This is a genomic window from Entomomonas asaccharolytica, from assembly GCF_016653615.1.
Lineage (GTDB): Bacteria > Pseudomonadota > Gammaproteobacteria > Pseudomonadales > Pseudomonadaceae > Entomomonas > Entomomonas asaccharolytica.
Genome location: NZ_CP067393.1, coordinates 1,613,443 through 1,728,785 on the forward strand (window position 1 = coordinate 1,613,443; position 115,343 = coordinate 1,728,785).

Consider the following 115,343-nt stretch of genomic DNA (forward strand, 5'->3'; position numbering starts at 1 on the left):
CTATTAGGTATGAGTTTTTTAAGACAATTAGAGTTTACCCAACGTAATAACCAATTGATATTGCGTCAGTATAAGAGTAATTAGCAATGAGTGAAATAATAGATATGAGTTTAGATGGTGTTGAACGTCAATCGTTAAAAACATTTACCGAGCAAGCTTATCTGAACTATTCCATGTACGTTATTATGGATAGGGCTTTACCGCATATTGGTGATGGCTTAAAACCTGTGCAACGTCGAATTGTTTATGCCATGAGTGAGCTAGGTTTATCGGCTGATTCAAAGCATAAAAAATCAGCACGTACAGTGGGTGACGTATTGGGTAAATACCATCCGCATGGTGATAGCGCTTGTTATGAAGCAATGGTTTTAATGGCGCAACCCTTTTCTTATCGCTATCCTTTAGTAGATGGTCAAGGTAACTGGGGTGCGCCAGATGATCCTAAGTCCTTTGCCGCCATGCGTTATACAGAAGCCAGATTATCACGCTATTCAGAAACATTATTAAGTGAACTAGGACAGGGTACAGTTGACTGGCAAGCAAACTTTGATGGCACAATGGAAGAGCCTATTACGTTACCTGCCAGACTACCAAATTTATTGTTAAATGGTACAACAGGTATTGCAGTAGGTATGGCTACTGATATTCCGCCCCATAATTTAAGGGAAGTTGCAGCTGCTTGTATTCATTTAATTGATAACCCAGAAGCTACAATAGCTGATTTATGCCAGTATATTAAAGGGCCTGATTTTCCTACAGAAGCAGAAATTATTACCCCACAAGCTGACTTGCAAACAATATATGAAGTAGGCCGTGGCTCAGTAAAAATGCGTGCTGTTTATAGTGTAGAAGAGGGCGATGTAGTAATAACGGCATTACCTCATCAAGTTTCTGGTGCTAAGGTGCTAGAGCAGATAGCTGGGCAAATGCAAGCCAAGAAATTACCTATGGTTGCCGATTTACGTGATGAATCTGATCATGAAAATCCGACCCGTATTGTGATTGTACCGCGCTCTAACCGAATCGATATTGAAGAATTGATGCAGCATTTATTTGCCACTACTGAGTTAGAGTCTAGCTATCGGGTCAATATGAATATAATTGGCCTTAATGGTAAGCCGCAAGTCAAAAGCTTGTTATTAATGCTAACGGAATGGTTACAATACCGTATTAATACAGTCCGTCGTCGTTTACAATTTCGTTTGGATAAAGTAGAACGTCGTTTACATCTATTAGAAGGTTTATTAATTGCTTTCTTAAATTTAGATAGGGTAATTGAGATTATTCGTACTGAAGATCAGCCCAAACCAGTATTAATGGAAGCCTTTAATTTAACAGAATTGCAAGCCGATTATATTCTGGATACTCGCTTACGCCAGTTAGCACGCCTTGAAGAAATGAAAATTCGTGGCGAACAAGACGAGTTACAAAAAGAACGTGAACAACTACTGAGTTTATTAAATAACGAAAACAAATTACGTTCACTGGTTCGTCAAGAAATTATACAAGATGCGGAAAGCTATGGTGATGAGCGTCGTTCTCCAATAGTCAAACGTGCTGAGGCAAAAGCTCTAGCCGAAAATGAATTATTACCTACCGAACCTGTTACAGTGGTGCTTTCTGATAAAGGTTGGGTACGTTGTGGTAAGGGACATGATTTAGAACCTGCCACTTTATCTTATAAAGCAGGTGATAGTTATTTATCGAGTGCTATGGGTCGTTCCAACCAAGCAGCTGTTTTTATTGATAGTACGGGGCGTAGTTATAGCATTGCTAGTCATACCTTACCTTCAGCGAGGGGACAAGGTGAACCACTAACGGGCCGTTTAAACCCACCCGCAGGGGCTAATTTTGAATGCGTATTATTACCTGAGGATAATGCCTTATATATTATGGCTTCTGATGCAGGTTACGGTTTTGTGGTTAAAGGTGAAGATTTACAGACTAAAAATAAAGCAGGTAAAGCCTTATTAACCTTACCACAAAACGCTAAAGTAATTACTCCACAGCTAATTAAAAATATAGAGCAAGATATGATTGCTGCGGTAACAAACGAAGGCCGTTTATTAATTTTCCCTCTAGCTGATTTACCGCAGTTAGCTAAAGGTAAAGGCAATAAGATTATTAATATTAGCAGTAGTCGTGCCGCTAATCGTGAAGAGTATATGGTTAGTATTGCTGTATTACCGCAACAAGCTAGCCTTATTTTACAATCAGGTAAACGTACCATTTCTTTAAAACCTGCAGACCTTGAGCATTATCGTGGTGAGCGTGGTAGACGAGGAAATAAACTACCTAGAGGCTTCCAACGAGTTGATGGAATGACTGTGGAAGAAGTAAAAGAAAGCAAAGAAACTGCTAAAGAAGCTGTAGATACAGAGTAATCTTAATAGACCCTAAACTATTAATTAATGGATAGTTTTAGGGTTTACTTTTTAGTAAATTTATAAAATAAATTAGGCTCACTAACTATATATAAATTATCCTGATCATCCATAGTAATACCTTCAGGTTGGCGGATATTACTTAATAAACCATGCTGGTTTCTGATTAATGGCATACAACCTACTAATTGATTATCAGCAGCTACTTCTAAAATAAGTTTTGATTCATCTGATAAAACAAGCAGGTGTTGATAGGGTTGGTAAAAGTGTAAACCTGAAATATCATCAATCAATAATGACCAGTTTTTATTAATCTCAGTGATTGTTATGTCTTGATTTTCAATAAAACCTGTTACTTTGTAGATGGTAATGGGATCAGATTCATTAGAGGCATAAATAGTTTGTGTTTCTCTATTATAGGCTAAGCCTTCAAGCCCTTTATTAAACTTTTGTACTTCACCCACTTTGATCTGTGGTAATGAGTGACCATCAATAAAGGTTGTCCTTTTATCAATGGTGGCTTTTAATAGTTTATGGTGCCGTTCATCAGCGATAATAAATTGATTATTACCAATATATTCAATCGCTTCAGGGTCTCGAATGCCTTTTGTTGATATAGTTCTTAGCAAATCACCTGTAGTGGATAATTCAACAATAGTGGGGGGCTTATTTAAAGTACCAAATAGCGTTTGAGTATCTTGATTCCACGTAAGGGCAGAGAGATTGTTAGCAATACCTTTAACTGATTTTTTATTAATAACCACATAATAGTCAGCTAATTGTAGTGTATTAGGTAAATTTGATGTTTGTTGTTGAATTTGTAGACAGGCTTGTTGTTGCTGAGTTTGGCAACCCACTATCAAAATACTCAGTGATAATAATGATAGTTGGATTGCCCTTAATAACATAGTTTTAGCTAGTTCTAGCTTCTTCAAAAGCATGGATGTAAGGCTTTGCTAAACGCTGATCGGCTACTAAATCTGCAAAATTTTTACCTTGCCCATCTTGGCAGTCTAAAGATAAGCCTTGTTGTTTAAAGAACTTTAAAAAACGCTCAAAGTCTTCTATACGTAAACTATGATAAGCACGCATTAGTTTATGCAAGGGAGCAGAGTCATTAGATGCTGGCTCTGCATTTAAAAATACTTTGATTTGCTCATCAGTCATAGGTTCGCCAATGATTTGTTTTTTATCTTTACGCATTGGATAGTGCCTTATAAAAATATATAAAATAGCTATGTTACTGGTTTTAAATAATTTTGACCTAATTGTTTAGTCATATCCTTATGACTTTAATTAATAAATAGCATATATTTATTCGTACCTTAACGCTTCAGCAGGTTGAGTTTTAGAAGCTCGATAAGCTGGGTATAAGGTAGCTAAGAAACTTAATACAAGGGCTGCTATACATACGGTAATAATATCACCTATTTGCATATCTACGGGTAAGAAGTTAATAGCAAAAACATCACTTGAAAACACTTCACTACCTGTTAATTTTTCATACCAACCAGCTACAGTATTAATATATTGAGTCAGTAGAATACCTAATACAGTACCTGAAATAATGCCGATTAAGCCAATAACTGTACCCTGTATCATAAAGATACTCATGATTTGTTTTGGTGTAGCGCCCAGAGTACGCAAAATAGCAATATCCAAACGTTTATCAGATACCACCATAATTAAAGTAGCAATAATATTAAAAGCAGCTACCGCAACAATTATCATTAATAATAGACCAATCATGGTTTTTTCCATTTTCATGGCACTAAATAGGCTACCTTGAGTCTTAGTCCAGTCTTCAGCTTGATAGTGGTCCCCTAACTCTTGGGCCAGATTTTTTACAACCGTAGGTGCTTTATAAAGGTCTTTTAGTTTTAAACGTATGCCTTCTACTTGATTAGGTTGCCATTGTTTGATTTTGGCAGCATCACTGTAATGGATAAATGCAAGGCTATTATCGATCTCAGCATTAACTCGGAAAGTGCCTACAACAACAGCTTTTTGCATACGCGGAGTAATACCACTGACGGTATTACTAGCGACAGGTACAATTAATAGCAGGGGAGTATCCACTCTTAAACCTAGTTTACCTGCTGTGGCTTCTCCAATAATAATCCCAAATTCATCTGGCTTAAGGTCTTGATAACTACCGAAAGTGACATGTTTACTTAGAATAGAAACCTTATCTTCCTGCTGAGGATCAATACCACTCACCATAACAGGACTCATTTTGCCACGATAAGAAAGCATACCTTGTAATTGGGTTATTGGTGCTACACCTTCTACATTTGGATTATTGCTAGCTTGTTCGGCAATGGTTTGCCAATTATCAATGGGATGTCCTTTATGGCTAATTATCCCATGTGACACCATACCCAGAATACGACCACTCATTTCTTTTTGAAAGCCATTCATTACAGAAAGCACCGTAATCATAGCAATCACGCCTAAGGCTAGGCCAATCATAGAGGTTAATGAAATAAAAGAGATAAACTGGTTACGACGTTTAGCTCTAATATAACGTAGGCCAACAAATAGTGTAAAAGGTCTAAACATAGCTTATCCTTTTAGTTCTTCTATTAGTTTTCCTTCTGTCAAACGCAATGTTCTATCCATTTGACTGGCTAACTCTAAGGAGTGGGTAACGACTAGGAATGTGGTATTCAATGATTTACTAAGCTCTAACATTAATGCTTGGATACTTTGTGCGGTGTGTTGATCCAAGTTACCCGTAGGCTCATCGAGTAATACCAGTTGTGGTTGATTAACTAACGCTCTTGCAATAGCAACACGTTGTCTTTCACCACCTGACAGTTCTGAAGGCTTATGTTTTAAGCGATGTTCTAATCCAACTCGTTTTAATAATTCTGTAGCTCTTTGCTCTGCTTCATTAATATCAGTTTTGCCAATTAATAAAGGCATAGCTACATTTTCTAACGCTGAGAATTCAGGTAGTAAGTGATGAAATTGATAAACAAAGCCTAATGCTTTATTACGCAATAAACCACGGGCTTTTTCATTTAACGCGGATAATTCTTGGCCTGCAAGCCATACACTACCTGAAGTGGGAGTATCTAAGCCACCTAATAGGTTAAGTAAAGTACTTTTACCTGCACCAGATTGGCCAATAATAGCGACTCTTTCACCTGCTTGTAGGTGTAGTTCTACAGCTGATAATACTTGTACAGCATTAGGGCCTTGTTTATAGACCATGCCTAAATTTTTACAACTTAATACTAAACCATCATTCATAGCGTAATGCCTCTGCAGGTTGAATACGTGCTGCTCGCCAAGCGGGGTATAGGGTAGCTAGGAAGCTTAAAATTAAAGCAGCACCGCAGATAATCACAACATCATTTAGCATGATTTGTGAGGGGATATAATCAATAAAATAAATTTCTGAGTTTAGGAATTGATGACCCGTTATAGTTTGAATCCAAGCTAATATATCACTGATTTTTAAAGCAGCTAAAATACCTAAGATGCCACCAATCAACGTACCAATAACACCAATAATAGTACCTTGTACCATAAAGATACTCATAATCTCTGCAGGTGTTGCGCCTAATGTTCTTAAAATAGCAATATCTGATTTTTTATCAGTCACTACCATTACTAGGGTGGAAATAATATTAAATGCAGCTACTGCAACAATTAATAATAACAACATACCGATCATATTTTTTTCTAAACGAATGGCTTGATATAGACCACCATAACTGCTTTTCCATGTGGTTCCATAAAAGTTACGAGCGTTAGGTAAGCTTTTTAATACATCCATCGTTACTTCGTTGGCTTGGAATAAGTCTTTTAATTGTAAACGTAAGGCAAGTGTTTGATTTACAGGCAAGCGAACTAAACGGTTAGCATCTTGTATATGAACCATAGCAAAATGGTTATCTAACTCACCTGTTCCTGCATGGAAAATACCTTTTACTGTAAAGCGTTTCATTCTTGGAAAGATACCAGCAGGAGTGACAGAGGCTTCTGGCATAATATAAGTAATTTTATCGCCAATTTGAGCATTTAGTTTTTTAGCAATACCTGAACCAATAATAATACCAAATTCACTAGGCACTAAATCATCTAATTTACCTTCGGTGAAATAGTGGCTAATAATGGATACAGTATCTTCAGCTTGTGGATCAACACCATTGGCGAGTATAGATTCAATCTGTCCATTAAAACTTAACATGCCTTGCATTTTTAAAAAAGGCGCTACAGCAACTACTTCTGGGTTTTGTTTAATGGTGTTGGCGAGTGTTTGCCAATCATCTATAGGTTGATAGGTTTCAATAGTAGCTTGAGGAATCATACCTAACACACGCTCACGCATTTCTCGATCAAAGCCGTTCATAACGGATAACACTAAGATCATTACCATAACGCCTAAAATAAGCCCAAGCATAGAGGTAAAAGAAATAAACGACACAAAATGGCTGCGGCGTTTTGCGCGTGTATAACGTAATCCAACAAAAATAGGAAAAGGTTTAAACATAATGGTTAGTTAATACCAGTTTTTAATATTTTGTAAAACCGTTAATACTACCTGTATTCAGATAAAAATCACACTATTATTTGTAAGTAGAATTATCTTTTTTAGTATAAATGATGAAAGACGGACGAACAGTGAAGGGCAGAGTAACTTATCAACTACTTTCCCTTAACAATGTTTGTTAAAGGAAAGTGGTAGTTAATGATAAATTAATGATTAACTTTTAATAAATGCTAATAAGTCTTCATTAATTTGATCTTTGTGGGTACTGCATAGACCATGAGAAGCGCCTTTGTAAACTTTTACAGTTGCATTGGGTAGAAGTTTTGCTGCTGCTTCACTAGAAGATTTTGGTGGTACGATTTGATCATCATCACCATAAATAACTAATGTTGGAATAGTCATTTTTTTCAAATCTTCGCGTTGGTCAGTTTCAGAGAAAGCCTTAACACAATCATACATACCATTAATTGAAGCCATCATACCTTGTAACCAAAAGCTTCTTTTTAAGCCTTCAGCAGATTTTGATGGATTATGATTAAAACCATAGAAAGTATCAGCTAATTCATAAAAGAAGGTTGAACGATCTTTTCTTACACCTTCACGGATATTGTCAAATACTTCTTTAGGTAAACCGTCAGGATTAAAGTCTGTTTTAATCATAATAGGAGGAACAGCACCAATTAATGATGCTTTAGCTACACGGCTTGTACCATGACGTGCTATATAACGTGCTACTTCACCACCACCTGTTGAGTGGCCTACATGGATAGCATCTTTTAAATCTAATGCTTCTGTTAGCTCTGCTAAATCGTCTGCATATTGATCCATATTGTGGCCTTCCCAAGGTTGAGAAGAGCGACCATGACCACGACGGTCATGAGCAATAACACGATAACCGTGTGAAGCTAAGAAAAACATTTGATCTTCAAAAGCATCACTTGATAAAGGCCAGCCATGACTGAACACAACAGGTTGTCCTGATCCCCAGTCTTTGTAATAGATAACTGTGCCATCTTTTACGGTAATAGTGCTACCACATAATTTGTTAGAACTCATGATTAACTCCAAGTTTTTTTTTGAATGTGGGATTAATTTATTTCATTGAGTTTAGTAACACTATTATGCTTTAGACTAGGATATTATGGTATTTGTAACAAAGTCTTTAACCTATAAAGATCATTTAATCGCAGGCTGGCATTCAACGTATTGTTTTTTATGGCATTGCTATTCTTTAAGACTACATTTATTGATACTAAGTGTGGTTCTTAATTTTTAAATGACTGTTGATCTCTATTTAAAGATATACTAAGAAAAATTGTTAAATGTAAAGAGTAAAACATCTTGAAAAATTCAAATGTCGATATAGCCACTATTATGCATAGAGGGGATGGTGAGTATGATTGGCTAATAAGGGAATTTGTTAACGAATTAACAACAGCAGGGTGGAATGTACAAGGACTTTTAACCAAGCGTAGTAGAAATCCAATGATTATCTATAATTTAAATGACAATCAAGAGTTTATTATTTCTCAACAATTAGGCAAGCAATCGTTGTCCTGCTCTTTAGATTTAGGTGAATTAGCTGCTGCAGCTTTTGTACTGCGCAAGGCATTAGCAGAGAAGGCTGATTTAGTGATCGTTAATCGATTCGGTACAGCAGAGGCAGAAGGTAAAGGTTTTATTGCAGAAATGCTTGCTTTAATGAATGAAGGTATACCCATACTAACATTAACCAATATAAAATATTTAACTCAATGGAATGAGTTTACAGGGGGGTTAGCAGTTGAGCTAAAACCCAATAAGCAAGCCCTTCATGATTGGTTTAAACGCATAAAAAATATCTTATAATTTTAATTTAATTATCAATACAGAAGAATTAACAAACAAAGATTTTTTACTAATAAAAACAATACAAAAGTATAAATTATCCAATACAAAATGTGTATTAAACTATTATTAATTATTAGCGGACAATGGTTTGAAAGTAGGCTAGTTTTAGTAACTATCTATTAATTATAGTCATTTAGTCAGTGCATTTTTTAATATTAGTCTAACTTCTAGGAAAAGAAGGAAAATAATATGCTTACTGTTTCTAAGTTATCGAAAAATATAGCTTACTTGTTATTTTTTCCTATTGCTTATAGTCTGCTTACCTCTCAAGCAAAAGCAACAACCTATGATGTAGGAATAGGTGAAACATATTCAACCCTTAAAGAACTATCAGATGCGGGTGTTTTAGCAAATGGAGATATTGTTGTGGTACATAACAATGATAGCTCATTTGCAGGGGAAACATTATCTGTTAGCTCATTGACTCTAGTGTCTAGTGATGGAACACGTATTATTCTTTCTGAAGCAGCTACATCAACTCCTCCTGCAAAAGGGGGGCTTATTTACTTTACTAATAACTCTGTTACGTTAAATATTGCAGATATTCAAGTGCAAAATAGTACTGCGCAAGGTGTAAACAATAATGTATCCAGTGGTCTAGGTGGCGCTATCTATGCAAATAATGATCTATCTATGGCGAATGCAGATGACATTATGTTGAACAATAATACTGCGCTAGGTGGTGATAATGGTGCGAACTCAGGTTTAGGTGGAGCTATTTATGCGTATTACACCTTAGATCTAAAAAATTCCAATAATATCTCTTTCGTTAATAATAAGGCTATTGCTGGTAATCCTACGTCGTCTACAACCACAGGCTCTGGGCATGGTGGTGCAATCTATGCTTCGCTTATCAATTTAACTGGCGCTAATGACATTACTTTTTCTGGTAATCAGGCTCAAGGTGGAGATGCAGGTACTTTAAATGCTCCCAATAGTGGTATTGGTGGAGCTATTTATGCTGGTTTTTTTGGTATAGATATGACAGGCGCCAGTAATGTTGTCTTTAGTAACAATATAGCAAAAGGTGGTTCTGCATCTACTGGCGGTAATGCTGATAAATCAGGTTTGGGAGGAGCTATTTCTACACTTGGCCCTTCTGTCATTTCTGGATCTAGCTTTATAAACAATCAAGCTACAACAAGCAATATAGGAGATATGAGTAGTGGGCTTGGAGGAGCGATTTACAATTCAGGACCTAGTTTAACCTTACAAGCTACTGCAGGTAATGATATTACATTCTCAGGTAATACTCATAATCAAGGAGGCATGGGTGTAACCGCTAATAGTATTTATTTTGGTAATGTCTCATCCAGTGCATTATCAACTACTTTTAATGTGGATGTTGCTGATGGTGCATTGGTCACAATGTATGATCCTTTGGCATCACAAGCTGATGATTTGATTACAAAGTCAGGATCTACCTTAAGTAATGTAAATTTAACTATTAATAAAACAGGAGCGGGTAAGTGGATACTGGGTGGCCATAATGATATGGCCAGTGCAACTACATGGAATATTAATCAAGGAACACTTTATTTAGAATTAGTTAATAATAAGCCTGTTCATATAGATTTAAGTAATAATAATACAGCTACTTTTAATGCAGCTGCTGGTTCTACTATTTTGTTTAGTCCTTCAGCACAAGCACATTTAATAAGTGGTCTTGATATAGCACTTAATGCAGGTTCCAATGTTGGCATGGGTCAAGGTGGTGCTTTTAGTTATTTTGAGTTACCAGCAGGAGCAGATGCTCCCTTGTTAAGTTTGCGTGCTGATAATAGTTTAACTAATGATAGTAATATTTTAAATCCTGATGGTACCTTTAGCTCTGGCGTATACGATTATACGTATGGCTTGTATTGGCGAGAGAATGATCCGCTTTCTCATGATTTAGTCGCTACAATAAAAAGTAAAACTTATAACTCAGAGTTAGGTGGCTCATCCTCTACTACAGGGCCTACAGGTATCGCCTCGCAGTCTTCATTAGGTAGTATGTTGACAACGCGGCTGCATTGGAACTTTGAGTGCCTTGATGATTGCCGTGACACTACTTACACCGACGGAAAAACAGCAAACTGTAATTCTGTTTGTAGTCAGCCATCAGAAAAATCAGCCAATGTGTGGTTTAGACCAACCTATAGTTATACAAATCAAACCAATGGTACAGGCTTTCATATCAATACACCTGGCTTTGCATTAGGTATTGATAATTGTTTTGATAGAAATTTTTTCCTTGGTTTTGGTTTATTTGGAACATTACCAGAATTCCGTTCTAAATATGCAGATATTGATGCTCAAACAATTAATGCTGCTGTTTATGGTGGTACTTTACTTCCTGGCAAAATTGAATTGGGTTTAATGGCTGGGCTTGGTCATACTTGGTACGATCAAAAACGTAAAGTACGTGGTTATCATTACAACAGTGATTATGAATCTAATAATTGGAATCTTGGCATTAATTTAGGTCGTCGCTTTAAATTAAATGAATCATGGACTTTAAGACCTTTCACTGCTTATGAGTATATGAGCTTAAATGTTCAAAGTTATAAAGAAAAGCAAGGGGTTTACTCTTTAAAGGTTAAATCTCACCGAGAAAATTTTCATTTTTTAAAAACAGGTGTTGATTTAACTTGGTCTAATAATCGTGATTTAGATATCACAGGTAAAGTTTATCATTCTGGTTTTTATGGAGATACCAAAGCCAATACTCATGTTACTTTTGTATCAGATCCTAATGCTACACGATATAACAGTTATGGTGATAAGCTAGACAATAATGCACTAGGTTTGGGCATTGGTAGTGCTTATAAGGTAAATAAAGATTTTACGATTGAGGCTAACTATAATTTTGAAAAAGGAAAACATAGTTATACACATTATGCAAATTTGAATTTTGTATATAAATTTTAAGAATAAAGGAATATTGAAGCAACCCTATTATAAAAACTAACAAATTCCTTTATTAGTTTTTATATATTTAGTCTTAAAAACCTAAAAAAATGGGTGATTATTGCAAGAAATACCAACTTTCAGCCATAAGTATAATTTTAAGCGGCTTTCGAACAAATCTACAATAATTTTAATAACTAGGAATAACAAAGGAAGAGTCTAATATTTTGTTAAAACTAGAATGGGGAGCATTTTATATACCCCTACTAAGCTAAGTGTAATTTAGGGTGAAGTTTCAACACTGGTTTAACTAGCATTAATGATAGTTTATTTAGCACTGTAGTAAATAGCAGGAATTTTTAAAGCTTATTCAGATAGTTATAAATTACTTATGGTTTCGTTAAGAAACAAAGTAGGGTATTTATAAATTATGGCAAAAAAAGATATCTGTACATCTTTTTAATTAATGCCATTTACGGAGTGTAAAAATGAACAGAATCTTTCACGTGGTTTGGAATCAAACCGATAACACCGATGTGGCTGAGTCTGAAACTAAAAAATGGCATATAAAAAGTTTAGGGCGTACAGCATCATTAGCCGTAGCTTCTACATTTATTATAACTAGTGCGTTTGCAGATGATGTTGAGTGGTCTACTGCTTATCCTTCTTATTTGTTTCCTGGCTCAATAAATTATGATCAAATTACTGAAACTGGTATTGCTTTTACCATAGATGGTGATACTAATACCCCAAATCATTATGCCGCTGGAACAACTTTAAATATTACAGGTTCTATTCCATTAATTACTCCCGGTTCCAATGGAACGGCAACATCCATATTAATCCGTGATGCATTATCCGATAGTACAGGTGCAAATGCTGATCCAGGAAGAATTACAATTATTCGAGCAACTGACTCAAATGGTAATTCTATCCCTATTACTTCTGACAACATTGATCAGTTTAGTTATTCTACTAATCCTTCTACACCACAGCAGAATCAAGAATTAAATGTGGTTGTACCTGGGCTTGAGGGTGGTTATTCAGTAGTAAGGGTTTATGATTCAACTACCTTTTCTTCACCTGATACTTCAATGGTTGGGGATTTATCATTAAAGGTTTATGACCCTAGTTCATTTCGTATTTATAACAATTTTGGTATTGTAAAAGTAACTTCTGTGGGAGGAACGGCAAATATTAATATTGGTAGTGATACCAATAGTTCAACCCCAATTGCTGCAGCGGCAAATACCATTGAGTTATTAGCAAAAAATTCTACCTTAGCAAGAGCAGAGGGTAATGGTTCTGCGCAAAGTAATATTAATTGGATTTCAGACAACTATATCCATTTTGCACCTGCAGCAGTATTACCAACAGAGATAAACTCTCAGCAGGCAGTAAGTTCTTATTACAACGATACAATTACTTTGCCAAACTATATTAAAGTAGGAAATACAGTAATACGTAACCCATTACAACCTACTATCACCTTTACAATTAATTCTGCACAGGACATTGCGAAAGTTAATGATTTTCTATTAGGGCAAGGCGAATATAGTGGCAGAACAGGGCAAGTTCAATTATGGCTAACGGGGCATGTTACTTTACCTGAATATAGTTCATCAATAATAAACTCAGCAGCACTCGCACAAAGTGTATATAACAGTATTATTCAAAGTCTATTAGCCACAGAAGAACAAAACCGCGTAAATTACAGCTATTACGTATGGGATGATAAAGGTATCCATGTTAATAATGCTACCTTAGCAACAGGTGATTTGAATGTTATCTATGCCACTGGAGCAAATGCTACAGGTACAGTAACCAGTCAAGGTAGTTTAGCGGTAGATGGTGCTTCAGCAGTGATGCGTGCTGATACAGGAGCAACACTAACCAATGATGGCAATATTAATATTTGGCGTTCAAGTAGTTCAAGTCCAATAGGAATTGGTATGCAGCTTGATAATGCTACAGCAACCAATAATGGCACCATTAATGCTGGTTTGTTCCTTGAAAAAGATGGAAGTAATCAAAACGTTAATAATCATGGCAGCATTGGTATTAAGGCAACAGGTTCGAGTGTTGTAAATAATAATGGCTATATAAATGTTGCTTTAACAAATAATAATTCAGCTAATGCCGTAGGTATTCAAGCAGAAGGCTCAACAGTTGCCAGCAATAGTGGCACAATCGCTGTAGTAGGTAATAAAAACAATACTAATGGTAGAGCAACAGGCTATGGTGTATCTGTTTTTAATGATGCTACTTTTACTAACCAAGCAAGTGGTCAAATTTATATAGGTACAACTCCTATTACTGATACTGCTGGGTACTCACCTACTGTTATGGTTGGTGGCACAAAACAATCAGCAGGTATTTTAGCAGCAGGAACAGGACAGGTAGTTAACGATGGCACTATCACCTTAGGTGAAAGTACTCGTCATGCTGTAGGTATATTGGTCGAAGGTGCTACTGGGCAGGTTATAAATAATGGCACGATAGATATTTTTGGTAAATTAGTTAATAGTGCTGCATCACCCAACTATGGATTATCTGTACATAACACAACCAATGTAACTAACAATGGTAATATAAATGTATACGGTGATAATAATATTGCCATTAATGTATTGGCGGAAACTGCAGATGCTACAGTAGTATCTACCAACACTGGTAAAATTTTGGTAGGTGAAGCAGGTGACATGGGGGGTAGTGATAGTAATCCCTACACTTATCGTAATCATGCCGTTTTTGCTGAAGGGATTTCTGGCAACTTAGCTACTGCTAATGTTAATTCAACTATCGAGCTTTTATCGGCAGGTGCTATTGGGGTACATGCACGGGGAAATGCTACAATTAATGTTGGGCCTGATGCTACGTTGACTTTCAATAATAAAAATCAAATAGGTTATTATGCTTATGGTCAGCAATCCAAAATTAATCTTTCTACTGCTGTATTAAATGATAATGCGCAAGATGGTTCAATCTTATTTCTTCTAGATCATGGTGCTACCTTTGACGGTGACTCAGGTACTTCAGCTGGAGCTTATGATCTGACGATAAATGGAGTAGGATCCATTGGGGTGTTTGCTCATGGTTATGAGGATGATACAGGTGTTCCTGGTAATGTTTTAACTACACTAAATACAGGTAACGCAACAATTACTGTAGCAGGAGACAAAGGCATTGGCGTAATGGTTGCGGGTGGTGCTCAAGGTACCATTAATGATGGTGGTATTATTCTTGCGCATGATAATACTACAGGTGTGGTTGTAGATGGACGTTCTTATAGTTTAGATGGGAAAGTTGGTTCTGCTAGTAATGCAGTGGAGACTAAGGTTGTTTCAAATGCAGAAACTACTACTACAGCGGCGCAGAGTGGTATTAAAGGCTATGATGTTTCTTATAAAGGTGAAATTACCCTTAATGGAAATGGCATTAACTTAAATGGTAATAATAATATTGGCTTATACCTGCATGATGATGGTGTAGGGATTAATAATGCGCCATTGAATGTATCAGGTACAGATAATATTGGTGTCTATATTAAAGATAAAGGTACTTTGACCAATAATGGTGATATTTCAGTAAGCGGCGCAGTAGGTAGTGGTAACGTAGGCGTTAAAGTGCAGGGAGCAGGTGCAGTAGTTACTCAATTAGGTAATGTAACCGCTAATGGTGGTTTAGCTGCCGTACAATTGATTGATAATGGTGCAAGTTTAACGATTGATGGTACAAATAATCATATTACAGCGTCTGGTGGTGCTGATGGTATTCGTATGGATGCTGGTGCTTCATCATTAAAAGCCAGTAATACAGTAATTAATATTACTGATTCAGGCGCAGGGATCAATAATAATGCAGATACCTCTAATATTGATCTTAATAATGTAATTATTAATGCAGATGATGGACCTGCTATTCGTACTGCAGTTACTTTTGCGGCAGAAGGTAGTGGCAATATTCTTAATGTTTCTGGTAGTGGCTCTGGTTTTGCTTTTATGAAAGCTGATGGTAGTGATACCACAGGTAATTTAACTATTGGTAGAGGATATACCATCAATGTGACAGGTGATGATGGTATAGGTATTTTAGCAAAAACTGATGGTAATGTAGTATCAGGTGCAGATATTACAATGAGCTCAGGTAGTGGTGCGGCAATTGTTGCACAAAATGCTAATACTGTAACGAATAGTGGAAATATTCAAACTAGCAGTGATGTGCATAGTACAATCTTAGCTGATAATGCTTCTAACTTTACCAATACTGGTATTATCAATTCAAGCAGTACACTGAATCCTGAAGCTTTAATTAAAATTAATGGCTCAGCGGCTAATCGAACCATTTTGAATACAGGAACTATTACGGCCAATAGCCAAAACTCAACTGTTATTGATGCAACAGGTAGTGCTAATAATACAGTGACTAACCAAGGTGTATTACAAGCTGCAACAGATACTGCATCCGCAATTCTTACAGGATCAGGTGATGATGTTATCACTTTAGCAGGTACGCTTACTCGCGGTGTAATTAATGCGGGTAGTGGTGCTGATACATTTATCTGGAATAGTGGTGTTTTTGAAGGTGAAGTAGATTTCACTGGAGCAGATGGTAATGATACTGCTCAGATAGGTGATGTTGATATGAGTAAAACCCGCCATATTCTTAGCGAAGGTGGGGTAAATAATATACTGACACTCACCAATACACATTTATGGAATGGTGCAACAGGTTCTGCATTGATTGGTTCCTTACCTTCTGATGATTTATCTGTGGCAACTAATATTGGCACAGGCTGGAGTCAGCTTAATGTAACGGGTAGTTCTGCGGATGTAAGGGTAGTAAATAACCTTGAGTTATCTGGTGTACAAAAAATCAGTGTGACTGATGGTGCAATATTACGTACAGGTGATAATACCGTTAATGCTGATGTAGCTACTATTAATGATTACGATATAGAAACCAGTGGTGCTGCCAGTAAAGTTATTTTTGATGGCACCTCAGCAGATCAAACATATTCTGGCGTTATCAGTGGTAGTGGTGGTGTAGAGCGTGCTACAGGTGGTACTACTACCTTACTAGCAGATAATACTTGGACTGGTGATACATTAATTGATGCAGGTGGCACATTACAATTAGGTAATGGCGGTAGTACAGGCGGACTTTCTGAATTTACCAATATTATCGATAATGGTCTTTTCATCGTTAATCGTAATAATACTGTACAGTTAAATGGTGCCATCACAGGATCAGGTGCTTTCCATCAAATTGGTACAGGTTTAACCCGTCTTTATGGTAACAATGCTTATAAAGGTGAAACATTAGTTAATCAAGGTACTTTAATAATTAATGGTGACCAATCAGCAGCAACTGGTTCTACTACAGTAGCTGATGGTGCTACTTTAGGTGGTAATGGAACCATTGGTGGTGATGTTACTTTTGGTCAGAATACTACATTAACACCTGGAGATAATGGTGCGGGTACTTTAACTATCAATGGTAATTTGACACTTTCTTCAACCACAAATAGCCAGTATCAACTAGGTCAAGTATTCACCCCAGGAGGTAGTTTAAATGACTTGGTAAATGTGGGTAAAGATTTGGTATTAGATGGTGAACTTAATGTTACTGTCTCAACAGGTGGTATATTCTTACCTGGAGTTTATCGTTTATTTAATTATGAAGGTGCATTGACTGATAATGGGTTAGATATTGGTACTTTACCCACTACCGATGCAAGTGTTTATTCTATTCAAACCATCTTAGATGGTCAGGTTAACTTAGTCATAGGATACCCACTTGGTGGACGTACATTACAATACTGGGATGGGCCTGAAGTTAACGGTAGCCATGGACGGACTGGTATTGAAGGTGATGGTATTATTGAAGGAGGTAGTGGTACTTGGGTCGCTGAGGATATGGTGAATGATACAAACGATTGGACCAGTGCAAATGGTATGGGAAATGCACCATGGACTCAAGGGGATTTTGCTGTATTTATGGGTGATCAGGGCGTTGTAACAATTAGTGATGCAAATGGAGCTGTACGTGCATCAGGTTTGCAATTCTTAACTGATGGTTATGTATTAGATGCAGAAAGTAGCTCTGCTTATCCTGATGGCACTGTACCATTGATAATAGAGAAAACTACTGATCAAGTTCCTACTACTAAATATCAAGCACAAGGTGAAACAGCAGCTGATGGATATTTTGCAGTCCGTGTAGGGGCTGGTTCTGCAGGTGCAGATATTACCGCAACTATTAATGCTGATTTGGTAGAAAATACTAGTCTAGGTGATACATTAAAACTATTGAAATATGATCCAGGTCGTTTAGTACTACGTGGTAATAATACCTACAGTGGTGGTACAGAAATTTATGATGGTATCTTAAACGTTGCTGAAGATAGTAATTTAGGTTTAGCTGGTACATCTATACTAATCACTAATAATGCAACATTACAAATAGGTGATGATTTTACTACAGACCGTGCTATTTTCCTTAGCGAAAATGGTGGTGGTCAATTTGACTTGTATGGCCATGATTTTACTCCTACAGGATTAATTGGTGGTGCTGGCCAATTAACGGTTAAGGACTCTTCAACAGATGGTGAAGACAGTAGTTTAGAGTTGAATAACCAAAATACCTATCAGGGAAGCACCACCGTTACAGGTAAAGATGGTGATGGTGCTGTAGTGGTAAACGCTAATACTACAGGTGCATTTGGTCTTGCTAGCAGTGATATAACCATTAATCATCAAGGTACTATTAATTTTAATAATGATGCCGAAGCTGAAACGCATAATTTCAGCCTTGATGATGGTATTTTGAATTTTAACGATACAGCCTCTGCTGCTGACAGTGTTACCAATGCAGAAAATGGTTCTATTATTACTTTCAGCGATACTGCAAATGGTGGCAATGGTATCTTTACCTTAGCTACTAACACTACCATGAATTTTAAAGATCAAACCAATGCTGGTAATGCTCAAATTGATAATACAGGTTTAGTAACTTTTGCTGGTGATGCTCAGGCTGAAAATGGCATTATTACTAATAATGCAGGTGGTATTGTTAATATAGCAGATGCTAATGGCACTACCTCAATCGGTTCATTATCAGGTGCCGGTAATGTTGAGCTAGGTGCGGCAACACTTAGAGAAGGATCGCTAAATCGTGATGATACTATTAGCGGTATTATCAGTGGTGATGGTGGTAGTTTAGAAAAAGTGGGTTCAGGTACGCTTACCTTAACAGGGGATAATACTTGGACAGGTACAACCTCTGTGGAAGAAGGTGTATTACTAGTTAATGGTAATCAACAAGCAGCTACAGGTGATATTACTGTAGCAGCCAATAGTACGCTAGGTGGTGAAGGTACAATGGGTGGTATAGTTACTGTAGCTGATGATGGCCATATATCTGCGGGTGCTGATCTAAATAGTGTTGGTGTATTTACCATAGGTGGTTTAGTACTGAGTCAAAATTCTCAAGTCGATTTCCAGTTTGGTCAACCCTATGCCGTAGGTGGTAGCCTTAATGACTTAATTAATATTAATGGTGACCTAGTACTTGATGGTAAATTAAATATTACTCAAACGCCAGGTGGTAGCTTTGATGTCGGTGTATACCGTGTCTTTAATTATACGGGTGTATTAACCAATAATGTGATGGAGTTTGGCGATGTTCCTGGTGCGGCAGATGACCTCTATATCCAAACCTCGATTGCTAACCAAGTTAACTTAGTAAATAGAGCAGGCCTTGAATTAAGATTCTGGGATGGTGCTGGTGGCACAGGTGGCACACTAAAAAATAATGATGTAATTAATGGTGGTGACGGAGTTTGGCAAAATAGTGCGGGTAATGATAACTGGACAACTGATAATCCAGAAGGTGCTATCAATGCTCCATTTAGTAATAATTCATTTGCTGTGTTTGGCGGTGAAAAAGGTAATGTAACTGTTGATAATAGCCTAGGTGAAGTTGGCATAAGTGGTATGCAATTTCTTGTTGATGGCTATGTAATAAATGACGGTGTCATTACTGCTAATGCGGCTGATACAATAATTCGGGTTGGTGATGGTACAGCGCAAGGTGCTGATTACACAACTACTATTAATTCAGTCATTGATGGTGCTGGTAGTATAGTAAAAAGTGATGCTGGTACATTAATTCTTAATGGTGATAACCTATATACTGGTGGTACTAAAATAGTAGGCGGTATATTACAGGTTTCACAAGATAATAATTTAGGACAGGCAGGTACAGGGATTACCCTAAATGGTGGTACATTACGCTATGGTGATGCTTTTGATACTAGCCGTACTGTAAGCGTTGTTGAAAATGGTGGCGCTATTGATACTAATGGTAATGATGTTTCCTTATTAAGTTCCGTAATTGGCGATGGTCAATTAATTAAAACAGGGGATGGTACATTAACATTAACTCAAAATAGCCAATACACTGGAGGTACTACTATCGCTGAGGGTAATTTACAGCTTGGTACTGGTGGTACAACAGGTGATGTTATTGGTGATGTGGCTAACTATGGTGTGTTACAAGTAAATCGCTCTAACACTTTACAGCTTAATGGTGATATTTCAGGTACAGGTCAATTATGGCAACAGGGTAGTGGTACTACTGTACTTAATGGTAGTAATAACTACTCTGGTATTACCTTAGTGGAAAATGGTACATTATTAGCAGGTGGTGCTAATAAATTTAGTGCTGCATCAGCTCATCTTGTTAGTCAAGGTGCAACATTAGATACAGGTGGTTATGACCAAGAAGTTGCAGGGTTATTGAACCAAGGTACTATTAATTTACGCGGTGGTGAAATTGGATCATCATTGATTGTTAAAGGTAACTATATTGGTGACAATGGTGTAATTAAACTTGCTGCACAACAATACGCTACTGGTATCGCTGATAAGTTAGTAATTGATGGTGGTACAGCGTCAGGTATTACTTTACTGCAAGTTGATGCAAGTCGACTAGGTGCATCAACTAAAGGTGATGGCATTGTAGTGGTAGAGGCAATAAATGGGGCTACAACTACTGCTCAGACTACTAAAGATGCCTTTACATTAGGTGCTGCTTATATTCAAGCAGGTGCTTATCAATACAGTTTACATGCGGCAGATGCCTATGGCTTAGGTGAGAATTGGTATCTACGCGCTTCTTTCCGTCCTGAAGTATCTATTTTTAACAGCATAGGTACTACTGTTCGTCAAGGAGACCTTGCTGTATTAGGAAACCTACATTTACGGGTTGGTGATGAACTAAACTCTCGTGATGACACTTATGTCACAAAAGATGAAGACAGTAATAGACGTTTTTGGATACGTTATATCCATCAATCAAACCGTCAACGTCTTGGTGATTCTTTCAGTACAGAAGCTAATTCTAATATGAATGGTATGCAAGTTGGTTTTGACCTTTATAGCAATCATAACTGGAATGCTGGTCTATACACTACCATCATGGATACTGATACAAGTATTAGCACTAGAAGCACAGGATCATTAGGTGATAACTCAACTTTATCAACCTATGTAGGTGGTTATGCAACATGGACCCATGATAATGGATTCTATGTAGATAATGTATTGCAATATGGACATCATCGTGTCGATCTAAAAACTAAGCAAGGTGGTGAAAAATATCATCCTAACGCCAATAGTTATGTTGCTTCTATAGAAATAGGAAAGCCATACTATTTTGGCGATACTAGCTGGGCAATTGAGCCACAAGCGCAATTAGTGTATCAGCATAGTGATTTTAAAGATGTTGATTTAAAAGGATATGCAACGACACGTGTAAAAACGGACACTGATGATGTTGTTATGGGACGCTTAGGTCTTCGCTTAACCAAAGATATGAATACAGATTATGGCAAGATAAAACCATATGCTCGTGTTAACGTTTGGCAGCAATTATCCAATGGTCAGGATACTGTATCGTTTGAAAACTTAGCTAGCACCGATGGTAAAACCATCATGAAAACCGATCAACGCTATAGCACTACTGAAGTAGCGTTAGGTACAACATGGGGTATTACCAACAATGTTCAAGTTTATACTGAAATGGGTAGAAGCTTCCAAAACAGTGGTCATAAAACAAAAATTCAAAACGATTTCAATGGTTCCGTTGGTCTTAAAATTCGTTTCTAATAGGACATATTGTTAATCTTTAAGGGCAGATCAAAATACGGTGATCTGCCCATAATTTTATAAATAGATTTAGAATTAGTGACTGTAATAACTAAAGCCTTATAAAATAATTAATAAGTAAGCTTAAACCTGATAGCAGAATCACAATATTGATTATTTTGATAAATTGTTCTCTTGATAATTTTAAAGTGATATGTCGGCCAATAAATACCCCTATTAACATGCTAGGTATAAGAATTAATAGTACTTTAATAAAATTGCCTTCTAAGTAAACACCTGCTATAAAAAAATAATAACTCGAGTAAATGTACTTAAACCAATTAACGTACTCTGTGTCACCCTTATTATATTTTTATCTTTGATTCTTCCTGATAAATAGATAGCGTAAATAAAACCCCCACTACCAAAGAGTGCACTAAAAATGCCACCAATAAATCCAAAAGGAAAGACAGCCTTAGCAGAGTAGGTGGACTGCGGTTTTATTCCAGTCAAATTATAGATAGCATAGCAAATAACAAAAAACCCAAGTATAGGTAATAAAATATCTGGTCTTGTATAAAAGAGAATTCCTGCTCCCACAAGGCTGCCAAGAACCATAAGCGGTATTATTCTTTTTAACTCTGAAGTATCTGCTTTTAAACGATCACGTGTTACATTAGTAATTGCAGCAAAACAATCAAGAAGGGCTAGTAGGGGAACAATTTTATTAACGGGTATAAAAAAAGCTAAAATAGGGCTAGCTATTAATGCTGTACCAAACCCCGTGATACCAAAAATAATATAAGCAATAACAATGGTTAACCATATTATTATGATAGGTAAGATACCAATTTGCTCAATCATTTTTTATTCCTTGCTATTATTTTTTTATTGATAAAGGTTAAATTTATAGTTTATTAAATTTTTCCTATATTAAAAAATTAGAAATTTAAGTCACGCTACTATAGCTATGGAGTTTTTGTTTTAAGCGTCGGGCAACAACCGAGTGCTACACACTGCCTATCGTCGGCAGCGTCAAATGGGTATAAGAGACAGGGGTCTTAATGTCAATAATTGGTGCCTCGAGCGAGACTCGAACTCGCACGTTATCGCTAACAACGGATTTTGAATCCGCCGCGTCTACCAATTCCGCCACCGAGGCAGGCGTTGCGTATTCTAAGTTCTGGATTAACACATGTCAAACCATTTCCGCATTATTTTCCGCAACGTTTATAACTATGGGGCAACGATTTTCAATTTGGGCATGATTTACTTATTTATATGTTCTAATAAGCTTGCTAACTTCAATTGGTATAATTTCTTATATTTATTTTGCTTAAACAAAAAGAACTAATATCTTATCTTCAATAAACTGTAATTTCCATTCAATAATATAGGAGATTAAAGTGGGAAGAGTACACATAAAAATTGATTTAGCATCTTATGTGAAAAGCAATGACCAATATACTGGGCTTGAAGCACTTAGATTATTAGAGCAATTAAAAGAAAAAGATGTTAGTATTGAACTAATTAATTATGAGTTATTTCATATACCATCAATGGGTTGGGTGACTTGTAATCAGATGGATATACTATATGCTCTTGGTGGTGAAATAAAAGCTGATATTCATATCAAATTAGATTTAGTCAAATTAGTACAAAATACTGGTTATAGTATTGAGCCTTTGATAGAAGAGCTTGCAAAAAGCAAATTAAATATTGAGTTAGTTAATACTGTATTAAGTCGAGATGATCCAGAAGGCATAGAGTCAACTAATTTTGTCAATTTATTTTTGCAATCGTTTATTAATCACGAGTAAACAGAAAATCCCCTTTCATAAATGAAAAGGGATTTTTTTATAGGCAATTAAATTAATAACAATAATTTTAAATAAAATACAAAAATATGCTACCACAGAAATTAAGCCGTTAAACAGCCATAAATTTTATTATTAAGCTATTTTTAATGTTCTGTAATAAAAATATCTTTATTATTAGAAATAAAATAGCAACAAGTATTGTCTATAGTTATAATTTATTGAAATCTATTTAACACAGGGCTGAATGACTATTATGTTTGGGTTTAAAAAGAAGAACACAACAGATGTGGCGGCACAACAAAGAGCTGCAACAGGACCTAAATCTAACACTAAACGCTGGATAATAAGAGTTGGTGCAGGTGTAGTAGGTATTTATTTACTGGTTTGTATAACAATAGGTATGTATTGGAGTAGTGAGCCAGAGTTGTTTTCTGTAAAGGATAATGCTCAGCAAGCCGCTATTGCTATGCAGTTAGATCCACAAAGTCTGCCAGTTGGTTTTACAACAGTAGAAACCTTAAAAAAAGTGGCTTCTACAGTTATTCATAAACCAGGTGGTTACTTAAATAATGATATGTTTCCTCCTGGAGTATGGCTTGATAATATTCCTAGCTGGGAAATAGGTGTTTTAAAACAAACACGTGATATGACATTAGCCATGCAAAGGGCTTTTTCTCGTTCTCAGTCACAATCTTCTGAAAATATTAATTTATCTAAAGCGTTTGAAAATTTTAGTACAGAACCTACACGTTGGCTATTTCCAGCGGCTGAAGAACGCTATCAAAATGGTATTAACTTTTTATCAGCTTATGAGAAACAACTGTTAAATCCTGATGATTCTAATGGTAAGTTTTATGCTAGGGCAGATAATCTTGCTGCTTGGTTAGGACTTGTGGAAACTCAATTAGGTTCAATTTCACAACGTTTATCTGCCAGTGTAGGGCAACAAAGTGTTGATTTAATGGCTAAAGATATTACTGATGATGCTTCCTCTAAGGAAAAGATTGATAAAACTCCTTGGTTACAGATTGATAATGTATTTTATGAAGCACGCGGACAAGCTTGGGCTTTGTCTCATTTATTACGTGCTGTAGAGATTGATTTCCAAGATATTCTAGTTAAAAAAGGGGCGTTGGTGAGTTTAAGACAAATTATTCGTGATTTAGAAGCAACTCAACAATCTATTTGGAGTCCTGTTATTCTGAATGGTAGTGGTTTTGGCTTTTGGGCAAATCACTCTTTGGTGATGGCAAGTTATATTTCTCGGGCAAATGCAGCAGTCATTGATTTGCGTCGTTTATTAGAACAGGGTTAAAAGCGTGGCTAAAAAATTAGCTTCTTTAGCAGATTTAGGTGGTTTAGTTTATTCAACAGATTCAGGGCGTCACTGCCCTGATTGTGGAAAACCTGTTAATCAGTGTGAATGTAAACAACAAACTGTGGTTGAAGGTGATGGTGTAGTTCGTATTCGTCGTGAGACAAAGGGCAGGGGTGGTAAAACTGTTACTACTATTACAGGTGTTCCTTTAGCAGAGGCGGAGTTAAAAGATTTAGTAACTGCCTTAAAACGTCGTTGTGGTACAGGTGGCACTTTAAAAGAAGGCATTATTGAGATTCAAGGTGAGCACGTTGAATTATTAATGCAGGAACTGATTAAACATGGTTTTAAAGTCAAAAAATCAGGGGGATAAAACCCTAAATTAATTAAGTAATAAGGGCAAGTGATGTCAACAGTTTTTAAACGTACCCGTAAAGATGATGGTAGTGAGTGGACAGTAGCTGATACTCGCAGTGTTTATGGTGTTAGGCATTGGGGTGCAGGATATTTTTCTATTGATGATCAGGGTGATTTGTTGGTTCATCCGCAAAGAAATAATATCAACCAAATTAATTTATATTCGCTGATTAATCAATTAAATGATTCTGGCTTACAGCTTCCTTTATTATTACGCTTTCCTGATATTTTACAAGATCGAGTACGTTGTCTTACAGGTGCATTTGATGAACAAATAGCTCGGTTAGACTATGCGGGAAAATATACAGCCGTTTATCCTATTAAAGTAAATCAACAAGAAGCTGTGGTAGCAAATATTATTGCTACAGAGCATGTATCTATTGGTCTTGAAGCAGGTTCCAAACCTGAGTTAATGGCTGTGTTAGCTTTAGCTCCGAAGGGCAGCACTATTGTTTGTAATGGTTATAAAGATCGTGAGTTTATACGATTGGCTCTGATGGGTAAAAAATTAGGCCACAATGTTTTTATTGTGATTGAGAAAGAATCAGAAGTACCTTTTGTTATTGAGGAATCTAAAGCCTTAGCAGTAGAACCACAGATTGGTTTACGTGTACGTTTATCTTCTTTAGCTTCAAGCAAATGGGCTGATACAGGGGGAGATAAGTCTAAATTTGGTTTATCTGCTGCGCAAATTTTAACCGTTGTTAAAAGATTTTCTGACGCAGGATTAGCACAAGGCATTCGCCTAATGCATTTTCATATGGGATCGCAAATTTCTAACCTTGCTGATTATCGACGTGGTTTTAGAGAGGCTATTCGTTATTATGGCGAATTACGTAATTTAGGATTACCTGTCGATTATATAGATATTGGCGGTGGTTTAGGCGTAGATTATGATGGTACACATTCTCGTAATGACAGTTCTATTAACTATGACATTGAGGACTATGCGGCAAGTGTAGTGGCAATGATTAAAGAGTTTTGTGATCTACAAAAGTTACCACATCCTAATATTATGTCTGAAAGTGGTCGAGCGATTACAGCCCACCATGCAGTATTAGTGGTTAATGTTACAGATGTAGAAAAACATAACGATCAACCACCCACCATTGATAATTTACATGAGCAACCTGAAATTATTCAACAGTTAATGGAGTTGTTGTTACCTACTGATTCTGAAATGGTAACAGAAACTTATTGGCGTGCAGTGCATTTAATTGAGGAAGCATCTGCCCAATATTCTGTGGGTAAATTAAATATGGCGCAAAAGGCCATTGCAGAACAATGTTATTATGCTATTTGTCGCCGCTTATCTGACCAATTAAAAGCACGCCAAAAATCTCATCGTCCTGTGATGGATGAATTAAATGATAAATTGGCGGATAAATATATCTGTAATTTTTCTGTTTTTCAAAGTCTACCTGATACATGGGCGATTGATCAGATATTGCCTACTGTTCCTCTACAACGTCTTACTGAAGAACCTTTACGACGTGCAGTGTTACAAGATTTAACCTGTGATTCTGATGGCAAATTACAGCGTTATATTGATGAGCAAAGCATTGAAAATACAATGCCAGTACATGAAATAACAGAAGGTGAAGAATATCTTATTGGCATTTTTTTAGTAGGTGCTTATCAAGAGATTTTGGGGGATATGCATAACTTGTTTGGTGATACTGACTCAGTAAATATCTATCAAAATGCTGATGGCAGTATTCAATATTCAGGTATTGAAACCCACGATACCATTGAGGATATGTTGCGTTATGTGCATATGTCACCTGAAAAGCTGATTAATCTCTATCGAGATAAGGTGGGAAATGCACATTTAACACCATCTGAGCGTAATCAATATTTGGATGCTTTTCGTTTAGGATTAACCCGCTCATCTTATTTAGCTGACTAAAGAGTAAACAATATAATAATATTGCTTGTAACTTGTAACATTATATTTTAATGTAAGCAACTGATTTTGCGTTAGGAAGTGGGAAACAGGTGATTTCATTATAATCCTGTGCTGCCCCCGCAACGGTAATTGATAGCTAAAAATTAGCACTGCCCTCTAGTATAACCACTGTAATTTTTATGGGAAGGTGGAGTAAGCAGATCATAAGCCCGGAGACCGCCCTAAATTACTTATTTCATAGGTATAACGCAATTTACTACTGGTGTAGCGGAGGGTTCCACCAGCAGCTAGGGTTTATGCTGCCTGTTTTACCCTCCTCAAAAGCCTAATTATACTTTTGAGGGTTATATGAAATTATCTTGTCTATCAGTATCCATTCTATTGATATCAACCAGCTCTGTATTTGCACAAGAAACCACTAATAAAGAGTCTTTCGCTGATGCTTTAAAATTAGATACCATTGTGGTGACAGCTAATAGGGATATTCAACCACGAGAACAAACCAATGCTGCAATAACCGTATTTACTAGAACGGATATTGATCGTTTACAGCCATCTTCGGTAGTAGATTTATTAAACAAAGTACCAGGTGTACAAATCACTCAATCAGGAGGCAAGGGGAGTACCACAGGGGTATTCTTACGTGGCACAAAAACAGCACAAACGCTAGTATTGATTGATGGGCAAAGAGTTAACACATTAACAAATGGCGGTGCTTCACTACAATACCTTGCTATCGATCAAATAGAGCGAGTGGAAGTGTTGCGTGGCTCTCGTTCTGCAATCTATGGTGCCGATGCTATTGGTGGTGTTATTCAAATTTTTACCCGTCGTGCAGATGGTGATGGATTAAATGCAAGATTACGTGTTGCAGCTGGTAACCGTAGCACATGGGAACGCAGTTTAGGTCTTTCAGGTGGTAATAAGCAAACAAAGTTTAGTTTAAATACCGCATTAAATGAGACACAAGGAATAGACAGAACAAGAAAATCATTTAGTTCAGATAAAGATCATGATGCTTACCGCAATAAATCATTGAGTTTTACCATAAGCCATCAATTAACGGATGATCTCGAATTAGGTTTTAATACTTTAAATCAACGAGGTAGAACTGAATATGATAATCCTTTTGGCTCTGGATGGCCTGCTACAGGAACAAAACCTTATTTTGATTTTGTAACCAATAGTTCTTCAGCCTATGTTAATTTTAATGTTAATGACTTTTGGACAACACGTTTAGAAGCAGGCCATGCTGAAGACAAAATAAAAGGTCGGGATAAGTTAGATAAAGGTATTTTTGCTAGTTATGACTATAATATCTATCGTGATTCTGCTACATGGTTAAATACGTTTAATTTAGATACTAAAAATTCTGTACTAATTGGCCTTGATTATTTAAATGATAAATTACATAGTGATCGTAATAACGCTTATGCAAGAACTAGTCGCTGGAATAGAGCAGGGTTTATTCAATACAATTATCAAGGTGATATTGTTTTTACTGAGATAGGTTTACGTTACGATAAAAGCCAACAATATGGCAGTAAAAACACATGGAATGCGAGTTTAGGTTTTCATATTAATCCTGATAATCAGTTAATTTTTTCTTATGCAGAAGGGTTTCGTGTACCAACATTCAATGATGCATATGCTCCATCAGGGTGGGGGGCAAATCCTAATTTAAAACCAGAACAATCTAAAAGCTATGAAGTTCAGTGGCGTAGTCAATTGGCTGAAAAAACTCGCTTAGAAGCCTCAATATATCGTACGACTATTCGCGATATGATCGTATATGTATCTGATCCTATTACCTATACAGGTATGAATTATAATGTTGAAAAAGCAAGAATTAATGGTTTTGAAGCCACTTTAAACCAAGAAATAGCAGGTTGGAATGGTGCGCTTGGAGTAAGTATTATAGATCCTAGAGATGCAAAGACAGGCAAGACATTACAAAATAGAGCAAGACGTACACTTAATTTAGATATAGATCGCCAATTTGGTGATTTTGCTATTGGCGCTAGCTGGTTAGCTGTTAGTTCGAGTTATGGTGATGCAGCCAATAATATAAATATACCAGGTTATGGTTTATTGGGTATAAGAGGCAGTTGGCAAGCAACGCCTGAAATTAAATTTGATGCAAAAATAGATAATCTTTTAGATAAATCTTATTATCGTAATATATACACTTATAACTCACAAAATTATGGTTATAGGGAAGAGGGTATTACAGCAATGCTCGGTGTAACTTGGACACCTAAATTATTTTAATCAATAAAAAAGCGACCTATTGAGGTCGCTTTTTTTAGCTAATATTTACTATTTTTTCTGCCATTTACCACCAACATTAATATATTGTCCTGCTGGTGTTTTCTCTTGCGCTTTTTGGCCTGCCATAACCTCAACATCATTTAATGTAATACCATTTTTCTTGGCTAAATTTTGGTATTCTTTTTTACGTGCATCATTAATCAATTGAGTAATGACAGCTGCGTTACCTTCATTTTTTACAATACCAAGATAGCCATTGGCCATTTCACCTACTTGTCCACTGGCTTTAGCTTGCCCTAAAGCGCTCATGGCTTCATTTAAGTTCATTGCAGCAACAGGTAGTGATAAAGTGGCTGCTAATAGTGACATGGTGATTGCTTTACGTAAATTCATGTAAGTCTCCTTAGAATAGACCACTTGAGCTGTTAAGAATATTATCAAGTTCTTTATCTACTTTAATATAAATTTCATGTTGAATTTTAACATTCAAATTAATATTAATAGGCTCACTAGGCGCTTCCACTTTAACGGTAGGTGTACAAGCTGCTAAAAAACCAGTTAACAGAATAGAAATGCTGAGTAGTCCTATTCGCATGATATCCCCTTTAATTTTTAAAATATAATTTTGCCATCATAACGACCTTTCTTAGTTTTTACTAGATCGTTGTTGTAAACGTTTTTGTACACGATCTCGAATGGTTTCACTGACTCGATCACTTAATTGCAAGGTTGTCATTAATGCAGGAATATCTTCTTCTAAGGTAATATTCAAATTAATAAGTTGTCCATTTTTTACATTAGGGTTTCTACCACTGATCTGTAATCCAAGAGTAGCTGTACCTTGGTCATAAGAAACTTGGCTATTTAATATTGTGTATTGAAAGTTTTCTAATGCTTCTGTGACTAACTGCATACTAGGGTTATTTTGTCCCATTGCTTTAATAGAGGGGGAGTCAAATTTGATAAAGCCAGCTTTGCGAGCCTCTAATTTACCTTCTTTTACCTCTATGCCATTTTTACTGATAATAATGGGTAATTTGCCATCTAATATTCCTTCTCCATCAAGTCCTTCGGTAGGATAAGCTTTTAATATATCAGTGAGTTGTAAGTCTTTTATTTGCAAGTTTAGTTGTTGTGGTAGTTTAGCTAAGTTTAACTGGCCTGGCTTTAACCATACTTCTCCCGTAAACATACCTAACTCCATTTTTGTCCAATTTACGGTACCTTGAAGCAAGTTATTAAGCGTGGCTGTATAATCACCTTTAAACTGGGCAGGTCCCATAATAATACCAGGATTAGCTTCAGTTAATGTGAGGTCTGTAGAGCTTATTTTTAGTCGATTATTTTGTAAATCAATGGTTGCTGATCCTGATAGGTCTGTAAATTCACTACGATCAAAAATACCCGAAAGACCACTAAACTTAGCAGTAGCATTGGTTTTTAATAAGCCGTTAGCAAGGGGTATAGTAACCGAACCATTAAGATTTATTTTACCTGTAGCTATTTCTAATAGTTCAGGCCAATCTTTAAATGTTTTTGCAAACATATTAGAGGTTCTAAAAAAAAGATCTGGCGTTTTTGCAGTAATAGCTAATTGTTTAGTGTAATCAGTTTTTACAGTTATATCAGCTGATAGATCAGCACCATTATTAATTTTTCCTGTGAAGCTCATTTGTGTTAAATCAGCCACTAGCTGACCTGTTAATCGCCAACTAATAGATTTTAACATTGCATGAATTAATGAAGAGGCAGATATTATAATAGGGCTGCTAGCTGTTACTTTGATATTGTCTTTATCTTCATAATTAATAGTTGTTATTAAATTGCTAGCAACTATCTGCAAGTTTTTAGCACCAATTTCTTTACTCGTTACTTGTGCTAGTGTAATTACTGACGTTTTATCAAAAGCGATGGTTGTTTGTTTAGTATTTACTGTAGCTTTAAAAGGTAATGATAGGCGTCCATTTTCTATGTTATAACCTAACACTGTAAGCTTCTTGCTATTAGCTTGTAATAATGCCTCTTCCAATTGTATTTCGGATTGTTTAGTGTTAATAAATATATTGGATGTAAATAAGGTGTTTGTTACACCTTCAATATTTAAATGAATAGTTAACGCTCTATCTGCTGCAGGATGTGAGTCATTAATAGCTAAAGGTTGTAGTGTTAAACTCACGCTGTTGGGTTGTAAGTCTTTAGGTAATTGTTCGAGTAAGGTTTGATCCAGATTGGTTAATTTAACATCAGTATCTAATTTTTCTATTCGAGGGCGATAATTATTAAGGGTAACTTTTGTTTTTATTACTCCTTGTAAATAACCTAGTTTAATAATAGGCCAAGGGTTGGGTAATGAAGCATCTAAATTAAAGTAGCCTTGATTAGGTTTGAAGTTAGTTATGCCATTAGGAAAGTGTAATTGCCAATCGGCATTGATCTCCATTGCTTGTGGTATTTCAGTAATCGCTTGTTGGGCAGGTAGCCATTCATGCAACCAAGTGAATAAAGCTTGTGTATCCTCTATTTTAAATAGCTTAAGTTGCCCTTGCCAATCTTTAAGCTGTTGGTTATCTATTTGTGTGGTTAAAGCTAATAGTGGTTGTTTATTAAAGTTGGTGGTTAGTTTTAAATCATATTGTTGATCTTTTTTATAAAGATTAGCATTAATTAATAACTCATCTTTATTATTATGTAATTGTGCTTGTAAAGAGAAGGGTAGATTTGTTTGTTGATTTTGTAAAAGAGTGACAGCACCGCTAGTTTTACATTGTCCAGTGGCACAGGGTAAAGTAATGATTAAATCATCAATTTTAATAGTATTAGGAGCCCAACTTAAGTTATTTAACAAAGAGGGAATATCTAGTGGTTGCTGTTCTTGCTGCTTTTTAGTGTTGGCAATAAGATCTCCTTGTTGCCATTGTACAGACAGATGTTTTATGGTTAGTGTTGACCACGAGAGTACAATATTTTGACTGTTAATCGTTGTTAAACTGCCATCTGTAGCTTGTTGACTCGCTGTTAGTTGTTTAATTGTTAAGCCGTTAAAACCAATACCTAAGCCTTGCCAGTTGACCTCTAAACCATGATCATATTTAAAGATTTGCCATCTGCTCCATCCATATACTATAAGCAGCGCAAATAGTAAAAAGACTATAAGCAATACTCTGAGTATTTTGGTTAAGCGAGTCATAATAATCTAAGCCTGTTTTTATGCTATTAGCTTATTTTAACAGATTAAAAGAAACACAATTTTTAAAAAGTAACATATTGTTAATATTACTAAATGATTAACGCTAGTAAATTTTATTAATGATTTATAAAATAATAATCACTAGCAAATATAAGTGTTTAGAATATGAACGAATGTACTATTTTCAATAAAAAGCTAGCAATCTACAATAAAGTGCGTAAAAATAGACGGATACACCTTCTTCAAAGCAATAGAAAGAGATTTTTAAACGATAATAATGAAGTTGTATTTATTTAATTAATGAGGAAAATTTAAAACACATGGCCAATTGGCGTGATCTTGATCCTGAGGCAAAAAGAGAAGCCTCAAAATATGAAAATCCTATTCCTAGTCGTGAATTAATTCTTAAACATTTAGAGGAGCGTGGTGCTCCAGCGACCAGAGATCAATTAATAACAGAATTTGCATTAACTAACGAAGATGATATAGAAGCATTAAGACGTCGTTTACGTGCGATGGAGCGTGATGGGCAAGTTATTTATACCCGTCGTGGTGCTTATGCACCTGTTGATAAGTTAGATTTAATACGTGGCCGTGTAATTGGTCATAGAGATGGTTTTGGTTTTTTAGTACCAGATGATGGTAGCGATGATTTATTTTTAGGCCCTGCTCAAATGCGTTTAGTATTTGATGGTGACAGGGCGTTAGCTCGTGTTAGTGGTTATGACCGTAAAGGTCGGCGTGAAGGAGCTATTGTTGAAGTGGCAGAACGTGCCCATGAAACATTGGTGGGACGTTATTATAATGAAAGTGGTTTAGGGCATGTGGTGGCAGATAACCCCAAAATGCCACAAGAAATTCTTATTCCGCCTTCTAAACAAGGAGCCGCTAAACACGGTCAATTTGTTGAAGTCACCATTGAACAATGGCCTACGGTATTTCGTCAAGCGCAAGGACAAATAACTAATGTGCTTGGTGATTATATGGCTCCTGGTATGGAGATTGAAGTTGCATTGCGTAGCTATGATCTTCCCCATGAATGGCCAAAAGCCTTGCTAAAAGAAGCGGCTAAAATCAAAGAAGAAGTAGCAGAAAAGGATAAAAAGAAACGGGTTGATTTAAGAAAATTACCTTTTGTCACAATTGATGGTGAAGATGCCAGAGATTTTGATGATGCAGTTTATGCAGAAACCACTAAGCAAGGTTGGACACTCTATGTAGCCATTGCTGATGTTTCTCATTACGTGAAAATTGGTTCTGCTTTAGATGAAGAAGCGGAAAAGAGGGGTACTTCTGTTTATTTCCCTGAACAAGTTATTCCTATGTTACCTGAGGTATTATCGAATGGCCTTTGCTCACTAAATCCATTAGTGGATAGGTTGGCAATGGTTTGTGAGATGAATATTAATAAAAAAGGGGAAATGACTGATTATTTCTTCTATGAAAGTGTGATTCATTCTCATGCACGTTTAACTTACAATAAAGTAAGCCAATTATTAGAGAAACCTAATAGTACAGAGGCTAAATTTATCCGTAAGGAAATGCCACATTTAATGCAGCCCTTAAAGGAGCTTTACGCTTTATATAAAGTGTTGCTAATGGCGCGTCATAAACGTCATGCTATTGAGTTTGAAACCCAAGAAACACGTATTGTGTTTGGTGCTGATCGTAAAATTAAAGAGATTGTCCCCACTGTACGTAATGAAGCACATCGTTTAATTGAAGAATGTATGCTTTGTGCCAATGTGGCATCAGCCTTATTTTTGATGAGTCATGATATTGCTGGTCTATACCGTGTGCATGACGGCCCTACTGAAGAGAAGCAGCAAAAATTACAAGCGTTTTTAAATGGTTTAGGATTATCACTCTATACAGGATCAGGGGAGCCAACACCTGAAGACTATGCTAATTTATTAGAGAAAATCAAAGATCGACAAGATTTTAGTTTAATCCAAACGGTTATGTTGCGCTCAATGGGGCAAGCGCATTATACGCCAGAAAATCATGGCCATTTTGGTTTGAACTATGAAGCCTATACCCACTTTACATCGCCTATTCGCCGTTATCCTGATTTATTAGTACATCGTGCTATTCGCAGTATTATTCGCTCTAAAAAGCAATCAGCACATGTACGAAGAGTAGGAGCTACTAGTTTAGTTAAACAGACTATTTATCCTTATGAAGATGCACAATTAGAAAAGCTAGGTGAACACTGTTCACTATGTGAGCGCCGTGCTGATGAAGCTACCAGAGATGTAGTAAATTGGCTTAAATGCGAATATATGCAAGAGCGTGTAGGAGAAACTTTTGCAGGTATTATCACTGGCGTAACCAGTTTTGGCTTATTTGTTGAGTTATCTGATATTTTTGTAGAGGGTATGGTACACGTTACAGCGTTACCAGGTGATTATTATCATTTTGATGCTATTCATCACCATTTAAAAGGTGAACGAAGTGGTCGTACTTTTAGATTGGGTGACTCTATAGAGGTTATTGTTACTCGTGTTGATATGGATGATCGAAAAATAGATTTTGATCTAGCTGAAAATGCTTTAAATTTAACAACCTCTAAACATAAAAAACAAGTATCTACTGCAAAAACAAAAGTTAATACAGCTAATAAACGTTCTAAAGCTAAATTAAAAGTGACTAAAACGGACAATGAAAGTAAAACAGTAGATACCAAATTATTAGAAAAAGCAGATAAATTTTTAACAAAATCAGAACTAAAAACAAAGCGCAAAAAACGTGCTGTAAAAGCTAAAAAAGTTCAAAAAAATCAAGCTACTGACGCTGTTATTCAACAAAAACCTAAAACATCTATTAAAAGATCATCCGCAAAAAGAAAAGCCAGGGTGAAAAAGCTATGACCCAGTGGGAAAAAATTTATGGTATTCATGCTGTAGAAGCACTGCTTAACCATCATCCTAAACGTGTTAAGCAACTTTTTATATTGGAGGGTCGGCAAGATCCAAAAATACAGCATATTATTGAATTAGCTAAAAGAAATCACACTAAAATACAAATCTCTAGCCGAGATGAGTTAAATGAATTAACTACTGAAGATGCAGTACATCAAGGCGTAGTAGCTGAGGTTTCACCTAGTCAGGTGTGGAGTGAGGCTATGCTCGAAGAGCTTTTAGAAAAGCTAGCAGAACCACCTTTATTATTAGTATTAGATAATATAACTGATCCCCATAATCTAGGTGCTTGTTTACGAACAGCTGATGCAGCAGGGGTTCAAGCTGTTATTATACCAAAAGATAAATCAGCTACATTAAACGCAACTGTGCGAAAAGTAGCATGTGGTGCTGCTGAGGTTATTCCTTTAGTTACAGTAACTAATCTAGCACGTACCTTAGAAAAGTTACAACAACGTGGTTTATGGATCGTTGGTACAGCAGGTGAAGCTGAACAAGAAATTTATCAGCAAGATTTAACCATTCCCACCGTGTTAGTCATGGGTGCAGAAGGAAAGGGGATGCGGCGATTAACTCGAGATCACTGTGATTATCTTGTAAAACTTCCTATGTTAGGCAGTGTAAGTAGTTTAAATGTTTCTGTGGCCACAGGTATTTGTTTATTTGAGGCTGTTCGTCAAAGAAAAGTTATTTAATTCTATAAGTACAATTACTTAGAATATTTATTAACACTTATAGCTATTTTATAAATTACTATAAGTGATAAACTATTATTAATCCTTTGAATTATTATGGATTAACGATATGACCAAGAAAAAAAACTTTCCTATCCATCCTAAACACCCAGAAAGAATATGTTGGGGTTGTGATAAGTATTGTTCTGTTAAAGAATTAGGCTGTGGTAATGGTGCAGATCGTACTCAACACCCAGTAGAGTTATTTGGAGAAGATTGGCTTGAGTGGGAGTTACAACCAGAACGCTTAATTAATCAGAAGGATGAAGGATAATTGATTTGGGGAGAAATGTTTTTAAATTAAAGAAAAACAAATCCTTTTGTTAAAGTAAAGTGTTTCTTTATAAAAATTATAAACTAAAGATCAACTATAAACTCTTTAAATAAATCTACAGGATCAATAATTTGGTCTGGATCATTACTGCATGTATATGTTTTGCCAGCTTTGGTGTGCATTGAAACTTCACCAATATCTGGATTATAGTTAATACTTTCTACTTCAGCTAAATTAATAAATGTAGTTCGTTGTTTACCTTCAGGTGTTTGATATCGATATTTTATAAACTGCATAAATTCTCCAATAAATTTTTAATATAAAATGTCTTTATTTAAATCTTTTAAGGTACTTGTTACAACAAGAAGAATTTTACTTAATATGTCCCCATAATGAAACCTACAAACAACAAGAACCAAAAAATAAATTTATCATGTGGTTATCAATTATTATTGTTGTATGAGAAGCTCAAAAAAAATGTATGAATTATTTACACTGATATATATATACTCCATTATAATAATAGGAAACTACGCATAATATATATTATGTTAAATTGGACGTAACAACCAATAACTTCATGAGATAGATCCTTTCAATGATTTAACGCTTCAAAGCCCTATTGACTCAGATACGTGTTAAGAATTTAATAACTTCACTTCTAGCCAATTTGAGAATTTTAATGGGATACTCGATACAGCATTTACGCATAGATAAGAAACATATACTGACCTTAATCGATGAGCGAACAACTCTTCCATCCTTGTTTGTTGCAATATACTCAATAAGAAAGCTTTCACTTCTACGCTTCCGCACTCAAGAAAAGGAATTGTTCACGCTGAAGTATTTCTTGGAGTATTGGGAAAATAAATTCAGTAAAACATTTGATTTCTCTTTCAGGAAATCTAACTACGATATTGCAAATTGCATTTCTGAATTGATGGTTTCTATCATCACTTGAGTAATAAAGAGCACCATAGAAGTACTAAAAACATAGTTTCAATTCAAAACTCATCTTTTGAATCATGCAGAAGTAATTAGGTTGCTGTACACGCGATATTGGCCGTTGGGGATGCCCTTTTGCGATGAAATGCCAATCTGGTTTATCCTGTGGGTATTTAACGCTCTCAGGTCATCCCAAGGAGATATTTATCATTCGTAAACAGATTGCTCAACGAGAAATAGATATCAAAAAATTAGAGGTGTTGGTTGATGAGGATCCAGGATACACATCTGCTTTAAATGAAGCCAAAGAGTCGCTTTTAATTCTAGAAAGATTTGAAAAAAACACCTTTGTTTCATTAAGGGATAAAAAATTCATTTCTATTTTATCTCAAAATGAAGCTAACCCTCTGCTACCTATTTTTAAACGTATTGAAATACAAATGGCTATAGGCAAAACGCCTAATACACTCGCAGACCTTTTCTTTATTGAGCATAAGCGAAAGAAGGCACAACAAACTAGAATGGATAATAACAAGCGATTAGCTGGTAGCGAATTAGATAAATACATCGAGTCCGAGCTTTTGGCTATGGTTCGAGAAGGAATAGAACATGCCCCGATTAAAGCGGCTACATTACACAAACGTCTTTTGCTGAGAGGCTATGTGACAGGGTCACTCAGCACTCTATCAACACCTAACCGCAAAGAGATGATACGTGACTATCAAAAACGTCAGTTAAACCAAATGGATATGGATGTTAATGAAATCGCTACTTTGGTTAATGGTAGGAAAGCAAATGAAGCGTATAGGAAACAGGCTTTACGAATGCGAAACGAACGTGATGAAATGGCAAAAAAGTTGGAACTGAACACAATGGCAGTACTAGATATAATAAATGCTGTTGATTTAACAACGCCTATCAAGGTTGAAGACCTTCTTTCGCCTTTTCTTATAAGAGAACTAAGGAAAGCGAATAAATAAATTAAGACTCCCAGGAGCATCATTTCTTGGGAGTTTTAAATTGTATGTCGTCCGTGACGATTCAAACATTGTTGTCTCTGGAGTCATACTAATCTGCATCCAGACCTTGGATGCAGATAAACAGCGACAAACATTTACAGAGTCTCGCTAGGCTATATCTTCTCTAAGGAGGTAGCCTGTAATGGAATATTGCTTGACTAGAAAATCTAGAACCACCATTGACGGTGCTTTTAGGCTTGGTGTTCGTCTCACTTTGTCGTGATTTTTGAATAAATATCTTCTCATATATTTTTCCAAGAAAAATAGTGTATTCCCTGATTCATCTTGGGATAAATCGATATCAAAGGTCTTTATTGCATGACTGATCCAATGAATCCCATCATCTAAAAACTCGCTTCCGATGCCACAAAGGAGTTTACAGATGCTATATATGAAAGATGGTTGTCCACCTATCTTACCGCTTAACTCACTAAAAAATGCTCTATTATCCAGTGAAAATGTATGCCATGTCTTTGCTCCATCCTTCCAAGAGATTCTTGCAAATAAAAAAGATTCGATTATGCGCTTTTTATCATGTTTCCAACCTTGATTGTTTATTGAATCAATGATGTGGCTTTTAAATCTATTCCAAACATACCAAAACGAGTCCGGCACACTCAATGAGTCTTCAGCGCTAATAAATTCATTCAACAAATCTGCCACACCTTCATTCAAGGTGAAATTATCAGTAAAATATTTAAGGTATCTGTCCTTCTCGTTATTCTCTAGATGAAGGATAAAATGGGCATAGTGTTTTAAAAACTCATGTCTAAAAGTATAATCAATTCGATCTTCTTTGTTTCGTGAAAGCAATTTTTGTGAAATTATTCCAATAATTTCCTCGACAAACGGCACTGATTTCTTATGTGTACCATCCATAGGTATAAGCTGAAAAGCAGTTATCAATATGTCGTTATCTATGCCTTCAATATTATCTGTTGTGAATTCCGTGGTAGTTTCATTTTCGAGACACCTTACTACACTTTCTAATTCTTTAGATAACTCCTGTCCAAAGTCATTATCATTAATTTCATATTTGTGCTGCTTATATGCCTCTTGTCTTAAACGCTCCCGAACATCTCTATATTTTTGAGCTATCACCAAATACCCACCGTATAGCGACTTCATGAAGTTAAATTCATTCTTCCATAAACACTGAACAGCTTGAATGACTACTGAATTTATTCTGTCCATCCCCATTATTGAAATTGAGTCATGCCTCATTAATGCTTTGATTAATAGCAGTTTGATAGTTAGTCGTTCGTCCGGAAAATCCTCTATTAATCTTGGTAGTACAAATAACGCAGGAACAAGGCCATCACCAATTTGGTGACTATAATTGTCATTGTTAACGATGTTTGCGTATTCAAATATAACTTCCCTGCAAAATTCTAACTCGGTGCTTGCTAACTTCTCCTTAAAATCCCGCAATAATACGGCACACACATACGATGGTGTTGCTCGATAAAGCTGTAATTCCTCCCCCATATTACCTTCTGAGAGTTGATTCCATATTTTTTTTGCTTCACCCAAAGCAGTCAGAGGATCATTTTCATATGATTCATATTTTTTGTAATCACCTCTATTGTAGAGTCTACTATCAGCCCAAATATTTAAACCGGAATATGTAAACAGCTTGCTCACTTCTTGCAGAGACGTTTCACTATACTCCTTAAGCTCTGGGGTAATCTCTGGGTTAAATTCTATTGTTATACCATTTTCTACTTCCTTCACTTCAGATGACATTTTTCTTTTATCCATACGAGCTAAACACAAGCGCCATGTTTTATCTTGATGACTTTCTTGTTCTTTATTTAGTAAATCTGTGTAGTGAACATCAAGAATATCCCAAATTTCCTGAAGCCTTTTCTCTGATTCGCTTTCGCTTACTTCTTCTGTTCTAAAAAGTTGGAAGTGAAATGCAATATTTTCTAATGATAGCTTCCGATGTTTTTGGTCACAGGCGTTTATCCTTTCATCTTCGTGATATTCCTTCATTCGATTGATGTTGAAATTTTTTAACGAAATAAGCTGAGTCTTATGTGTTTGATCCTGTATCATTCGAACTGTGTCAAAGAAGAAAAACTCCTTTGTTCTAAATAGAATTTTGGCTACATTAAATGTTTTGTCATGAAACGCACATACAATACTTGCAACAACAGCTACGAGTGCAGAAGATTCTGATCTAGTTAAGATATAATTCAGATAATATTCAAGTGTTTGAGCTTGAGTTTCTTTTCCTCTCTCAAGAAAAAAGCGTTCCAGTGACATTAATATTGATTCTAATAAATGAGGATTTACCTGTGTACCTCGGTACATGCACCAAAGACGATTTGAAATAGGGAGATCAATTTTATTCCCATCATCTAATAACAATTTTGCTGTTTTAATCTGGCCCTCATCAAGGCTCGATTCTACATATTTTTTTGAAGCATAATTTATTAGTTCAACAATGAAGTTTAATGTTAATTTTAAATTGGTTTGCAGCAGCGCGTATATGGGGGTTTGATAAGCACTGGCTGGAAAATAGTTTTGGTGTCCATTCTCAATACCAAACTCATGTTCTATCTCTAGTCTCGAATCATAAAAATAATCTTCACTTTCTGGTGGTTCATACATCCAAAAACATTTTGCAAGAGCGATCACTTTTTCCGGAATTTCAATAGCAACATTAAAGCATTCCATTCTTGTTAAAATAAATTCACTCATTAAATGATATGGGGCATCATGTTGTTTCCAGTTATTTAGAATTATTTCGTCAATGATGGCTTCAAGCTCACTTTTAATTTCACCCACCCCATACAGAATGGTGAGGATTAAACTCTTGGTAAAATCATTACCCTTAAGATAGACTTTGTTTTCGATTGCCGATTTATAAAATGATAATGCGATTTTGCTAGAATATTTAGTTGTATCGCCAGATTTGTTGTGACTGTTCCAATCATAGAGGACGGGCAATACAAAATTGAGATTTTTAATACCTATTTTTTCAATATTATTATTGATGAACTTAATAAGTGATTTCCATCCGCTTCCTTTCGGTTTAGTTATTACATATTCCATTGATAAAATATCTTTTGCTCTCACACCAAATTTATCAAAAAAACTGTTATCTATCTCCTTGCATCCAATTCTTATCAATAAGCATATCCGTTTGAGAAGCTGGAAGTCATCTTTTAATAATGCATCGTCATTAACGTTAAAAAAACAATCGGAATAATCAGATAAAAGCATGGAAACAAGAACTTCATCTTTCCACAAATTGGATATTTTCTGAGATGACAATGTTTCTACAATAAGATGGTTAACCTCTTCATTGGTCACGCTAAGTTTTTCTGATAACCACCGCCTGAAAGCTCTTCTTATTGGCAAAGATTGCTGTATTGTATCAAAAAATATTTCTGCATTTTCTGAGGATAAAAAACGACTCTCGACGAATTTATCAAGCGCCCATTCTTCATAGATATCATGAGTAATAAAATATCCACGATTGGACTCATATCTAATTACCCCTTCGGAAACCAATGCTTTTTCTATTGTCTCATTTGAGTAGCTAGAGTCTGGAATGACAAAAAACTTTCCTGAAGTAGCTCTTTCTTCGGCAAAATGTATAAAAAATTGTTCTCGCTGTGGGGACCGTTTCACAATGACTCTTGGCCATAAAGACTCTTTAAATTCAAAGTAGCTTGTGTTTTTATTTTCCTGATAATGTCGCAAATACTCCCTAAGATAAAATGGAGTCAATATGAGCGCTTTGAGATTTTTATCATCAGGGATGAAAAAATCATGTTTTTTAGCAAGCTCGAATAATGTATCTTCATTCAGATTCTCAAGGTGTACCGACTTAAAACTAATTTTGTACATTTCATATAGTTGAAAAATCAAATCATCTAGATAGGTATTTCTCGTAGTGAACCATACTCTCCATCCAGATTTAATTAAACTAGATAGATACTCTTTTATAGGATTAGTATTTTCTAGGGCAATTAAGTGTTCTGCAGAATCGATGACAACTGTTTTATTATCAGCTCCTTCATGTGCTTCAATAAAATCTTTTAAAAAAACACCAGATAAAAACTCATTTAAGCTGCTAACAGAAAATTCCGTCGCCTTATGAACATAAAAGGCATCCCCTCGACCTTTATTACCATAAAGCTCTTTTATTAGAGCTGTTTTTCCTGTACCACCTTCTCCACTTATAATTAGAGCGCTAGTATCTGATTTTTCAATTTCAGATATAATATCAGAGCGATTGATTGAAACATATTCATCACCAAAGGTTATAGTAGTTTCAATATCATCTAAGATTGCACAGCTATGAGACTCAAACGACTCCAAAAGTCTAAATAAATTATCAGAACGAGTGAAAAAGTACGAAGTGATCCGGCTACAGTCGTCAACAACAAACGGCGATTCGAAAAAACTACAGCATCGCCATTCAATTTCTAAATTGTTTTCCTTTGCTTTTTTTTCTACTTCTACTTTTCCTTGAGGTTCCTTTCCTTTGCTTTGCCCCCACTCTGAATTTGTGTAAAAAATTATTTTATTTAAATCAGGATAATCGCGTTTAGCTTTTGCAATTGTTTCTAGCAAGTCATTTTTGTGACTAGATAATGCGGTGTCATAAAATTTAGCTTGCCAACCAATATTAATACCATTTGAGGAGATGGGATTGGTTTCTATTGCAGATTGGTTTTTATATCGAAAAATGCCAGTGATAACCCGAAATTCATTGCAAAAAAGGAGATAACACATCCATTCAAAAGCATCCTGTGGATTTGTTGAAAACTTTGCTTTAAATACTTCCCAATCTGTCTTAATCAATTTTACTCTATCCTTTGTTAGTATTAGCTGATATTGAAACGATATCATTTGCAATGACTATTCAAGGCTTTCTCAAAACAGAAAATCTCGCTTGTCGATCAAGCAACTTAAGCTTTGATGTTCTTTAAGTTATAAGAATGCTTTCGTGTTGTGTGGTAGTTTAATCAATTTGCTCACCTGAATGGAAGTGATATGCTTACCTAAATTGCCTCATTCCTTTTAATTGAAAACCCCCTGGTTAAAAGGAATGAGGCATCTACATATTAAATATTGTGAATTGCATCGCATTTTTATCAATTAATAAAAATTTAAATTCGTGAACTTTAGATGGCTATTTTGACTTAAAAATAAGCAAAAATTGACATCTCATGAACTAAAATTTACTTCATGAGCAATAACAATATAATATTAAAAGAAAAATAGACGTGAACCTTATCAAATTCCGTAGAAGTTAAATTAACTTGCCATCTATTTAATTGATAACCTCCCTCAGGCCACGGTTAATCATACTCTTACCTCGCTCATTTTTATCATCATTATAGATAAAAGTACGTTTCATGTTATTCCCTTAATTTTTAACGAATGGTTGCAGTTATAGCATTAACATCCATTACTAAGTAACTAATAGCTAAAAAAAGTGCATTGTATTTCATAAAATAAAATCTATTATATTTCCATTTAAATACTCAACCTTGAGTAAATTGATTATAGTGATATAACGAATAGTTTAACAATCAAATTTATGTAAAATAACTACAGATAATAACTATAATTGAGAATTTTCTTTAAATTAAGTACCCTATTCACCAGATTTTAAAGTAACAATAAATCTAGCGCCACCTAACGAACTCGTAACAACAAAAGCGCTACCATAGTGAAACTCAGCCATTAACTTTACATAGGCCAAGCCAAGCCCATATCCTCCAGTAGTTCTAGTACGACTGTTATCCAGTCTTGAAAAAGGCATAAATACTTTATCTCGAGCATTAATAGGAATACCTGGTCCATTATCGTCTACTTCAATAACTATTAAATCTTCTTTCTTAGTAATATTTAATACTGTTTTATTGGTCGCATATTTAAAGGCATTCATTAGCAAGTTGGTTACAATGGTATCAGCTAATTGCACATCAATTAATGCCATAGTATCTTCAGCTTTACAAATTAACTCAAAGTTCTTTGGTTTAAATAACTTTAAAGAATTACACAGTTTATTACTCCATTTACTTAAAGATACCTCAGATAAATTGAGTTCAATTTTATTTTGCTGCATTTTAAAATAGCTTAAACTAGCATTTATTAATGATTCTAACTCATTAATATCATCATCCATTCCTTTACAAAGCTCTAGTTTTTCTTGTTCGTTATTGGCCTCATAAAACATACTGAGTCCGAACCGCATACGAGCTAGAGGCGTTCGTAACTCATGTGCCATTGCATGGGAGATGGTTTGACTAGTAGTGACTAAATGCTCAATATGTGTTCCCATATTATTCAGTATATTAGCTAATGGTTTGAATAACCAACTCCTAGCTGACTCTGCCCTAGCCTTTAAATTACCTTGACTGAGTTGTTCAGCAGTTTGACGGATATTAACTAAGTCTTTCCAAAATTGTGCAAAAGCAAAATATATCAATAGAAAAAATATGGCTGCACTAAATAATGACCAAAGTAAGAGAAATAAGCCAAATGACATAATATCTGACTCAAGGATATCACGCATTAAAATAGGGCCTAATACAAGCATATAACCATTATCTAAATTTGCATATAAAATATCCTGTACTTCATCATAGGCATAATCATATTGATCAAATTCCTTTTTTACTTCCACAGCTAGTGGTGTATCAATAGTTACAACATGCAATGGGTAACCAAAATAAGGTTGTAAATTATCAATTACTTGCTGAATAGGTATCTCTTTATGTTGATTAATTTGCATTCGAATTAAATTTACAGCGCCTCGTTGAGAATCACGCTGTACCAAGTGATCTTCTGGAATGCCTGTTATGGATTGGGGCAATGCATCAAATACTACTAATGCACTGTAAGCAATTAAACACTGTAAAATTAATAAAATAATTAAATAAACTATTATTCGCTTATTAAATAAAGGCTTGATTGATAATTTAGTCAATGAGCATCTTCCTCTCTTAAGAAAAGATAACCTTTGCCTCTAACAGTTTTTATACGACGTGGATTATCAGGATCATCCATTAATTTACGACGCAAACGGGATATTCGTGCATCAATTGAACGATCACTACCGTCAAAATCAAATCCTCTGACTTGGGAAAAAATATCATCTCGCGACAAAATTTGCCCCACATTTGTAGCAAGCAACCACAATAAATCAAATTCCGCTGTGGTTAAGTCAATTTGTTGTTGATTAAGTGTTACATTGCGGTTTTCGTAGTTAATGACTAGCTCACCAAATACTAATAAATTATCTGTGTTATTTATTGGTTTTGCCGTTGTATTATCAATATTAGTTAAGTCCACCTGTTTGCGGCGTAATAAGGCTCTAATTCGTGCTAATAGTAGCCTTGGTTCTACAGGTTTTGCTAAATAATCATCTGCGCCAAGTTCTAAACCAACGATTTCATCAATATTATCCTCACTGGCTGTCATAATTAAAATAAAACCATTAAACCAAGACCGTATATCACGACAAATATCAAAGCCTGATTTGCCAGGTAACATGACATCTAAAATAATTAGATCTGGCTTTAAGTCACCAATTACCTCTTCTGCCGTATCCCCTCTTTCATGGCATTCAACTTCATAATCATGATGTGAAAGATAGGTTTTAATAAGGTTAGCTAGACGATTATCGTCTTCTACAATTAATATTTTTTCAGTCATTAATTTCATTTTCTCCAAACTACTTACTGATCTAGTTTGTGCGATAATCTATCCAACGCATAATCTTTAATATTGAATGTTACCTTTACTGCTGTTACAGAATATATACAAAGCATTAACAAAAATTAAATTTAAGTCTTTATAATATACTCCAAAAGTCGTAGATCCATTCTACTTTAATTTTAAAGATTTGGTAAAAAGTATGAACAATTTCTTATCAATTTCAGAGAATATTTTCTTTCAATCTCCTCCTGTTTACGGTATTGAGTCGCAAAAGCCAATAATTTTATGTGATTTTGATGGCACTATTAGTCTCAAGGATGTAACAGATATTTTATTGACTCATTTTGGTAAGGACGGTTGTGAAGACTTAGAAGAACAATGGCTTGCAGGTGTTATTGGCTCTCAAGAGTGCATGAGTAAACAAATAGCACTAATGGATGCTACCCTTGATGAGCTAGATAACGTGCTAGCACAAGTAGAAATCGATCCTGACTTTAAAGCCTTTGTTAACAAAGCATTAGATGAAGATATTGTAGTTCATGTGGTAAGTGATGGCTTGGACTATGCTATTCAATCTGTCTTAAAACGTCATAATTTAGGCACATTGCCAGTTTTTGCTAATCGCTTATTACATGATAATAAACGCAGTTGGCGTCTTGATTTTCCTTATGCTTCAACAGGATGTGTTAAAGCAAGTGGTAACTGTAAATGCGCTCATTTACAAAAACAGCAACAACATTTCAACAATGTACTATATGTAGGGGATGGTACCTCTGATTACTGTGTTTCACATAAAGTTGATTTGGTTTTTGCTAAGGATAAATTAATTAGTTACTGTCAACAACATTCAATTAATCACTATAAAATCCGTAATTTTGCTGATGCCTTGGATGTATTACCTAGAGTGTTAGCACAACCATCCTACAACAACGTCAATAGCAGACAGCATACTATTGCTGCCATGTCTGTAGAGTAATTAATATGATACAAGACTCAAGCTATTTCATGCCAGGCAATCGCAATGGGGTATTGTTAATCCATGGCTTAACAGGTACGCCTAATGAAATGCGTATTGTTGCTAAAGGCTTAAACCAAGCGGGATTTACTGTTTATGGTATGCAATTAGCAGGTCATTGTGGTGATGAAGCAGACTTGTGCAAGACAACATGGCAAGATTGGTATAAAAGTGTTGAGGAAGCTGCCGATTTCTTAGCAGAAAAAGTGGATAATCTTTTTGTAGCAGGGCTTTCTATGGGCGCCCTACTTTCCTTAAAGCTAGCCGCAGAAAGACCTGAGCAGATTAAAGGGGTTGGTGTATTTGGCCCTACCTTTAAATATGATGGTTGGAGCATACCTTTATGGGCTAGAAAATTGTTTTTCTTATTAGTTTGGTTTAAAAAAATAGGTATTTTTCAAAAAACCTGTTTTATTGAAAAACCACCGTATGGTTTAAAAGATGAACGTATTCGAGCCACTGTTTCAGCTAGTATGTTAAATGGTGATAGTGCAGCAGCAGGATTGGCAGGTAATCCACTGCCCGCTTTAGCAGAAATGCAGCTACTGGCTAAATTAGTTCGTACACAGTTACCACAAGTAACAAGCCCTTGCTTGATTATGCACTCTGGCCACGACGATGTTGCTGATATTAATACAAATGCTCGGTTAGTAGAAAAACTGGTCAGTGCTCCAACCAAACTTGTTGTATTAAATGAAAGCTATCACCTGATTACTATTGATCGTCAACGACGTGATGTTATTAAAGAATCTGTGTCTTTTTTTGAAAATCTTGCACAAAACACTAATAATAACTACTCAATTGAAGATTTACAGGAGACAAAGTTGTCATGTCTCCTTTAGTTATTACACTATGGATGGCTAATGTTTTTTTTGACACTATCGGCCAAATAGCCTTCAAATTTGCTGCAGTTGCACCCAATAATAGAGATGGTTGGTATTATTGGCTCGATCTATTTCGTAACTACTGGTTATGGGTAGGTATTGGTGCTTATGTCTCAGAATTCTTTTTATGGTTAGCTTTTTTAACCTTAGTGCCCCTTTCTCAAGGTATTTTATTAGGTTCTATTAATATTATTGCTGTAATGATTGTGGGACGAATTATATTTCGTGAACTCCTCACACTGCATCGTATTATAGGTATGATTCTAATCACGATAGGTGTGATTTTAGTAGGGGTCTCATAATGCGTAAGTTTTATTTAGTAGGTTTTGCCTTATTAATGCTATTTGATACCATTGGCCAAAGTAGTTTTAAATTTACTGCAATCAATGCTGAACCTCTTGAAGCCAGTCTTGACTGGGTGATTCGTGTTTTTAGTAATCATTGGGTATATACCGCTATTTTAGGCTACATTGGTGCATTCTTTACTTGGATGATTTTATTAAAAAAAGCACCTATTGGCCCTGCATTTGCCGCTTCACACCTTGAAGTGGTTACAGTAATGATTGCTTCTGTTTGGTTATTTAACGAACAAATCACTTGGATTAGATTTATTGGAGCAGTATTTATTGTTGGTGGTATTATATTTTTAGCATTGGCAGAGAAGAAAATTAATAAACAATTCTTAGAGGAAATTGAGAGACAACAAAAGCAAACTAATACAGAGTAAAATAACTCTAAATTGGTTTACAGGGGCAACTGATGTCAGTGTTTCAGCGCTATCATGAAATTCCACCTACAGCAGGTTTGCCTGCTGCTTGGAGTGATTGGTTGCCAACAAATAAAAATCTCACTCAACAGATCAGTCAACTTTTTAACCTGCCCCCTCTTCAGCTTACCTGCTCTGGAACAGCAGCATTAGTGATTGCTTTAACGGCATTATCTACCAATAATCCTCAACGAAAGTATGTGATTATTCCTGCTTACACATGCCCTTTAGTGGTTTTAGCCGTTCATCATTGTGGGCTTCGTGTAAAGTTATGTGATTTGGCTGTTAATTCTTTTGATTTTGATTTTACTCATTTAGAATCATTAATGAGTGATCAAATACTAGCCGTTATCCCCACCCATCTTGGCGGTAGAGTGGCTGATGTACAGCAGACTAAACAGCTAGCACAGGCTTATGATATAACTGTTATTGAAGATGCAGCACAGGCTCTAGGGGCAAGTGTAGGTTTATATGGTGATATCATTTTTTTTAGTCTAGCCGCAGGAAAAGGCTTAACCTTATATGAAGGTGGCTTATTAACTGCTCATAATGATATTTTAAGAAGTCAACTTATCACAACTACTCAAGCAATTATGCCATCTAATATGGCTTGGGAATTACGTCGCACTCTTGAGTTACTAGGGTATACAGCATTATATAATCCTTTGGGGCTACATTTTGTCTACGGAAACCCAAGGCGTAAATCACTAAATAATAATCAATTGATAGAAGCAGTGGGCGATGATTTTGGCTTTAAATTACCGCTGCATAAGGTAAGCAAGTTTAGACAACGCATAGGCGCCAAAGCGGTTGCTCGTCTCCCCCAGTTTATTGAAAAAACTACAGCACAAGCACTTAATCGTATTAAACAATTGCAGGAAATAGAAGGTGTAAATGTTATTGGGGAGAATAATAGCAAAGGGACATGGCCTTTTTTAATGATATTATTGCCCTCAAAAAACATTAGGGATGATATTTTAAATAAATTATGGCAACAACCATTAGGTGTTAGTCGATTATTTATTCATGACATTGCAAATTATCATTATTTAGAAAAAGTTGTACCACAAATAGCTATGCCTAATGCACAAGATTTTGCTGATAGGATGTTGACGATTAGTAATAGTCTATGGCTTGAAGATAGTCACTTTAAAACTATCTTTCAGATTATCAAAAGTTGTTTATAAACATTAACTATCACAACTATTTAGCGCTTCTACTAGTTGAATATTTAGTTTTTGTTGTGCTGCTTGCCATTGTTGTAATGTTTCCGCTGGAATAACGGGTTGTCCATCTAGTGAACTTAAAAGACGTTTCCACCAACTTTTACACTGCCAACTAGAAACATCCCCTGTAATATCACTGCCAATAATGCGGTTAGACAATACGGAGATACTATCAAGTATATGATAAGTTTGTAATTTACCTTGATCCCAGTTAGTTTGTATAGTCTCTTCGCTGAGTACATCTTTATCAATGGATAAATAGATGGGTTGTGAATTATGGTATTGATGAGATAAAAAATCTGCAATTAGCTCATCTGGTGAATTAAAACGATGGAATGCTTTACCTAAGCCTAGTCTTTTAGCCCATGAAATATCAACATCCATACACCAATAAGATAACTTATTTCGTAATAATGGGCGTAATCTATTTTCCCATAGATGAGCTACTCCAATATCATTTGAAGTAATACCCAATACGTGTACATGACTAACAAAGGGCAACTGAGCAACATAACTCACCCAAGATCCACAGTGTACACCAAATAAGTAGCGCATATTGTCAGGATGATTATCAAAAACAACTACTTGAATAGGATTCTGGGCACTATAATGCTTCTTTAAACGCTCAATTAACAATAGTGTTATATGGTGATAGTCACCACTACCCATTAATACAGTACCATAGCTTTCAGGTAGTAATTGTTCAAGTTTATTAGCTAATTTTTTAAGCTTACTCTTTGAACAACCAAAACGAATCAAATCTTGCCAATCAGTCAGGTCAAAAGTTTGAGCACCTTCTATATCACCAATACTTTGATCAAAATTAAGGATAATGGGACTAGCCATGATTACCCTCCTTTTTATTAATATCAGTATGAGCATCACGCCAAGTACGGTCACTCTCGAAGCGTCGGCTTAATTTACGTAAAATCGTTCTTAATAAGGGATTGCGTATATACACCAAATGTTGTGTAAAGGTAAATTTTGCACCTAAGGAGGCTTTAACCTGTGGATCCGTCCAACCTGCAATATAGTATTTTAACTCGTTCTGTTTCGCATATTCTAAATTATGAAACCAGCTAATATAATAAAGGTTAAAATCTCTAGCCGCTGGATATACTAGACCAATATATTTATCCACTAACATGTCATTTACGATGAAGCAAATATTATAGCCAACCAACTCGCCTTGATGGTGGTAAGTAAAAATTTTCGTTACTGTTTGTTTATCTTGTAATAATTGCGTAAAAAATGCTTTAGTTAATAAATCAAAATGAACTTCACTTTGTTCATAAACATTTAAATAGAGTTGGTAATAAGTATCCAATACTGCTTGCTCAAAGAAGCACTCATCCCCACCCTGCAAAACATTAATATCAACTTTTTCACGTAATTTTAGCTTACGTCGAAAATCTTTACGACGGCTTGCAGAAAGTTTGGATAAATAATCATCAATATTTTCATAATCCACTGGCACCCAAGCTAATGCTTGCCCTTCTATTTCAATAAATCCATTATCTTTTAAAGCCTCAATAAAGGTTTTAGCATAATCATTGGCTTGCTGATTTTGTAGTGGAGAGTCTTGAGGAATGTCTTTTACAATCAAAAATGGAAAATCTTTAGCATATTGCTGTTTGATTCGAGTAGCTAACAAATCTGCTGGTAGGGTATTTGTTAACAAAGCATATTCAGAGACCGTTGTACCAACAAAGCAGGTGTTTGGTTGTAATAATTTAGACCATTTTGGATAAAAAGGAATCTTTTGGATTTTCTGGCGAAAATCGCTATCTGCTGAAGTTAGTAAGTCAAACTTAGCAGAAAAAACAGGCACTCCACTGTCTGCTAACCAAGCATTAAAATTATTAGGAGGGTTAGTTAAAAAGTTTTCAATTAACCCATCTGGCTCAAGTTGATTAATATATTTCATTGTTTTTATAAGATAAAAATATTAGGCCATAACAACAGCCTAATATTAATTATCTTTGCAATGGTTATAACTCTTTCTTAGCTCTAGTAATTAACTGATCAAGTAACTCTATGCCCTGATCAATCTCTTGTTTAGAGATAAGTAAAGAAGGTGCGAAAGTAATAACATTCTTATAATAGCCACCGATATCCAGTACCAAGCCCATTTTTTGGCCATTCCAATCAAGATCACCAGACATACCGATATCGACCATTTTATCTACCAATGCTTTATTGGCTGTAAAACCATCTTCTGTACAAATTTCAGCGCGAAGTGCAAGGCCTAGCCCATCCACTTCACCAATTTCTTTGTGGCGTTTTTCTAAGCTTCTTAAACCCTCTAGGAAATAAGCGCCACTCTCCATAACCATTGTTTCATAGTCCTGTTCAGCTGTCATTTTTAGTACTTCAAGTCCAACTGCTGTACCTAATGGGTTAGAGGCAAAAGTTGAGTGTGTAGACCCTGGTGGGAATACAGTGGGGTTAATTAACTCTTCACGAGCCCATAGCCCACCCAACGGATTTAAACCATTTGTTAAGGCTTTAGCAAATACCACCACATCAGGTTTTACATCAAAATGCTCAATAGACCATAATTTACCTGTACGGTAGAAACCCATTTGAATTTCATCAACTACTAGTAAAATACCGTATTCATCGAGTACTTTCTTTAATCCTTTGAAGTAGTTAGGTGGTGGAATAATATAACCACCTGTCGCTTGTAAAGGCTCTGCATAAAATGCAGCATATTCCGCTTGGCCTACTTTTGGATCCCAAACACCATGGTATTCAGTTTCAAATAAACGGGCAAAATCGTCTACTAAATATTCGCCATATTCTTCTGCTGTCATACCTTTAGGACGACGGAAAGGATAAGGGAATGGAACAAACATCGCACGATCACCAAAATGACCATAACGACGACGATAACGATAACTAGAGGTAATAGAAGATGCACCTAAAGTACGGCCATGGTAACCACCTTGGAAAGCAAACATTAGTGTTTTACCACCAGTGGCATTGCGCACCACTTTTAAAGAATCTTCAATACTCTGCGCACCACCTACGTTAAAATGCACCCTGCCATCATAACCAAACTTTTGCTTCATGCCCTCAGCAATTGTTTTAGCTAACTCAATCTTAGTAGGATGAAGATATTGGCTTGCACATTGTGGTAAAGTATCTATTTGTTTTTTAAGAACATTATTTAAGCGCTCATTAGCATAACCAAAGTTACAAGCTGAATACCACATTTGTAAATCAAGGTAAGCCTTACCTTCTTTATCATACATGTAGCTGCCTTCACAACCATCAAAGATCTTAGGTGGCTCAACATAATGCACTGTATCACCAAAAGAACAGTATTTTGCTTCATCAGCTAAAAGTACAGCATCATCAGGACGGTTATTAACCATCTCTGGGGTTGGTTTACTCATGACTTACTCCAAAATCCATCTTTAATTAATGTTTAGAACACAGCGTATTATCAGAAAAAAAGCTTCCTTAAAATATATCGTTAATGTGTAAGTTTTGTGACTGAATATATTGTTCTTGGTACAATACAAGGACTCCACAGATAAAAATTTAATTCACTTATACACTAAACATAAAAAAATGTTTTACTGCTACCCCAAATTCACATTATTTTAAATAGTATTTAAACTAGTTATGATTACTCAATATCTACAATAGGAACTAAATAATGAACAAACTTATTATTACCTTTATGATCTGTTTTTTTAGTATTGTTAGTTATGCAAAGGATAATCAGACAATGACAGATGTACAAATTAAACTAATTATGAATGATAAAATAGTGACGGCTACTTTGGTTGATAATGAAACTACCAGAGATTTTATTAAATTATTACCTTTGAACCTAACCTTAGAAGATTATGCTAATACAGAAAAAATAAGTAATCTTCCTAAAAAACTCTCTACCAAAGGGGTACCTGCTGGTTATACACCATCAAAAGGCGATATTGCTTACTATGCGCCTTGGGGCAATTTAGCTATATTTCATAAAAACTTTAGCTATTCCCGTGGGTTAGTTATATTAGCTAAATTAGATTCTGATATTGAACTATTTGAAGTACAAGGTTCAATCAATGTAAAAATAGAATTGATAAAATAGTAATACTATTAAGTAAACTAAAACATTAACTTACTGCAAGCTATGTGTCAAAAGCATTTGTTTGAGTAAATGATTAATTATTTATTATAGATTATAAGGTTTTAGAAAGTTGAGCAAAAATTAATGACTAAACATATCACCTGCCCTTGTAACCCTAATAAATCATATAGTGCATGTTGCCAACATTATCATAAAGGCATCAATGTACCTGAAACAGCTGAACAACTAATGCGTTCACGTTATAGTGCTTATGTTTTGAAATTAACAGACTATATCAATAGTACATGGCATAAAAGTACGCGACCAAATATTGCTACTTTAGATAATAACCAACCTATTCAATGGATAAAACTTGTTATTAATAAGGCATGGAATAGTCAGAATACTAATGAAGCCTTTGTAGATTTTGATGCATTTTATGAAGCTAATGGCAAGCTAGAAAGAATGCATGAAGTGAGCCGTTTTGTTTTTAGTGAACAAAAATGGTTTTATATTGATGGTAAAATATCTTAAAACTAGCTAATAGCGTTAGCTAGTTTAGTTTGTTGTTATGATAATTGTTAATTAAATGTCAAAATCGCTTTTGCTAAAGCCATATCATCTACCCTTTTATAATCTGGCTTTTCATAACGTAATAAATTAAATGCGGCCTCTAAATAAGTACCTTTTAATTGACCATTGGTAGCCACAAAAGTAGCAGCATCATTTTTAGCATCATAGATGACTTTCGATTTAGCACCAAAAGCAGTACCTGACCACTCAGAAGGCACTACTACAATAATTGAGGTTGTATAGAATGGGCTTAAAAGGATACATAAACCAGATACAATAGCTTGGCTAGAACAGCCCTCTGTTATTTCTTGCACTATTTCCGCTTTTGATGTGGTAGTTGAAAATAAAGCGAGCAATGCAGAGAAAGCTATTACTTTTTTAAATGATGACTTAACTATCATATTTAGACTAAGTTCCCTTTCTAATGGTTTGCGTTGCAATTATTCTACCATTATCTTATATAAAATATATAGTTACTTATAACAATTTATTGATAAGATAAGTAACTTACTGAAAGTTTAATATATAATTCTCAACACTAATCAATTATTGAGCTAATAATTAATGAAAAATTCTTTAATGATAATAAGTTGCTGTTTGCTGTTGGTGGCTTGTCAGAACAGTACAAAGACAACTAACAATGAATCAAGTATTCACCCCTATATTAAAGGCGTGGTAAAAAAACAAGGAAATATTGTTCCCCATGTACAGGTTACCTTGTCTTCTAATATTTGTAACAATGCTACGGTTGTGACTGATGCACAAGGCAAGTTTACCTTAGAGCAGTTTTGCGAGGTAACAGACTCAGGGCCTGGCAATATCTTAGGTGCGCCTACTTATTTATTTGATGTAAATATAGTGGATGGTGAAAAATCTTTTACCTGGTCTGTTATTAATCCTTTTGATATAACAGTGGAGTTTGATCTTACAGAACAAATGGTTTGTGTGACTAATGGTGAAGAAAGCCGCTGTAGTAACTTAGTAAAAAATGATATACATTAATCAATGATAATAAACTTATATTGATTACATGAAAAAATATTTTTTAGTCCTATTTATTTTAATTACTGGTTGTCAGCAGACACCAAATAATAAAACGCAAGTTTATTACAGTTCTCCAGAAATGGTGGGCAGTCTTTCTTATGACAATCAACCTGTTATAAATGCAAGAATATACTTATTAACTTCTTGTGATGATAAATCTACAGCAACTGATCTAAGTGGATACTTTGCATTATCACCTAGCTGTATGGATGTTATTAAACATGTCCCTGCTGATGAATTAGGTTTTTTCTATCAATTAGTCGTAGATGTGGGTACAGAACAATTATTATGGCAAATATCAGGCTTAGGCTATGGCTTTAAATATATTAAAGCCAATATAGATTTAGCCACTAATATGGTGGTTTATCAAGTCAGCGACGATATTAACCCACCTTATGAAAAAGTAGATGGACTGGTTTTGTTTAACCAATAATTAAAACACTACTTTATTATTTTATTCGCTTACATTTTCTATTGTTATTCGCTATAATCTTCCACCTATAAGACGTAGGAGAGAGGAATTTTCATTATTCCCGCCGAAGGCGCATACTCCCATAATCGCTCAGGCCTTATCTAATGATAATAATAACTGCGTCAATATCAGCCGATCTGGAGAGAGGTCTTAACTGACCCGCCGAAGGGGCACGCAGTGATACTGCTAAACTCTCAGGCAAAAGGACAGCGGGAGCGGCAAAGAAATTATTGTTATATCACTTAGCAATCGTTTCTCTATGGCTGTTTCTGGAGTTCTATTTAATGTTATTGCATATTATTTATTTGATCGCAATTACTGCTGAAGCCGTAACGGGCGCATTATCAGCAGGTCGGCAACGTATGGATCTATTTGGCGTTGTTACTATTGCTTGTGTTACGGCACTAGGCGGTGGTTCAGTTCGTGATGTTATTCTTGGGCATTATCCCTTAGGCTGGGTAAAACATCCTGAATTCTTATACTACACCATTGGTGCAGCCCTGTTTACTATTTTTGTGGCGCGTTGGTTACATTATCTTCGCACCATCTTCTTAATCTTAGATGGCTTAGGGTTAGTGGCCTTTACGCTAATTGGTTGTGCCATTGCTAGAGAGCTGAATTGTCCTACAATCGTTGTGTTAATTGCAGGTATGCTAACTGGCGTATCTGGTGGAGTATTACGTGACGTATTGTGTAATCAAGTTCCTTTAGTTTTTCAAAAAGAACTATACGCCAGTGTGTCGCTATGTACAGGCGTAGCCTATTTATGCTTATTATATTTTCAAGTAAATGATAATACAGCTACTCTACTCTGCTTAAGTGGGGGCTTGTTATTAAGATTACTGGCTATTAAGTACAGTTGGCGTATCCCTACTTTCACTTATGACGATAATATGCATTAAACCGCATTCACTATAGATACACTGCTCATACACAGTGTATCTATTGTTACTTTATACAAACAGTCGAGGAGTACGCATGGTTACAAACTCCTCAGCAGCGGTTGGATGGATACCAATGGTTTCATCAAAAATTTGCTTGGTTGCCCCCGCTTTTAACGCAATGGCTAAGCCCTGAATCAACTCCCCTGCTCCCTCACCAATCATATGACAGCCTAAAACACGGTCTGACTCTTTATCTACCACCAACTTCATATATGTTTTTTCCAAACTATCTGTTAAAGTCAGTTTTAAGGCACGGAAATAACTTTCAAAGATAACAATATCATAACCAGTCTCTATAGCTTGTTGCTCTGTTAAACCAACCGTAGCTACATTGGGTAAACTAAACATCGCCGTGGCAACTTGCGTTAAATCCACTGAGCGATATTGTTCTGGTTTAAACAAGTGTCGCGCCACTGCCATACCTTGCGCTAATGCAACAGGTGTTAGTTGAATTTGACCAATGACATCACCAATTGCAAAAATACTAGGTTCAGCCGTTGTGTAATACTTATCTACATCAATAAAACCTTTACTATTTAAAGTAACTTTTGTATTTTCTAAGCCTAAATTCTCTAATTTAGGGCGACGGCCTGTAGCATAAAATACTAAATCTGTGGTCGCGGTTTCATCATTATTGAAAGTGGTGATTAAACTATTATCAGCTTGTTTATCAATTTGCTTAATATCGGTATTAAATTTTAAATTAATACCTTTTTTAGTTAACTCATCAGCTAAATATTTACGTATATCATCATCAAAGCCTTTTAAGAATAGCTCACCACGATATACTAATGTGGTATCAACCCCTAATCCATTAAAAATTGAAGCAAATTCAACCGCAATATAACCACCACCAACAATGGTACAACGTTTTGGTAACTCTTTTAGATAAAACGCTTCATTAGAGGTAATCGCATATTCTTTACCTATAATTTCAGGTACACTCGGCCAACCACCCACAGCAATTAAAATATTTTTTGCTGTATAAACCTTACCATCTACATTAACGGTATTGGCATTAATTAACTGAGCATGCCCCTCTATCAAAGTGATGCCAATATTAACTAATAAACTATGATAAATACCATTTAGACGCTCAATTTCTTTATTTTTATGTTCAACTAAAGTTTGCCAATTAAAGGTTGGCTTATTTACCTGCCATCCAAAGCCTTTTGCTAACTCAAACTCTTCTTCAAATTGTGAAGCATAAACAAATAGTTTTTTAGGTACACAGCCCACATTAACGCATGTGCCTCCTAAGTATCGCTCCTCAGCAATAGCTACTTTTGCACCAAAACCAGCAGCAAATCGTGCTGCTCGCACACCACCAGAGCCAGCACCTATTACAAAAAGATCATAATCAAAAGACATACCATACCTCTTATTAAGACAGGATTTTTTGTTATCTTGTTTTTTAGCAGTTTTTTTAAACGGTTTTGTTTAGTTTAGCAAAGTAATCCATTTAATGCGAAACAGCTGTTGCTTTATTGCTGACTCTAGTGGCAAACCAACAAAGTAAAGAGCCTACCGTAACCATAATAACACCATACCAAAAGGATATGGTAAGCGGTGTTTCTAACCAAATAGCAGAAAATAACACAGAGGCTATAGGTGTAAAATAAGATAATATAGCCAGTAATAACATATTACCTTTTTGAATACCTATTTCCCAAAATGCATAAGCAACTGCAATTAAAACACCCACTAAAATAAGCTCAACAATTGCTGAAACACTCACTTGCCCTATTGTGTCTGAACTTAATAAAAATTTAGTCCATAGTATTAGCGCAACAGCGATAAAAAATAAAGGAACCCCATTATTACCATTATTAAAACGTTTAGATAAATTACAATACAGCCCCCATAAAAAAGCAGCTATAAAGGCAAGTAAATAAGGAATGGGATCAGTTTTGATATTATTGATTAAATTATAAATATTAAAACCGTTTTCACCTGATATAGACCATGCCACGCCAAGAAATGAAAGTGCTATACCTGGCCAAAATAATAAACTAACCTTTTGTTTATTAATAAATAAAGATAAGAATACAATCAGACAAGGCCATAAGTAATTAATTAAACTAACTTCAATAGACTGTTGGCGACTACTGGATAAGCCAACCGCCATCGATAATAAAATCTCATAAATAACAAATAAAATACCACACCCTAACAGATAACTTTTAGGAAATTTTCTAATATTTGGGATACCTTTATTGTAGATACAGAGAGTGATAGCACCTATGGTATAAATAAGTGCCGCCCCAGCTACTACACCAAAGCTTTCTGTTAAGGTTCTAATAAGAGCTGTGAAACAACTCCATATTAAGATGGCTATAATACCAAGTAGCGAAGCTTTAATTGAGTTCATTAATTTTAAGGAAAACTTTGTTATTCAGAACGTATAAAGCCGATTAGTATATGATTTTTTCTTAAAAAAATAAATAATTTTCTGTTTTTAAATAATTAGTTAATAATTTTATCAACTATTTTCAAAATAAACTTAAAAATCATTTGCTATTTTTGACGTTATCGCGCATAGTATCAAACAGCGGTTTTAAGGTTGTGTTTGTCCTCTGGTATATCTGTTTCTTTCTAGTAGCAATTTTCCGAATCCTCAATCCCAGTCTTGATACTCGCCTAGTGTTACTGGGGGCTTAACTATCCCCTATTATTTTTTAAGTTCTATAGGATACATAAGATGCAAACTGGCATTGTAAAATGGTTTAACGAAACTAAAGGCTACGGCTTTATTACTCCAGAAGATGGCAGCAAAGATTTATTTGCCCACTACTCAGAAATTCAAAGCGCTGGTTTCAAAACCTTGACTGAAGGTCAACGCGTTTCCTTCACCGCTACTCAAGGCGCTAAAGGTCCACAGGCTTCAAATATTCAAATAATTTAAGCCTTCCTTATAATAATTACGTGGTTAATTTAAATCACGTAATTATTTAATCTGTAGCAGACTTACCCTCCTTTATTTTAAATTCTGTAAATTATCATAAATAGTTCATATTAAAGATGATCTTCTTATAATAGCTGTATACAATAGCCTGTAATTTTATTAATTAGGAATAATTATACGCATGCGCTCTTGGATACAAACTTGCCTTACATTATTACTCATCACTTTTAGCTCAGTTATTTATGCAGATAATTTCTCAACTATTAAACAGTTAGCAAAAAAAGGTGATGTTGTAGCGCAATATGTGGTAGGCATAATGTACCAACAAGGTAAAGGCGCTGAAAAAAATAAACCAATTGCGCTAAATTGGTATATAAAATCTGCAAAACAAAATTATATCCTCGCCCAATACTCATTAATCGCTATGTATCAACATGGTGATGGTATTGAACAAAATCTTCAGCAGGCACAATACTGGTATGCTGAAACATCTAAAGCACGCAATTTAGCAGTATTAAATAAACAGCAACAAAGTCTTAAACAGATTATGAGTTTATTACAGCCTTTAGCGGTTAATAATGATACTAATGCGCAATATTTATTAGCTAGTTTATATGCTAATAATAAGCAAGAGAATATTGCTAACTATTGGTTTTTAAGAGGTGCGTTAGCAGACGATAAAGATGCTCAATACTATATTGGCGTAACTTATGGAGATAAAACAGGTTTTTTTAATACAATGCAAGCAATCTATTGGTTAGAAAAGGCAGCTAAACAGCAATCCCTAGACGCTCAAATTGTGTTAGCCTCTCTTTATGAGCAAGACAAAGAAATAGCAGCTAATTATGAGCAAGCTGCTTATTGGTATGAGCAAGCAGCCAATCAAGGTGATAAAGCAGCACAGTCTTTTATTGCAGGCATGTACCGTGATGGAAAAGGTGTTCCTGTAAATAAACAAAAAGCATTAACTTGGTATGAAAAAGCAGCTAAACAAGGTGATGCTTTTAGCCAATATAATTTAGGGCAGATGTATGAAATGGGTAATGGGGTTGCTTATGATCTTAATAAAGCAATTTATTGGTATCAACAAGGCGCTAAACAAGGGCATGCCGCATCACAGTTAAAATTAAGTGCATTACAGGGTAATCCTCAATAGTTTAAAAGGTATCATCAGTGCTTAGATCATTATCTTATCAAAACTTTAGTAGAACAGTATTTTTGCTGTTAATGTTGCTTTTTTTCTGTGGTTTTGCTGCTACAAGCTATGCTGCCCTGCCTAATCCTTTAAAATCAAGCTCTTCTTCAGAGTCACAAAGCACTGTGACTAATGCAGAAATGGCCCAATCTCTTGAAGCATTGATTAAAACATTAGAAGATAACAAACAACGCCAGCAATTAGTGATAGATCTAAAAGAGCTACGTGATAGTTTACAAGCTGCTGCTAAAAAAGATGAAGATGAAAAAGTTAAGGGATTATTAGCTGGTATATCTGGCTTAGTTGATAGTTTAAGTCATGGCTTAGATGGTGAAACACCTGTTAGCTATTGGAAAGAGCGCAGTAAATTAGCCTTTTTAGAGTTTCAAATATTAACTCCTCCCATTGAAGAATTATCACCTCTTTTTTATGGGTTCTCATTTATTATTATTTTATGGTTTGTTATTGCACAAATCATGCTGTGGTTAATTAAACGTATCAATATTCGTTATAAATTACCTTTAACACTCTCCAATAATCCTAATACATGGGAATTATTACTGTATGCGGTTGAAAAGTTACTGCCTTGGGTAGTTGCTTTCTTTATCACCTTATATAGTTCACAAATGCTGCCAGAAACAGCCCCGCTAGGAAAAAGCGTCGCGCTACTGATGACCTATTCTATTTTGGGTGGTGGTGTATTTGCAGCACTTTGTTTTATTTCTTTATCTTTATTAAGTGGCGACCATCGTTGGGGAGCTCTACGCATATTACGGAAACGTGCATTTAAGCCGTTATTCTCCATTGGCTTATTTGCTTCGCTAGGAGATGCTTTAACCAATTATCAAGTGATTGGCTTATTAGGTGGTAACCTTAGTTTAGTTTTATCAACCCTTAATAATTTGTTGGCTGCCCTATTAACAGGTTGGTTTGTTATTACTTTCCGTCGCCCTATTGCACATTTGATACGCAATCGTTCTTTAAATTATCGTAAAAAAAGAAAAAGTTCCTATGACTTTTTGCGTTTCTTAAGCATGGTTTGGCATATCCCCATTTTAATGCTTGTATTAGCCTCATTAGTTGCCACTATTTTTTCTGGCGATCCCACTTCTGCGTTACGTAAAGCCTTACTATGTACAGCCTTATTAATTGTCGCTCTAGTTTTAACAGGTTTAATACAACGCCATGCAACAAAGTTACAGCAAAGATCAAAACGTACTCAAAATGCACTGTACTTATTACGATTAATTCGTTTCGGTTATACACTGCTAAATTTTGCCGTATGGATTATATTTATCGATTTCGCCTTAAGAGTATGGGATTCTTCTATCCTGCAATTTGAGCAAGGCGCTGGTCATGATCTAACTGTCATTATTATTACCATCGTACTCACTATTCTTATTACCCGTTTAGTGTGGATCTTAGTAGATACTGCGATATACCGTGCGCTTACGGGTGTCGGCAGAAATGGCCCAAGTACTCGTGCATTAACAATGATGCCATTAATTCGTAATACAGCGCTTTGTATTATCTTAGTGATTGCTACTATCGTTGCCTTAGCTAATTTAGGGATGAATGTAACCCCTTTACTAGCGGGTGCGGGTGTTATTGGTTTAGCTATTGGTTTTGGTGCACAATCTTTAGTATCTGATTTAATCACAGGGTTATTTATTATTGTTGAAGACTCTTTAGCTATTGGTGATTATGTTGATGTAGGTAATCATAAAGGGACAGTTGAAGCTATTACTATTCGTACTGTATGTCTGCGTGATATTGATGGTATTGTGCATATTGTTCCTTTCAGCGAGATTAAAACGGTTAAAAACTATTCCCGTGAATTAGGTTTTGCTATCTTCCGTATCTCAATAGCCCATGATATGAATATTGATGAAGCAATTAAAGCTGTTCGTAGTGTAGCTAACGAAATGCGCCTAGACCCTATATTACAAAGAGATATATGGTCGCCCATTGAAATACAAGGTGTAGAAAGCTTTGATTCTGGTAATGCCGTATTACGTGCTCGCTTTAAAACAGCACCTCTAAAACAGTTTGAAATATCCCGTATTTTTAATTTACGTTTAAAACGCTATCTTGATGAGCATGGATTAGATTTAGGTGTGCCAAGACGTAGCATCCGTATTTTTAATGAGACCTCAGAAGCTCAACCTCCTATTCCCTCAGAATAATATTTAATACGCTTAATCTTATACATACCCCTAAGATTAAGCGTCTATAAATAACTTATTATTAACTTGAATCGTATCGCACTCTTTAGCAAGTAAATGTAAAGTATCAGCTCGTAACTTGCCAGTAACATTATCAATAACTAATTGCTCGATTAACTCCCATAAATCTTCTAAAGAGCGCCTACAACGGTAAAACAACATAACAGTTTGATTTATTTTAAAGTTAGGATGTAGTTGTTGGTAATAATTTATAAAATCCTTAAAAAAAGCTTTGTTATAAAACATAAACAAATCTGCTTCAGCAGGTGCTAACTTTAATCCTTCCCAATCAAGTAATATCAAATGATTATCAACTTGCATGATATTCCAACCATGAATATCGGTATGGCACAACACAAAAGCTAGTTTTTGCTGTTGTAAGCGCTTAGCCAATTGTTCAATATAATTAATTTGCTTAACAATCTCTGCTACAAATGGAGACAGCACCTCCTTTATATCATTTGAACAACAAGCTAATTGTTGCTTTAAAAAATAAATTAGCTGCATATTAAAGGGTAATTCAAATTGCTCTTTAAGATGACTAATAGCAAAGGGTATTTGCTCATTATAACTATGCAAATTCGCTACAATCTGTGCTAACTGTTTTACTTGCAAGGTTGCTAAATCATTATCCGCAACAACATTACCAGTAATATAGTTGAATAACACATAGATATAATTTTCATCTTCATATTTATAAGCTAAATCTCTAGTTAATATAGGCTCTACTATTTGTCCTGCAAGGGCATTTTTGCCTAACCACATTACTATCGAAAGGTAATCATCTAAATACTGGGTTAGTTTCTCAGTAGAAGCTCGTTTTTTTTCATAGACTTTAAGAAAATAATTGTTATCTACAGTAACTACTTTATAAGCAAGTGATGCCCACCCTCCTTTCTCTTCTACTATAATATTAGGAGTTATCTTATATTCATTAAGTAAAACATCATTGAAAACATTTAAATTTGTCATTGTTATATTAGAGTTAATTTGAATTATAAAGTTAAGAATATTGTTTTTTAGTGAGTAACTACTCTATTATGAGTGGCTTTTTATTATCATACATTATTTTTCTTGGAATACGCTTACTATGTCATCACTCTCAGCTACATTACAATTGGCTTTTGATCTTATTAGTCGTCCTTCAGTTACCCCTAAAGATGAAGGTTGCCAACAAGTAATGACTGATCGCTTACAAAACATCGGTTTTACCATTGAACAAATGCCTTTTGCTGATGTTCAAAACTTTTGGGCAAGTCATGGTAATAGCGAACCTGTATTTTGTTTTGCAGGCCATACTGATGTTGTACCTAGTGGCACAATAGATAAATGGCATAAAGACCCTTTTACTCCTTATATAGATGATCAAGGTATGCTGTATGGTCGTGGTGCTGCCGATATGAAAGGTAGCCTAGCGGCAATGATTGTAGCTACTGAACGTTTTATTAAAGACTATCCTAACCATAAAGGAACTATTACTTATCTTATTACCAGTGATGAAGAAGGTATAGCAGAACACGGTACTCGGGCTGTCGTAGAAACACTAGCAAAACGTAATGATAAAATTGATTGGTGTATTGTAGGTGAACCTTCAAGCGTTAATCAGTTGGGTGATATGGTAAAAAATGGCCGTCGTGGTTCGTTAAATGGTGTGCTTACAGTAAGAGGCAAACAAGGTCACGTTGCCTATCCTCATAAAGCTAAAAATCCAATTTTTCTTGCATCTCCTGCTATTACAGAATTAGCTAATGAACATTGGGATCATGGTAATGAATTCTTCCCTCCCACCAGCTTCCAAATTTCCAATATTCATGCAGGTACAGGTGCAAACAATGTTATACCGGGTGAACTAGTGGCAGAATTTAATTTTCGTTTCTCTACTGAATCAACTGTTGAAGGGCTTAAACAACGTGTTGAACAAATTTTAAATAAACATCAATTAGATTGGCATATTGATTGGTCACTATCAGGGCTTCCCTTTTTAACTGAACCAGGCCAATTACTAGCCGCTATTGCTGAGAGTATTCATTCTGTTACAGGTATTACCACCGAACCTTCTACTAGTGGTGGAACATCAGATGGTCGTTTTATTGCTACTTTAGGCTGTCAGGTAGTAGAACTTGGGCCTGTAAATGATACCATTCATCAAATTAATGAACATATAAAAGCAGAAGACTTAAATCAACTAACTGAAATCTACTACCAAACACTAGTACGCCTATTAGCGGAGTAATTATCTGGTATGCTAATTTGCCCACTCTGTAATGAACCATTAGCAGCTAATGATAAAGTTGTTAACTGTGCAAATAATCATAGTTTTGATCGAGCTAAACAAGGTTATTTAAATTTATTACCAGTACAACATAAAAATAGCAGAGCACCTGGTGATAATTTAGACATGGTTATTGCTCGTCGTGATTTTTTAGCGGCTGGTCATTATGAGCCTTTAGCCTTGCGTTTTGCAGAGTTAGCAAAGCAACAGCACTCTCAAAATTGGTTAGATGTAGGCTGTGGAGAAGGCTATTATACCAATCAATTAGCAATGGCCCTACCAAATACCACAGGTTATGCTCTCGATATTTCGCGCGATGCCATTAAACAAGCCTGTAAACTGAATAAGCATATACAGTGGTTAGTTGCTAGTATGGCAAGAATACCATTAGCTAATCAAAGCTGTGATCTAATTACCACTATTTTTAGCCCTTTTAATTGGCAAGAAGCATTACGTGTGGTTAGCCAACAAGGCGGTATTTTAAGATTAGGGCCAACCAATCAACATCTTATAGAATTAAGAGAAAAACTTTACGATGAAGTACGCCCTTATCAGGATGATAAACACCTACAGCAAGTACCTAATCAATTACAATTAGCCTTTACTGATTATTTAACATTTCCTCTAACCTTAGATAATGAGCAAGATCGTAAAAACTTATTGGCCATGACACCTCATGGTTGGCGAGCCAGTGTAGATAAAAGACAACAAGTAATAGCCAATCCTTTAACTGTCACTGTTGCTGTACGATATGATTATTTCAAACCAATCTGAGACTATTTATGACACAACATGATATTGAAATTTATTTAAAAGATACTGATTTATCCATTATTACTGAATGGCTCACACAATCTTTAGGTGAATGTACCCCATGGCAACAAAAAAATAAGATTTATAAATGCCATACTATTAAAAATAATATAACTATAACTTGGTATCCTAAAGCTGTTGGTAGTTGGCATAGCCTACACTTTGCAAGCAATCAAACGCCTTGGGACAATGATTTAGCTTGTGCAAAAGACGCTAATCTTTTTTTAAATATAGAAGTACGTTGCGCGCCAGACAATTGGACAGAGCAATCAAATGAATCTATAGAACAAGCTGATCAATGGCTACAAGTAGTAAATCAACAAGTAACGACTATTAATTGGCGAACTTAATTATAAAACTGTGTCTCATACAAAAAATTTCAAATTCTCTGTACGAAAAATTTAACTGAATTATTATTATTTTTGTTGGTTATTAACTATATTTTAAATATATAACATTTTATTATATCCTAATAATACATATTAAGTAAGAGGTATTATTGTCTCATATCATAAATAACTTAAAATTAGCTTAAAATAAGGAAATCGTTAAACAAAATATAAAAGATTTCGCTAAATGATTTTACTTAAATTGAAATCGGTCTTAAAATAGCTGGATAAATTATTAGCCAAGATGATTAAGATTGAACTTTAGTCGTAAATTTCTATCTTAAACAGAATTACTATAATGAAAGGAGTGGAAAAGTTTTTCTATGTCTGAAACAGCAATCGCGACACTCTCTCAAAATTTAGGCTTTGCCGTTTATGTCTTTGCCGTTCTCGCTTTAGTAGGCTTCGTAGTTGCTTTTGCGTCACTTCTTGGTGGCAGAGCTTTTGGCCGAAATAAAAATACCCCTTTTGAGGCAGGCCAATTACCAACTGGTAGCACTAAAATAAGATTCTCTGCTAAATTCTATTTAGTTGCCATGTTATTCGTAATCTTCGATATTGAAGCACTTTTCTTATTTGCTTGGGCAGTTTCATTAAAAGATGCTGGCCTACTAGGATTTGGTTGGGCAAGTTTTATCGAAGCAACTATTTTTGTTTTAATCCTATTAGCCGGTCTTGTTTATATTATGCGTTTAGGTGTCCTTAACTGGGCTCCACAAGGTCGTCAAAATAAATTGAATAAATAAGAGTACCATCAATGAAATATACACTTACCCGTATTGATCCTAATGCTGCTAATGAAAAATATCCCATTGGAGAAAGGACAATTGTTGATGACATGTCAGAAGATCTTGCCAATAAAGGCATCTTCATGGGTAAATTGGATAATGTGCTAAATAAGGTAGTCAATTGGGGGCGTAAAAACTCATTATGGCCTTATAACTTTGGTATTTCTTGTTGTTATGTGGAAATGACCACTGCCTTTACAGCTGTGCATGATATTGCGCGTTTCGGTGCTGAAGTAATCCGTGCATCACCTCGCCAAGCAGACTTTATGGTTATTGCTGGTACATGTTTCGTAAAAATGGCACCTGTAATCCAAGAACTTTATGAGCAAATGCTAGAACCTAAATGGGTTATTTGCATGGGTTCTTGCGCTAACTCAGGTGGTATGTATGATATTTATTCCGTGGTACAAGGTGTAGACAAATTTTTACCTGTTGATGTGTATGTAGCAGGTTGTCCTCCTCGTCCAGAGGCGTTTTTACAAGCTTTATTGTTATTACAAGACTCTATTGCTGAAGAACGTAGACCCCTTTCATGGGTAGTGGGTGATCAAGGTGTTTATCGTGCCGAGATGACTCCACAAAAAGTAAAATTAAGAGAAAAACGTATTAAGGTGAGAGAGTTACGCACACCTGACCAAGTTTAATACTATTATTAACTGTGATTTTAGAATAAGTGGCTGAAACTATGACAGTAGAAATGGCGAAGTCCGTTCCGCCTTATAAAGCCGATGATCAAGTAGTTGTTACAGAGTTACTAACTCGTTTTGGTGATCAAGCGCTAACCATACAACCACAGACTAGAACTGGCTGCCCAATTGTTTGGGTAACGCGTGAACGTCTAATGGAAGTAATGCGCTTTCTTCGTGAATTACCACGTCCTTATGTAATGCTTTACGATTTACATGGTATTGACGAGCGTCTAAGAATTCACCGTGAGGGACAACCTGAAGCTGACTTCTCTGTGTTTTATCATCTGATTTCTATGGAACGTAATAGTGATATTATTATTAAAGTTCCCTTATTTGATGGTGATTTAAACCTTCCTACTGTTATCCCAATATGGCCAAACGCTAACTGGTATGAGCGTGAAACCTATGATCTTTATGGCATTCATTTTAAAGGCCATCCTCGTCTTTTTAGAATGCTGCTTCCACCTACTTGGGAAGGTCATCCACTTCGTAAAGATTACCCTGCCCGTGCTACAGAGCAAGAGCCTTTTCAGCTAACAGTTGCGAAACAAATTCGTGAACAGGAAGCAATGCGTTTTAAACCAGAAGATTGGGGTATGAAAACGCATAATGAAAACTATGACTACATGTTCCTTAATGTTGGTCCGAACCACCCTTCAGCACATGGTGCGTTCCGCCTTGTTTTACAACTTGATGGTGAGAATGTTTCAGACTGTGTTCCTGAAATTGGTTACCACCACCGTGGTGCTGAAAAAATGGCGGAACGTCAGTCATGGCATAGCTATATTCCTTATACAGACCGAATTGACTACCTAGGCGGAGTAATGAATAACCTCCCCTATGTATTAGCGGTTGAAAAATTAGCAGGAATTACTGTTCCAGATCGTGTTAACTGCATTCGTGTGATGTTGGCAGAATTCTTCCGCATACTAAACCATTTATTATTCTTGGGTACTATGGTGCAAGATATTGGTGCTATGTCACCAGTATTCTATACCTTTACTGATCGTCAAAAAGCCTATGATGTAGTAGAAGCTATTACTGGTTTCCGTATGCATCCTGCTTGGTATCGTATTGGTGGTGTTGCTCATGACTTACCAAGAGGTTGGGATAAATTAGTTCAAGACTTTATCAACTGGTTCCCTAAACGTCTTGATGAATACCAAAAAGCCTGTTTAGATAATAGTGTCACCATTGGCCGCACTAAAGGTGTTGCCCAATACAATACTAAAGAGGCTTTAGAATGGGGTGTCACTGGTGCTGGCTTACGTGCTACAGGTTTTGATTTTGATGTACGTAAAGCGCGCCCCTACTCTGGTTATGAAAACTTTGAATTTGAAGTGCCATTAGCCAATAATGGTGATGTGTATGACCGTATCATGGTAAAAATGGGTGAAATGAGGGAAAGTACCAAAATTATTGAGCAGTGCTTGAAAAATATGCCTGCTGGCCCTTATAAAGCAGATCATCCATTAACTACACCACCACCTAAAGAGCGTACTTTACAACATATCGAAACGTTAATTACCCACTTCTTACAAGTGTCGTGGGGCCCTGTAATGCCACATAACGAATCATTCCAAATGATTGAGGCGACTAAAGGTATTAATAGTTATTATCTTATCAGTGATGGTAGCACCATGAGTTATCGCACACGGATTAGGACACCTAGCTTTGCTCATTTACAGCAAATACCTTCTGTCATCAAAGGCAGTTTAGTTTCTGACTTAATTGCTTATCTTGGTAGTATTGACTTCGTTATGGCAGATGTGGATCGTTAACAATGAAAGATCAAATAATACAAACAGACCGTAAGCCCTCAAAACCCTTTGAACCTACAGAGGCATTAAAGGCAGCTATTGAACATGAGATTCATCATTATGAAGACTCTCGTGCAGCATCCATTGAAGCATTAAAAATGGTACAAAAACATCATGGTTGGGTACCTGATGAGGCGATTGGTTATATAGCAAATATTTTAGGTATTTCAGCGGCTGATGTGGAAGGTGTAGCTACTTTCTACAGCCAAATCTTCCGTCAAGAAGTGGGTAGACACATTATTCGTGTCTGCGACAGCATGGTGTGCTATATGGGTGGCCATGAAGCTGTATTAAATGCAATTACCGAAAAAATTGATGCTGGTTTAGGGCAAACCTCAAAAGACAATCGTTATACCTTATTGCCAGTTTGCTGCTTAGGTAATTGTGATAAAGCACCTGCCATGATGATTGATGATGATACCTATGGTAATTTAACCCCTGAAACAGTGGGTAAGATTTTGGAGGCTTATAAATGAAACAACTAACCTCCTTTGGTCCTGCTAATACTTCTGCTCGTCCTTATGAAACGCATCCATTAACTTGGCGTTTAAGAGATGATGGCGAAGCTGTTTGGTTAGAAGAATACCAACAGAAAAAAGGCTATGAGGCTGCTAAAAAAGCATTAACCACCCTTTCTAAAGACGATGTTATTCAACAAGTTAAAGATTCAGGCTTAAAAGGCCGTGGTGGTGCAGGCTTCCCTACTGGTGTTAAGTGGGGATTAATGCCGAAAGATGAATCATTAAACATCCGTTACTTGCTTTGTAACGCCGATGAAATGGAACCAAATACTTGGAAAGACCGCTTATTAATGGAGCAAGAACCTCATTTATTAATTGAGGGTATGCTTATTTCTGCCTTTGCTTTAAAAGCCTATCGTGGTTATATTTTCCTACGTGGTGAATATGTAGATGCTGCTAATAACTTAAATAAAGCGATTGAAGAAGCTAAACAAGCAGGTTTATTAGGTAAAAATATTTTTGGTAGTGGTTTCGACTTTGAGCTTTTTGTTCATACAGGTGCAGGCCGTTATATCTGCGGTGAAGAAACAGCCCTTATTAACTCTTTAGAAGGCCGTCGTGCCAACCCACGCTCCAAGCCTCCTTTCCCTGCAGCTGTAGGCGTATGGGGTAAGCCAAGTTGTGTAAATAACGTAGAAACCCTTTGCAATGTGCCTGCCATTATTGAACGTGGCGTTGATTGGTACAAATCACTGGCTAAAGAAGGCAGTGAGGATATGGGTACTAAGTTAATGGGCTTCTCAGGCAAAGTAAATAATCCTGGTATTTGGGAAGTACCTTTCGGTATCACTGCTAAAGAGTTATTAGAGGATTATGCAGGCGGTATGAAACAAGGTTATAAGCTGAAAGCTTGGCAACCAGGTGGTGCTGGCACAGGTTTCTTATTACCTGAACACTTAACAGCACAAATGCACTCAGCTGGTATAGCTAAAGTAGGTACACGTATGGGTACTGGTTTAGCAATGGCTGTAGATGATACGGTGGATATGGTCTCTTTATTACATAATATGGAGATTTTCTTTGCGCGTGAATCCTGTGGATGGTGTGCCCCTTGTCGTGATGGTTTACCTTGGACTGTACAAGTACTCGCATCATTAAAGAAAAAGCAAGGTAAAGCAGAAGATATTCAACTCTTAGAAGAGCTTGCCAAACAAATTGGCCCAGGTCTTAGCTTCTGCGCCCATGCTCCTGGTGCTACTGAACCACTAGCAGCAGCTATCAAATACTTTAGAAGTGAATTTGAGGCAGGCATTGCACAACAGCAGTTGCCAATTTTATAAAATAGGTAATTGTTATTTAAATTGTATGATTTAAATAACAAATAAAATTTTTCCATTAGCCAGTCTCGTTTCGACGAGCAAATGATGAAGAAAAAACAACCATGGCCATTATCCATGTAGACGGTAAAGAATACGAAGTTAACGGAGCAGACAATCTATTACAGGCTTGTCTATCTCTAGGACTTGATATCCCCTACTTCTGCTGGCATCCAGCATTAGGAAGTGTAGGTTCTTGTCGACAATGTGCTGTTAAACAGTACAAAGATGCAGATGATAAAGTAGGACGTTTAGTAATGTCCTGTATGACACCTGCTACAGACGGTACTTGGATATCAATTGCAGATGACGAGGCGAAAAAGTTCCGTGAAAATGTTATTGAATGGTTGATGACTAACCACCCACACGATTGCCCTGTATGTGAAGAAGGTGGCCATTGTCATTTACAAGATATGACGGTTATGTCTGGTCATAGTAAACGTCGTTATCGTTTTGAAAAACGTACTCATAATAACCAATACTTAGGTCCTTTTATCAATCATGAAATGAACCGTTGTATTGCTTGTTATCGTTGCGTTCGCTTCTATAATGACTATGCAGATGGTACTGACCTTGGCGTGTATGGCGCTCATAACTATGTTTACTTTGGTCGTGTTGAAGATGGTTGTTTAGAAAGTGAATTTTCAGGCAATTTAACAGAAATTTGTCCAACAGGTGTATTTACTGATAAAACCCATTCAGAGCGTTATAACCGTAAATGGGATATGCAATTTGCACCTAGTATTTGTTATGGTTGCTCTATGGGCTGTAACATTTCTGCAGGTGAACGTTATGGTGAATTAAGACGTATTGAAAACCGCTACCATGGCGAAGTGAACCGTTATTTCTTGTGTGATCGTGGCCGTTTTGGTTATGGTTTTGTTAATCGTAAAGATCGCCCATTACAACCTGTCTTAGTAAAAGAGCAAAAAGTACTTACTATCGATCAAGCACTAGATAAAGCCGCTGACTTATTAAAAAATCAAAAAGTAATAGGTATTGGTTCACCACGTGCTAGTTTAGAAAGTAACTTTGCATTAAGCCAGTTAGTAGGTAAAGATAACTTCTCAACTGGTATTGCTGCTAACGAGTTAGAATGCATTAATCTGGCTATTAAAATTATGCAAGATGGCCCCTTACCTACTCCAACAGTAACTGAAGTTGAACAACATGATGCAGTATTTATCTTAGGTGAAGACCTAACCCAAACAGCTGCACGTTTAGCCTTAGCTGTGCGTCAAGCGGTGAAAGGTAAAGCCATTGATATGGCTCACCAGTATGAACAATATGGTGTACAACCATGGTTAGCCGCCGCAGTAAAAAATATTGCGCAACAAGCTAAAAACCCATTATTTATTGCTAATGTAGCTAATACTCGTTTAGATGATGTAGCGGCAGCAACTATACATGGCACGCCAGTTGAATTAGTGCAATTAGCTTGTGCTATTGCTCATGAGTTAGATAACACAGCCCCTGCTGTATCTGGTTTATCCAATGCATTACAAGAGCAAGCAAAACAAATTGCTGAAGCATTAGCTAACGCTAAAAAACCATTACTCATTTCTGGTTGTTCTTTAGTTTCAAAAGCTTTATTAGAAGCAACGGCTAATATCGCTAATGCTTTAAAACTTAAACAAAAAGAGGCTGCATTAAGCTTAGTATTCCCAGAAGCAAACAGTGTGGGATTAGCACTTCTTGCTAATAAAACCTTAGAAGATAGTTTTACTGCTATTACTGAGAATAAAGCAGATGTAGTCGTTATTTTAGAAAACGATCTATACCGTCGTGCTAGCAATAAAACAGTAGACACTGTTTTAGCTACTGCTAAATCAGTAATCGTAGTTGACCATCAGGTTACAGCTACTACTGCTAAAGCAGATTTATTACTTTCTGCCGCTAGCTTTGCTGAAGCAGATGGTACTCTGGTTAGTCAAGAAGGCCGCGCACAACGTTTCTTCCAAGTATTTGACCCTACTTACTATGATGCAAGTAACTGCGTTAAAGAAAGCTGGCGTTGGTTGCATGCCATTCATAGCACTTTAGAAAGTAAGTCGATTGATTGGACACAATTAGATCATGTAACTTATGCCTGTGCAGATGCTAATACTTTACTGGCAGGTATTAAAGATGCTGCGCCTGATGCTTCTTTCCGCATTAAAGGCTTAAAACTAGCTCGTGAACCACATCGTTATAGTGGTCGCACTTCTATGTTAGCTAACAAAAATGTACATGAACCAAGAACACCGCAAGATATTGATACAGCTTTTGCGTTCTCTATGGAAGGTTATGCAGGAACTTCACCAGAGCGTCAACAAATACCTTTTGCTTGGACACCTGGTTGGAACTCGCCACAAGCATGGAATAAATTCCAAGCTGAAGTAGGTGGCCATCTACGTGCAGGCGATCCAGGTATTCGTCTATTAGCCAATAAAGGTGAATTATTACCTTGGTTTACTGCTACTACAGATTTAACAGAAGGTCTTTATGTGGTGCCTTTATATCATCTGTTTGGTTCAGAAGAAATGTCTGCTAAAGCAGCGCCTATTCAAGAACGTATCGTTGAACCTTATATTGCCTTGAACACAACAGATGCTACACACTTGAATGTACAAGAAAACGAACAAGTTAAACTGACTATTAATGGCCAACAAATAGCCTTAACAGTACGTTTAAATACAGGCTTAGAAAGAGGGTTAGTTGGACTACCTGCTGGTTTTGCTAATATTCCAACACAACTTTTCGGACAACGTATTTCTAGCCTACAAGAATTACAGGAGAAAGCACAATGATAGAGTGGTTAACTTCTGACGTAGTGCTTGCAGTGATTATATCTGCTATTAAAGCCATTATAATTATGCTAGTGGTGTTTGTGTTTGCAGCATTACTAAGCTGGATCGAGCGTCGCTTATTAGGCTTATGGCAAGATCGTTATGGCCCTAATCGTGTTGGTCCCTTTGGTTGCCTACAACTAGCTGCCGATATGATTAAAATGTTCTTTAAAGAGGACTGGATACCACCCTTTGCAGATAGATTAACCTTTACGATTGCACCACTTATTTCTATTTGTACTATTTTAATTGCCTTTGCTATTGTACCTATTACACCCACTTGGGGCGTAGCAAGTAATACCAGCATTGGCCTACTGTTCTTCCTGGCCATGGCAGGTATTGCAGTATATGCTGTATTATTTGGTGGTTGGGCTAGTAATAACAAATTCGCCTTACTAGGTGCGGTACGGGCTTCTGCTCAAACAGTATCTTATGAAGTATTCTTAGGTTTGGCTTTAATGGGTGTTGTATTACAAGCGGGTTCATTTAATATGAACGAAATTGTTAATGCCCAACAAGGTCTGTGGTTTATTATTCCACAGTTCTTTGGTTTCTGCACTTTCTGCATTGCAGGCGTGGCAGTTACTCACCGTTTCCCCTTTGACCAACCAGAAGCAGAACAAGACTTAGCAGATGGTTATCATATTGAATACTCAGGCTTAAAATGGGGTATGTTCTTCGTCGGTGAATATGTAGGTATTGTGCTTATTTCATCTTTGATAACTGTACTTTTCTTTGGTGGTTGGCATGGTCCTATATTGCCAGGCATTGTTTGGTTTGTTCTTAAAACATTATTCTTTGTCATGATGTTTATTTTAATACGGGCTGCATTACCTAGACCACGTTATGACCAAGTTATGTTATTTGGTTGGAAATTCTGTTTACCATTAACCTTAGTTAATCTATTGGTAACAGGTTTATTTGTGTTATTGGCACAAGGGGCTTAAGGAGACTGTTATGAAATATATATGGCATGTTATCCATGGTGCTTATACACAGTTAAGAAGCATTGTGATGATTTTTAGTCACGCTTTCCGCAAGCGTGATACAATCAACTATCCAGAACAAGAAGTCTATTTACCACCTCGTTATCGTGGTCGTATTGTTTTAACACGTGAGCCTGCTCCAGAAGGACAATTAGGTGAAGAGCGTTGTGTAGCGTGTAATCTTTGTGCAGTGGCCTGCCCTGTTGGTTGTATTGCACTACAGAAAGCAGAACGTGAAGATGGCCGTTGGTATCCAGAGTTCTTCCGTATTAACTTTTCACGTTGTATATTTTGTGGAATGTGTGAAGAAGCTTGCCCAACAGCAGCTATTCAATTAACACCTGATTTCGAATTAGCTGAATTTAAACGCCAAGATATGGTATATGACAAAGAAGATTTATTAATTTCTGGTCCTGGTAAATATCATAACTACATGTTTTATAACTTCTCAGGTATGGCTATTAAAGGCAAACCAAAAGGTGCGGCTGAAAATGAAGCTGAACCTATTAATGTAAAAAGTCTTTTACCTTAAAGGACAACAGATTATGGCAGCATTTTGTTTTTATCTTTCTTCATTTGTTGCAATTATTGCAACACTATTAGTGATTACTAATAGTAAACCTGTACATGCGTTGTTGTATTTGGTTGTTTCTTTATTGGCGGTAGCAATGATTTTCTTTAGTTTAGGCGCGCCTTTTGTGGGAGCGTTAGAAATTATTGTTTATGCAGGTGCTATCATGGTGCTCTTTATCTTCGTGGTAATGATGCTTAACCTTGGCACGCAAACTGTTAATCAAGAATTGCAGTGGTTATCCCCTAAAACATGGGTAGGTCCTGTACTATTATCATCTTTGCTTTTAATTGAGTTTATTATCATTATTTGTATGGGTGATACAGGATTAACAATAGGTAGTGTTACTGTACCACCTATAGATGTTGGTTTATCACTATTTAGTACATACTTACTAGCAGTAGAACTAGCCTCTATGTTATTACTGGCAGCCCTTGTGACTGCTTATCATATGGGACGTGAAGAAGCGAAGGACTAAAAATTATGTTAGAAAATATTCCTCTTGAACACGGCCTGATAGTTTCAGCCATCCTATTTAGTTTAGGTTTAATAGGTTTGCTCATACGTCGTGATTTATTATTTATTTTAATGAGCCTCGAAATCATAATGAATTCTGCTGCTTTAGCTTTTGTGGTAGCTGGTAGTGCCCATACTTCAGTAGTAGTAGATAAAGTTGTTGCTGGTAAACATATTCTAGTTCATGCAGCTGATGGTCAAGTAATGTATATCATGATTATTGCGTTAGCTGCCGCTGAAGCTGCAATAGGTTTAGCATTACTATTACAACTTTATCGTCGTTTCCATACCCTTGATATTGATGCAGCAAGTGAGATGCGCGGATGAACCCAGTATATTTAACAGTCGGTTTCCCTCTTCTTGGCTTTTTATTATTAGCTTTCTCTAGAGGGCGTTTAAGTGAAAGTGCATCAGCAGCCATTGGTGTAGGCTCTATTGGCCTTGCTGCTTTATCTGCTGCATGGATAGCTTTTAATTTTATAAATGGCAATATTACTGAGCCACATGTACCTCTATGGTCTTGGATTAGTGTGGCTGACCCTACTAATGCTGAAAACCTTCTATTTAATCCAAAGCTAAGTTTCTATATAGATGGCTTATCAGTTACTATGATTTCTGTAGTATCAGGTGTTGGCTTCTTAATTCACCTTTTTGCCTCTTGGTATATGCGTGGTGAAGAAGGTTACTCACGTTTCCTAGCGTACATGAACCTATTCGTTGCCTTTATGCTTATCCTTGTTTTAGGTGATGATATCTTATTCCTCTACTTTGGTTGGGAAGGTGTAGGTTTATGCAGTTATCTATTGATTGGTTTCTATTACACAGAACCTAAAAATGGTGCAGCTGCCTTAAAAGCCTTTATTATCACCCGTATTGGTGATGTATTAATGGCTATTGGTATGTTTATTATTCTTTGGAAAGTACCAGAATTACTTTCTTTAAGCGTACGTGAAATGAGCCAAATGGCAACGCCTGAAAACAATCTTTTATTAGAAAAACTAGCTGATCCATACCTTACTGCGGCTACCTTATTCTTATTTGGTGGTGCAATTGGTAAATCTGCACAAGTACCATTACAAACATGGCTGGCAGATGCAATGGCTGGTCCTACGCCAGTATCTGCATTAATCCATGCCGCCACCATGGTAACTGCAGGTGTTTACTTATTAGTACGCTTAAACTTCCTATTCTTACCTGCTACCTTCACTTTAGAAATAGTAGGAATTATTGGTGCGATTACTTTATTAATGGCTGGTTTCTCAGCATTAGTACAAACAGATATTAAACGTATTTTGGCTTACTCTACGATGAGTCAGCTAGGTTATATGTTCTTAGCCACTAGTGTTTGTGCGTGGAATGCAGCTATTTTCCATTTAATGACCCATGCCTTCTTTAAAGCCTTACTATTCTTGGCTTCGGGCTCTGTAATTCTTTCTTGCCACCATGAGCAAAATATTTTCAAAATGGGTGGCTTATGGAAAAAACTACCATTAGCCTATGCAAGTTTCTTAGTAGGTGGTGCTGCACTCTGTGCCCTACCCTTTATAACTGCAGGCTTCTATTCTAAAGATGAAATTTTATGGGAAGTGATGGCAGCTGATCATCCAGGCTTACTGATTGCTGGTTTAGTAGGTGCCTTTATGACATCACTCTATACTTTCCGTTTAATCTTTATCACTTTCCATGGGAAACCAGCTAATGAGCATGCAGCTCATGCTACAGCAGGTACTGGTCTTGCCCATGCAATACCTTTAGCAGTTTTGATTGTGTTATCTACAGGAATTGGTGCTTTAATTACACCACCATTAGGTGCAGCTTTTGCTTCACCTGAACATGCTGCAAATGCAGATGGCAAGCATATGTTGGAACTTGTCTCAGGTATTATTGCAATTACAGGCATTTTACTAGCAGCTGCGTTATATTTAGGTAAACGTAGCTTTGTAACGAAACTCTCTGAAAGTGCCATAGGCCGCTTCTTTAGTTGTTGGTGGCTAAATGGTTGGGGATTTGATTGGGTTTATGACAAGTTATTTGTAAAACCTTACTTGTTTATTACCACAGTATTAGTAAAAGATCCCTTTGATAAAGCTATTGGTTTCCTCCCCCTATTAGTACGTGGTGGTAATAAATTAATGACTTTAACAGAAACAGGGCGTTTACGTTGGTATGCACTTTCTCTTGTAGGTGGCGCAATAGTACTGATAGCTATAATGCTTATTACTTTTATGTCATCAGTAGCCTGATTTAAACTTATAAAAAGGAATAGATATTGTCATGTCGTCCCTATTGTTACCTTGGCTAATCCTGATTCCGATAATCGGCGGCTTTTTTTGCTGGATTTCCGAACGGCTCAGTAATATTCTTCCGCGCTGGATTGCTTTATTCACTATGGTAGTCTTAGTTGCCTTATCCCTTTATTTTTGGGGTACTGGCAATTGGAGTAATGCACCTCATCCAGACATATCATCTGCCCTAGTAGGTGATCAGTCTAAATGGTGGGCTTTCTATTTCCATTTAAACTGGATACCTCAATTAGGTATTAGTATTCATTTAGGAATGGACGGTGTATCTATCCTACTAATCACCTTAACAGCAATTCTAGGCTTATTGGCGGTGCTGTGTTCGTGGAAAGAAATCAATAGTCGTGTAGGTTTCTTCTACCTCAACCTAATGTGGATTTTAGGTGGTGTAATAGGTGTATTCGTTGCCATTGACCTATTCCTATTTTTCCTCTTCTGGGAAACCATGCTAATTCCTATGTTCTTCCTTATTGCATTATGGGGACATAGTGGTTCAGATGGTAAAACACGTATTTACGCTGCTACCAAATTTTTTATCTTTACCCAAGCGAGTGGCTTGTTAATGTTAGTGTCTATTATTACTTTAGCACTTAAACATTATACGAATACGGGTACTATGACTTTTGACTACATGCAGTTATTAGGGACTAATTTAGGAGGTCTTGAGTATATATTAATGCTTGGCTTCTTTATTGCGTTTGCAGTAAAGCTACCTGTGGTACCTATTCACTCATGGTTACCAGATGCCCATGCCCAAGCACCAACAGCGGGTTCGGTTGACTTAGCAGGTATTCTATTAAAAACAGCTGCATTTGGTATTTTACGTTTTGCTATTCCATTATTCCCAAATGCTTCCCTTGAATTTGCACCGATTGCCATCTGGTTAGGTATTTTCAGTATTATTTATGGTGCCATTCTGGCATTTAAACAAACAGATATTAAACGTTTAATCGCTTACACCAGTATTTCACACATGGGTTTTATCTTAGTCGGTATCTACTCAGGCAGCCCACTAGCATTACAAGGTGTGGTAATACAGATGATCGCACATGGTTTCTCAGCAGCGGCACTGTTCATTTCAAGTGGTCAACTATATGAACGTTTACATACTCGTGATATGCGTTTAATGGGTGGCTTATGGGGTAAAATTACTTATTTGCCTGCCATTATGCTGTTCTTTAATGCTGCTTCGCTTGGCTTACCTGGTACAGGTAACTTTGTAGGCGAGTTTATGATTCTTATTGGTGCCTTCCCTGCTGATAAAGTTGCCGTTTCTATTGCAGCCTTTGGTTTGGTGTTAGCCTCTATTTATTCATTAATTGTAATGCAACGTGTTTTCTATGGAACAACACGCGGCAATTTTCATGAACCAATCCAAGGACTTTGTAAACGTGAACTAGGTATGATGTTTATATTGATTGTGCTGCTTATATTATTGGGCATTTATCCACAACCTGTTCTGGATACATCAGCAGCCACTATGAATGGTGTGCATGCTTGGTTCTCCTCTAACCTCGTTTCTCGGTAGTCGCTCATGGAACAAATACAATTAACAGCAAATCACTTTATAGCATTATTACCCATTTTGGCGATTAGTGCGACGATTGTCGTGACCATGCTATCCATTTCATGGCAACGTAATCAGACACTAACTTCGACAATCGCTATGTTTGGCATGGTGCTTACTTTAATCGCTATTATCCCAGCATTAAAAGTAGTGAATGCCGAAGGTGGCTCAATTGAAGTTACTAGTTTATTAATTTTTGATAATTATGCTTATTTTGCAAGCCTATCCTTAGTGTTAGTCACCATGGCTTGTACTTGTTTTGCTCATATTTACTTAGAAGGTTATAAAGGTAATAGAGATGAGTTTTATCTATTATTACTCCTTTCAACGTTAGGTGGTATGGTATTAGTAAGTACTAAACATTTACTAGGCTTGTTTATTGGTTTAGAACTATTATCCATTCCCATGTATGGCTTAATTGGTTATGCATTCTTCCAACGACGTTCATTAGAAGCTAGCATTAAATACATGGTGTTATCAGCCGCAGGTTCTGGCTTCTTATTATTTGGTATGGCATTGGTATATGCAGTATCTGGCGAACTTACATTCTTATCCATTGAGCAGGCTTTTACTACCGCAAATCATTCTCTATTAATTGATTTTGGTATTGTATTAATGATTGTTGGTTTATCTTTCAAATTATCATTAGTACCTTTCCACTTATGGACACCTGATGTATACGAAGGTGCTCCTGCTCCCGCTTCTGCTTTCTTAGCGACAGCTAGTAAATTAGCTATTTTTGCTATGTTAGTAAGATTTATGGAATATATACCTATTAAGGATGGTTCTTGGATTTATTTAGCAATTACTATTCTTGCCATTGCTTCAATTTTAGTAGGTAATTTATTAGCATTATTTCAAAATAGCCTAAAACGGATTATGGGTTATTCTTCTATTGCTCATTTTGGCTATCTATTAATTATTTTATTAGCTAGTAATGAAATGGCTAGCTTAGAAATTAAAACCACCGCAGCGCAAACAGCAACTATTTATCTCTTCACTTATATTGCCACTACAATGGGGGCATTTAGTGTGGTAACTGTATTGTCATCACCCTGTCAAGATCGTGATGCTGATGCTTTATATAGATACCGTGGTCTGTTCTGGCGTCGCCCCTTATTAACTATCTCTTTATCCGTCATGATGTTATCTTTAGCAGGTGTTCCATTAACAGCAGGTTTTATTGGTAAATTCTGGTTATTAAGAACAGCTGTTGAATCTAACCTATGGTTATTAACAGCTATGGTAGTGGTTGGTAGTGCTATTGGCTTGTACTATTATTTAAGGGTGATGATTACGCTTTATTTAGCTGAACCTACTGCTAATGCTAATGAAGAAAAAGATATTCACTGGTCACATTTAACAGCTACTATTGTATTATTAGCTATTGCTATGATTGTAATCTTTGTAGGTGTATGGCCATCCCCTCTTATTTCAATTGCAGAATTTGCTGGTGTACCTTCTACATTGATTCACTAAGCATTTTCTAGCTTACATAAAAAAGGCAACTTAATAGTTGCCTTTTTTATTGTTTATCAATCATATAGGTAACAAATGGGAAACCAATAGCTGTACACTTTGTTGCCCTTTATACTCATTTACCATTAATTTATAGACTATATTGGCTTGTTTTATGGTGCTATTTGGCCAGATATTTTTATCAATATTAAAGGCTATGGCTTCTAGTTGCTGTTGCTTATCGGCTGTTCTTAATACTAATTTTAAGTGTTTTTCTTTTAATAAACGCTGTTGCTCTATCCAAAATACGCCATCAAAAAGAGGCTCAGGGAATCCCTGCCCCCAAGGGCCCGCATCCATTAATAACTGTGCTTGTTCAATACAAAAATCTTCAGGATTTAATGAACCATCTGTCAAAATAACCTGTTGCAGTTGATCTTCAGTAACTTGCTGTTGCACTTCTTGGTTAAATGCTTCTTGAAATACCTTTATTTTATCTTTAGCAAGGGTCAAACCTGCCGCCATAGCATGCCCACCAAACTTGTCTATTAAATCAGGATAACGACTAGTGATATTTTGTAAAGCATCCCTAATATGAAAATTAGTAATCGAACGGGCTGAACCTTTAACCATACCCTCTTGCTCTGTTGCAGCAAAAATAATAGTTGGCCGATGATATTTATCCTTTAAACGTGAAGCGAGTATACCAATGACTCCTTCATGCCATTGTTCATTAAATAAACAAATACCATAGGGTAAATTATCCAAAGTAATATCTTTTAGTGTATGTAAGGCCTCTGTTTGCATACTCTGTTCAATACTGCGACGCTCTCTATTTAGAGTATCTAATTGGCTGGCTTTCTGGTAAGCATCTGCTTCATCATCAGCTAATAGGCAATCAATGCCTAATTTCATATTATCTAGCCTGCCCGCTGCATTTAAGCGAGGACCAACAATAAAGCCTAAATCGGTGGCTGTTATTTTGGTGTAATCCTTGCCTGCTAACTGTAATAAAGCTCTAATACCAGGTCTAACTTTACCTTTTTGAATACGTTTTAATCCTTGATACACCAATGTTCTATTATTACTATCTAAAGCTACCACATCTGCTACTGTACCTAGTGCGACCAAGTCTAATAATTCAGCAAGGTTCGGTTCTGGCAAATTATGGCTAGTAAAATAATTTATTTCCCTTAATTTTGCTCTTAAAGCAATCAACACATAAAATATTACACCTACACCAGCTATGACTTTACTGGGAAAATTACATGTTGGCTGGTTAGGATTAACCATAGCATCTGCTGCTGGTAAGGTTTCACTGGGTAAATGATGGTCAGTAATAAGCACTTTTAAGCCTGCTTGTTTTGCAGCAGCTACTCCCTCAATACTAGAAATACCATTATCCACAGTAATTAATAACTGTGGCTTAAATTGTTCAATAGCTAATTCGACAATTTCAGGTGATAGACCATAGCCATATTTAAAACGATTAGGAACGAGATAATCTACCTGTTTAGCGCCCAGCATTTTAAGCCCTAACACTGCCACAGCTGTTGCAGTTGCTCCATCGCTATCATAATCACCCACAATAACAATAGCTTGCTGTTCATTTAATACAGTAATTAATAACTCAACGGCTTGATCAATACCCTTTAAAGTTTGATAAGGTAATAAATTAGCAAGCTCTTTGGTAAGTTGCTGACTATTTTGAATACCTCTTGCAGCATAAATACGTTTTAATAAGGGTGGTAAATGAGGTAATTCATCAACATTTTCTAACAAAAGGCGTTGCTTTATTAACATTAATAGTCTCAACTATTGAAATATCTTATAAATTCTATAACACTATATATTGTATCTGACTAATAGTTAAAAATCTTCGAATTTACATTTTTGATTAAAAAATAACATGGCTATTGCAAGCTCAATGAATATGAAGAAATATCCATAACATATCCACAGAATTATCCACAGCAATAGTTGTTCTAATACTAAAATATCACTATATTGTATACCTAAGTCAATATATAATACTATATATAGTAATAAGCTAACCCATACCTAGTAATCATTTTTCTATTTTTTGATAAGCTCTGAAAACTTAAAAAGTCTATGGAAATTATTCTTATAAGACTAATAGGGATCTTTTCTTAGCAAATAAAATAGATACTATATATTGTGTTTAGTGTTTTATCATTGTAATAAATTTAGGAGACATAAATGTTAAGTGGTGTATCTCGTGATGACAATAACACGCTAGATAATGAATTAAACGCCCCTATTCCAGGGCAAATTAATGTTATCAAGAGAACAGGTACTGTTGTCCCTTATACTGATGATAAAATTGCTGTTGCTATTAGTAAGGCTTTTTTAGCAGTTGAAGGCGATAATGCAGCCGCCTCTTCTCGTATCCATGATGCTGTTAAACAGCTAACTGAAATGGTTACAGCTACTTTTAAACGTCGTATGCCTTCTGGTGGTGTTATTCACATCGAAGATATTCAAGACCAAGTTGAATTAGCCTTAATGCGCTCTGGCGAGCATAAAATTGCCCGTGCCTATGTTCTGTATCGTGAAGCCCGTGCTCAAGAGCGTGCTAAAAACACTGTACAACAAGCTCACCCTACTATTCGTGTAACTAATGACAAAGGCGAGTTTGCACCTTTAGATTTAGGTCGTTTAAATACCATTCTAAAAGAAGCTTGTGAAGGTTTAGAAGAAGTAGATCCTAGCATTATTGAAAAAGAAACCTTAAAAAATCTTTACGATGGTGTCGCAGAAAAAGATGTTAATACGGCGTTAGTAATGACAGCCAGAACCATGGTTGAACGTGAGCCTAACTACTCGTTTGTAACCGCTCGTTTACTGTTAGATAAACTACGCGCTGAAGCTTTAGGTTTCTTAGGTATAGCAGATCGTGCTACGCACCATGAAATGGTAAATTTCTATCCTCAAGCATTACAAGTTTACATTGAAAAAGGTATTGAGTTTGAACTGCTTGATAAACGTTTAGCACAATTTGACTTAGCAAAATTAGGTCAAGCATTACAACATGAACGTGATCAACAGTTTACCTATTTAGGTTTACAAACCCTTTATGACCGCTATTTTATCCATAAAGATGGCATTCGTTTTGAATTACCACAAGTATTCTTTATGCGTGTAGCTATGGGCTTAGCTTTAGAAGAAACAGATAAAGAAGCGCGTGCTATTGAGTTTTATAATTTACTGTCTTCATTTGACTATATGTCATCTACCCCTACGCTATTTAATTCAGGTACAGTTCGCCCTCAACTTTCTAGCTGTTATTTAACAACAGTACCTGATGATTTATCAGGTATTTATAAAGCTATTCATGATAACGCGATGTTATCTAAGTTTGCAGGCGGTTTAGGTAATGACTGGACACCTGTACGTGCTTTAGGTGCTTACATTAAAGGTACTAATGGTAAATCACAGGGTGTTGTACCCTTCCTTAAAGTGGTAAATGATACAGCAGTGGCTGTTAACCAAGGCGGTAAACGTAAAGGTGCGGTATGCGCTTACCTTGAATCATGGCATTTAGATATCGAAGAGTTTTTAGAACTTCGTAAAAATACAGGGGATGATCGCCGCCGTACGCATGATATGAATACAGCGAACTGGATTCCAGATTTATTTATGAAGCGTGTTTTTGAAGATGGTGCATGGACACTTTTCAGCCCTTCAGATGTGCCTGATTTACATGATCTTTTTGGTAAAGCATTTGAAGAACGTTATGAGTATTATGAAGAACTCACTACTTACGGCAAAATTAAAACATTTAAAACCATGCCTGCACGCGATTTATGGCGCAAAATGTTATCTATGGTATTTGAAACAGGTCATCCTTGGGTAACCTTCAAAGACCCATGTAATATCCGTAGTCCACAACAACATGTTGGGGTAGTACATAGCTCTAACCTTTGTACTGAAATCACCTTAAATACTAACGAAGATGAAATTGCGGTATGTAACCTTGGTTCAGTTAACCTTGTAAAACATATTGTAGATGGTAAGTTAGATACTGAAAAATTAGCGCGTACAGTAAAAACTGCGGTACGTATGTTAGATAATGTAATCGATATTAACTACTACGCTGTACCACAAGCTAAAAATTCTAATGCTAAACACCGTCCTGTTGGCTTGGGTTTAATGGGCTTCCAAGATGCACTTTATTTACAACATATTGCTTATGGTTCAGATGAAGCCGTTAAATTTGCTGACCAATCGATGGAAGCGATTAGTTACTATGCCATTAAAGCGTCTTGTGAATTAGCACAAGAACGTGGTACCTACTCTACTTTTGAAGGCTCTTTATGGTCAAAAGGTATTCTACCTTTAGATTCTATGGATCTTTTAATTGAACAGCGTGGTAGTAAATATATTGCTGTAGATAAGACCACTACCTTTGATTGGGCACCTATTCGCGAATTAGTGAAAAAAGGTATCCGCAACTCTAATATTATGGCAATTGCACCTACTGCAACGATTGCTAATATTACTGGTGTTTCTCAATCAATCGAGCCTACTTATCAAAACCTATTTGTTAAATCTAACTTATCAGGTGAATTTACTGTTATTAATCCTTATTTAGTACGTGACTTAAAAGCACGTAATTTATGGGATTCGGTTATGGTAAATGATCTTAAATATTATGATGGTAGCGTGCAACAAATTGAACGTATTCCTGAAGATTTAAAGAGACTTTATCAAACTGCTTTTGAAGTTGAACCTAAATGGATTATTGAATCAGCTAGCCGTCGTCAAAAATGGATCGACCAAGCTCAATCATTAAATATCTACGTAGCGGGTGCATCGGGTAAAAAATTAGATGTTACTTACCGTATGGCTTGGTACTTAGGTTTAAAAACAACTTATTATTTACGCGCCTTAGCTGCAACCAGTACTGAGAAATCTACTATTAATACGGGTAAACTCAACGCTGTATCATCTGCTATTGAAGAACCACAAGCGCCTGTTGCACCTGCACCTGTACCAAAAGCTTGTAGTATTGATGATCCAGATTGCGAAGCTTGCCAATAATCGCTGTACAACTATTTTCATATTATGTATAAGCACTATCTAGCTCGATAGTGCTTACCACTCAGGAGATTAACTTATGTTAAGTTGGGATGATTTTGATAGTGAGGAAGCACCTAAAAAATCCACTAAATCGGCAGCAGCAAATACTGCTAACAATACTTCAGAAGAACAACTAAACCATGTGGGTGATGATTTAGCCATGGAAGCCCGTGCTGTTCATGCTGAAGATTCAGAAGATGTTAGAAGAGCTAAAGCGGCTCTTGATGAACTAGATATTCAAGAAGGTCTTGATGATTTAGAAGGTACTTCAGGCCGTGTACAAGTTGATGATAAGCAAATGATCAACTGCCGTGCAGATTTAAATCAATTAGTGCCTTTTAAATATGATTGGGCATGGCAAAAATACCTAGATGGTTGTGCTAACCACTGGATGCCACAAGAAATTAATATGACAGCAGATATTGCACTTTGGAAAAGCCAAGATGGTTTAACTGAAGATGAACGTCGTATAGTAATGCGTAATCTTGGTTTCTTCTCAACTGCTGACTCATTAGTAGCCAACAACTTAGTATTAGCTACTTATCGCTTAATTACTAATCCAGAATGTCGCCAATATATTTTACGCCAAGCCTTTGAAGAAGCTATTCATACTCACGCTTATCAATATTGTATTGAATCGTTAGGCATGGATGAAGGTGAAGTATTTAACATGTACCGCGAAGTGCCTTCAGTGGCTAAAAAAGCGGCATGGGGCTTAAAATATACTCGCTCTATTTCTGATCCTACGTTTAAAACAGGTACTGTAGAAACTGATAAGCAATTTTTGCGTAATCTAATTGCTTACTATTGTGTTTTAGAAGGTATCTTCTTCTACTGCGGTTTTAGCCAAATCCTTTCAATGGGTCGTCGTAATAAGATGACTGGTGTTGCAGAACAATTCCAATATATCTTACGTGATGAATCCATGCATTTGAATTTTGGTATTGATATGATTAATCAAATCAAAATCGAAAATCCGCACTTATGGGATGAGGGTATGAAAGATGATGCCCGTCAGATGCTATTACAAGGTACTCAATTAGAAATTGAATATGCGCGTGATACTATGCCTCGTGGTGTATTAGGCATGAATGCTAGTATGATGGAAGAATACTTAAAATTCATTGCTAACCGTCGCCTTGTACAAATTGGTTTAAAAGAAGAATTCCCCAATGTGACCAATCCGTTCCCTTGGATGAGTGAAATGATGGATCTTAAGAAAGAGAAAAATTTCTTTGAAACCCGTGTTATTGAGTACCAAACAGGTGGTGCCTTAACGTGGGATTAATAATATCCTCTTATCAAAAAAGGTGCTAATTTAGCACCTTTCTTTTATTATACTAATTTACTATATATAATATAAAAAACCCTATACTATTTTTACTGTAAGGGAAGGACTATATGTTAGATATATTAAGTAAATTAAAAAACACATTTAAAAAAAATAACTCTTATCAAACAAATCTTCAAAGAGAGTTACCAAAACAAGAAATGCCTGTTAATGATGAGATGAGGATAAAACAAAAAGTAATCCTTACCATTAAACAAATAAGAGAAGATTACCCTGTCAGTGTTAGGCAACGTAAGAATGTTTATCATTATCTTAATAAAAAGCTTGGCTTAGATATTGCCATGTATGATTATGATGATACAGGAGAAAATACCATATTGTCGTTAGACCCAAGTGGTACACAACAAGGCGAATACAATTATATTGTTGAAAAATATGCTACTGCATTAAAAAATAAAAAAGACTAAATATCTTGCTAAACTAAAGAAATAAAGACATTTGTCTTAATATTATTTTCAATCACTTCAACATTTGAAGCAAATTTTCCATCGGCCTTTGCTACTTCTAGCATGGTATTAATATCAATTCCTCTTTCTTCAAGCTCTTTTAAGGCGGCTTGTGGAAGAAATTTAGCAGATAAATTAAGTAATAATACAGGTATCTCAAATTTTTCTATTAACTCACCTGCTACTGTTTTTTCTATCTTAATCTTTTTCACTGATTGATACTCCTTTGCTTCAAAACTATGAAATATAACTAATAAGTGGCAGCCTTTAATCTCCCACTGATTATAAACTAACGTTTTCTCAATGATTCCAACCGATTACCCCCTGCTTTTAAGCGATGCATATCAGCAATAAATTCTACTAACACACTAGCCGCTTCCATGGGTGGTAAACCTCCTGCATAAATATTAGACACGACTGATACTTCGTATTGAATATCAGCATTACCACTAAATTTAATCGCAGCCTGACGAGTTGCATCATCAGTAATATGATAATTTAAATAAGCTGATAAACTACGAGAAGCTAATGCATCACCACCTGGACGCTCACCTAATAAGTTAACAACAATTTTTGCATTAACAACATTACCAACATCTTCAGCTAGTTTTACGCGGCCATATGGTATTAGCATAGGTTGCCCCATGGTAAAGCCTTTGGCTTTTAAACCATCCATCAATACAGGTAATAACTCAATAATATTATGGTGGGTCGCCTCAGCACTAAGACCATCAGAAACAATAATTTGAATATCATTATTTTCTGAAGTTAGTTTATTACGTGATTCTTGCGATAAATGACTACCTAACTCTGCATTATTTAGATGGCTCTCTTTATCAGCCGCATCTGTGCTTAATACACGGTACTGAATATCACCCAGTTTTTCTTGCTGTAGATCTGCATAGATAGCTTCTCTAGCAATCGCCTGATTAGCTCTTAGTAATCGTGTCACTTTATTAGCAGGACGTGGCCCTGCATTTTCAAAACCGTAAGAAGCAGGTAAATTCTCTTTCAAGCGTTGATACTCACTATCACTGCTACAGAATATTCTGGGATTACCCCAATTAGGGCCACGTTGAATATTGCCGTCTTGATCTTCTATAAAAATACCTTTTTCAACACACCAACGTAAATATTCAGGCGCTGGTTTTAAATTGTAAATTTCACGCATGGTTTGGTCATCATGGCCACTGGTATCAAAATAAGCTAACATTCTGTCTGTGTTTAAATAAACATCCATATAGTAGTTAGCTCCAGCAGCGGTTAATAGCTCAATAGCCATTTGCTGACCTTCTGTAGTTACTTTTGAATGTAACGTAAAGCAAGGCGCCATTCCCATTGGTAAGCCAAGTAATTTACCCATTAAATGATCTTGTAGATTTGAATAGATCATTTCAAAATTATCAAGATGAGTTTCAGGACCAATAAAGCCTGTTACATTATTTACCATAAAAGGTTTATAGCGACGCGCTAGACCATAACAAAGTGCTTCAGTAGTCGTCATATCAATGCCATTATGCTTGTTATAACTAACTTCACTACCTTGCCCTGTTTCAAAATACATCCAATTGTTAGCAATATCTTTTAAAGGGCCTTGTTCTTTCATTATCATGTAGGCTTTATCTAATAAGTCTACTGTCACATCAAATTCTTCTGTTAATACTGCTTCTGTGCCTGCAATACTTTGGAACATGATTTCTACAGGTGCTCCAGAAGCTAAACATTCAAGCTGTGTCTTAATATGAGAAAGCACACAAATTTGGGTAGGCACGCCTAGCTTTTCACGAACCTTATTAAAATGATTTAATATCGCATTAATATTATCAACGGTATCAACAGCAGGGTTTAAACCAAACATGCAATCACCTGTACCCATACTTAACCCTGTATAAAGTAACATGGTGATACTGTCGAGATTATCAGTTGGATGGTTCGGCTGTAGGCGTGTTGAAAGGGTGCCTGGTAATCCTAATAATGTTCTTGCTTTAGCAGTAGCGCCTGTCTTTAGTTTACGCGCTAAAAAAATCATTTCATGCACATCTAATAATTTGGTCAGTGCTGCTGCCATAACACCTGTTAAGGCTGTACCATAACGACGTATTTCATTACCTGTAGAACGCATTAACAGATCTTTAAACTCACCAACAGTAAGCGGTGCTATTTCTTCAAAAACCGTATGATCGATTACGTAGTTTACCCGCATTACTGAATCAATTTTGCCATTATTATCTGTTAAGGGATTATCAAAAATATGTTGTAAGGTTAAATCAGATAATATGGTTCTTGCTGCTTCTCTAGTTGCTTCATCAGTAGCGGTTAAGTTAGCAACACGATCCCCTGCTTTACTAATATCTGCATTTCCTAGTAGTTGTTTTAAATCTTTAAACGAATAATGCAGTCCTAACAATTCGGTTTGATAAGTATGGCTTAGGCTAGGCTTAGGTACATAGATATCAGCTAAGCAAGGTAACTCTGTTGAATAGAGGAAGGTTGCTGAACTATTACTAGCTTGCTCAGCTGAACCTACTCCATTAGCGGCTAAAGCAGCCACTACTTTGTTTACGATTTCATCAAATTGTTGGTTATTCATAATAACTAATCCATCATAAAGGTAGTAATTTATTTAATTCCATAAAAAGAAATAGGTATGACTTGCTGATGTTGCCTTCTTAAATTAACAAAGCTAGCATCTTTTAATAGAACTTCATCAATAACTATTAAATTTAATAGTAATTTTCCCCATTGCGTAGCATAAGCACCTAGACTTTTACCTATATTGCAATCAACTAGCACGACTATAGGTAGATTGTTAGCAGGCTGTAATTCCTCTAATATTTCATAGAACATCTGGCCTAATGTACGAATCATCTTTACTTTGTCAGTACGATAACCTATCGAGTCTGCAATAAAGATTTGTAAGCAACCTCCCATATGGTTTTGGCAAATGAGCTTTAACGCTTCATATAACTCTGGTTTACTGATATCCCCTGAACAACGACTTACAATAGGTAAATGTTTTATGGGTAAAACAGAGGGATCTGGCAAATATAAAGTAGCACCAGAAACCTCAGTGCTGTGCAGAGCTAATCCGTAGACAGTAGCTCTACCTTCATTTTCGGGAATAATTGTAGTTAATGAGCGAGATAATATGGGAGAAGCTATGATCGCTTTAGCAAGATCAATTCCTAAATCACCATAAAATGTAGTGCTAGGTAAACTTTTTCCTGCCATTGCTTGATAAATTAATTCTCCAACACCGCCTGAAAAAGTAATGGCTACTGGGTTAGATGTTAATTCATAGCTAAAAGCAACTTGTTGTAACGGTAATAATTCAGCAGAATTAAAGAATGCAATATTACCTTGTGCAATATTTTCTAAGGCTTGTACATAGAAGGCTAAAAAACTATTAACTTCTTCTAAGGCTAGTACATCATTAACCTGTTTATGGATGTTTAGACGTTTAAATAAAGTAATAGCTTCTGGCGTTAAAGCGCGAATCCGATAACTACCAGCTTCAAACTGTATATGTCTTGCGCCTATAAAGTAACAACCTGTATGGATAACTTTGCCATTAAGACCAATGGCGGGATTAGTAGTGCCACCACCAATATCTAAATTTACAATAGGTGTAGTGCTACGATAACGACTTAAAGCACCACAACCTCCCATAAAGGCTAACCATGATTCAAAATTAGGATCATCTGCTGTAGCAACTAAGATTTCACCCATTCGATCTTCAATTAATTTGGCCAAAAATTCTGCGTTTTTCTGTCTTGCCGCTAACCCTGTGATAATCACACCACCAGCAAAAAAATCTTCAGCTTGATAACCACATTGTTCAAACCATAAGTTTAATAGTTGTGTTATTTTGCTTTCATCAATATGGTCATTAATAAAAGGGGTTAAAACAATATCGGAACGAAAAATTATTTTGATATCGCCTAGCTCCATATTACCCGTAATACTATTGGTAAGAATATGAGAACGAGCAACTAATGCACTGCTTGTGGTTGAACCAAAATCTAAGCCAAGCAGCAGTACAGAGGAGTTTTTAGACACTGCGTGACTATTACTTACTCTGCATGGAGAAGTAGCAAAAGTAGTTTGTGGTATACCTTTTTCCAAGGTCATAAACACTTCCTTTTACTTTGCACTGTCTATTTCAAAATAACAAATTCCATTGTCTTTACAAGAAAATTATTTATAGCAACTAAAATAACTTTAGGCAGACTAATAAACTTTTTTATTTAACAATATCAAATATTGGCAAATAAATTTTTATTAAAAGAATTATTGCGCTAAGTCTAAAATAACAAAAACCAATAGTGACTAATATTCTTTATTATTTTTATTAAATAATTGTTAAGTTTTCGTAAAAAGCCCTAATAATTAGGGCTTTTTATCGTTAGCATATTATTGAAATGCTTTTGCTACTTCTTCCATTTGTAATTTTAAGCTTTCTAAACCACCGCCAGATAAATACCAAAGATCAGGTGTTAAATAGATAATATGTTTATTTTTATAAGCATTGGCTGCTTGCATAGTGCTATCTTCTACAGCATTTTTATCTAACTTACCCTCTCCTATTGCTTCATTACGATCAATAACAAATAAAATATCAGGATTTAAATAAGCAACATCTTTATTAGTTAGCATTAACTTATCTGCACTATTACCCTTTCTAACACTTTCTAAACTTACAGGTTTAATACCCAACCAACCATGAATCAGACCAGCATAATTACTCTGTTCAGAAGCCACTAACTTATCCTTATAATGAACTACAATAAGTGCTTTATTATTAGATTGTTTAGCTTGTTGTTGAATAGTAGCTGCTTGTTTGTCTAATGCTTGCAAAGCTGCATTAACTTGATGCTGTTTATCAAAGGTTTTTGCTAAAAATAACATATTATTTTTAAATGAATTTTCATAATCTTTAGGGTTAATAGTTAGATTAACCGTGGGCGCAATAGCTGCTAGCTCTTTACTCTGAGCTTGTTGTCTGCCTGAAATAATAATTAATTCTGGCTTAACCTCTTTTATTTTTTCAATATTAGGTGTTTTCAAACCACCTACATCTATATATTGATCAGCTTTATAATGATCTAAATAACTAGGTAAACTTTGTTTTGGCAACGCCTTCACCGCTACATCTAGCTTATCTAAACTATCAACAATCCCTAAATCAAAAGATACGACATTTTTAGGATTAATTGGCATTTTTGTTTTATCTATTTCATTTGCTGACGCTAATCCACTCATTAATAATGAAATAATCAATCCTATTTTGATAATCCGACGCATAAAAAACCCCATATAAAAGGGAATGATTATCATTTAAAATCTAAAAAGAAGCAATTTTTATTTTAATAGAACGATTGCAATATTGAAGTTTAAAGGCATAAAAAGACACTCTTAAAAAAAGCCATAAATCAAAAAAAACCTATTAATTTTAGGCGCTTATACTATACCGCAATAAAATATTCTATTAATCCTTTCTCTTTTTGTGATTTTTTTCACAATTTTATCCTATTTGTTAATTGACTTTTTTATTTTGGTTTAGAATGAAAGAGTTATAAGAATATAACGACTTGAATAAAAACTTATTTGGATTGATAAGTTCAGGAATGCTGTAGGACTATCACAAGGATTAAGGAGCAGACGTGCGTATAAGTATTTTTGGCTTAGGGTATGTTGGTGTTGTTTGTGCTGCATGCCTGTCAAAGCGTAATCATGAAATAGTTGGTGTAGATGTACATGCAGCTAAAATTGATTTAATTAATCAAGGTAAATCTCCTATTGTAGAACCTGGATTAGAAGAACTATTAGCTGAAGCAGTTAAACAAAAGCGTTTGACAGGTACCAGGGATGTAGCTAAAGCTATTAATAATTCAGATATCTCTTTGATCTGTGTAGGAACACCTAGCAAACGAAATGGTGATTTAGACCTTTCTCACTTACAGAATGTCTGTGAGCAAATAGGACAAGCGCTTAGAAATAAAGCTAATTACCATAGTGTTGTTGTTCGCAGCACTGTATTACCTGGTACAGTAAAAAACATAGTTATTCCAATCTTAGAAGCCACTTCTGGCAAAAGAGCAGGTATTGACTTTGGTATTGCCACAAACCCAGAGTTTTTAAGAGAAAGTACTGCTATTGCTGATTATGATTATCCCCCTATCACTGTCATTGGTGAACTAGATAGTAAATCTGGTGATTTACTTGAAGCCTTATACTCTGATCTTGATGCACCTATTTTACGCAGACCTATTGAAGTGGCAGAAATGATCAAATATACCTGCAATGTTTGGCATGCTGTAAAAGTTACTTTTGCTAATGAGATTGGTAATATCGCAAAAGCTTGTGGTGTAGATGGTCGAGAAGTGATGAACATCGTATGCCAAGATAATAAACTCAATATCTCTAGCTATTATATGAAGCCTGGCTTTGCATTTGGTGGTTCTTGTCTACCAAAAGATATGCGTGCTTTGAACTATAGAGCTTCACAACTCGATGTAATCACTCCTATGTTGTCATCAGTGATGAATAGCAATACACAACAAGTTCGTAATGCTTTTGACATTATTGATAGCTATGGCAAACGTAAAGTAGCTATGCTTGGCCTAAGCTTTAAAGCGGGTACAGATGACTTACGGGAAAGTCCATTGGTTGAACTTGCTGAAATACTAATTGGCAAAGGATATGAACTAAAAATTTACGATCATAATGTTGAATTTGCCAGAGTTTTTGGAGCTAACAAGGAATATATAGAATCTAAGATTCCACATATATCGTGTCTACTTACCAAAAATTTAGAAGAGGCTGTTAGCTCTTCAGATATTATTATTCTAGGCAATAATAATAAGGATTTTGGAGAAATTCTTCAAAATATAGATGAAGATAAACAAGTACTTGATCTTGTAGGTTTCCTTCCTCAATTAGATAAAACTCACTCTACGAAACAAGAGGGTATTTGTTGGTAGTTTAAACGCAGTTATTAGCTATTGATTGCTTACTTTTAGTAGGAGACTAACGTTGATTACAGTAATTTTGTCTGGTGGAAATGGCTCACGCCTTTGGCCGCTATCACGGGGACAGTATCCAAAACAGTTTTTATCATTATTAACTGACAAAACCTTATTGCAAGACACACTATTAAGGCTGGATACTAAAACGACAAGTTCTATTATTGTATGCAATGAAGCACATCGCTTTATTGTCACTGAACAATTAGCTCAGATTGATGCTCAAGCTGAAAGTATATTATTAGAACCTTTTGGTCGAAATACTTCGCCTGCGGTAGCTTTAACAGCCATGATGCTACTGGAGCAAGGTAGAGATGAAACCTTGGTGGTATTACCTGCGGATCATTTTATTCAAGACAAAACTCGTTTTCATCAAGCATTAGCTATTGCAGAACAAGTGGCAGAACAGGGTCAACTGGTATTATTTGGCATTAAAGCGGACAAGCCTGAAACAGGTTTTGGCTATATAAAATGCCATCCATCAACAGCAAATAACTCCCCTGCTCTTAAGGTTGAACAATTTATAGAAAAACCTGATGCTAAAACAGCGCTATCTTTTATCGAGCAAGGCAACTACTACTGGAATAGTGGTATGTTTGTTTTTAAATGCAGTACTTATTTGCAAGAACTTCAACAATATTCACCTGCTATTTATGAAGCATGCCAACAAACCTTGCAAGCTAGCCAATTCAAAGACCAATTCCTCTATATTGATGCTAAAACCTTTGCGCAATGTCCCGATGATTCCATTGATTATAGCGTTATGGAAAAAACACAGAAAGCAACCCTGATTCCGCTCGACTCAGGATGGAATGATATTGGTGCATGGAGTTCTTTATGGGAAATTAGTGATAAAGATAAGCAAGGAAATGTAACGCACGGCGATGTTATTGTAAAAGATAGCAAAAATAACTTAGCGTTTTCATCTAAACGATTAGTTACCCTATTGGGAGTAGAAAATCTACTTGTGGTAGAAACACCTGATGCGGTACTGGTTGCCCATCGTGATAATGCACAGAGTATTAAAGAGTTAGTTAACCAATTAAAGCAAGCTAAACGGCCAGAATCAGAAACTAATAACTTAGTTTATAGACCTTGGGGCTGTTATGAAACCATTGACTACGGCAATAGATTTCAAGTTAAACGCATTACAGTAAACCCAGGTGCTACCTTATCTTTGCAAATGCATCATCATAGAGCTGAACACTGGGTTATCGTAACAGGTACTGCGTTAATTACTCGTGATGATAAAGAGTTTATTCTTTCTGAAAATCAGTCGACTTATATCCCCATTACATCCGTCCATCGTTTATCTAACCCTGGCCATATACCATTAGAAGTTATTGAGATTCAATCGGGTAGTTATCTTGGTGAAGATGATATTCAAAGATTTGAAGATCGTTATGGACGTTTAAATGTAGTCTCAGCAACCAAGGAGAAATTGGTTAATGAGCGCTAACTTTGTAGCTAAGTCAAAAAACCAATTTTGGTCAAAAACATTTGGCTGGCTGATGTTATTAACCCTTATTATTTTTCTTGCCTCGCTTGTGGACAAGGAATATTTAGACGCCAATAGCCATCAATTTATTTTTTTAATTGGTGTTGTAGGTACATGGCGCTATAGCAATAACATCCTACACTATATGCGTGGTATGTACTTCCTATACTGGTCATTTCCAAGACTTCGCAAACTGGCCAATAAAATGGGGGATAAAGCATTACCCTCTCATATTTTTATGGTAGTAACGAGCTTTCGTATTCCACCTGAAACAACCTATAAAGTTTACCAATCTATCTTTCAAGAATTAAAAAGCATACCTGTTGCTAGTACCATCATTGCCTCTATTGTTGAGGCAGGTGATGAGTATTTTATTAAACAGATTATGCGTGAAGAAATTAAAGACCGATCTGATATTACCTTAGTCATTGTAAGAGCTAGAGGTACGGGTAAAAGAGATGGTCTTGCGCACGCTTTTAGAGCCTTATCAAGACGTGCCCCCACCCAACATGACGTTGCTTGTGTAGTGGATGGCGATACCATGATGCTGCCTGGCTGTGTAGATAGAGCCTGCCGATTATTCGCACTATTACCAAATGTAGGCGGTATGACCACTAATGAATACTGTATTGTTAAAGGTGGTAGATTATTAACCAGTTGGCATAACATGCGCTTTGTACAGCGTCATATCAGTATGTGTTCTATGTCATTAAGCCATCAGGTTTTAACACTAACTGGTCGGCTCTCCTTTTTCCGTGCTAATTTAATGATGGATCTTGATTTTATTAAAGATGTGGAAGCCGATTATTTACAGCATTGGCGATTAGGTAAATTTCAATTTCTAACAGGTGACGATAAGTCCTCTTGGTTTAGCTTAAAACGTGCAGGCTGGGATACATTCTATGTGCCTGATAGCTATACCCTAACAGTTGAACATCCCCCTAGTAAATATTTTCTAAAAGCAACCCGTCAACTTATGTTTCGTTGGTATGGAAACTCATTAAGACAAAATTTTAGAGCGGTCAAATTACTACGACAACAATTAGGTCTATTTACTTTATACGTCCTCTACGATCAACGTGTTTCCATGTGGACTAGTTTATTTGGGCTAGCTGTAGCGCTGATTGCTTCGCTAATGATTAGTATCCAATTTCTCTATATTTATTTTTTATGGATACTTATCACTCGAAGCATTGTATGTATGTTATTTGTATTTTCTAAGCACCCTGTCGATCCGTTATACCCTTTTGCACTTTATTACAACCAAATCATTGGCTCAATGATGAAGATTAACGCCGTATTTCACTTAGATAGACAACAATGGACACGACAAAAAACCACTTTAAATCAAAATATTAGCTTTGATACAAAACTAAATCGCTGGACATCAAAGATAGCTATGCTATCGGCTATTGTCATTTTTCTTGGCATTGTCTATTTAGCTATAGATATCAATAAATAATTTAAACCGTGAGTTAATTGAAGAATATTATGGACAACAAAACTACACCAACAGGCAGTCAAGGAGGACCTAAAATAGTGCATGAGGCACTAGATGAACGTCAACATATTCGTACAAAAATCCCTGCCAAAGTAACTATTACACGGGAAGATAATCAAGAGTTTATTACAGAAACAGATATAGAAGATGTTTCTCTAGGCGGCATCTCTTTTAAACATTATGGAGAAATACCAAAAGGCACTTTACTACGCTCACTTATCTCTCTGCCAATGAATTCCCTTGAAATACGGATTGAAGTAACATTAAAAGTAATATCACGCACTAATCATAAATATGGTTGCCAGTTTATAGATTTAGATGCAGGTAAATGTGATATTTTGCGTTATCTGATTGTTGCTTATACCTCTGGTGAGGTTGTTGATATTAGCGGCCTGTTTAATATCATGCAACGTGAGAATTATATTAAAAGCCGTAAAATCAAAGATGCCACTCAAAGAACCATAGCAGAAAGGCTGAAAGCCATTCTAGGCACCATGTTATTTGCTATGGTAGGGTTATTAGCATTAAGTTTTGTACTTTATAAAAGCTATCTATTATTTTTTACCTTAACACCTACTGAAGCAGTTGTCAGTGCAGATACTTACACCATTAGTATGCCAGATAATGGCTACCTTAAGCTGCTCATTAAAGCCAATCAAACTTCAGTCATTGATGGTGAACCACTGGTTAATATTTCTACACAGCTTGCCACTCATTTTACAAAATCATCTGATTTGCAACTATTAGATAAATTAACCCTTGAAGAAACCAATCAGTTACTTGCTAAAACCACGGTAGAAACAGTTATCAATAGTCCTTGTGACTGTGATGTTTTCTACCCATACCCTATTCCAAAAGGCTTTTCCTATAAAGAATCTCCTTTATTATACTTAGTACCCAAAAACGAAAAGCTTTATGTAAAAGCAACGATACCTTACGGCAAATTAAATAATCTAAACAAAATAAGCCGTATCAGCATCAATGTCTATAACAGTACTGAAACCATTGAAGGAAAAGTTTTTAGATCACAAATTGATAATCGTACCCAAAGTACTGTTTTATTTATTGAACCTAATAAGCCATTGCCTAAAGAAAGTTATCAGCAACCAGTATCTGTGAGCTTATTCTTAGGATTACCTTTTACTTTTTAGGAAAAAGTTATGAAAAAAGGGATTATTTACTTTTGTATCTTGTTTGCAACAACTGCTTCAACCATCAATGTTGCATTCGCTAACCGTGGTTTAAATGAAATACGTTATGCCTTATTTAAAGATCCGAATGCTGACGTAATGGAAGATCTAACAAAACTAGCAAAGTTTGGCGATAGGCAGTCAATGCTATTACTGGGTAATCTACTTGTTCAAAAAAATAGCATGGCTAATAGCACAGATGCTTTAGAGCTATTTAAAAAAGCATTTGCTGAAGGGCATGGTGAAATACCTGCTCTTACTGCAATGGCTAGAGTATTAGATAACAATACCCGTTTACGTAAAAAACAAGCAAGCTACATAAAAAAATCTATACAACAATATCCATTAACAAGGGATCCACAAACCGTTACTGCAACGTTAGAAGTTTTTGTCACTTATCCAAACTTTATTAATAACAAACAAGCGGAAAAACTAATCGCTCTTTATCAATCCTCTTGTTTAGCTTTTTGTCGTCCAGAACTTTATAAAGCTGTATTAGCAGAACAACAAGGTAATAAAGTATTAGCATTACAACTTTATGAAAAAGCTTTTTTTAGTGATAGTCGTGCTGTTTTCCGTTATTACAAACTGTTAGGTGATAAGCAAGATACCTTATTTCCTCAGTATACAAGGAGTTTACAAGATCAAGTAAATAGTTTACCAGTAACTACTGTCCACAGCATTGCCTCTGTATTAGATACTATTTTCTTAACTCAACGTAGCTTAGCTATTTTAAAGGCTAGGCAAACTTATGAGAAAAATAAGCATTTAACAGGATTAGCGTGGGAACAAGCCAAAGCACAAACCGAAATCTCACGTAAACAGATAACAGAGCAGGCTACTAAAGATGAAAATGAGATTAACTTTTGGCTAGATAACGCTATCGAACGTAACTGGGTTCCTGCCATGGTATCAAAGGTTAATAAAATGACCTCATTACCTACCAATTATACCCCTGAAGAAGCACTGGGTTTGATTGAAAGAATAGCTGCAACTCAACCACAAAATGCGAAAGCATTAACAGTATCAGTTTCTATGGTAAGTAGTTGGAATACCCTTAATCCACCTAAAAGTTATGAACTGATTCAACAATTGCAGCAAGAACAATACCCTTCTGCCAATATGTTGTTATCTACTCTCTATAGTCGAGGTGTCTTGGATGAACCCGATCAGCATCGAGCACTAGCCATATTAGAAAATGAAGCTAAAAAAGGATACCCATCCGCCTTCTATGTTATCGCAGGTATTTACTATCAAGGGCGAGCTATTTGCCGAGATAAAGCCAAAGCCTATGCTTACGTATTATTAGCTTATGAGTTAGGAGAGTTCAGAGCTTCTGGACTAAAAAAACAATTAATGAACGACATGACAAAACAAGAAGAACAACAAGGACTTTCTTTATATAAACAACTAGCCAAGGAGTATCAACTATGAAATGGCTAATTAAAATACCCTGTTCATGGATAATAATTTTTTCCCCTATTTTCAATACATGGGCAGAAGAAGAAAACGCCTTTGCTGATATTGGTGAAGTGCCAGCGCAATTAGTTGATGGACAATTACCTCCTGTCACCTCATTGTTTTATAACAAAGTAACCACACAGTTAGGTAGAGGCCCTGAAAACTCAGCATTAGGCAGTGACCGTAAAAACTTCTATAGCTTTAGATATGAACCTTCTTTTTATTGGTTTTCCCCTGAGCAAAAATGGCCAAAATGGACTTTCTATACTCGCGCATGGATAAACTATGATTCCAAGTATTACTCGCCATCCCTACAAGAAGATGGTGGAAACTATGAAAATACCCAAAGCAGTAAACGACCTCGTTATGGCTATGCTGAATTAAGAGAGTTTTATATTCGTCGTGGCCTATTATGGGATGATCCTAGATTTTCTGTTACTGCAGGTAGACAACGTTTCTATGATAAATATGGTATTTGGTGGGATGACAGTTTAGAGTCAATCAGATTTGACTATAACAATACCCTTAGCTCTGGTTTTTTAGCAGTTAGTCAGAAATTCTGGAACTATAATACTGACGTTAACAAATTAGACGAACAAGATAAAAAGATTGTTTATGTCATGGGACAATATGAGTGGCAATGGAGTGCGCGTAACTGGCTTGGTACACGTTTCCTCTATGAAAACGATTATTCAGGTAAACATATTAATGACACCAATGACTTTAAAGGAAGTCGTATAGGGGTTTTCATGAAGGGTGACGATCAACGGGTCTCTCCCCTGTTTAATGACTACCACGTTGAATTTGTTCGAATGCAAGGAAAAAGACGAACAATTGATGACAATTATAATACTGAAAAAAACTCTATAAATGGATGGTTGTTATTAGGTGAAGTGGGTAAACGCTTTGATAATGCTCCTTGGACACCTAGAGTATTTGTTTATGGCGGCCTTACGGATAATCCAAAAGATCAATACCATGGCTATCAACTTAATAGAATCCAAACAGACCGTTTAACAACGCCTGGTAGCTATAGTACCCGTTTAGTCAGCTCATTTGTTAGGTTAGATATGAGCAACTTAATGTTCTATGGCATAGGTATTCAGACCAACCCTGCTGATCGTAGCCGAATAGATTTTCGTATTAGCGATATTAAGCTGCGTAATAGCTCAGCTGGCTTACCTATTCGCGTAAACCAAGAAATAAGCCGTGATCGCAATGAGCGAATAGCTAATAACAATTACTCCAGCAGTAAATCCGTGGGACAAGTATTTGATGTCAATTATTACTGGCAAATGTTCCCTTATAACTATCAAGGAAAACATTTCAGTATGAGTACATTGCTCAACCTAAGTTACTTTAGAAGTGGCAGTGCTGCTAGAAAGGTAGGTGACGATTATCAAATTACACTAGGTTTGGTTTTTAGGTACTAACAATGATATTTGCTTCGAACGTTTTTCTATTTTTATATTTGCCAACTTTTTTTATTGTTTACTATTCAGTAAAAGCCAGTTGGCGCTCTACTGTTATTGTTATTGCTAGCTATCTTTTCTATGCATGGTGGCGTCCAGATTTTCTGCTACTTTTTGTGGGTATTACCGCATGGAACTTTTGGCTTGGGTTACTTATTAAAAAGCAACTGGATAAAAATAATAAAAAAGCTGCATTAAGATTATTATGGATAGGTGTAATAGGTGATCTAGCTACACTAGGCTATTTTAAATACGTTAATTTTGGTGTTGAAATTATTAACACTGTATTAGAACCTTTAGGTTTTAATACCTTTACCCTCGCCAATATACTATTACCTTTAGGCATTTCCTTCTATGTATTCCATGCCTTAAGCTATATTGTAGATATATATCGCAAAAATGCTGTTCCCACTAAAAGTTTTATTGATTTTGCCGCTTTCGTTTCCCTATTCCCTCACTTAGTGGCTGGTCCCATTTTAAGATACAGTGAATTAGCGCCTCAATTTAAACACCGTGAACACTCATTGGATATATTCTCTTTAGGGGTTTGCCGATTCTTTCAAGGGTTTATTATGAAAGTATTAATTGCCGATAATTTAGCTGGCATTAATGCACTGTTTCTTGGCCAAAATACCTTACATTTCTTTGAAGCATGGTTTGGCTTAATTGCCTCATGTTTACAGCTATATTTTGACTTTGCTGGCTATAGTTGTATGGCTATTGGATTGGCATTAATGATGGGCTTTAAGTTTCCTGAAAACTTTAACCAACCCTATGCTTCACAAAGTATTACAGAGTTCTGGCAACGTTGGCATATAACACTAGCACATTATTTGCGGGACTATTTATTTATGCCGCTAGTGCGTAACAAAATAATGAATCCACTATTGGCTATTATTTTTACGCTTACTATTTCTGGCCTCTGGCATGGCGCAAGTGCAGCAATGGTTCTATGGGGATTCTACTTAGGTACGTGCATGGCATTAGAACGTGTGTTTGGTGTGGCAACTAAACTGAATACACCATGGAAATTCTTCCGCTACATTCGCGCTGTATTTTTAGTTTTATTAGCAATGCCACTCTTCTTCACCAGTAATTTAAACCATAGTATTGATATTTATGGTTCATTATTTGGTTTAAATGGCTTTGGTGATTTAGATATTTATATTTATGGCAGTTCCAGAATGACGGTTGCCTTTCTTGGTATTACTGTGCTGTGGACATTAATTGCAGGCATTATTAATAAACGCTATTACCTAGGCAATAAAGATAATTATTTTATGCAACGGGTTACAGGCTATAACTCCTTACTCTTATGGGCTGGCTTTTTATTGGCGCTTAGTAGCCTTGCTGCTAATTCCTTTTCACCTTTTCTTTATTTCCAATTTTAGGAGGATTGTTTATGTTCCCTACAACACAATCATCCAGCAAATTAAACGGTATATTATTTATCATATTAATAGTGGGTATGTTTATTTATTCCATCCCTTCTATTTTTAAATTTTCTGAAACTGAAACAGACAATTGGTCATTATTTATGGATGGCAAATTGTTACGTAAATATGAAACATTTTACGACAAGCAATTTTTTGCCAGAGAACCCTCTGTAAAACTATGGGCAGACATACGCTATCTTGTATTTAATGAAGGTACCAGTGGTGTGATTTTAGGCAAAGATGCTTGGTTATTCACCAATCAAGAATATCTAGTTGTTAATGATTTATCAGCACAACTTGATAAACAATATCAACAAATAAAAGAAATTGATGAGCAATTAAAACAGCGTGGCCAAAAGCTAATCATCTTACCTATTCCCATGAAAGTAGATATTGAGCATAACCATACAAGCAGAGAACCTAAGGCCGTTGTCCTCAATCTCTATGATGCGTTTATTGAACAACTGAATGAAGCAGGTATAGCATCAGTAGATATTAGACCTAGCTTTCAGCAACAGCAAAATGATGCTGTGTTTATTCGTAATGATACCCACTGGACTCCAGAAGGTGCATCTTTGGCAGCTAAACAGATAGCACAGCAATATCCTAAATTAAAACACGATACTTTATTTAACACCAATAAAGTCAGTGAAAAAGAACACAAGGGTGACTTAATGAACTATATGCAATTTCATTTAAGTATTGCTCGACAAAACTATCAACCTGTAAATTTACCCATCTTTGAAACAACACAGACCAATCAAGAAATCTCTGATAATGCATTATTTGGGGATGAAAAATACCCTATTGCACTTGTCGGCACGAGTTATAGCAAAATGGACGATTGGAATTTTGTTGGCTTTGTTAAACAAGAATTACAAACAGATATTCTTAGCCATGCTTTAGAAGCCAATGGCCCGTTTGAAGCAATGGCTGAGTTTCTTAAGCAACCAGATTTTAATGATCCCACTATCCATACTGTAATTTGGGAGTTCCCTGTCCGTACCTTATTAGTGCAGAGCTTTAGAAACAATAAGAAAGGTACGGAAAATCAAGTCAAACACTTTTAAAATGGAGTTATTTTTATGAAACTACTAAAAACGTTCTTTGTGTTAGCTAGCTTTTTAGCTTTTGCTACTCATATTCAAGCACAAGAGGGTAACGCTGATTTATACGATGCAGTAGCACCTGCCGATTCATCTTTTGTGAGAATAATAAACCTCAGCAGCAGTACTATCTCTGCTACCCTAACCAGCAAAGTAAACCCACAACGTGTGGCAGTAAATCAATTAAGTAACTATCGCTTTGTAGCACCAGGCAAACATAAAGTAACTGCTGGCAGCGCTAGTATAGATTTAGATTTAAAAGCCAATACAGCGGTTACCTTAGTGTATGAAAATGGCAAATTCTCGTTAATTAACGATCAATTTTCTAATGAACCAAGAAAAGCACAGGTTGCTTTCTATAATTTAACCAACGAACCTATGGAATTAAAAACAGCTGATGGTAAACATGAGGTTATCCCTGCAGTTAATAAAAACCAAACAGGAAGTAGAAAAGTTAACGAAATTAAAATTGCTTTTGCCGCTTACTCAGGTAGCAAGAAAATAGCTAGCTATCCAAATAACTTCTTAAAAAAAGGTGGTTCTTATAGCTATCTTGTAATCCCAGAAGGAAGTGGTTACAAAGCTATTGCTCAACAAAGCGGTATTGATCCAACTGAATAATGATAATACAGGGTAGTAACTATGAATTTCTCATCCATCAACAAGTCAATTTCCATTATCATTTTTGGACTACTGTGTTTGGTCTCAACACAAGCATTAGCAGAAAAGAACTGTAAAGATGATTTGAGTTGTTTAATCTGCCCTGCTCTTCATGACCCTGTGCAATACCAGACAGGGGCCATGAAGTTAATGAAAGAACTTATACCAGGCAAAGATCGTTGGTTATTTCGTACCATGGTTGATTTAAGCACCGATTTTGGTATTCCTACGGAAAGACACGCAGACTTTGCACGATTAATGCAAACGTTCAAAAGCAAAGGAATACATGTAGCAATGGCTATTCAACCAACCAGAGGTTTAATGCATCGTGATAAGCTGTATGACAATGACAAAAATAAATTTAATTACAAATTAGCCACTGCTAAATTAAAATTGCTCGCTAACCAAATGCGTAGAGCAGGTGCTGTAGTTCCTGATGTATTACCTTTAATTGAATCTCCACCTAAAGAAGATTATTTTTTCCGTCGCGATCACCATTGGACACCGCAAGGAGCACAAATTACAGCTAAATTAGTGGCAGATGAAATTAAAAAGCAACCTTTCTATAAAGATTTACATAAAACTAATTATAAAACTTCTCCAGGTGTATTTATTCCTAAAATGGGTACACTAAACGAAGGGCTACAAAGAGTTTGTGGTAATAACTTTGGTATGCAATATGTGCAAGGCTACCAAACAATACCTGAAAATAATGATGCTGATGCTTTATTTGGTGATATGCCAGAACCTGAGATAGTGTTAGTAGGTACCAGTAATTCAGCAGCACGGGAAAATGAAAGTAAACAATTTAATTTTGATGGTTTTTTAAAACAATATCTTTCTGCAGATATTTTAAACTATGCACTACCAGGTGCTGGCGCAGAAGGTTCTCTCTTAGAGTATTTACTCTCTGAAAACTATGACGCAAAAAATCCACCCAAATTAATTATCTGGGAACTTGTGGCAAACTATCGACTAGGAGATGAATTAACTTATCGACAACTTATTCCTGCTGTTAAAGGAGGCTGTAAAAAACCTCTGCTAAGTAAAACCACTAAGATGAGTAAGTTAATTGAAGGACAACGCATAGAGTTATTAAGTAATACCGCAGATAACATACAACAGCTTAATACAGCTGGTAATTTTCTTGATATAAAATTTACTGACAAAAACTTAAAATCATTTTATATATTTACCTACTATGATAATGGAGCACGTGATAAGGTATGGTTCCGCAGACCCCTCATTGTTACTGGTGGTCAATTTCATCTAGAACTGAGTCGTTCAGATGAATTTAAAGACGCCAATTTACTATCTGTATTTATTCAACCTACACAAGCGGTTAATGCCCCTATTTCCATGGAGGTAAGTGTATGTCATTAAAACTTAAGCTAGTTTTAATAACTTTTCTAATTAATACTTTCAACTTATCTTATGCACAAGATACTGTTAGTATTTGGGCTAATTTAGACACACCGCAAGCACAAATAACTAGCAATGACTATAAAACAACCCAATGTACAATAGCTCCCCCAAAACCTTATACTGGTGCGCTATTAATAGAAAGTAAATACAATCAAGCTGACCCTAACAAAACTACTTTAGTTACTGCCTCTAAATCATCTAAAGAAATTGAAAACTATATTAAAAACTACATAAAAGGATTATTAACAGCTTCTAAAAAATACAGAAAAGCAAACAAAGCAAAACAAGCCAATGAAGCATTAGCCTGCTTAAGTTATTGGCTAGATGGTTGGGCAAAAGCGAATGCGTTACTTAACCCAGAAGCTACTAAAACAGGTATTGCAGGCAGAAAATGGGCTTTAGCTGCCATCTCCGCCATTATCCTTAATACACAAGGATACAGTAATGGCAAATTTGAATTAACCACCGATCAAAAACGTTGGTTAAAGAAACTGGCGGAACAAGTCATTCAAGAATATGAACCAAGACGCGCTAATAATTTCACTGGTTATTTCAATAATCATGATTACTGGGCTGGCTGGGCAGTGTCTGCCACAGGCATGGTACTACAAAATAAAGAGATGATTATTTGGGGGCATACAAGCCTACAAAGAGCTTTGCAACAAGTTATAGTTTCTAATAACGGACAATATGCTTGGCTACCCTATGAAGTGGCGCGTGGTAAATTGGCCGCTGATTATAGTAACTATGCCATGATCCCTTTAATGCTATTAGCTGATACTGCTAAAGCTAACCAACTTAATCTCACTGCTGATGAGTTAAAGAAGCTGCAATTACTAGGTAATTTTACAGCACTTACTGTGCTTAACCCTAAATCACTCCCTGAATTGCCAGGGAAACAAAGCACTGTGAAACCTTATAAAATGATTTGGGTAATACCTTTTATCAACAGCTACCCAACTAATAACTTAGCAAAACAACTCTATTCAAAAAATCCAACAGCTATTGATAATTACAGTCAAATTAGTGGCTCAATTAAATATTTTTACCCTAATGTAAACTAATATAGATAATGATATGCCAAGGTTAATATTACTATTGAAATCGCTGAAAAATAATTTACTTAGTTTCTGGGTAGCTTGCTTAGTGATATCTACAACCTTTGCATCCCCTTCTATACAACAAATAGATGAGAAAGTATTTACTGAAAATTTAGTAACCATTCAAAAAACCATTGAACCCACTATAACAATTGCAGATATGCGTTTGCCACCCCAAACAGGAAAAATAGCAATTAGTGCTATGTTTTCAGCCCAACATGGTAGTTGGCCTTTTGAATCGTTTGCTATTAATAATCTCTTTCGTGTTATAGCTACTTATCAAGCTAATCACCCCCGAATGATTACTATTAAAGGCGGTACAATTACCTTAGAACAACTAAACAAACATATTAATAACCAACAAGTTATTCGTCCGTTTCAAGATGGATATTTATTAAGTTATCCTTTAATGATTGAAGAGGATGCCGCTTTATTATTAGAAAATACCTCCCTTTATCTCTATGGTCACTCAGGTACTGCCATTATCAATAGAGGTATACTGAGCATCCAAAAAGCAAAAGTTGAAAGTTGGTTTGATAACAGGCCTGCTTATGTTATTAATAATACTGTTTTTCGGCCTTTTATTATGAACTGGGGTGGTAGCCGTTTACAAATCATTGATTCTAAATTTGCCAAGCTAGGATATAATGCGTATCTGGTACAGGGGATCACTACAGCTATTAATAATAATCAACCTACAAAGCTACCAATCCAAGTAGAAATTAAAAACAGTGACTTTTCTGCCCTATCCGCCCTTAATTTAAAAAATGCACTGGTTTCAATTGATAATTCAACTATTCATACCTTTCAGCAATATGGTGTTGATTTAATAGATAGTCAATTTACTATTGCTAATAATAAAATTCAGGGTATTAAAAATAATAGCGGTATCCGTATTCAGGGTAATACGCAAGGCATTATCGACGGCAATGTTATTTTTACTGCTAATAAATCTGCTATCGAAACACAGCACGTATCAGGAAAGTTGGTTATTCGTAATAATATTTTAGCGAAAGATAGCCGCCATGGTGTGCTATTAACGCAAAGTGATGCTAAGGTGTTAATAAAAAATAATCTATTTACCAAACTCACTGGTACGGCTATTGAATCCAATGAATTTTCTGGTGCTGCTTATATTGTGGATAACACTATTCAAGATATTCCTGAATATGCGGTGAGTTTTAGAAACGTAACAAAACAACAGAATGCTAACTTACTATTTTATAACAATAAAATAGCAAAAATAAGAAAAGCAATATTACGCACAATAGGTATTGGTAATATTTCATTGGGACATAACAAGTTGCTAGGCTCTCAACTCTACCAAAACTTACTGATTGGTGATTTACTCCCCATTCAAGGAGCCATCTTAGAGGCAACAGAAAAATATGAGTGTATTGTAGAAGTTAATACTTTTTTATCTACTAAAAGCAATTTGAATTTTCAAACCTGTAAATAACGTTCATTTAACTTAACATCAAATATTTAGCTATACACTATTAATATTCTGATAAACCTGCGCGAAAGCGAACAACTAAATCGGATAATTGCTTTAAACAATTTTCAGCATCTTGTAGCGTATCTAAGCTATTTCCTAGTTGCGTTATAGCAATAATATCAATAGAGGATTTTTGTGGTATGGCAGAATTGAAAAGTGCCTGCCACGCTTGATCTATTACACTTAAAAAGCTATTGGCATCTTCTAATAAAGTAACTAATTCATTGAGTTCTGGGCTAGGGTTTTGTTCTACAAAGCTTGCCGTTAAAAACTCTTTGAAAGCCACAGGCTGATTAAGCAATGGAAAGCGATAATAACTGGCTATTTCATTATACAACGCCCAAACAGCACTATATAAATGAAAAGCAGCGCGTTCTTGAAAAGCTTTAATAGCTGCTATAGTTTTTGAGGGAGAGTCTATAGCTGCCTGCCAATCGGTCAAAGTTAATTTTACAAAATAGATTTTTTGATTAGTTATTGTATAAGGTTCATTTGCCATAATTACGTTTAATCAGCTAAATAAAAAAGTAGGTTAATTAGTATAACCTACTTGTTAGTTATTGATTAAATCTTAAATAATCTATTTAATCCATCAAATGCAGCTACCCGATAGGCTTCAGCCATCGTTGGATAGTTAAAGGTATTATTGATAAAATAACGCAGATTATTTTGCTCGCCTGGTTGATTCATAATAGCTTGACCAATATGAACAATTTCTGAGGCTTGATAACCAAAACAATGCACACCTAAAATTTCTAAGGTATCGCGGTGGAATAATACCTTTAAAACACCTGCTCTTTGATTAGCAATTTGAGCGCGTGCCATACTCTTGAAAAAAGCTTTTCCCACTTCATAAGGCACTTTATCTTTAGTTAATTCTTGCTCTGTTTTACCCACACAACTAATTTCTGGAATGGTATAAATTCCTGTAGGCACATCATCCACATAACGGCCACTTCCTTCTTCAGCTATATTGGAAGCAGCAGAACGTCCTTGATCATATGCCGCACTGGCTAAACTAGGCCAACCAATTACATCGCCCGCGCCATAAATATGAGGAATCTCGGTACGATAATTTTCATCCACATGAATTTGACCACGACTATTGGCTTTTAAACCGATATTTTCTAGGCCTAACCCATCTGTATTACCCGTTCTACCATTACTCCATAATAAAGCATCTGCTTTAATTTTCTTGCCTGATTTCAAATGTAAGATTACACCGTGTTCAATCCCTTCAATTTTTTCATATTCTTCATTATGTCGAATCATTACATTAGAGTTACTAAAGTGATAACTTAAAGAATCTGATATTTCTTCATCTAAATAGCTTAATAAGCGATCTCGATTGTCAATCAAGTCAACAAGCACCCCTAAACCACTAAAGATAGAGGCATATTCACAGCCAATCACCCCTGCTCCATAAATAATTAAACGACGGGGTGTATGATTTAATTTTAAAATGGTATCGCTGTCATAAATGCGTGGGTGATTAAAATCCACATCCACAGGGCGATATGGGCGAGAACCTGTTGCTATAATAATTTCTTTAGCAATTAAACGCTCTACAGTACCTGAGTTACACGAAACTTCTACAGTATGATCGTCAACAAAACGGCCTTGACCAAAAAAAACAGCGATACGATTACGGGCATAATAACCTGTACGCGAATTTACCTGACGATCGATGATTTTTTGTGCATTTTTCAGCACATCAGGAAAAGAAAACCAACGTGGTTCACCAATCGCACGGAACATAGGATTAGTATTAAAATCCATAATTTGCATAACTGAGTGACGTAGTGCTTTTGAAGGTATTGTGCCCAAATGAGTACAACCACCACCAACCACACCTCTGTTTTCAACGACAGCTACTTTTTTGCCTGCCTTACATGCGTTAATAGCAGCCCCTTCACCTGCTGGACCACTGCCTAGCACTACAACATCAAAGTTATAAATCATGTCTTTTCCTTTATTACCGCAATTTCTTTAAATAGCTATTTATTGTTAATTACAGACCAACAATTATTTTAATTGTTCAGTAAAGAACTTTTGAAATCTCACTATTATAAGCTATTGTTCATATTTTAGTTGGAAAAAATAGTATTCAATGTATGTCTATTTAGCCACTTGCATACCAGCTAGACAAATTGCTTCACCTTCTAAATGGATAAGCTCTGCTGTACTCAATGATAAGGGAAACTGTGGGCTACCCTCTGTCAATAGCGCAGCTAAAATACCTAATAGAGGTTGATGGCTAACGATCAGAATGTTTTTACCTTGATAATTATCTAGTTTTTTTATCACTAGCTGAGCATTATCTTCAGGCGTAATCCAATCAACCTCCTCTATTTTACCCTTATAACCTATTGCTCTACAGACGAGCATAGCCGTTTGAATAGCTCGCTTGTAGGGGCTATGTAAAATAATATCAATTGGTCTATTTTGTAATTTTTGTGCAGTGGTTAATACCTCTTGCTCGCCATCTTCAGTTAGATTACGCGCAGCATCAGTTGTTATTCTAAACTCTGCTTCACCATGTCTTAGCAGCCAAAGATTCATTATCCACCCTCTTTATTATTAACTATAAATAAGGTATTTTACGCTATCTTATGCCTTTAGATAATATTACATCTTTTGTAAAGGGATATAATTTATTAATTATCACTAAATTAGGCGGCATCATTATGATTCCATTTTCAATTTTAGACCTATGCCCAATCTTACAGAATGGCAGTCCTGCACAAGCATTTGCAGATACTGTTGAGCTGGCACAACACGCAGAGAAATTAAATTTTAAGCGTTTTTGGTTAGCAGAGCACCATAATATGCCTGGTATTGCTAGTGCTGCAACACCCTTAGTTATTAGTCTTGTCGCCAGTGCTACTAAACAGATTAGGGTAGGTTCTGGTGGAGTTATGTTACCTAATCATGCCCCGTTAGTGATAGCAGAACAATTTGGTACATTAGCAACCCTTTACCCTGACCGAATTGATTTAGGTATTGGCCGTGCACCAGGTACTGATTCACTGACGGCTTCAGCATTGAGACGTAATTTAGAGACAGAAATAGAAAACTTTCCAGAAGACGTCTTAGAATTAAGGTATTTTTTACAACCTAAACAGCCTAATCAGAAAGTAGCTGCTATTCCTGGGGAAAGCACGCAAATACCTATTTGGCTATTAGGTTCTAGCCTTTTTAGCTCAGGACTAGCCGCTGATTTCAGCATGCCTTTCGCTTTTGCCTCACATTTTGCGCCCGATTTATTGCTGCCAGCCATCGACTTATATAAAAGTCGTTTTCAACCCTCTAGTGAGCTTGCAGAGCCTTATATTATGGCTGGTGTAGTGGTTATTGTGGCAGATACAGACGAAGAAGCACAATATCACTTCTCATCCATGCAACATCAAACAGCAGCTATATATAGAGGAAGTCCAATACCACTGCCACCCCCTAACCAAGATATTACCTCCATTTGTTCTAGTATTGAATTAGCTAGCGTACAGCATTCTTTAGCAGAAGCTATTGTAGGTTCGCCTGAAACAGTTCAAGTAAAACTTGAACGCTTTATCAAAAAAACACAGGTTAATGAATTAATAATAACCTCCCGTATCTACGAACGTGAGGCACGCTTAAATTCATTGGCCAAGATAGCTGAAATCCGTGATTCTCTATAAAGAGTAAAGATGATGGCAAATACTATTCAGAAAATAATTATCTGTCTTGGTTTTATGGGCATAACCAGCTATTCACTAGCAGAAATTGAATTTATTGACCTTTATAATCGTTCGCCAGAAGAAATTTCACCCGTTATTAATAATAATTTCCCAAATATACCTGTTAGTAAATATGGTAATCAGTTAGTTATTAATGGCACTCCAAGCGAAAATCAACAAATAAGAGAGTTGGTGGCGCAATTAGACACGCCAGCGCGCCGCCTGCTTATTACGCTAGATACAGGTGATAGCAGCCAATCTAGCCAACAAGGTATACAAGCTAAAGGACATATTCAGTTAGGTAGTACCAATTCTATTCATGGACGCGCAAAAATTGATCAAAGAAATACCACTAATAACAGTAACTCCATTAAACAATTAATGGTTAACGAAGGATCACCCACAATGATTCAAGTTGGACAACTGGTTCCCATTAACTATACCGTACCTGATCGTTATGGACGGCCTGTAGTAACTACACAATATCAAGAAGTCATGCAGAATTTATATGTAACAGCTCAAGTAGTTGGTCAACAGGTTTTTGTTAATGTGAATAGTCAAAATGATCGTTTTTCACAAACCACGGGTAATATAAATCAACAAGCAATTAATACACGGGTATCGGGGGCATTAGGCAGTTGGATCAGTATTGGTTCTTTACAGGATAGTAACAATTATAATAGTCAAGGTATCACTGGTTACTCACAACGCTCAGGCGTTAGTAATACAGCGATAAGACTAAAAGTTGATTTAGCAAATTAATTTTTTCCAAAAATTTATGATGTCGTTTTTTATTAGTTTCTGCCATAATATTCGACTACATTAACTCCTGCGAACTTAGTAATGTTAGAAATCTTTCAGAATAC

Annotated in this window: 90 protein-coding genes, 1 tRNA gene and 2 riboswitches (2 of these 93 only partly in view); of the genes, 61 read left to right on the top strand and 30 right to left on the bottom strand. The window is 35.9% G+C overall.

Translation table 11 applies throughout. The annotated features are described in order from the left end of the window. Nucleotides 1-84, top strand: the 3' end of a protein-coding gene (locus JHT90_RS07500; protein WP_236254072.1) for a retropepsin-like aspartic protease family protein. The gene continues 447 nt to the left of window position 1, outside the view; 84 of the gene's 531 nt are visible here — the last part of the coding sequence; its start codon lies off the left edge, out of view; its stop codon occupies nucleotides 82-84. 2 nt (nucleotides 85-86) lie between these two features. Then, on the top strand, nucleotides 87-2,384 hold the full coding sequence (gene parC / locus JHT90_RS07505) for a DNA topoisomerase IV subunit A (protein ID WP_201095681.1): 2,298 nt from the start codon (nucleotides 87-89) through the stop codon (nucleotides 2,382-2,384). A gap of 44 nt (nucleotides 2,385-2,428) precedes the next feature. On the opposite strand, the gene JHT90_RS07510 is transcribed toward parC, so the two are convergent. From JHT90_RS07510 to JHT90_RS07535, 6 genes are all read right to left on the bottom strand, one after another. Beyond that, a complete protein-coding gene (locus JHT90_RS07510) occupies nucleotides 2,429-3,325 on the bottom strand; it encodes an SdiA-regulated domain-containing protein (RefSeq protein ID WP_201095683.1) in 897 nt (298 codons plus the stop codon). Beyond that, nucleotides 3,297-3,587: a PA4642 family protein gene (locus JHT90_RS07515; RefSeq protein ID WP_201095685.1), complete on the bottom strand. Its 291-nt coding sequence runs from the start codon at nucleotides 3,585-3,587 to the stop codon at nucleotides 3,297-3,299. Before JHT90_RS07515 ends, JHT90_RS07510 begins: the two co-directional genes overlap by 29 nt. 111 nt (nucleotides 3,588-3,698) lie before the next feature. Further along, entirely contained in the window at nucleotides 3,699-4,946 is a 1,248-nt protein-coding gene (locus tag JHT90_RS07520; protein ID WP_201095686.1) for a lipoprotein-releasing ABC transporter permease subunit, read from the bottom strand. A gap of 3 nt (nucleotides 4,947-4,949) precedes the next feature. Beyond that, entirely contained in the window at nucleotides 4,950-5,642 is a 693-nt protein-coding gene (lolD, locus tag JHT90_RS07525; RefSeq protein WP_201095687.1) for a lipoprotein-releasing ABC transporter ATP-binding protein LolD, read from the bottom strand. Continuing rightward, nucleotides 5,635-6,888 (bottom strand): lipoprotein-releasing ABC transporter permease subunit, encoded by a 1,254-nt coding sequence (locus tag JHT90_RS07530; protein WP_201090183.1) that lies wholly within the window; start codon nucleotides 6,886-6,888, stop codon nucleotides 5,635-5,637. Before JHT90_RS07530 ends, lolD begins: the two co-directional genes overlap by 8 nt. Nucleotides 6,889-7,101: 213 nt before the next feature. Beyond that, nucleotides 7,102-7,944 (bottom strand): alpha/beta fold hydrolase, encoded by an 843-nt coding sequence (locus JHT90_RS07535; protein WP_201090184.1) that lies wholly within the window; start codon nucleotides 7,942-7,944, stop codon nucleotides 7,102-7,104. A 285-nt stretch (nucleotides 7,945-8,229) separates the two neighbouring features. On the opposite strand from JHT90_RS07535, the gene JHT90_RS07540 reads away from it, so the two are divergent. From JHT90_RS07540 to JHT90_RS07550, 3 genes are all read left to right on the top strand, one after another. Then, nucleotides 8,230-8,736: a DUF2478 domain-containing protein gene (locus tag JHT90_RS07540; protein ID WP_201090185.1), complete on the top strand. Its 507-nt coding sequence runs from the start codon at nucleotides 8,230-8,232 to the stop codon at nucleotides 8,734-8,736. A gap of 231 nt (nucleotides 8,737-8,967) precedes the next feature. Continuing rightward, a complete protein-coding gene (locus tag JHT90_RS07545) occupies nucleotides 8,968-11,691 on the top strand; it encodes an autotransporter family protein (protein ID WP_201090186.1) in 2,724 nt (907 codons plus the stop codon). Between the two features lie 467 nt (nucleotides 11,692-12,158). Further along, on the top strand, nucleotides 12,159-21,842 hold the full coding sequence (locus tag JHT90_RS07550) for an autotransporter-associated beta strand repeat-containing protein (RefSeq protein ID WP_201090187.1): 9,684 nt from the start codon (nucleotides 12,159-12,161) through the stop codon (nucleotides 21,840-21,842). Between the two features lie 279 nt (nucleotides 21,843-22,121). Here the strand turns inward: JHT90_RS07550 and JHT90_RS07555 are convergent, their stop codons facing one another. Both JHT90_RS07555 and JHT90_RS07560 read right to left on the bottom strand, forming a co-directional pair. Further along, nucleotides 22,122-22,685 (bottom strand): sulfite exporter TauE/SafE family protein, encoded by a 564-nt coding sequence (locus JHT90_RS07555; protein WP_236253882.1) that lies wholly within the window; start codon nucleotides 22,683-22,685, stop codon nucleotides 22,122-22,124. Between the two features lie 211 nt (nucleotides 22,686-22,896). Next, nucleotides 22,897-22,983 (bottom strand) — tRNA-Leu (locus tag JHT90_RS07560). A 244-nt stretch (nucleotides 22,984-23,227) separates the two neighbouring features. On the opposite strand from JHT90_RS07560, the gene JHT90_RS07565 reads away from it, so the two are divergent. The 5 genes from JHT90_RS07565 to JHT90_RS07585 all read left to right on the top strand — a co-directional run bounded on the left by JHT90_RS07565 (nucleotide 23,228) and on the right by JHT90_RS07585 (nucleotide 29,556). Next, nucleotides 23,228-23,641 (top strand): hypothetical protein, encoded by a 414-nt coding sequence (locus tag JHT90_RS07565; RefSeq protein ID WP_201090188.1) that lies wholly within the window; start codon nucleotides 23,228-23,230, stop codon nucleotides 23,639-23,641. A gap of 253 nt (nucleotides 23,642-23,894) precedes the next feature. After that, nucleotides 23,895-24,956, top strand: a complete 1,062-nt coding sequence (locus tag JHT90_RS07570; RefSeq protein ID WP_201095801.1) for a DUF2333 family protein — start codon at nucleotides 23,895-23,897, stop codon at nucleotides 24,954-24,956. 4 nt (nucleotides 24,957-24,960) lie between these two features. Next, a complete protein-coding gene (locus JHT90_RS07575) occupies nucleotides 24,961-25,332 on the top strand; it encodes a translation initiation factor Sui1 (protein ID WP_201090189.1) in 372 nt (123 codons plus the stop codon). A 33-nt stretch (nucleotides 25,333-25,365) separates the two neighbouring features. After that, nucleotides 25,366-27,285 carry an arginine decarboxylase gene (gene speA / locus JHT90_RS07580; protein WP_201090190.1) on the top strand — a complete coding sequence of 640 codons (1,920 nt, stop codon included), beginning with the start codon at nucleotides 25,366-25,368 and terminating at the stop codon, nucleotides 27,283-27,285. Between the two features lie 33 nt (nucleotides 27,286-27,318). Beyond that, a riboswitch (cobalamin riboswitch) is annotated at nucleotides 27,319-27,523 on the top strand. Between the two features lie 110 nt (nucleotides 27,524-27,633). Further along, the gene (locus tag JHT90_RS07585) at nucleotides 27,634-29,556 is read left to right on the top strand and encodes a TonB-dependent receptor plug domain-containing protein (RefSeq protein WP_201090191.1); all 1,923 of its coding nucleotides are present in this window, start codon (nucleotides 27,634-27,636) and stop codon (nucleotides 29,554-29,556) included. A 48-nt stretch (nucleotides 29,557-29,604) separates the two neighbouring features. On the opposite strand, the gene JHT90_RS07590 is transcribed toward JHT90_RS07585, so the two are convergent. From JHT90_RS07590 to JHT90_RS07600, 3 genes are read right to left on the bottom strand one after another with little or no spacing between them, the layout of a single operon-like run. Continuing rightward, nucleotides 29,605-29,949 (bottom strand): YdbL family protein, encoded by a 345-nt coding sequence (locus JHT90_RS07590; RefSeq protein ID WP_201090192.1) that lies wholly within the window; start codon nucleotides 29,947-29,949, stop codon nucleotides 29,605-29,607. Between the two features lie 10 nt (nucleotides 29,950-29,959). Further along, nucleotides 29,960-30,151 carry a YnbE family lipoprotein gene (locus JHT90_RS07595; RefSeq protein WP_201090193.1) on the bottom strand — a complete coding sequence of 64 codons (192 nt, stop codon included), beginning with the start codon at nucleotides 30,149-30,151 and terminating at the stop codon, nucleotides 29,960-29,962. Between the two features lie 51 nt (nucleotides 30,152-30,202). Continuing rightward, a complete protein-coding gene (locus tag JHT90_RS07600; protein WP_201090194.1) occupies nucleotides 30,203-32,743 on the bottom strand; it encodes a YdbH domain-containing protein in 2,541 nt (846 codons plus the stop codon). Between the two features lie 320 nt (nucleotides 32,744-33,063). On the opposite strand from JHT90_RS07600, the gene rnr reads away from it, so the two are divergent. From rnr to JHT90_RS07615, 3 genes are all read left to right on the top strand, one after another. After that, the gene (gene rnr / locus JHT90_RS07605; RefSeq protein ID WP_201090195.1) at nucleotides 33,064-35,613 is read left to right on the top strand and encodes a ribonuclease R; all 2,550 of its coding nucleotides are present in this window, start codon (nucleotides 33,064-33,066) and stop codon (nucleotides 35,611-35,613) included. Beyond that, nucleotides 35,610-36,359 carry a 23S rRNA (guanosine(2251)-2'-O)-methyltransferase RlmB gene (rlmB, locus tag JHT90_RS07610; RefSeq protein ID WP_201090196.1) on the top strand — a complete coding sequence of 250 codons (750 nt, stop codon included), beginning with the start codon at nucleotides 35,610-35,612 and terminating at the stop codon, nucleotides 36,357-36,359. The genes rnr and rlmB overlap by 4 nt, the downstream gene beginning before the upstream one ends. A gap of 109 nt (nucleotides 36,360-36,468) precedes the next feature. Continuing rightward, on the top strand, nucleotides 36,469-36,672 hold the full coding sequence (locus tag JHT90_RS07615; protein ID WP_201090197.1) for a DUF3079 domain-containing protein: 204 nt from the start codon (nucleotides 36,469-36,471) through the stop codon (nucleotides 36,670-36,672). A gap of 83 nt (nucleotides 36,673-36,755) precedes the next feature. Here JHT90_RS07615 and JHT90_RS07620 read toward each other — a convergent pair whose 3' ends face one another. After that, nucleotides 36,756-36,968, bottom strand: a complete 213-nt coding sequence (locus JHT90_RS07620) for a hypothetical protein (protein WP_201090198.1) — start codon at nucleotides 36,966-36,968, stop codon at nucleotides 36,756-36,758. A gap of 789 nt (nucleotides 36,969-37,757) precedes the next feature. On the opposite strand from JHT90_RS07620, the gene JHT90_RS07625 reads away from it, so the two are divergent. Then, on the top strand, nucleotides 37,758-38,597 hold the full coding sequence (locus tag JHT90_RS07625) for a hypothetical protein (protein ID WP_201090199.1): 840 nt from the start codon (nucleotides 37,758-37,760) through the stop codon (nucleotides 38,595-38,597). Between the two features lie 147 nt (nucleotides 38,598-38,744). Here JHT90_RS07625 and avs4 read toward each other — a convergent pair whose 3' ends face one another. From avs4 to JHT90_RS07640, 3 genes are all read right to left on the bottom strand, one after another. Then, nucleotides 38,745-43,460: an AVAST type 4 anti-phage nuclease Avs4 gene (avs4, locus tag JHT90_RS07630; protein ID WP_201090200.1), complete on the bottom strand. Its 4,716-nt coding sequence runs from the start codon at nucleotides 43,458-43,460 to the stop codon at nucleotides 38,745-38,747. Between the two features lie 799 nt (nucleotides 43,461-44,259). Next, a complete protein-coding gene (locus tag JHT90_RS07635) occupies nucleotides 44,260-45,597 on the bottom strand; it encodes an ATP-binding protein (RefSeq protein ID WP_201090201.1) in 1,338 nt (445 codons plus the stop codon). Continuing rightward, nucleotides 45,594-46,334 carry a winged helix-turn-helix domain-containing protein gene (locus JHT90_RS07640; protein ID WP_201090202.1) on the bottom strand — a complete coding sequence of 247 codons (741 nt, stop codon included), beginning with the start codon at nucleotides 46,332-46,334 and terminating at the stop codon, nucleotides 45,594-45,596. Before JHT90_RS07640 ends, JHT90_RS07635 begins: the two co-directional genes overlap by 4 nt. A 193-nt stretch (nucleotides 46,335-46,527) precedes the next feature. Between JHT90_RS07640 and JHT90_RS07645 the strand changes: the two genes are divergently transcribed. The 5 genes from JHT90_RS07645 to JHT90_RS07665 are packed head-to-tail and all read left to right on the top strand — an operon-like array spanning nucleotide 46,528 to nucleotide 50,180. Next, on the top strand, nucleotides 46,528-47,304 hold the full coding sequence (locus JHT90_RS07645) for an MtnX-like HAD-IB family phosphatase (RefSeq protein WP_201090203.1): 777 nt from the start codon (nucleotides 46,528-46,530) through the stop codon (nucleotides 47,302-47,304). 5 nt (nucleotides 47,305-47,309) lie between these two features. Then, nucleotides 47,310-48,185: an alpha/beta hydrolase gene (locus JHT90_RS07650; RefSeq protein ID WP_201090204.1), complete on the top strand. Its 876-nt coding sequence runs from the start codon at nucleotides 47,310-47,312 to the stop codon at nucleotides 48,183-48,185. Next, nucleotides 48,173-48,529, top strand: coding sequence for a DMT family transporter (locus tag JHT90_RS07655; RefSeq protein WP_201090205.1), 357 nt, complete (start codon nucleotides 48,173-48,175; stop codon nucleotides 48,527-48,529). The genes JHT90_RS07650 and JHT90_RS07655 overlap by 13 nt, the downstream gene beginning before the upstream one ends. Beyond that, complete coding sequence (locus JHT90_RS07660) at nucleotides 48,529-48,954, top strand: DMT family transporter (RefSeq protein WP_201090206.1); 426 nt, start codon at nucleotides 48,529-48,531, stop codon at nucleotides 48,952-48,954. The genes JHT90_RS07655 and JHT90_RS07660 overlap by 1 nt, the downstream gene beginning before the upstream one ends. 32 nt (nucleotides 48,955-48,986) lie before the next feature. Next, a complete protein-coding gene (locus JHT90_RS07665; protein ID WP_201090207.1) occupies nucleotides 48,987-50,180 on the top strand; it encodes a DegT/DnrJ/EryC1/StrS family aminotransferase in 1,194 nt (397 codons plus the stop codon). Nucleotides 50,181-50,183: 3 nt separating this feature from the next. On the opposite strand, the gene JHT90_RS07670 is transcribed toward JHT90_RS07665, so the two are convergent. The 3 genes from JHT90_RS07670 to JHT90_RS07680 form a co-directional block, all read right to left on the bottom strand. Further along, nucleotides 50,184-51,065 carry an arginase family protein gene (locus JHT90_RS07670; RefSeq protein ID WP_201090208.1) on the bottom strand — a complete coding sequence of 294 codons (882 nt, stop codon included), beginning with the start codon at nucleotides 51,063-51,065 and terminating at the stop codon, nucleotides 50,184-50,186. Further along, nucleotides 51,058-52,146, bottom strand: a complete 1,089-nt coding sequence (locus tag JHT90_RS07675) for a GNAT family N-acetyltransferase (protein WP_201090209.1) — start codon at nucleotides 52,144-52,146, stop codon at nucleotides 51,058-51,060. Before JHT90_RS07675 ends, JHT90_RS07670 begins: the two co-directional genes overlap by 8 nt. A gap of 64 nt (nucleotides 52,147-52,210) precedes the next feature. After that, on the bottom strand, nucleotides 52,211-53,599 hold the full coding sequence (locus JHT90_RS07680; RefSeq protein WP_201095802.1) for an aspartate aminotransferase family protein: 1,389 nt from the start codon (nucleotides 53,597-53,599) through the stop codon (nucleotides 52,211-52,213). 287 nt (nucleotides 53,600-53,886) lie between these two features. Here JHT90_RS07680 and JHT90_RS07685 point away from each other — a divergent pair, with 287 nt between their 5' ends. Both JHT90_RS07685 and JHT90_RS07690 read left to right on the top strand, forming a co-directional pair. Next, nucleotides 53,887-54,318: a cyclophilin-like fold protein gene (locus tag JHT90_RS07685; RefSeq protein ID WP_201090210.1), complete on the top strand. Its 432-nt coding sequence runs from the start codon at nucleotides 53,887-53,889 to the stop codon at nucleotides 54,316-54,318. 123 nt (nucleotides 54,319-54,441) lie between these two features. Next, nucleotides 54,442-54,831, top strand: a complete 390-nt coding sequence (locus tag JHT90_RS07690) for a YchJ family protein (RefSeq protein ID WP_201090211.1) — start codon at nucleotides 54,442-54,444, stop codon at nucleotides 54,829-54,831. 47 nt (nucleotides 54,832-54,878) lie between these two features. Here the strand turns inward: JHT90_RS07690 and JHT90_RS07695 are convergent, their stop codons facing one another. After that, nucleotides 54,879-55,271: a DUF2388 domain-containing protein gene (locus tag JHT90_RS07695; protein WP_201090212.1), complete on the bottom strand. Its 393-nt coding sequence runs from the start codon at nucleotides 55,269-55,271 to the stop codon at nucleotides 54,879-54,881. A gap of 163 nt (nucleotides 55,272-55,434) precedes the next feature. Between JHT90_RS07695 and JHT90_RS07700 the strand changes: the two genes are divergently transcribed. From JHT90_RS07700 to JHT90_RS07710, 3 genes are all read left to right on the top strand, one after another. Then, on the top strand, nucleotides 55,435-55,872 hold the full coding sequence (locus tag JHT90_RS07700) for a hypothetical protein (RefSeq protein ID WP_201090213.1): 438 nt from the start codon (nucleotides 55,435-55,437) through the stop codon (nucleotides 55,870-55,872). A gap of 28 nt (nucleotides 55,873-55,900) precedes the next feature. After that, complete coding sequence (locus JHT90_RS07705; protein ID WP_201090214.1) at nucleotides 55,901-56,347, top strand: hypothetical protein; 447 nt, start codon at nucleotides 55,901-55,903, stop codon at nucleotides 56,345-56,347. A 166-nt stretch (nucleotides 56,348-56,513) separates the two neighbouring features. Then, nucleotides 56,514-56,604: riboswitch (glycine riboswitch) on the top strand. A 66-nt stretch (nucleotides 56,605-56,670) separates the two neighbouring features. Beyond that, on the top strand, nucleotides 56,671-57,288 hold the full coding sequence (locus JHT90_RS07710; protein ID WP_201090215.1) for a trimeric intracellular cation channel family protein: 618 nt from the start codon (nucleotides 56,671-56,673) through the stop codon (nucleotides 57,286-57,288). A 51-nt stretch (nucleotides 57,289-57,339) separates the two neighbouring features. Here JHT90_RS07710 and gorA read toward each other — a convergent pair whose 3' ends face one another. Beyond that, the gene (gene gorA / locus JHT90_RS07715; protein WP_201090216.1) at nucleotides 57,340-58,701 is read right to left on the bottom strand and encodes a glutathione-disulfide reductase; all 1,362 of its coding nucleotides are present in this window, start codon (nucleotides 58,699-58,701) and stop codon (nucleotides 57,340-57,342) included. Between the two features lie 91 nt (nucleotides 58,702-58,792). Next, nucleotides 58,793-59,701, bottom strand: coding sequence for an aromatic amino acid DMT transporter YddG (yddG, locus tag JHT90_RS07720; protein WP_201090217.1), 909 nt, complete (start codon nucleotides 59,699-59,701; stop codon nucleotides 58,793-58,795). A gap of 330 nt (nucleotides 59,702-60,031) precedes the next feature. Between yddG and cspE the strand changes: the two genes are divergently transcribed. The 3 genes from cspE (at nucleotide 60,032) to JHT90_RS07735 (ending at nucleotide 63,616) form a co-directional block, all read left to right on the top strand. Next, entirely contained in the window at nucleotides 60,032-60,235 is a 204-nt protein-coding gene (gene cspE / locus JHT90_RS07725; protein ID WP_201090218.1) for a transcription antiterminator/RNA stability regulator CspE, read from the top strand. Between the two features lie 181 nt (nucleotides 60,236-60,416). Beyond that, the gene (locus tag JHT90_RS07730; protein WP_201090219.1) at nucleotides 60,417-61,391 is read left to right on the top strand and encodes an SEL1-like repeat protein; all 975 of its coding nucleotides are present in this window, start codon (nucleotides 60,417-60,419) and stop codon (nucleotides 61,389-61,391) included. A gap of 17 nt (nucleotides 61,392-61,408) precedes the next feature. Then, nucleotides 61,409-63,616: a mechanosensitive ion channel family protein gene (locus JHT90_RS07735; RefSeq protein ID WP_201090220.1), complete on the top strand. Its 2,208-nt coding sequence runs from the start codon at nucleotides 61,409-61,411 to the stop codon at nucleotides 63,614-63,616. Nucleotides 63,617-63,652: 36 nt separating this feature from the next. Here JHT90_RS07735 and JHT90_RS07740 read toward each other — a convergent pair whose 3' ends face one another. Then, nucleotides 63,653-64,627 (bottom strand): aminoglycoside phosphotransferase family protein, encoded by a 975-nt coding sequence (locus tag JHT90_RS07740; RefSeq protein WP_201090221.1) that lies wholly within the window; start codon nucleotides 64,625-64,627, stop codon nucleotides 63,653-63,655. Nucleotides 64,628-64,745: 118 nt separating this feature from the next. Here JHT90_RS07740 and dapE point away from each other — a divergent pair, with 118 nt between their 5' ends. From dapE to nuoN, 16 genes are all read left to right on the top strand, one after another. Beyond that, nucleotides 64,746-65,888: a succinyl-diaminopimelate desuccinylase gene (gene dapE / locus JHT90_RS07745; protein WP_201090222.1), complete on the top strand. Its 1,143-nt coding sequence runs from the start codon at nucleotides 64,746-64,748 to the stop codon at nucleotides 65,886-65,888. Between the two features lie 9 nt (nucleotides 65,889-65,897). Continuing rightward, nucleotides 65,898-66,701 carry a putative RNA methyltransferase gene (locus JHT90_RS07750; protein WP_201090223.1) on the top strand — a complete coding sequence of 268 codons (804 nt, stop codon included), beginning with the start codon at nucleotides 65,898-65,900 and terminating at the stop codon, nucleotides 66,699-66,701. Nucleotides 66,702-66,709: 8 nt separating this feature from the next. Next, nucleotides 66,710-67,090 (top strand): hypothetical protein, encoded by a 381-nt coding sequence (locus JHT90_RS07755; protein WP_201090224.1) that lies wholly within the window; start codon nucleotides 66,710-66,712, stop codon nucleotides 67,088-67,090. A 362-nt stretch (nucleotides 67,091-67,452) separates the two neighbouring features. Beyond that, the gene (gene ndhC / locus JHT90_RS07760) at nucleotides 67,453-67,875 is read left to right on the top strand and encodes an NADH-quinone oxidoreductase subunit A (protein ID WP_201090225.1); all 423 of its coding nucleotides are present in this window, start codon (nucleotides 67,453-67,455) and stop codon (nucleotides 67,873-67,875) included. An 11-nt stretch (nucleotides 67,876-67,886) separates the two neighbouring features. Further along, nucleotides 67,887-68,561, top strand: a complete 675-nt coding sequence (locus tag JHT90_RS07765; protein WP_201090226.1) for a NuoB/complex I 20 kDa subunit family protein — start codon at nucleotides 67,887-67,889, stop codon at nucleotides 68,559-68,561. Nucleotides 68,562-68,602: 41 nt separating this feature from the next. Then, nucleotides 68,603-70,387, top strand: coding sequence for an NADH-quinone oxidoreductase subunit C/D (nuoC, locus tag JHT90_RS07770; protein WP_201090227.1), 1,785 nt, complete (start codon nucleotides 68,603-68,605; stop codon nucleotides 70,385-70,387). Nucleotides 70,388-70,389: 2 nt separating this feature from the next. Further along, nucleotides 70,390-70,902 (top strand): NADH-quinone oxidoreductase subunit NuoE, encoded by a 513-nt coding sequence (gene nuoE / locus JHT90_RS07775; RefSeq protein ID WP_201090228.1) that lies wholly within the window; start codon nucleotides 70,390-70,392, stop codon nucleotides 70,900-70,902. Beyond that, complete coding sequence (nuoF, locus tag JHT90_RS07780; protein ID WP_201090229.1) at nucleotides 70,899-72,227, top strand: NADH-quinone oxidoreductase subunit NuoF; 1,329 nt, start codon at nucleotides 70,899-70,901, stop codon at nucleotides 72,225-72,227. The genes nuoE and nuoF overlap by 4 nt, the downstream gene beginning before the upstream one ends. A gap of 101 nt (nucleotides 72,228-72,328) precedes the next feature. Beyond that, on the top strand, nucleotides 72,329-75,052 hold the full coding sequence (gene nuoG, locus JHT90_RS07785) for an NADH-quinone oxidoreductase subunit NuoG (RefSeq protein WP_201090230.1): 2,724 nt from the start codon (nucleotides 72,329-72,331) through the stop codon (nucleotides 75,050-75,052). Next, on the top strand, nucleotides 75,049-76,038 hold the full coding sequence (nuoH, locus tag JHT90_RS07790; RefSeq protein ID WP_379971689.1) for an NADH-quinone oxidoreductase subunit NuoH: 990 nt from the start codon (nucleotides 75,049-75,051) through the stop codon (nucleotides 76,036-76,038). The genes nuoG and nuoH overlap by 4 nt, the downstream gene beginning before the upstream one ends. A 10-nt stretch (nucleotides 76,039-76,048) precedes the next feature. Then, a complete protein-coding gene (gene nuoI / locus JHT90_RS07795; RefSeq protein WP_201090231.1) occupies nucleotides 76,049-76,609 on the top strand; it encodes an NADH-quinone oxidoreductase subunit NuoI in 561 nt (186 codons plus the stop codon). 13 nt (nucleotides 76,610-76,622) lie between these two features. Then, nucleotides 76,623-77,126: an NADH-quinone oxidoreductase subunit J gene (nuoJ, locus tag JHT90_RS07800; RefSeq protein WP_201090232.1), complete on the top strand. Its 504-nt coding sequence runs from the start codon at nucleotides 76,623-76,625 to the stop codon at nucleotides 77,124-77,126. Between the two features lie 5 nt (nucleotides 77,127-77,131). Next, complete coding sequence (nuoK, locus tag JHT90_RS07805) at nucleotides 77,132-77,491, top strand: NADH-quinone oxidoreductase subunit NuoK (protein WP_201090233.1); 360 nt, start codon at nucleotides 77,132-77,134, stop codon at nucleotides 77,489-77,491. Beyond that, nucleotides 77,488-79,407, top strand: coding sequence for an NADH-quinone oxidoreductase subunit L (nuoL, locus tag JHT90_RS07810; RefSeq protein WP_201090234.1), 1,920 nt, complete (start codon nucleotides 77,488-77,490; stop codon nucleotides 79,405-79,407). Before nuoK ends, nuoL begins: the two co-directional genes overlap by 4 nt. 31 nt (nucleotides 79,408-79,438) lie before the next feature. Beyond that, nucleotides 79,439-80,992 (top strand): NADH-quinone oxidoreductase subunit M, encoded by a 1,554-nt coding sequence (nuoM, locus tag JHT90_RS07815; RefSeq protein ID WP_201090235.1) that lies wholly within the window; start codon nucleotides 79,439-79,441, stop codon nucleotides 80,990-80,992. A 15-nt stretch (nucleotides 80,993-81,007) separates the two neighbouring features. Continuing rightward, entirely contained in the window at nucleotides 81,008-82,510 is a 1,503-nt protein-coding gene (nuoN, locus tag JHT90_RS07820) for an NADH-quinone oxidoreductase subunit NuoN (RefSeq protein WP_201095804.1), read from the top strand. Nucleotides 82,511-82,570: 60 nt separating this feature from the next. On the opposite strand, the gene recJ is transcribed toward nuoN, so the two are convergent. After that, nucleotides 82,571-84,292 carry a single-stranded-DNA-specific exonuclease RecJ gene (gene recJ, locus JHT90_RS07825; protein ID WP_201090236.1) on the bottom strand — a complete coding sequence of 574 codons (1,722 nt, stop codon included), beginning with the start codon at nucleotides 84,290-84,292 and terminating at the stop codon, nucleotides 82,571-82,573. Between the two features lie 417 nt (nucleotides 84,293-84,709). On the opposite strand from recJ, the gene JHT90_RS07830 reads away from it, so the two are divergent. The 3 genes from JHT90_RS07830 to JHT90_RS07840 all read left to right on the top strand — a co-directional run bounded on the left by JHT90_RS07830 (nucleotide 84,710) and on the right by JHT90_RS07840 (nucleotide 89,350). After that, a complete protein-coding gene (locus JHT90_RS07830; RefSeq protein ID WP_201090237.1) occupies nucleotides 84,710-87,553 on the top strand; it encodes a ribonucleoside-diphosphate reductase subunit alpha in 2,844 nt (947 codons plus the stop codon). A 76-nt stretch (nucleotides 87,554-87,629) separates the two neighbouring features. Continuing rightward, nucleotides 87,630-88,880, top strand: a complete 1,251-nt coding sequence (locus JHT90_RS07835; protein ID WP_201090238.1) for a ribonucleotide-diphosphate reductase subunit beta — start codon at nucleotides 87,630-87,632, stop codon at nucleotides 88,878-88,880. Between the two features lie 113 nt (nucleotides 88,881-88,993). Continuing rightward, a complete protein-coding gene (locus JHT90_RS07840; protein WP_201090239.1) occupies nucleotides 88,994-89,350 on the top strand; it encodes a hypothetical protein in 357 nt (118 codons plus the stop codon). Nucleotides 89,351-89,358: 8 nt separating this feature from the next. Here the strand turns inward: JHT90_RS07840 and JHT90_RS07845 are convergent, their stop codons facing one another. From JHT90_RS07845 to JHT90_RS07860, 4 genes are all read right to left on the bottom strand, one after another. Further along, nucleotides 89,359-89,601, bottom strand: coding sequence for a hypothetical protein (locus JHT90_RS07845; RefSeq protein ID WP_201090240.1), 243 nt, complete (start codon nucleotides 89,599-89,601; stop codon nucleotides 89,359-89,361). A gap of 77 nt (nucleotides 89,602-89,678) precedes the next feature. Further along, nucleotides 89,679-91,979 (bottom strand): ethanolamine ammonia-lyase subunit EutB, encoded by a 2,301-nt coding sequence (gene eutB, locus JHT90_RS07850; protein ID WP_201090241.1) that lies wholly within the window; start codon nucleotides 91,977-91,979, stop codon nucleotides 89,679-89,681. Between the two features lie 29 nt (nucleotides 91,980-92,008). Next, nucleotides 92,009-93,520, bottom strand: coding sequence for an ethanolamine ammonia-lyase reactivating factor EutA (locus JHT90_RS07855; protein WP_201090242.1), 1,512 nt, complete (start codon nucleotides 93,518-93,520; stop codon nucleotides 92,009-92,011). Between the two features lie 282 nt (nucleotides 93,521-93,802). Next, nucleotides 93,803-94,693, bottom strand: a complete 891-nt coding sequence (locus JHT90_RS07860; RefSeq protein WP_201090243.1) for a siderophore ABC transporter substrate-binding protein — start codon at nucleotides 94,691-94,693, stop codon at nucleotides 93,803-93,805. 359 nt (nucleotides 94,694-95,052) lie between these two features. On the opposite strand from JHT90_RS07860, the gene JHT90_RS07865 reads away from it, so the two are divergent. The 12 genes from JHT90_RS07865 (at nucleotide 95,053) to JHT90_RS07920 (ending at nucleotide 110,722) form a co-directional block, all read left to right on the top strand. Continuing rightward, nucleotides 95,053-96,372, top strand: coding sequence for a nucleotide sugar dehydrogenase (locus JHT90_RS07865; protein ID WP_201090244.1), 1,320 nt, complete (start codon nucleotides 95,053-95,055; stop codon nucleotides 96,370-96,372). Nucleotides 96,373-96,424: 52 nt separating this feature from the next. Further along, nucleotides 96,425-97,873: a mannose-1-phosphate guanylyltransferase/mannose-6-phosphate isomerase gene (locus JHT90_RS07870; protein ID WP_201090245.1), complete on the top strand. Its 1,449-nt coding sequence runs from the start codon at nucleotides 96,425-96,427 to the stop codon at nucleotides 97,871-97,873. After that, nucleotides 97,863-99,374 (top strand): glycosyltransferase, encoded by a 1,512-nt coding sequence (locus JHT90_RS07875; RefSeq protein WP_201090246.1) that lies wholly within the window; start codon nucleotides 97,863-97,865, stop codon nucleotides 99,372-99,374. The genes JHT90_RS07870 and JHT90_RS07875 overlap by 11 nt, the downstream gene beginning before the upstream one ends. 29 nt (nucleotides 99,375-99,403) lie before the next feature. Next, nucleotides 99,404-100,564, top strand: coding sequence for a PilZ domain-containing protein (locus JHT90_RS07880; RefSeq protein ID WP_201090247.1), 1,161 nt, complete (start codon nucleotides 99,404-99,406; stop codon nucleotides 100,562-100,564). Nucleotides 100,565-100,573: 9 nt separating this feature from the next. Next, entirely contained in the window at nucleotides 100,574-102,037 is a 1,464-nt protein-coding gene (locus JHT90_RS07885) for a sel1 repeat family protein (protein ID WP_201090248.1), read from the top strand. After that, a complete protein-coding gene (locus JHT90_RS07890) occupies nucleotides 102,034-103,497 on the top strand; it encodes an ion channel protein AlgE (protein WP_201090249.1) in 1,464 nt (487 codons plus the stop codon). The genes JHT90_RS07885 and JHT90_RS07890 overlap by 4 nt, the downstream gene beginning before the upstream one ends. Nucleotides 103,498-103,499: 2 nt before the next feature. Then, a complete protein-coding gene (locus JHT90_RS07895; RefSeq protein ID WP_201090250.1) occupies nucleotides 103,500-104,927 on the top strand; it encodes an MBOAT family O-acyltransferase in 1,428 nt (475 codons plus the stop codon). Between the two features lie 11 nt (nucleotides 104,928-104,938). Then, entirely contained in the window at nucleotides 104,939-106,042 is a 1,104-nt protein-coding gene (locus JHT90_RS07900; protein WP_201090251.1) for an alginate O-acetyltransferase, read from the top strand. A gap of 15 nt (nucleotides 106,043-106,057) precedes the next feature. Further along, nucleotides 106,058-106,699, top strand: a complete 642-nt coding sequence (locus tag JHT90_RS07905) for an alginate O-acetyltransferase AlgF (RefSeq protein WP_201090252.1) — start codon at nucleotides 106,058-106,060, stop codon at nucleotides 106,697-106,699. Nucleotides 106,700-106,777: 78 nt separating this feature from the next. Continuing rightward, on the top strand, nucleotides 106,778-108,121 hold the full coding sequence (locus JHT90_RS07910) for an alginate O-acetyltransferase AlgX-related protein (RefSeq protein WP_236253884.1): 1,344 nt from the start codon (nucleotides 106,778-106,780) through the stop codon (nucleotides 108,119-108,121). Continuing rightward, a complete protein-coding gene (locus JHT90_RS07915; RefSeq protein WP_201090254.1) occupies nucleotides 108,112-109,227 on the top strand; it encodes an alginate lyase family protein in 1,116 nt (371 codons plus the stop codon). Before JHT90_RS07910 ends, JHT90_RS07915 begins: the two co-directional genes overlap by 10 nt. Before the next feature lie 82 nt (nucleotides 109,228-109,309). Further along, entirely contained in the window at nucleotides 109,310-110,722 is a 1,413-nt protein-coding gene (locus tag JHT90_RS07920) for a right-handed parallel beta-helix repeat-containing protein (protein WP_201090255.1), read from the top strand. Nucleotides 110,723-110,762: 40 nt separating this feature from the next. On the opposite strand, the gene JHT90_RS07925 is transcribed toward JHT90_RS07920, so the two are convergent. The 3 genes from JHT90_RS07925 to sixA all read right to left on the bottom strand — a co-directional run bounded on the left by JHT90_RS07925 (nucleotide 110,763) and on the right by sixA (nucleotide 113,323). Next, nucleotides 110,763-111,260, bottom strand: a complete 498-nt coding sequence (locus tag JHT90_RS07925) for a DUF6586 family protein (RefSeq protein WP_201090256.1) — start codon at nucleotides 111,258-111,260, stop codon at nucleotides 110,763-110,765. Nucleotides 111,261-111,325: 65 nt separating this feature from the next. After that, entirely contained in the window at nucleotides 111,326-112,723 is a 1,398-nt protein-coding gene (gene sthA, locus JHT90_RS07930) for a Si-specific NAD(P)(+) transhydrogenase (protein ID WP_201090257.1), read from the bottom strand. A 156-nt stretch (nucleotides 112,724-112,879) separates the two neighbouring features. Beyond that, nucleotides 112,880-113,323, bottom strand: a complete 444-nt coding sequence (gene sixA, locus JHT90_RS07935; protein WP_201090258.1) for a phosphohistidine phosphatase SixA — start codon at nucleotides 113,321-113,323, stop codon at nucleotides 112,880-112,882. A 125-nt stretch (nucleotides 113,324-113,448) separates the two neighbouring features. Between sixA and JHT90_RS07940 the strand changes: the two genes are divergently transcribed. From JHT90_RS07940 to JHT90_RS07950, 3 genes are all read left to right on the top strand, one after another. Continuing rightward, the gene (locus JHT90_RS07940; protein WP_201090259.1) at nucleotides 113,449-114,438 is read left to right on the top strand and encodes an LLM class flavin-dependent oxidoreductase; all 990 of its coding nucleotides are present in this window, start codon (nucleotides 113,449-113,451) and stop codon (nucleotides 114,436-114,438) included. Nucleotides 114,439-114,447: 9 nt separating this feature from the next. Then, nucleotides 114,448-115,239 (top strand): secretin N-terminal domain-containing protein, encoded by a 792-nt coding sequence (locus tag JHT90_RS07945; protein WP_201090260.1) that lies wholly within the window; start codon nucleotides 114,448-114,450, stop codon nucleotides 115,237-115,239. 81 nt (nucleotides 115,240-115,320) lie between these two features. Then, on the top strand, nucleotides 115,321-115,343 hold the beginning of the coding sequence (locus JHT90_RS07950; protein ID WP_201090261.1) for an inorganic phosphate transporter. Its footprint extends 1,438 nt past the window's final position; 23 of the gene's 1,461 nt are visible here — the first part of the coding sequence; it begins with the start codon at nucleotides 115,321-115,323; its stop codon lies off the right edge, out of view.

What these genes read in the sequence shown, in the direction of transcription:
- parC (WP_201095681.1), top strand. Translation starts at nt 87, where the DNA reads ATGAGTGAAATAATAGATATGAGTTTAGATGGTGTTGAACGTCAATCG.
- JHT90_RS07510 (WP_201095683.1), bottom strand. Translation starts at nt 3,325, where the DNA reads ATGCTTTTGAAGAAGCTAGAACTAGCTAAAACTATGTTATTAAGGGCA.
- JHT90_RS07515 (WP_201095685.1), bottom strand. Translation starts at nt 3,587, where the DNA reads ATGCGTAAAGATAAAAAACAAATCATTGGCGAACCTATGACTGATGAG.
- JHT90_RS07520 (WP_201095686.1), bottom strand. Translation starts at nt 4,946, where the DNA reads ATGTTTAGACCTTTTACACTATTTGTTGGCCTACGTTATATTAGAGCT.
- lolD (WP_201095687.1), bottom strand. Translation starts at nt 5,642, where the DNA reads ATGAATGATGGTTTAGTATTAAGTTGTAAAAATTTAGGCATGGTCTAT.
- JHT90_RS07530 (WP_201090183.1), bottom strand. Translation starts at nt 6,888, where the DNA reads ATGTTTAAACCTTTTCCTATTTTTGTTGGATTACGTTATACACGCGCA.
- JHT90_RS07535 (WP_201090184.1), bottom strand. Translation starts at nt 7,944, where the DNA reads ATGAGTTCTAACAAATTATGTGGTAGCACTATTACCGTAAAAGATGGC.
- JHT90_RS07545 (WP_201090186.1), top strand. Translation starts at nt 8,968, where the DNA reads ATGCTTACTGTTTCTAAGTTATCGAAAAATATAGCTTACTTGTTATTT.
- JHT90_RS07550 (WP_201090187.1), top strand. Translation starts at nt 12,159, where the DNA reads ATGAACAGAATCTTTCACGTGGTTTGGAATCAAACCGATAACACCGAT.
- JHT90_RS07555 (WP_236253882.1), bottom strand. Translation starts at nt 22,685, where the DNA reads ATGATTGAGCAAATTGGTATCTTACCTATCATAATAATATGGTTAACC.
- JHT90_RS07570 (WP_201095801.1), top strand. Translation starts at nt 23,895, where the DNA reads ATGTTTGGGTTTAAAAAGAAGAACACAACAGATGTGGCGGCACAACAA.
- speA (WP_201090190.1), top strand. Translation starts at nt 25,366, where the DNA reads ATGTCAACAGTTTTTAAACGTACCCGTAAAGATGATGGTAGTGAGTGG.
- JHT90_RS07585 (WP_201090191.1), top strand. Translation starts at nt 27,634, where the DNA reads ATGAAATTATCTTGTCTATCAGTATCCATTCTATTGATATCAACCAGC.
- JHT90_RS07590 (WP_201090192.1), bottom strand. Translation starts at nt 29,949, where the DNA reads ATGAATTTACGTAAAGCAATCACCATGTCACTATTAGCAGCCACTTTA.
- JHT90_RS07595 (WP_201090193.1), bottom strand. Translation starts at nt 30,151, where the DNA reads ATGCGAATAGGACTACTCAGCATTTCTATTCTGTTAACTGGTTTTTTA.
- JHT90_RS07600 (WP_201090194.1), bottom strand. Translation starts at nt 32,743, where the DNA reads ATGACTCGCTTAACCAAAATACTCAGAGTATTGCTTATAGTCTTTTTA.
- rnr (WP_201090195.1), top strand. Translation starts at nt 33,064, where the DNA reads ATGGCCAATTGGCGTGATCTTGATCCTGAGGCAAAAAGAGAAGCCTCA.
- rlmB (WP_201090196.1), top strand. Translation starts at nt 35,610, where the DNA reads ATGACCCAGTGGGAAAAAATTTATGGTATTCATGCTGTAGAAGCACTG.
- JHT90_RS07615 (WP_201090197.1), top strand. Translation starts at nt 36,469, where the DNA reads ATGACCAAGAAAAAAAACTTTCCTATCCATCCTAAACACCCAGAAAGA.
- JHT90_RS07620 (WP_201090198.1), bottom strand. Translation starts at nt 36,968, where the DNA reads ATGCAGTTTATAAAATATCGATATCAAACACCTGAAGGTAAACAACGA.
- JHT90_RS07625 (WP_201090199.1), top strand. Translation starts at nt 37,758, where the DNA reads ATGAAATGCCAATCTGGTTTATCCTGTGGGTATTTAACGCTCTCAGGT.
- JHT90_RS07640 (WP_201090202.1), bottom strand. Translation starts at nt 46,334, where the DNA reads ATGAAATTAATGACTGAAAAAATATTAATTGTAGAAGACGATAATCGT.
- JHT90_RS07645 (WP_201090203.1), top strand. Translation starts at nt 46,528, where the DNA reads ATGAACAATTTCTTATCAATTTCAGAGAATATTTTCTTTCAATCTCCT.
- JHT90_RS07650 (WP_201090204.1), top strand. Translation starts at nt 47,310, where the DNA reads ATGATACAAGACTCAAGCTATTTCATGCCAGGCAATCGCAATGGGGTA.
- JHT90_RS07655 (WP_201090205.1), top strand. Translation starts at nt 48,173, where the DNA reads ATGTCTCCTTTAGTTATTACACTATGGATGGCTAATGTTTTTTTTGAC.
- JHT90_RS07660 (WP_201090206.1), top strand. Translation starts at nt 48,529, where the DNA reads ATGCGTAAGTTTTATTTAGTAGGTTTTGCCTTATTAATGCTATTTGAT.
- JHT90_RS07665 (WP_201090207.1), top strand. Translation starts at nt 48,987, where the DNA reads ATGTCAGTGTTTCAGCGCTATCATGAAATTCCACCTACAGCAGGTTTG.
- JHT90_RS07670 (WP_201090208.1), bottom strand. Translation starts at nt 51,065, where the DNA reads ATGGCTAGTCCCATTATCCTTAATTTTGATCAAAGTATTGGTGATATA.
- JHT90_RS07675 (WP_201090209.1), bottom strand. Translation starts at nt 52,146, where the DNA reads ATGAAATATATTAATCAACTTGAGCCAGATGGGTTAATTGAAAACTTT.
- JHT90_RS07680 (WP_201095802.1), bottom strand. Translation starts at nt 53,599, where the DNA reads ATGGTTAATAACCGTCCTGATGATGCTGTACTTTTAGCTGATGAAGCA.
- JHT90_RS07685 (WP_201090210.1), top strand. Translation starts at nt 53,887, where the DNA reads ATGAACAAACTTATTATTACCTTTATGATCTGTTTTTTTAGTATTGTT.
- JHT90_RS07690 (WP_201090211.1), top strand. Translation starts at nt 54,442, where the DNA reads ATGACTAAACATATCACCTGCCCTTGTAACCCTAATAAATCATATAGT.
- JHT90_RS07695 (WP_201090212.1), bottom strand. Translation starts at nt 55,271, where the DNA reads ATGATAGTTAAGTCATCATTTAAAAAAGTAATAGCTTTCTCTGCATTG.
- JHT90_RS07700 (WP_201090213.1), top strand. Translation starts at nt 55,435, where the DNA reads ATGAAAAATTCTTTAATGATAATAAGTTGCTGTTTGCTGTTGGTGGCT.
- JHT90_RS07705 (WP_201090214.1), top strand. Translation starts at nt 55,901, where the DNA reads ATGAAAAAATATTTTTTAGTCCTATTTATTTTAATTACTGGTTGTCAG.
- JHT90_RS07710 (WP_201090215.1), top strand. Translation starts at nt 56,671, where the DNA reads ATGTTATTGCATATTATTTATTTGATCGCAATTACTGCTGAAGCCGTA.
- gorA (WP_201090216.1), bottom strand. Translation starts at nt 58,701, where the DNA reads ATGTCTTTTGATTATGATCTTTTTGTAATAGGTGCTGGCTCTGGTGGT.
- yddG (WP_201090217.1), bottom strand. Translation starts at nt 59,701, where the DNA reads ATGAACTCAATTAAAGCTTCGCTACTTGGTATTATAGCCATCTTAATA.
- cspE (WP_201090218.1), top strand. Translation starts at nt 60,032, where the DNA reads ATGCAAACTGGCATTGTAAAATGGTTTAACGAAACTAAAGGCTACGGC.
- JHT90_RS07730 (WP_201090219.1), top strand. Translation starts at nt 60,417, where the DNA reads ATGCGCTCTTGGATACAAACTTGCCTTACATTATTACTCATCACTTTT.
- JHT90_RS07740 (WP_201090221.1), bottom strand. Translation starts at nt 64,627, where the DNA reads ATGACAAATTTAAATGTTTTCAATGATGTTTTACTTAATGAATATAAG.
- dapE (WP_201090222.1), top strand. Translation starts at nt 64,746, where the DNA reads ATGTCATCACTCTCAGCTACATTACAATTGGCTTTTGATCTTATTAGT.
- JHT90_RS07750 (WP_201090223.1), top strand. Translation starts at nt 65,898, where the DNA reads ATGCTAATTTGCCCACTCTGTAATGAACCATTAGCAGCTAATGATAAA.
- JHT90_RS07755 (WP_201090224.1), top strand. Translation starts at nt 66,710, where the DNA reads ATGACACAACATGATATTGAAATTTATTTAAAAGATACTGATTTATCC.
- ndhC (WP_201090225.1), top strand. Translation starts at nt 67,453, where the DNA reads ATGTCTGAAACAGCAATCGCGACACTCTCTCAAAATTTAGGCTTTGCC.
- JHT90_RS07765 (WP_201090226.1), top strand. Translation starts at nt 67,887, where the DNA reads ATGAAATATACACTTACCCGTATTGATCCTAATGCTGCTAATGAAAAA.
- nuoC (WP_201090227.1), top strand. Translation starts at nt 68,603, where the DNA reads ATGACAGTAGAAATGGCGAAGTCCGTTCCGCCTTATAAAGCCGATGAT.
- nuoE (WP_201090228.1), top strand. Translation starts at nt 70,390, where the DNA reads ATGAAAGATCAAATAATACAAACAGACCGTAAGCCCTCAAAACCCTTT.
- nuoF (WP_201090229.1), top strand. Translation starts at nt 70,899, where the DNA reads ATGAAACAACTAACCTCCTTTGGTCCTGCTAATACTTCTGCTCGTCCT.
- nuoG (WP_201090230.1), top strand. Translation starts at nt 72,329, where the DNA reads ATGGCCATTATCCATGTAGACGGTAAAGAATACGAAGTTAACGGAGCA.
- nuoH (WP_379971689.1), top strand. Translation starts at nt 75,049, where the DNA reads ATGATAGAGTGGTTAACTTCTGACGTAGTGCTTGCAGTGATTATATCT.
- nuoI (WP_201090231.1), top strand. Translation starts at nt 76,049, where the DNA reads ATGAAATATATATGGCATGTTATCCATGGTGCTTATACACAGTTAAGA.
- nuoJ (WP_201090232.1), top strand. Translation starts at nt 76,623, where the DNA reads ATGGCAGCATTTTGTTTTTATCTTTCTTCATTTGTTGCAATTATTGCA.
- nuoK (WP_201090233.1), top strand. Translation starts at nt 77,132, where the DNA reads ATGTTAGAAAATATTCCTCTTGAACACGGCCTGATAGTTTCAGCCATC.
- nuoL (WP_201090234.1), top strand. Translation starts at nt 77,488, where the DNA reads ATGAACCCAGTATATTTAACAGTCGGTTTCCCTCTTCTTGGCTTTTTA.
- nuoM (WP_201090235.1), top strand. Translation starts at nt 79,439, where the DNA reads ATGTCGTCCCTATTGTTACCTTGGCTAATCCTGATTCCGATAATCGGC.
- recJ (WP_201090236.1), bottom strand. Translation starts at nt 84,292, where the DNA reads ATGTTAATAAAGCAACGCCTTTTGTTAGAAAATGTTGATGAATTACCT.
- JHT90_RS07830 (WP_201090237.1), top strand. Translation starts at nt 84,710, where the DNA reads ATGTTAAGTGGTGTATCTCGTGATGACAATAACACGCTAGATAATGAA.
- JHT90_RS07835 (WP_201090238.1), top strand. Translation starts at nt 87,630, where the DNA reads ATGTTAAGTTGGGATGATTTTGATAGTGAGGAAGCACCTAAAAAATCC.
- JHT90_RS07840 (WP_201090239.1), top strand. Translation starts at nt 88,994, where the DNA reads ATGTTAGATATATTAAGTAAATTAAAAAACACATTTAAAAAAAATAAC.
- eutB (WP_201090241.1), bottom strand. Translation starts at nt 91,979, where the DNA reads ATGAATAACCAACAATTTGATGAAATCGTAAACAAAGTAGTGGCTGCT.
- JHT90_RS07855 (WP_201090242.1), bottom strand. Translation starts at nt 93,520, where the DNA reads ATGACCTTGGAAAAAGGTATACCACAAACTACTTTTGCTACTTCTCCA.
- JHT90_RS07860 (WP_201090243.1), bottom strand. Translation starts at nt 94,693, where the DNA reads ATGCGTCGGATTATCAAAATAGGATTGATTATTTCATTATTAATGAGT.
- JHT90_RS07875 (WP_201090246.1), top strand. Translation starts at nt 97,863, where the DNA reads ATGAGCGCTAACTTTGTAGCTAAGTCAAAAAACCAATTTTGGTCAAAA.
- JHT90_RS07880 (WP_201090247.1), top strand. Translation starts at nt 99,404, where the DNA reads ATGGACAACAAAACTACACCAACAGGCAGTCAAGGAGGACCTAAAATA.
- JHT90_RS07885 (WP_201090248.1), top strand. Translation starts at nt 100,574, where the DNA reads ATGAAAAAAGGGATTATTTACTTTTGTATCTTGTTTGCAACAACTGCT.
- JHT90_RS07890 (WP_201090249.1), top strand. Translation starts at nt 102,034, where the DNA reads ATGAAATGGCTAATTAAAATACCCTGTTCATGGATAATAATTTTTTCC.
- JHT90_RS07895 (WP_201090250.1), top strand. Translation starts at nt 103,500, where the DNA reads ATGATATTTGCTTCGAACGTTTTTCTATTTTTATATTTGCCAACTTTT.
- JHT90_RS07900 (WP_201090251.1), top strand. Translation starts at nt 104,939, where the DNA reads ATGTTCCCTACAACACAATCATCCAGCAAATTAAACGGTATATTATTT.
- JHT90_RS07905 (WP_201090252.1), top strand. Translation starts at nt 106,058, where the DNA reads ATGAAACTACTAAAAACGTTCTTTGTGTTAGCTAGCTTTTTAGCTTTT.
- JHT90_RS07915 (WP_201090254.1), top strand. Translation starts at nt 108,112, where the DNA reads ATGTCATTAAAACTTAAGCTAGTTTTAATAACTTTTCTAATTAATACT.
- JHT90_RS07925 (WP_201090256.1), bottom strand. Translation starts at nt 111,260, where the DNA reads ATGGCAAATGAACCTTATACAATAACTAATCAAAAAATCTATTTTGTA.
- sthA (WP_201090257.1), bottom strand. Translation starts at nt 112,723, where the DNA reads ATGATTTATAACTTTGATGTTGTAGTGCTAGGCAGTGGTCCAGCAGGT.
- sixA (WP_201090258.1), bottom strand. Translation starts at nt 113,323, where the DNA reads ATGAATCTTTGGCTGCTAAGACATGGTGAAGCAGAGTTTAGAATAACA.
- JHT90_RS07940 (WP_201090259.1), top strand. Translation starts at nt 113,449, where the DNA reads ATGATTCCATTTTCAATTTTAGACCTATGCCCAATCTTACAGAATGGC.
- JHT90_RS07945 (WP_201090260.1), top strand. Translation starts at nt 114,448, where the DNA reads ATGATGGCAAATACTATTCAGAAAATAATTATCTGTCTTGGTTTTATG.